Origin of the sequence: Promicromonospora sp. Populi, from assembly GCF_041081105.1 — a bacterium.
In the GTDB taxonomy this organism is placed as follows: domain Bacteria; phylum Actinomycetota; class Actinomycetes; order Actinomycetales; family Cellulomonadaceae; genus Promicromonospora.
The window spans coordinates 800,245-915,587 of record NZ_CP163528.1; the positions used below are offsets into that span (position 1 = coordinate 800,245).

Below are 115,343 nucleotides of genomic sequence, written 5' to 3' on the forward strand. Positions count from 1 at the left end.
TCCGGGTCCGTGTCGTTCTCCAGCGCGGGGATCGCGACCGTGCGACCCGGCCGCACCGTGGTCTCGTCGTCCACCGCCTGCGGGTCCTGGTTCGACGCCGGCTTCGCCGCGATCCCGACCCGCACCGTGCCCAGCCCGGGCGCGCCACGGGTATCGATCACCTGATAGGTGAAGCTGTCCAGCCCGGAGCTCCCCTCGGCGGCCTGGTAGTCGATGAAACCGTCCACGATGGTGGCGGTGCCCTGCGACGGGGCGCTGGCAATCGAGCTCAACGTCACGTAGTCACCGTCCGGGTCCGTACCGTCCAGCGGCAGCGGTATCCGCACGATGCCCTCGGCCAGCACCCGCGCCTCGACGTCGGGCAGCTGCGGGGCCCCGTTCTCCGGCTTGTCCAGCACGTGGATCGTGATCAGTGCGGAGTCCTTCTGCCCGTTGGCGTCCTCCACCTCATACACCGCCTTGACCGTATCGGCCTCGTCACCCGCGCGGAACCGGACCGTGTCCTCCGAGACGAACGCCTCGCCAGCCGAAGCCGGCGGCGCCTCCTGCAGCTCGTCGGTCACGTGCATCGCCGACCCGTCGGGGTGGGTGTCGTTCTTCAGCACCGGGATGGTGACCACGTCACCGACGCGCACGGTGGCCACGTCCGGACCCGCCTCTGGCGGGCGCAGCTGCTCCGAGGTCGGGATCGGCACCACCCGCACCTGACCGGTTACCGCGGTGCTGCCGTTCGCGACCCGGTAGGTCAGGGTCACCGGCCCTCCGAGCCGCTTGACCTCGGAGACCTTCAGGATCTGGTGGTTCAGCACCGACACGTTCACCGGCGAGTTGGACGGCACGTCCACGCTCTGTACCACGAGCACACCCCCGGCGGGGTCGGTGTCGTTGGCCAGGACGTCCACCAGGGCGGAACCGCCGGCGGGGAGCAGCACCTGGTCCGAGACCGCGACCGGTGGCGCTGTCTCCTCGACCGGTTCCCTGACGTCGACTCGCACCAGGCCGTTCACCGGCTCGCTGGGACCGTCCGTGATCCGGTAGACGACGTCGTACGAGCCGGGTTCGTCGCTCTGGAACTGGAGGGTCTTCGCCGTCGTGTTGGTCACGATCGTCGCCCCCGGTACCTCGGGCACGCCGACCAGGCTGAGCTCGTCCTCGTTGGCGTCGTAGTCGTTCGCCAGCGGCCGCACCGTGACCGGCTGGCCGGCGAGGACGCTGACATGGTCCTGTACCGCAACGGGTGGCACGTTGTTGGCGACGACGTCGATCAGCAGCCGGCCCTCGGCGGGCAGGTACAGGGAGTCGGAGACGGTGATGTCCACGATCTTGCGGCCGGTGGTCGTGCCGCCGTCGCGGAACTCGATGGTGCCGTCCGGGCGGAACCGCACCTCGTCCTGCGGGTCGGTGGTGGACGCGTTGGTCAGGTACAGGTCGTCCCCGTCCGGGTCCTTGAAGTAGGGCAGCACCTTGATGCTGGCCAGCCCATCCTGGCCGACCCGCAGCACCGGCTCAGCCGGCTGCTCGGGCTGGTTGTTCTCCTCGTCCGGGACCACGTGGACCCGCACCTTCGCGGTGGCGGTGCCGTTCTCCCGGCCGTCGTCGACCTCGTACTGGAACGTCACCGAACCTGTCGCGTCCGCCGGTACGTCGACCTGCAGCGCCGCACCGTCCAGCACCCGGTCCACGCTGAGGTCGCCCTCGGGGGCGGTCTTGACCGACGCCGTCATCACGTCGCCGTCCGGGTCCATGTCGTTGCCCAGCACGTTCAGCACGGTGGTGCGGCCCGCGCGCACACCGAACGTGTCCTCCTTCGGCACCGGAGGCCGGTTGACCTTGTTCCGGTCGGCAACAAGATGGTCGACCTGCTCCGGGGTGGCCTCCTCGGAGTCGTCCTTCTTTCCCTTGCCGTTCGCAGGCCGCGTCACTTTCCAGTCGTCCACGAGCTGGAACTTGTCCGGCGCCATCCACATCGAACCGTTGGCGACGTCGTTGAGCACGATCACGTCCCGGTTGACCCGGTATTCCAGCTTCATGGAGGCGTCCACGCCCTCCAGGACCTGGTTGAAGTCGTTGCCCTCCACCGCGCAGTTCCGGACGACCCGCCCCGACCCGGACCATGCGCCATAGCTGCACCCGTTGAGCTGCACCGGAGCCGACACGCTGCCGGACGACCCGCCGTCCACCGACCAGAGCGTGCTCTGCCCACCGCCCAGCGGCTGGGTGACCAGACCCTTGGTGGTGGCGATCAGCACGTTGTCCGCGTCGTCGGACGGCTGCTGCAGCATGCCCTGCGCGCCGTCCGCGACCTCGACCGACTTTCCGCCGGGCAGGATCAGGTTTCCCGTGGACTGGTCCAGCACCACCGGCTCGTCCCCGACGGCGGAGATCTGCACCTCTGCGGTCGGGCTCAGGGGCAGCGACGACTCCTCGACGCCCTGCGCCACACCCTGTGCTCCGGTCTTGACCGTGTACAGGGTGTGGTCCTGCGGCACGGCGAGGTAGACGGTGCCGTCGGTGCCGACCGTGAGCTTGCCGCCCTTGCCGGCCTTGATCGTCGGCTTGAGCTCCTTCTCGTCAAAGGCCGCCGAGTCGAACGGGATCACCCAGGCGAGACCCGTCTCCGGGTCGTACACCGCGGTGGTCGCACCACCGGCAGCAACCTTCGCCCCCGCCGGGAACTGCATCAGCCCGCCCAGGGACAGGTGCGCGGGATTCACAGCACTGGCCGAGTAATCACCCGTGTTGTCCAGCAGGACCCGCTGCGCATTCTGCTCGACATCGAAGCTTGCCGCGCCCGCCAGGAGCACGCCGTCCAGCGCCCGCGCCTCGTAGTTGAACCGGCCGAGCTGGCCCGACGCCGTCTGCGTCACCCACACACCGGAGTCGTTCAGCTCAACATCGGCGGTCGCCTCGCCGTCGTACAGCAGGGCAAACGTCACCAGCCCCGCAGCGAAGAGGGTCACCACGCCGGCAGACACGATCGACCGACGGTTCGCGAACAGGCGCGAGGCAAAGCTCATGCGTCATCCTCTTTCATCACTTCACCAAAGACTTGTCCGCCCGGACAGCCCCACAGGCGCGACTGATTCACCCTAACGAGGGCAGGGCGAACTGTCGCCGAAAATGCGATGGGCAGGACTACCCATGCCGCTGGTCAGCCTGGGTATCCGCCACCAGTAGGACAGCCCGCGATCAGTAGGACGCCGAACGCTGATCGATCCACGCCTTGGCCTCGACGGCCGTGTGCCCGGTCGCCTCGCGGTACAGCTTGATCGCCTCGGCACGTCGGTCCGACCAGACGCACCGGTCGATCTCGGCGAGGATGTCGGACGGGATCCCGTCGGCCGCCGCACCCGTGATGCCGAGGTGCTTGATCACCAGGTCCAGCTTCCGTTCGACCCGCTCGGCGGTCCGTGTCGCGGAACGCAGGTTGCCGGTCACGGTGATCATGAGCAGCACGAGGATGACGAAGATCGCTGCGGGGATGAGATCGAAGACGAAGGACATGCCGGAACCGTAGCGGGCGCTGGTCTGCGGGTGCCCGACTTGACCGCGATACTCCCTGGGGGTATATGGTGGCGCGTGTCGTTACCCCCTAGGGGTAAACCAGCCCAGGAGCGGAAGGATGCGCGATGACGTCGAACGAGGTCCCGGTGCCCGGCGTGGGTCGGGTCGTATGAACGCCCCCGCGCGGCTCGGCCTGTACGGCGCGGGGCTCGCGGCGCTGTTCGCCGCTGCGTTCGTCGTCGCCGGGGCAGTGGTGCCCGAGAGCTCGGTCGCCGCCTGGTCGGCAGTCGAGTCGGACGACGCCGACCACGCGGACGAGCCGGCCGGTTCCGACGGCATGGCGGGCATGGGTGAAGGGGACGAGGTGCACGGCGGCAGCGAGCCGACGCCGGTCCGCGGGCTCTCGCTGGAGCAGGACGGCCTGCTCCTGAGCCCGGTGCGTGCTCCGGACGAGGTCGACGAGGCAGGGACGCTCTCGTTCTCGATCACATCGCCCGACGGCGCTGCCGTGACCCGGTTCGAGACCGAGCACGACAAGGAGCTGCACCTGATCGTCGTGCGCTCCGACGGCGCGCTGTTCCGGCACGTCCACCCGACGATGTCCGCCGACGGCGTCTGGTCGCTGCCGTGGACCTGGGACGACGCCGGTAGCTACCGGGTGTTCGCCGACCTCGTCCCCGAGGCGACCGGCCAGAACGTGACGCTCAGCCGCACGGTCGACGTCGCCGGCGACGTCTCCTCGCAGCCCGCGACATCGGAGTCCACCGCCGCCACGATCGACGGCTACACCGCTACGCTCACCGGGGACCTGAGCGCGAGCGGCGACTCGATGCTGACCGTCACCGTCACGAAGGACGGCGAGCCGGTCACCGGGCTGGAGCCGTACCTCGGGGCCTACGGGCACCTCGTCGCGCTGCGCGAGGGTGACCTGGCCTACCTGCACGTGCACCCGGAGGGTGCCGAGCCGGAGCCTGGATCGACGTCGGGCCCGGACATCACCTTCATGACCGAGGCGCCAACGCCGGGGCGGTACCTGCTGTACCTCGACTTCAAGATCGACGGCGAAGTGCGCACCGCGCCCTTCGTCCTGGACACCACAAGGGGGGCCTGATGTCCGACACCACGTCCCGGACCGACGAGCCACAAGCCACTGTCGACCTCGAGATCGGCGGCATGACCTGCGCGTCGTGCGCCATGCGGATCGAGAAGAAGCTCAACCGCCTCGACGGGGTGACCGCTACCGTCAACTACGCCACCGAGAAGGCGACGGTCACGACGCCCGCCGGGTACGACGTGACCGCGCTGGTCGCAGAGGTGGAGAAGACCGGTTACACGGCGGTCCTACCTGCGCCCGAGGCCGCCGGGCAGGACTCCGACGCCGTCGACCCGCGGGACCTGGAGCTCGCGGCGCTGCGCGACCGGCTGATCACGTCGATAGTGCTCACCGTCCCGGTGATCGTGCTTGCGATGGTCCCCGCGTGGCAGTTCACCTTCTGGCAGTGGGTGTCCCTCACGCTCGCGGCCCCGGTGGTCCTGTGGGGCGCGTGGCCGTTCCACAAGGCGGCGTGGACCAACCTGCGGCACGGTGCGGCGACCATGGACACCCTGGTCTCGCTCGGTGTGCTGGCCGCGTTCGGCTGGTCCCTGTACGCACTGTTCCTCGGCACGGCGGGGGAGCCGGGGATGACGCACGGGTTCGAGCTGACCGTTGCGCCGTCCGACGGCGCGGGCAACATCTACCTCGAGGTCGCCGCGGGCGTCACGATGTTCGTGCTGGCCGGGCGCTACTTCGAGAAGCGGTCCAAGCGCCGGTCCGGCGCCGCGCTGCGGGCGCTCCTGGAGCTGGGCGCGAAGGACGTCGCGGTGCTGCGGCACGGCGTCGAGACCCGAGTCCCGGTGGGGAGCCTCGCGGTAGGCGACGAGTTCGTCGTGCGCCCGGGGGAGAAGATCGCCACCGACGGCGTGGTGGTCACCGGCTCCTCCGCGGTCGACGCGTCGATGCTGACGGGGGAGTCGGTCCCGGTGGAGGTCGGCGTCGGCGACACCGTGGCCGGAGCGACGGTGAACTCCGGCGGCCGGCTGGTCGTGCGCGCCACGGAGGTCGGCTCGGGCACCCAGCTCGCGCGGATCGCGCGGCTCGTCGAGGACGCCCAGTCGGGCAAGGCCGAGATCCAGCGCCTCGCTGACCGGGTCTCCGGGGTGTTCGTGCCGATCGTGATCGCGATCGCCGTCGGTACCCTCGGCGTCTGGCTCGGCGCGGGCTTCCCGGCGACCGCGGCGCTGACCGCCGCCGTTGCCGTGCTGATCATCGCCTGCCCCTGCGCGCTGGGGCTGGCCACACCGACCGCGCTGCTGGTCGGCACGGGGCGGGGCGCGCAGCTGGGCATCCTCATCAAGGGTCCCGAGGTGCTGGAGTCCACGCGCAAGGTCGACACCATCGTGCTGGACAAGACGGGCACCGTCACGACCGGCCGGATGACCCTCCTCGACGTCGTCGCGGACGGCAGCACCACCCGGGACGAGGTGCTCCGGCTCGCAGGCGCCCTGGAGGACGCCTCCGAGCACCCGATCGCGCAGGCGATCGCCAAGGCCGCCACGCAGCAGGTCGGGACGCTGCCCACCCCGGAGTCGTTCCAGAGCATCCTGGGCACGGGCGTGCAGGGGATCGTCGACGGGCACGCCGTCGTCGTCGGCCGGGAGTCCCTGCTCGCCGACTGGTCCCAGCACCTGTCGGCCGACCTGGCCGAGGCTAAGGTTCAGGCTGAGGTTGAGGGTAGGACGGTGGTCGCCGTCGGCTGGGACGGGCAGGCGCGCGGTCTGCTCGTCGTCGCCGACCAGGTCAAGCCCACCAGCGCGGACGCCGTCGCCCAGCTCGTCGCGCTCGGTCTGACGCCGGTGCTCCTGACCGGCGACAACCGGGCGGTGGCGGAGCAGGTGGCCGCCGAGGTGGGCATCGCCCGGGTCATCGCGGAGGTGCTGCCGCAGGACAAGGCCGACGTGATCGCCGCGCTGCAGGCGGAGGGCAAGGTCGTCGCCATGGTCGGCGACGGCGTGAACGACGCCCCAGCGCTCGCGCAGGCGGACCTCGGCCTCGCGATGGGTACGGGCACGGACGCCGCGATCGAGGCGGCGGACATCACCCTGGTCCGCGGGGACCTGAGGTCGGCCGCAGACGCCATCCGGCTGTCCCGCAAGACGCTCGGCACCATCCGCACCAACCTGTTCTGGGCCTTCGGCTACAACGTCGCGGCGATCCCGCTGGCGGCCCTCGGCCTGCTCAACCCCATGCTCGCCGGCGCGGCGATGGCGTTCTCCAGCGTCTTCGTCGTCGGCAACAGCCTCCGCCTGCGCTCGTTCGCGAGCCGGACGGCGGACGACGAGGCGCCCGCGCCGTCGGGACACGCCGCCCGGACGCTGCAGGACGCCTGACCCCTCTCACTGACGAATGGATCCACATGGGACACGACCACTCGCACGACGAGCACTCGCACGACGGCCACTCGCACGACGGCCACACCCACACGGCCGGGACAGGTGACCACGGCCTTGACCTGCTCGGCCCGCCGGCCGACGAGATCGCGGAGTGCCCGGTCATGCGCGGCAGCACGGTGGTGAAGGCTGACGCCGAGGCCAAGGGCCTGTTCCGCGACTACGAGGGCCAGCGGTACTGGCTCTGCTGCGCGGCCTGCGAGGCCCCGTTCGACGCCGACCCCGCCAGGTACGCGACCGCGGCCTGACCCGGCGCTCACGAGCACCCGGCGCACCCCTGAGGTGCGCCGGGTGCTCGTGTCAGTGGTACCTGTAAGCATCGGGGTATGGAACCTCTACGAGTACAACGTCTTCGTCCAGACGGGCTCGTCTCGAGCCCGGCCTTCAGCCACGTCGCCATCGTGCCGCCCGGTGCGACCACCATCTACGTCGGCGGTCAGAACGCCGTCGACGCGGGCGGCTCGCTCGTCGGTGAGGGCGACGTGGCCCTCCAGGCCGTGCGCACGCTGGAGAACGCCAAGGTCGCGCTCGCTGCGGCCGACGCCACCTTCGGCGACGTCGTGCAATGGACCGTCCTGTTCGTCGACGGCGTCGATCTCGCGGCGGCGTACGGGGCGATCGCGCCGATGCTGGCCTCCGACGAGCCGCCGCTGGTGCTCGGGGCGCGGGTCGCCGGGCTGGGCGTGCCCGGCGCGCTCATCGAGGTGAGCGCGATCGCCGCCGTGGTGCGCTGAGTCATAGTCCGGCGTCTCCGGGAGCGCTTGACCCCGATACCCCAGAGGGGTATATATGGAGCTACTGCTGCACCAGAGGTGTCACTGCTCAACTCAGGAGCGATCCCATGAACGAGCCACACAAGCACTCCACGGAACGGCCCGCCGCGGCCGCGCCGGCCGCGCTCCACGATCACGGACACGAGCGCAGTCACGGGCACGACGAGCACGCGGACCACACCGGTCATGGCGGCCACGCCGGCCACGGCGATCACGTAGCCCAGTTCCGCCGACTCTTCTGGATCATGCTCGTGCTCGCCGTCCCGGTCGTCGCCTTCTCCGGCATGTTCGCGATGATCCTGGGTTACGACCTGCCCGACACCGCCTGGGTGACCGCGATCCCGCCCGTGCTCGGCACGGTGATGTACGCCTGGGGCGGCTGGCCGTTCCTCACCGGGGCGGTCAGCGAGCTCCGGTCTCGCAAGCCCGGGATGATGCTGCTCATCGGGCTCGCGATCACCGTCGCGTTTGTCGCCTCCCTGGGTGCGAGCCTCGGCCTGCTTGATCACCAGCTCGACTTCTGGTGGGAGCTCGCACTCCTGATCGTGATCATGCTGCTGGGCCACTGGATCGAGATGCGCTCGCTCGCGCAGACGACGTCGGCCCTCGACTCCCTGGCCGCGCTGCTCCCGGACGAGGCCGAACGGGTCGACGGCGACCAGATCGTCAAGGTCTCGCCGGCCGACCTCGTTGTCGGCGACGTCGTCGTCGTACGGCCGGGCGGGAGCATCCCTGCCGACGGCCGCGTCGTCGACGGGCGGGCCGAGATGGACGAGTCCATGGTGACGGGGGAGTCGCGCACCGTCCCGCGCGGCCCCGGCGAGGCGGTGACCGCCGGCACCGTCGCCACCGACTCGGGGCTGCGGATCGAGGTCACGGCCACCGGCGACGACACGGCGCTCGCAGGCATCCAGCGCCTGGTCACCGAGGCGCAGAACTCGTCGTCCCGCGCCCAGCGCCTGGCCGACGTCGCCGCGGGCTGGCTGTTCTGGTTCGCCCTGGGCGCCGCGGCGATCACGGCGGTGGTCTGGTCCCTGGTCGGGCTGCCGGACGACGCAGTGATCCGCACCGTCACGGTGCTCGTGATCGCCTGCCCCCACGCGCTCGGGCTCGCCATCCCGCTCGTCGTCTCGATCGCCACCGAGCGCGCTGCCCGCGGCGGCGTCCTGATCAAGGACCGGCTGGCGCTGGAGAGCATGCGCACCGTGGACACCGTGCTGTTCGACAAGACCGGCACCCTCACCAAGGGCGAGCCCACCGTCGGCGCGGTGCAGCCGGCCGGCGACCTGGACAGCGACACGCTGCTGGCGCTCGCGGCGGCCGCGGAGTCGGACAGCGAGCACCCCCTGGCCAAGGCCATCGTGCGCGCCGCCCAGGAGCGCGGCCTCGCTGTGCCAGGGGCCTCGGGCTTCACGTCCTCGCCCGCCGTGGGTGTGACCGCGACGGTCGACGGCCACGAGATCCGGGTCGGCGGGCCGCGCCTCCTTCAGGAGCACGGCCAGGAGGAGCTGCCGGCGTCGGACGCCTGGCGGAGCGAGGGCGCGATCATCCTGCACGTCCTGCGTGACGGGGTGGTGATCGGCGGGATCAAGCTCGAGGACGAGGTGCGGGCGGAGTCCGCCGCCGCCGTCCAGGCCCTGCATGACCTGGGCGTCCAGGTGGTCATGATCACCGGCGACGCCGAGGCCGTCGCGCGGTCCGTGGCCGACGAGCTCGGCGTGGACCGCTACTTCGCGGGCGTGCGGCCGGGAGACAAGTCCGCGAAGGTCCAGCAGCTCCAGGCGGAGGGCCGTAAGGTCGCGATGGTCGGCGACGGCGTCAACGACGCCCCCGCGCTGGCCCAGGCCGACGTCGGTATAGCGATCGGCGCCGGGACCGACGTCGCCATCGCGTCCGCGGGCGTGATCCTCGCCAGCGACGACCCCCGGTCCGTCCTGTCGGTGATCGAGCTGTCGCGAGCCAGCTACCGCAAGATGCAGCAGAACCTGTGGTGGGCGGCCGGGTACAACCTGATCTCGGTGCCGCTCGCGGCAGGTGTCCTGGCGCCGATCGGCTTTGTGATGCCGATGTCGGTGGGCGCGGTGCTGATGTCTCTCTCGACGATCGTCGTCGCCCTGAACGCCCAGCTCCTGCGCCGTCTGGACCTTCGCCCGGGCCGCTGACCCCCTTCGCTGCTATTCACAGCAATGGGATGGCGGCAAAGGGGGCAATGCCGTTGACCGATTCACACGATTTCTCCTAGCCTGGCCACGGCGCATCGGGCGCCGTGGCCAGTTCCGGAGTCAAGGGAGACCTCGTGAAACTCGTAACGGCGCGCCGCCTGGCGGTTCGTGCAATGACAGCGATGTCAGCACTCGTGCTCGTCGCGAGCGGGCTGATGGTCACCGGGAGCTCAGCGAGCGCCACCCCGCCGGGTTCCTCGGGCCCGGACGCGGCTCCGGCCGGCACCGCCGGGCGGTGGCGGGTGGAGGGCCCGCGCCGCGCCGACCTGGACGGTCTGCTGCGCCTGGACGCTGCGGGGCAGGTCTCGCTCGACGTCGTCGCCGACGGCGCGCGGGTGCTCTCGGCGACGCGCCTCGGGCTGCGCGGCAGCGACGGCGACCTCACGACCGGGCTGCGGTTCGTGGACCGGCAGGACCGCACGGTCGCGGACTCGTACACGATGACGACGGGCAAGCGCGAGCGCCGGTCCTACACCCACCAGGAGTCGGTGTTCACGTTCGCGAACCCCGGTGGCGCGCGGATCCGGATAGCGGTGCGGGTGTCGGACGACGGCGTCGCCTACCGCTACCTGCTCGACGGCCCCGGCGTGCACCGGGTCGACGACGAGTCGGGCGCGTGGAAGCCGGCGGCGGACGGGCCGGCGTGGATGCAGCGGTCGTACGCCGTGAACTACGAGGCCGAGTGGAGCACCACCACGGCCGCGGCCGGGAACGGTGCCGCGAGCGTCGGCTTCCCGGTGCTGTTCCAGCAGGGCAGCCGGTACACGCTGCTCACCGAGGCCGACCTGCACGGCGACTACGCCGGCTCGCACCTGACGCACACGCCCGGCTCGCTGCGCTACGCCGTCGACCTGTTCGAGGGCCGGCCCGTGTCCTGGACCGGCGCCATGTCGACGCCGTGGCGGGTGGCGGTCGTCGGTGACCTCGCCGCCGTCGTCGGCTCCACCCTGGTGGACGATCTCGCCACCCCCAGCGCACTCGACCCGGGCGCGGACTGGATCAAGCCCGGCCGGTCGAGCTGGAGCTGGCTGACCGACGGGAACAGCCCGCGGAACGAGGCTCGCCAGCGCGACTTCATCGACCTGTCCGCGCGTAACGGCTGGGAGTACGTGCTCTTGGACGAGGGCTGGGACGCGAGCTGGGTGCCCCGCACCGTCCGGTACGCCCACACCCGCGGCGTCGACGTCATCGCCTGGTTCCACAGCCGTGACCTGCGCACGCAGGCGCAGCGAGACGAGTGGCTGCCGCGCCTGAAGTCGTGGGGCGTGAGTGGGATCAAGGTCGACTTCATGGACTCCGACTCGCAGGAGATCCACCAGTGGTACGACGACGTCGCCCGCGACACCGCCCGGTACGAGCTGATGGTCAACTTCCACGGGTCGGCCCTGCCCACGGGCCTGCAGCGCACGTGGCCGCACATCATGAGCTACGAGGCGGTGCGCGGCATGGAGAACGGGATCAGCCCGGAGCGCAGCCTGATCGTGCCGTTCACGCGGGGCGTCGTGGGGTCGATGGACTTCACGCCGGTGGTGTTCTCCCGCGACAACGACAGGACGTCCAAGGCGCAGCAGGTGGCGATGAGCGTGCTGTACGAGTCGGGCTGGCAGCACATCTCGGACAGGCCCGAGGGGTACGACGCCGAGCCGAACGCCATGCCGTTCCTGCAGAACCTACCCACTACCTGGGACGAGGTGCGGCTCCTGAGCGGAACGCCCGGGCGGGACGCGGTGCTGGCCCGGCGCTCGGGCGACCGGTGGTTCGTGGGCGGCATGCGTGCGGGCTCCGGCGCCCCGCTGCGGCTCCCGCTCACAGGCCTCGCGAGCGGCTCCCAGGTGCTCGTCGACCTGCTGACCGACGACGGCGCGAACGGGTCGGCCACCGTGCACCGCACCGTCCGGGCCACCACCGGCGACACGCTGGAGGTCCCGACGGCGAACAACGGCGGTTTTGTCGCCGTGGTGTGCGCGGCCACCGGGAACCGCACCTCCTGCCTCGAACCGGTCGAGGCCCGGCCGGACGTCACGCTCACCGTCCACCCGGCCCAGGCCGACGTGGTACCCGGCAGCACGTTCGAGCTGCGCAGCACGTTCTCCGTGGCCGACCGCGAGGTCACCCGCGTCGAGTTGACGCCCGACCTGCCCGCGGGCTGGTCGGCCGACCGGGGCACCCAGACCGTGGCGCGGCTGGCTGCCGGGCAGAGTGCCCAGGTCACGTGGCAGGTCCGGGTCCCCGCCGACGGCGTCACCGGCACGTTCGAGGTGCCGGTCGACGTCGGCTACGGGGACGGCGGCGACCGCTACACCGCCGCGAGCCAGGCGACGCTCTGGGTCACCCCGCCCGCCCTGACCGGGCCGCGCCACATCTCCGACCTCGACTGGATCGAGCAGTCGAACGGTTACGGCCCGATCGAGCGCGACCGGTCCAACGGGCAGGCCGCCGGGGGCGACGGGCGCCCGCTCAAGATCGCCGGCGTCACCTACGCCAAGGGTGTCGGCATGCACGCCACCGGCTCCCTGACCGCGTGGCTCGGCGGCACCTGCACCAGGTTCCGGGCGGTGGTCGGCATCGACGACGAGGTGCTGGAGACACCGGGGGAGTCCGGCACGGGCTCGGTCCGGTTCCAGGTCTACGGCGACGGCGTCCTGCTGACCGAGACGCCGGTCCTGACCAACAGCGACGGCGGTGTGCCGCTCGACGTCGACGTCACCGGTGTGCGCCGCCTGCGCCTGGTCGCCGACGAGGCGACCAACGGCAAGAACTTCGACCACGCCGACTGGGCCGACGCCCGCGTCGAGTGCGGGAGCTCCTGAGGCGCGAGGTCTGGATCGAGGCCTGGCCCGAGGGTTCAGGAAGTGTTCAGCCACGCGCCGCGTGCCCTTCGCCGCGGCGCGTGGCTGCGGCGCGAGAGTCGCCCCCATGAACCTACGTATCCGCACCCGCGCCGGGGCCGTCGTCTCGGCGGCCGCACTGGTGCTGTCCAGCGCCGTCGTCTCCGTGGCGGCGACCCAGTTCGGGGCCGCGGCGAGCGCTGGGGCAAGCGCCGAGCAGGCCAGCACGGCGCAGGCCGGCACGTCCGCCCAGGCCCTCGCGCACACCCGCCCCGGCCACAGCGGTGGCACGGCCGCCGACCGCGCCTACCGTGACCTCCTCGATCACGGCCCGGACGCCAAGATCCTGACGGCCGCACACCGTGCCCAGTGGCGCTCGGCCCCCGAGAACAGCGTCCCGGCGATCCTCGATGCGTTCGAGGACGGCGCCGAGATCGTCGAGCTGGACATCCAGCTCACTGCCGACGGCGTCCCGGTCCTGATGCACGACACGACCGTGGACCGCACGACCGACGGCACCGGCCGCGTCGACAGCCTCACGCTGGCGCAGGTCGAGGACCTGCACCTGCGCGAGGGTCTGGGCGGCGCCCAGGCGGCGCTCACCGACGAGCCGGTCCCGACGCTGGCGGAGGCGATGCGGCTGGTGAAGAACCGCGGCCTGGTCAACCTCGACAAGGGCTGGCCGTTCCGCGAGGAGATCTGGGACGTGCTGGTGGAGACGGGCACCGTCCGCAACGGCCTGTACAAGTCGGACGCGCCGGTGGCCCAGGTCCAGGAGTTCCGCGCCACGCACCGCGGCGCCGTCTACATGCACATGGTCACGGACGCGAACCTGGCGGCCTTCGACGAGTTCGGCGCCGACCAGCCCGTCGCCTACGAGGTCAACTTCGACAGCACCGCGGACGCCGTCGCGCGCCGGCCGTTCCTCGACCGGATCGCTGCTGTGAGCCGGGTCTGGAGCAACACCATGTGGAACGGCCTGTCGGCGACCATGACCGACGAGGCGTCGCTGATCGACCCGCTGCGCGGCTGGGAGACGCTGGTCAAGAGCTACCACACCACCATCTTCCAGACCGACGACGTCGAGAAGCTCGAACGCTGGCTGCGCACCGGGACGGGCGACCCGCTGCCGAGTGGCAGCGTGCGCGTCCAGGCGGAGGACTTCCTCGCCACAGAGGGCGTCGGGTATCACGACCTGGAACCCGCCAACCGCAGCAACCTGCAGATGCGCCCCGGTGAGGGCGTCGACATCCAGGACCTGGACGGGGCGGTCAGCCTCGGCTGGCTGCGCGGCGGCGAGTGGCTCACCTACGACGTGGTGGTCCCGCGCACCGGTACCTACGAGGTCGCGCTGCGCGCCTCGTCGCCCTACTCGCCCGCCGGGGCGTACACGGTGTCGTTCGACGACGGCGCCCCAAGCGCCCGCGTCGACATCCGGAACACGACGAGCCACGCGAAGCAGGAGCTCCAGCCGAGCGGCGTCACCCAGCGACTGACCAAGGGGACGCACACGCTGCGGATCAGCCTGCCCGAGGATGCCTACCAGAACTGGAACCTCGACTACCTCCAGCTGGACCCGGTGCGGCGCTGACCGGACGACCGCCGTGTCAGACGCTCAGGTGCCTGGGTGACCTGGCCGTCTGACACGGCGGACGTGCGCGCCGAGCGTTCGATGCCCGGCAACCGGCCGGGATTGCATAGGGTTGCGGTATGACGACACATCGATCCGAGCGGGGTGCGCCGTGGGTGGCCTGATAGGACTGCTGGACGACATCGCCGCGCTCGCGAAGCTGGCGGCGGCGTCGATCGACGACGTCGGTGCCGCCGCCGGCCGTGCGACCGCCAAGGCGGCGGGCGTCGTCGTGGACGACACCGCCGTCACGCCGCAGTACCTGCGCAGCGTCGCGGCGCAGCGCGAGCTGCCGATCGTGAAGAAGATCGCCATCGGGTCGATCCGCAACAAGCTGGTCTTCATCCTCCCGGCCGCGCTGCTGCTCAGCCAGTTCCTGCCGTGGCTCCTGCCGATCATCCTCATGATCGGCGGCACGTACCTCGCCTACGAGGGCGCCGAGAAGATCTGGCACCGGGTCTCCGGCCACCACGACCCCGAGCTGCCGGCCACGGAGGTCAGCCCCGAGGCCGAGAAGAAGATGATCGCGGGCGCCGTCCGCACCGACCTCATCCTGTCGGCCGAGATCATGGTCATCGCGCTCGCCGAGGTGGCGACCGAGCCCTTCTGGTCCCGGCTCGCGATCCTCGTGGTGGTGGCGTTCGTCATCACGATCATCGTCTACGGCATCGTCGCGGCCATCGTGAAGATGGACGACGTCGGCCTGCGCCTGGCCGAGCGCGAGTCCGGGTTCTCCAAGGCGCTGGGCCGGGGGCTCGTCAAGGCGATGCCGCGCGTGCTCGCCGTGATCTCCGTGGTCGGCACCGTGGCCATGCTGTGGGTGGGCGGGCACATCCTGCTCGTCAACCTCGGCGCGGACGGCACCGGCTGGATCCCCGCGCCCTACGAGTGGGTGCACCACCTCGAGCTCGCCATCCACGATGCCACCGGCGTGTTCGGCGGCACCCTCGGCTGGCTCTTCAACACCCTGTGCTCCGCGATCATCGGCCTCGTGGTCGGCGCCGCCGTGGTCGGCGTGATGCACCTGCTGCCGTCCCGCAAGGAGAAGGACAAGGAGACGGAAGAGGCTCCGGTCACGCACTGAGGTCACGGACTGCTGGGCGTGCGCACCCCGCCGAAGGTCGTCCGCCGGCGCTGCTCGAAGCCGAGGCCCTCGTAGAGCCGGATCGCGCTCGTGTTGGTCGCCGAGGCGTGCAGCAGGGCGCGCGCGCCCCGCTGGTGGACGTGGTGGACGACGTCGAGCACGAGGCGTGAGGCCAGGCCCTGGCCGCGGTACCGCTCGTCGGTGGCGACGGCGCTGATCTCGGTCCAGCCGGCGGGCTGCAGGCGCTCGCCGGCCATGGCCGCGAGGCGCCCGTCGCGCCGGATCCCGACATACCGGCCCAGCTGATAGGTCCGGGCAGGAACGGGCCGGGCCGGGCGCGGTCCACGAGGTCCAGCATCTCGGGGACGTCGGCGGCGCCGAGGAGCACCGCCTCGTCGTCGGGCCGCCCCTGCAGGCGCTCGGTCTCGACGAGCTGCACACCCTCCAGCTCCCACGTCCGCACCCAGCCGGGCGGCAGCGGGACCGACTCGGGCGGGGCGGGGAACTCGGCCCCATGCCCGACCAGGTCGACAATCGCGGCCCAGACGCCGGGGTCGTCCCAGGTCCGGACGGCGGCGAACGGCGAGACGTCGGCGGGGTACCGGCGCACCCGGTCGCCGCCCTCCGCGAGATGCGCGTGCGCCCCGGTGAGGGAGGACCACGCGGGATCGTCCAGCATGGAGTAGTCGGGGAGGGTGTCGTCGGGTGCGGTCTCCACGGGCGGGCCGACGGCGGCCGCCGCGTCGACCTGGTCCGACCTGCTGGCGTCGATGATGCTCATGCGGACTCTCCCGGCGTGCTGTTCACGCTCATCACCAACGGCCGGCCGGCCGTGCGCATTCCGGCCCGGCCGCCGCCGGGGCAACCATGCGCGGCATCGAGACCGCCGCGAGGGAAGCTGGCCTCACCTACCCCCGCGGTGACGAGGGCCGACGTCGAGCCCACTGGCGCGCGAGCATCCCTGACAACGGCCCGGCCGGGTTCGAGCTACCGCTCGCACGCTGACGTCTCGGCATGCTGGAACGCCGGGGCTTGCCTTCGAGTGCGCTCGAAGACCTAGCGTCGCCGGCATGGCAACCAGTAGCCCAGCACAGACCTGGATCATTACCGGAGCGTCCCGCGGACTCGGCCGCGCGCTGGCGCACGCCGCGCTCGCGGCCGGAGACCACGTGGTGGCCGCCGTCCGCCGTCCCGAGAGCATCGCGACAGTGGCCGCCGCCTACCCCGACGACTGCCTGGTCGTGGCGCACGACGTGCGCGACGTCGACGCGGCCGCTGGCCTCGTCCAGGCGGCCCTCGACCGGTTCGGCCGGCTCGACGTGCTGGTCAACAACGCCGGCCGTGGGCTCGTCGGCGCGGTGGAGGAGACCAGCGATGCGCAGCTGCGCGAGGTGATGGACCTGCACCTGTTCGGCCCGGCAGCCCTCGTCCGCGCTGCGCTGCCCGCCATGCGCGCCCAGGGCAGCGGGACCATCGTGCAGATGAGCAGCCAGGGCGGGCGGATCTCCTACCCGGGTGTGTCCGCCTACTCGGCGTCGAAGTTCGCGCTCGAAGGCTGGTCCGAGGCGCTCGCCGGTGAGGTGGAGCCGTGGGGGATCCGCGTCTTGCTGGTCGAGCCGAGCCGGTTCCGGACCGAGTTCAACGCGACCGGCGTCCTCGAGTTCGCCGAGCCGTCCGAGGCCTACGGCGATCGGCTCGCCGCCGTCCGCGCCGACCTGGCCGGGGCCCACGGGCGCCAGGAGGGCGACCCGGCGCGTGCCGCCAAGATCATCGTGTCCCTCGCGCACGGACCCGAGGTGCCGCTGCGCCTGCCGCTCGGCCGGGAGGCGGTCGAGCGGATCTCGGCCATGCACCGGCGCGGCCTGGCCGACGTCGAGCAGTGGGCCGAGACCGCGCGCAGCGCCGACTTCGAGGGCGTCCCGGCGTCGGCCCGGCCGATCTAGTCTGATGACCATGGCGACGGACGATCTGATGTCCCGGGCGCTCGCCGCGCTCGGGGACGACGACTCGCGGACGATCGAGGTGATCCACGCCCTCGCGGACCAGACCGGCACGCCCGAGCCCATGACGATCGCCGAGGCCGCCGAGCACCTCGACGTCTCGCCCCACACGCTGCGCTACTACGAGCGGGCCGGCCTGGTCACGGTGTCCCGCGACCAGGCCGGCCATCGTTTGTACGACGCCGACGCGGTGCGCCGCCTCGTGTTCCTCACCCGGATGCGCCTGTCCGGCATGCCGATGCGCGACCTGCAGCACTACGTCGCGCTGGTCGACGCCGGGAAGCACACCGAGCCCGAACGCCTCGACATCCTGCTGGAGCACCGCGACACCGTCCGCCGCCGCATCCGAGAGCTGACGCTGTCGCTAGCGGCCACCGAGTACAAGATCGCCACCTACGGCGGAGCGACCGGCCCTGATTCGTCAATGTGATGCGTCATCGTTCATGTGCGCGGGAGCCGGGGCGCCGAGTTCGGTCCCTTGCACCAGCCCATCTGTGACTTCGGTCGGTTGCTCTGAGATCGGTCAATCAAACGACCGATCTCAGAGCAACCGACCGAAGTCACGAAGCAGGGCGTGCAACCGACCGAAGTCATCAAGCAGGGGCCGCCTACGCAGGATCGGTCGGGGCGAGCGTGACGTCGTCGTACTTGCCCGCGATCACGTCCGCCACGCGGACGGACTGCTCCAGGGCGGACGAGAGGTAGACGGCGCGCGCGGTGGCGAGCGCGCGCAGCCCGTCGTCGATCGTCACGGACGGCGCCCGCCGGGTGCGGATCGCCTCGACGACGTCCGCCCACTGCGGCGCGTGCGAGCTGCCGTACTGGCTGGTGTGCGAGCCGGCCGGGTCCAGGACGCCGCGCGGGCTCTCGGCCGAGCCGGCTTGAGGCACCTCCAGGTGCGCCTGGTTCGCGGTCCACGCGCCGCCCTCGGCGTCGCGGGCGTGGAAGAAGGTGAGCTCGTCGCCCTCGATGATCGCCGAGCCCTCGGTGCCGTGTACCTGGAGCCGGGCGCCCAGGTCGGGGTAGACGGTGGTCGAGGCGTGCAGCGTGGCGAGCGCGCCGGAGGCGAACCGGAGGACCGCGACGGCGACGTCCTCCACCTCGATCCGGTCGTGGCCGAGCCGGGCGGTGTGCGCGACGACGTCGACCGGCTCGCCGAGGAACCACAGGAGCAGGTCGAGAGTGTGCACCCCCTGGTTGATCAGCGCGCCGCCGCCGTCCATGGCCCAGGTGCCGCGCCACTCGCCGGAGTCGTAGTAGGCCTGCGTGCGGTACCAGTCCACGCTCGCGACGGCCGACGTCACGCGGCCGAACCGGCCCGCAGCAAGCGCGCGGTGGATCGCGAGCGACGACTGGTCGTGCCGGTGCTGGCTGATGACGGCGACGACCTGTTCGGGGCGCGCCGCCGCGGCGTCGCGCAGGCGCCGGGCCGCTGGTATCGCGACGTCCAGGGGCTTCTCGACGACGACGTGCGCGCCGGCCTCCAGCGCCTGGAGCGCGAGCGCGGCGTGGTCGCCGCTCGGCGTGCACACGGTGACCACGTCGATGCCGCCCGCGTCGAGCGCGGCGCCCAGGTCGGGGTAGGCCACCGGGGCGGCCCGCCCGGCCCCGGTCAGGATCGCGGCGACCTCCGCCGCGCGCTCCTGGTAGGGGTCGACGACGGCGACGACGTCCAGGTGGGGGTTCGCGGCAGCGACGTCGGCGTGCAGGCGGCCGATGACGCCGCAGCCGACGATCGCGACACGCAGCGGGGCCGTGGACGGCGACGGAGTGGGCGGGGGAGTGGAAGGGGTGCTCATCGGAGCTGGACTCCTGCTCGGTCGGTGATGCGGGCGAAGGCGCGGGCGGCGACGCCGAACGCGGCCGGGCCGGAGAACCCGCCCAGCCGTCCGGCCTCGGTGAGGTGCGGTTCGAGCGAGGCGAAACCGCTGTAGCCGGCGGCGGCGAGGGCGGTCACGGTCGCCTCGACCTCGCCGTCGCCGTCACCTGCGGGGCAGGTCCGGCCGGTGGCCAGGTCGGCGTCCTTGACCTGGAGGTACTCGACGTACGGCGCGAGGTCGGCCCAGGCTGCCGTGTGCGGGCGCACCCCGACCTGGACGAAGTTCGCGGCGTCCCAGGCCAGGCGGAGAGAAGGGCTCGCCACGTTCCGCGCCAGGTCGAGCACGCGCTCGGGAGTGTCCCCATAGATCTCCTTCTCGTTCTCGTGCAGCAGCACGAGGTCCTCGCTCCGCGCGACGTCGGCCAGCGCGGCGAGCGCGCTCAGGACATCGTCCCGGATGGCCTCGGCGGGCACGCCCTCGGGGCGGTAGAACGAGAAGATCCGCACGTAGCGGGTGCCGAGCGTGTGCGCGGTCTCGGCAACCCGGCGCAGGCGGTCGACCTCGTCGGCTGCCGCGGAGATGTCGACCTTGCCCAGGGGAGAGGCGACGGCGCTGACGCGGTGGTCGGCGGCGTCGAGGATCGAGCGCAGCTCCTTGGCCTGGCCGGGCGTGAAGTCGGCGACGTTGGTGCCCCAGGCGCTGCGGACCTCGAGGTGGCGGGCACCGAGCGCCTGGAGGACTGCCACCTGCACGCGGGGGTCCGGGTCGATCTCGTCGCCGAATCCGGACAGGTGCCATCGGGGAGCGTCGTCGGTCATGGTGGCTACCGTACGGGCGGCGGGGCGAGCGAGGCAATCGGTTGCCAGCGCGGTGTTTCGCCGGAGAGATGGCCTGCCTTACGAGGCACTCCCGAGGTTCCTTGACTATTTAACACTCATGGTCTTAAAGTCCGACGGAACGCCCCGCCCCCAGCGTGCGCGTCTCGAATCCACACCCTCACAGGAGTTTCAATGAAGAAACTGACACTGCGGCATCTGCTCGCAGCTGGAACGGTCGGAGCACTGACCACGTTGACGGCGTGCTCCGGCCTCACCCCGAGCTCGGACGGCGGGGCAGCCGCCGAGCTGGACCCGGACGCGGAGGTCTCGATCACGGTCGGCGACTACCCGACCGCGGACAAGCCCGAGGAGCGCGCGGCGTTCGACGCGCAGCTCGACGCGTTCCGGGAGGCGAACCCGAACATCACCATCGAGCCCAGCACCGAGGTCTGGGACGCCCAGACGTTCCAGGCCAAGCTCGCCGGCGGCACGCTGCCGACGGTCATGGGCGTCTCGCTGACGTACAGCCACGAGCTGATCGCGGACGGGCAGCTGCCCGACATGACCCCGTACCTCGAAGAGCTCGGCCTGATCGACGACCTCAACCCGCTGGCGCTGGCGAACGTGCAGGACGAGGAGGGCCGGATCTACACGATCCCGACCGGGCTGTTCTCGGTGGGCCTCGCGTACAACCGGGACATCTTCGAGCAGGCGGGCCTCGACCCGGACAGCCCCCCGACGACATGGGAAGAGGTGCGTGAGGCCGCGCGGACCATCTCCGAGGAGGTGCCCGACGTCGCCGGCTACGCCCAGATGACCACGAACAACACGGGCGGCTGGATGCTCACGACGATGACTTACAGCATGGGCGGCCGGATCCAGGACGATGCCGGCACCGAGGCCGTGATGGGTGACGAGACCACCCAGGCCCTCCAGCTGCTGCACGACATGCGCTGGGAGGACGACTCCATGGGCGACCAGTTCCTCTACGACCAGGACGCGGCCCGCCAGGCGTTCGCGGCCGACGACATCGGCATCCTGCTGCAGGCCCCCGACATCTACAAGCCCATCGTGCAGGACTACGAGTTCGACCCGGCGGATCTCGGCGTCACCGAGCTGCCGCAGGCCAACGGCGTCAACGGCACCCTCACGGGCGGCACGCTCAAGCTGTTCGACGTCCAGGCGACGCCCAACCAGCTCCTCGCGGCAGCCAAGTGGATCCAGTTCTACGAGTTCGACAAGTACTACGACGAGGACATCGCGATCGACCGTGCGGAGGCCGACGCCGCCGCCGGGAACCCGGTCGGCATCCCCGGCCTCCCGCCGGTCTCCCCTGAGGTCGACGAGCAGTACATCGGCTGGATCGACCCCCTGATCGACGTGCCGCGCGACCAGTTCCAGGGCTACATCGACTCGGAGCTGGAGCTGATCGGCGAGCCGCCGACGTCGACCCAGGAGACCTACGCCGCCCTCGACCCGGTGGTGCAGAAGATCCTCACCGACGAGAACGCCGACATCGAGCAGGAGATCGCCGATGCCAACGACGTCATCGACGGCATCATCGCGCAGGCCGCGCGGTAGTGCGTGACGCTCGGCCGGGCGCGGCAGGCACGCCGCGCCCGGCCGAGCACTGCCCGCGATGCGGGCAGGCCGGGCGCTAGAACCCTCCCAGAAAGGAGGCACCTGTTCATGTCGACTCTTCAGGCCTCACGCACCTCACGCACCGTGGTCGCGCAGCGCAGCCGCCCGCGGTTCAGCGTGAGCAAGTGGTACCGCAGCGGCGGGCTGCAAGCAGTGCTCTTCGCGATCCCGATCGTGGTGATCTTCCTCTACTTCAGCTGGGGTCCCATCCTGCAGGGACTGGTCATCAGCTTGCAGAAGACCAACCTGGTCGCGCCCGCCGAGTGGGTGGGCCTGGGCAACTTCGAGTACGTGCTGAACGACCCGGGGCTCGTGCAGGCCGCGCTGAACACCGTCTACTTCGCGGCGCTCGCGCTCGTGATCGGGTTCCCGATCCCGATCTTCCTGGCCGTCTTCATCAACGAGCTGCGGCGGTACGACGGGCTGTACAACGCGCTCGCCTACCTCCCCGCCATCGTCCCCCCGGTCGCGGCGATCCTGCTGTGGAAGTTCTTCTACGACCCGTCGAGCTCCGGCATGTTCAACACGGCGCTCGGCTGGATCGGGCTCGGCCCCTATCCGTGGCTCAATGCCGAGGCGATGGCGATGCCCTCGATCGTGCTGTACGCGACATGGGCGGGCGCCGGGTCGACGGCAATCATCTACATCGCCGCACTGAGCACGGTCAAGACCGAGCTCTACGAGGCAGCCGAGATCGACGGCGCCGGCATCTGGCGCCGCGTCTGGCACATCACCATCCCGCAGCTGCGCGGGGTGATCCTGGTCATGATGCTGCTGCAGCTGATCGGGACGTTCCAGATCTTCACCGAGCCGTTCCTGTTCACCGGCGGCGGGCCCAGCAACGCGACCCAGACCATCCTGCTCAAGATCTACAACTACGCGTTCGTCAACGGCGACTTCGGGGCCGCGAGCGCGCTCAGCGTGCTGCTGGCCGGATTCCTCGGCCTGCTCTCCGTGGTCTACTACTTCGCCACCAAGAGATGGAGCCCCTCATGAGTGTCGTCGACGACACGGCTCTGACGACGGCGGGCGGGGTGCCGCCGGCTCCCGGGGCCGCGCCGGCTCTGGCCCGACGAGGGCGCAGACGCCGGGCGGCGCAGGAGCCCAAGGAACGCGGCGTGATCTCGTCGGCTGACCGCAAGCGACGCAGTGTGCAGGTCTGGTTGTGGATCATCCAGTCCCTGATGCTCGTCGGGCTGGTGATCGCCGGGCTCGGGCCGCTCGTCTGGTCCGCGAAGGCATCGGTCTCCAGCAGCCAGGCGATCGTGTCCGACCCGATGAGCATCTGGTTCACGCCCAACCAGTGGGGCAACCTTCCCCTGGCGTGGAACGGCGCCCAGATCGGTCAGTCGCTCGGCAACACCGTGATCCTGGCCGTGGGCTCGACGATCGCCACGCTGTTTGTCAGCGTGACCGGCGCCTACCTGCTGAGCGTGCTGCGGCCCAAGTGGGGGCCGGTGCTGTCCGGCGCCGTCCTGGCCACGCTGTTCCTCCCCGGGGTCATCTCGCTCGTGCCGCTCTACCTCACGATCCTGCGGATGCCGCTGCTGAACATCAGCCTGCAGGACACGTTCTGGGCGGTGTGGCTGCCGTCGGCCGCGAGCGCGTTCAACGTCCTGGTGCTCGTGCGGTTCTTCGACTCGATCCCGCGCGAGCTCCTGGAGGCGGCGAAGATCGACGGCGCCGGGCCGCTGCGGGTCCTGTTCTCGGTAGTGCTCCCGTTGTCCCGGCCGATCATCGGGGTCGTCGCGCTGCTCTCGGTCATCGGGTCGTGGAAGGAGTTCCTGTGGCCGATGCTGGTGCTGTCGGACCCGGCCCTGCAGCCGGTCTCCGTCATGCTGCCGCGCATCGCGCAGGGCAATTCGCCGCTCTCGGTGCAGATGGCCGCCGTGTTCCTCACGATCATCCTGCCGGTGGTGCTGTTCGTGATCTTCCAGAAGCAGTTCCTACGTGGTGTCGGTACGGCCGGAGGGATCAAGGGATGAGCACGCTCGAGGGAAGTCGTGTGCTGGTGACGGGGGCATCAGGCCGCATCGGGCCGGTGACGGTGGAACGGCTCCGGAAGGCCGGGGCGTCGGTGACAACGTTGTCCCACCGGGAGAACCCGCACCTCGTGGCGGACCGGGTGCTCGTGGGGGACACGCAGTCGCAGGCGGACGTCGCCGCCGCGCTGGAGGGGGTGGACCTCGTGGTGCACCTGGCCGCGCTCGCTCACCGCGACATCGCGCCGGCCTACGACGTGTACACGACCAACGTGGTCTCCACGTTCAACGTGCTCGCCCAGGCGGGCGCCCTGGGCATCACGCGCGCCGTGGTGGCGGGCAGCATCAACGCCTATGGGCTGCCGCAGAACCTCCACGACGTGACTCCGGCGTACTTCCCGATCGACACGAACATCCCGGTCGACCTCGCGGACTGGTACTCGCTGTCCAAGCACAACGACGAGAACACGTCGCGCATGGCCTGGCGGCACTGGGGCATCAACGTGGTGACCCTGCGGTTCCCGCACGTGAACACGCCGGACGTCCTGCTCGAGCAGTCGCGCGCGCTGGCCGGCTCGCCGCGCGACGGGATCCGTGAGGCCTGGTCGTACCTCACCACCGAGGATGCCGCCCGGGCGATCGAGCTGTCGCTGACGGCGTCCACGACCGGCGCTCACGCGTTCTTCCTCGCGGCGAACAACACTCTGGCGCCGTACCGGACCGAGGACATGCTCAGGGCGTTCGTGCCCGAGACGCCGAGGCTGCGCCGCTTTGTCGAGCGGGAGGTGCCGATCGACCTGACGCCAGCCCGCGAGCTGATCGGGTTCGAGGCGCACCACGAGGTGGCGATACCTACGCTCGACCTGCCGCTCGACATCTGACGAACCTCCATCATGGAGAGACAAGAAGGAGCACTGACACGCATGTCCATCGACACGTTCGCGAATCCATGGCCGGCCCGGGAGGACATCCGGATCACGTCGGTGCGCGCGATCGCCACGGCGCCGGAGGGCACGGCGCTCGTCGTCGTGCGGATCGACACGAACGTGCCGGGACTGTACGGACTGGGCTGCGCGACGTTCACGCAGCGCTGGAAGGCCGTGCGCACCTTCGTCGACGAGCACCTCGCGCGGCTCCTGGTGGGCCGGTACCCGGGCGACATCGGTGACCTCACCCGGCTTGCGGCGTTCTCCGGGTACTGGCGTGGCGGCCCGGTGACCAACAACGCGATCTCGGGCATCGACCAGGCGCTGTGGGACATCGCGGGCAAGCGCGCGGGCATGCCCGTGCACGAGCTGCTGGGCGGCAAGGTGCGCGCGGCGGCCGACACCTACATCCACGCGGCGGGCCGCACGGCGGACGAGGCGATCGACGAGGCGCACGGCTTCATAGAGGAGGGCTGGCGGCACATCCGGCTGCAGCTCTCCACCCCGGGCGGCGGGGGATACGGCGCACCGGCCGTGCCCACCGAGTACCCGGACGCGCCGTACCACAACGGCTGGAGCGCCCGGGACTACCTGCGCCGGGTCCCCGCTCTGTTCGAGGCCGCCCGGGACAAGCTGCCCGACAACATCGAGCTGCTGCACGACGTGCACTCCCGCCTGACCCCCAAGGAGGCGGTGCTGCTGGCGCGGTCGCTGGAGCCGTACGGGCTGTTCTTCCTGGAGGACGTGCTGCCGCCCGAGCACTGGGACCGGCTGCCCGAGGTGCGGGCCGCCAGCCCGGTCCCGCTCGCCGTCGGCGAGCTGACCACCTCGCTCACCGACGCCGTGCGGCTCGTGCGCGACGGCGGGGTCGACTTCATCCGCAGCCACGTCTCCGACATCGGCGGCCTGACGCCGGCCCGCAAGGTGGCCGACCTGGCCGAGCTCAGCGGGGTCCGGACGGCGTGGCACGGGCCGGGGGACACTTCTCCGATCGGCGCCGCCGCCAACGTGGCGCTCGACGTCACGTCCGCCGCCTTCGGCATCCAGGAGGGCCACGTGTACAACGAGGCCACCCACGAGGTGTTCCCGGGCACCCTCCGGATCCAGGACGGCTGGCTCTTCCCGAACGACGCCCCGGGCTGGGGCATCAGCATCGACGAGGAAGCCGCCGCTCGTTTTCCGGCCGAGCTCTCCGGGCACGACGCCTGGGCCGCCGGCGTCCGCCGTCCCGACGGAGCTCTGGAGGCACCGTGACCGCGCAAGACGATCCCGGCCGCGCGCTGGGCGAGATCCGGCCGTACACCACCCGGAACCCGCGGTCGCTGAGCGACCGCAAGCAACCCGGCGCCAACCAGCACGACCTCGGCTCGTTCAACGAGGTCACCATCATCGAGACGATCCGCCAGGCCGGCACGATCAGCCGCACGGAGATCTCGGAGCAGACCGGGCTCACGCAGCAGTCGGTCTCCCGGATCCTCCGGGTGCTCCTGGAGCGCGGCCTCCTCATCGAGGGCGCCCAGGAGCGCACCGAACGCCTGGGCAAGCCGCGCACGCCCGTACGGCTGCGGGCCGAGGCCGCGCACGCCGCCGGGGTGCTGGTCGACCCCGAGCTGATCTCTGTCGTCCTGACCGACCTGGACGGGCAGGTCCTGGAGCGCCGGAGCGTGCCGCTCACCGACGAGGTCGCGCCGGACGCGCTGGTGGAGATCATCGCGGGGTGCGTCGAGGACGTCGTCGCGGCGTCGGGCATCTCGCCCGGCACCTTCCTCGGCGTCGGCGTGGCCGCGCCGGGGCCGATCACCGTGGACGGCCAGCTCCTGGACCTGCCGCTGTCCCAGGTGTGGCGCAACGTCCCCCTGAAGGCGCTGCTGGCCGAGCGGCTCGAGTGCCCGGTCGTGCTGGAGAAGGACGGCGCCGCGGCCGCCGTCGGCGAACGGTGGATCGGGCGCACGGAGCGCGCGGGCGACTTCGTGTACCTGTACTTCGGGACCGGCATGGGCTCGGGCCTGGTGCTCAACGGTGAGACCTACCGGGGCGCCAGCGCGAACGCGGGCGAGTTCGGTCAGCTCTGCGCGATCCGGCTCGGCCGGGTCGACGACGCGGGGCGGCCGCAGCTCGTGCGGGAGTGCAACCCGCCGGTAGCCCTCCTGGAGATCGCCCACGAGCTCGGGTACTCGGGGAAGGCGAGGACCTACCGCGAGATGTGCGCGGAGGTCGCCGCCGGCGATCCCGCGGCCACGGGGGCCGCCCAGCAGATCGCCGACGTCATAGCGCTCGGCGCCGTCGCGCTCATCGATCTGCTCGACCTGCCGCTGCTGGTCATCGGCGGCCCGGCGTTCGAGCCGGAGCTCCAGGAGATCGTGGTCACGACCATCGACCGGGCCGTCAACACCCTGCCGACGGCCCACCAGGCCAGGCACGTCTCAGTGCAGCGTTCGCTCGTGAAGGTGGAGGCGGGCGCGATCGGCGCGGCGTCGACGATCTTCCACGCGTCGTTTGCTCCCTCCGTCCGCCGGACCCGGCAGTACGCCCTCCAGTGAGCGGACCCGCACCTTCCGACCGCCGGATCCACCTCGCGTCGCCCGACGGCGCCTTCTCTGTGACCGTCGTCGCGACCGGCGCGCGTGTGTCCTCGGTTCTGCACACCGCCACCGGCACGGAGTTCCTCGTGCGCACACCGTGGGCCGACGAGGAGTGGTCCGGTACCTACCTGTCCGACAGCTCGAACAAGGAGTGGCACCGTCGATACGCGGGCGGCTGGCACACGCTGGTGCCGCACGCGGGGGATGCCCGCACGCTCGGCGGCGTGGAGCACCCGTTCCACGGCGAGGCCGCCTGGCGGCGCTGGCGTGTGGTGGAGCACGATGCGACGTCGTGCACCCTGGAGGTCGTGCTGCGCACGACGCCGTTCGTGGTGCGGCGCAGCGTCGTCGCTACCGCGGTCGGCGTCGAGGTGCGGCAGAGCATCACGAACCAGTCGGACCGCGACGTCGCCTTCAGCTGGACCGAGCATCCGGCGTTCTCCGGTGCGCTCATCGGGCCGAGCTCGCAGCTGTCGGTGGGCGGCGACCCGGTCGACATCTACTTCCCCCGGGACGGCAGCTCGCACGGGGCCTTCCGGACCGTCCTGGCCGAGGGGCGGGGCACCGCCGAGCTGCGCAACCACGACACGGGTGCCGCAGTGGTGCTCCGGTGGGACCCCGAGCTGTTCCCCTACCTCTACGTCTGGCAGGAGCATCACCAGACGGCGGGGTTCCCGTGGTGGGGCCTGATGGACACCATCGCGCTGGAGCCGGCGTCGCGCGGCTACGAGTCGGACGGCGGCCCGCTGGGACCGATCGTGCTGGCCGGCGGGGCGAGCGTGGCGGCGTCCTTCGGGTTGGAGCTGACGGCTCCGGGTCTACTAGGGTGAGGATCGGTTGGCAACCGATTGCCGAGCGGCCGGGCAGCGGTGGGCGGCGGCAGGCCAGCAGTAGATCAGCAGCAGGGAAGACGAGACGCAGGGAGGCGTGACGTTGGCGAAGATCGGTGTCCAGACCATGATGTTGCGGACCGAGTTCGCGGAGCGTGGGCTGTTCGAGACGCTCCGGCTGGTGAGCGACATCGGCTACCACGCGGCGGAGATCTCCATGGTCGCGATGACAAAAGAGAACGTCGCGGAGCTCGCCCGGGCCCGTACGGAGCTCGGGCTGGACATCGCGTCGATCTCGGGGGGCCTGACAGGCCCCGGCGGGGACCACGAGTCGCTGACCACCCACTTCGACAAGTTCGTCGCGGACGCGCAGACGCTCGGCGCCGAGATGATCCGCATCGGCATGCTGCCCGCAGAGGCCATGGCCTCGCCCGCGACGGTCGAGAAGTTCGCCGACGACAGCAATGAGATGGCGGCCCGGCTGCAGGAGCACGGCATCCGCCTGTACTACCACAACCATCACATCGACTTCGCGAAGTACGACGGGCGGTACCTGCTCGACGTGCTGGCCGAGCGCGCCCCGCTCGTGGGCTTCGAGATCGACGTGCACTGGGTGCAGCGCGGCGGCCTCGACCCGGTGGCGACCCTGCGCAAGTACGCCGGGCGCGTCGCCATGGTGCACCTCAAGGACTACCGGATCGGGCGGATCTCGCCCGCCGCGTTCGCGGCGCTCGACGCCGGCGACCGGGGGCCGTGGGAGGCCGAGCTGGCGAAGGTGGTGCAGTTCGCCGAGGTGGGCGAGGGCAACCTCGACTTCCCGGCCATCATCGACGAGAGCGTCGCGGTCGGTGCCGAGTACCTCCTCGTCGAGCAGGACGAGCACTACGGGCGCACCCCGCTCGAGTGCCTGCAGACCTCGTACGACAACCTCGTGGGGCTCGGGTACCGCGAGCTGTTCCAGTGATGAAGCCCGGCGACGAGATTCCAGTGATGAAAGAGGCAAACATGGCAGGCACGCTGCGGCTGGGCATCATCGGGCTCGGCACCCAGGGCTCGATCTACGCGCAGCAGATCACCGACGGCCTGGTCGAGGGTCTCGTCGTGGGCGCGATCGCCGACGTCGACCCGGCCAAGGCGGACGTTGCGGCGTCCCGGTACCCGGACGTCCCGTTCTTCGACGACTACGTGAAGCTGTTGGACTCCGGGACGGTCGACGCCGTAGTGACCACCGTGCCGCACTACCTGCACCCGCAGATCGGCATCGAGGCACTGCGTCGCGACCTGCACGTGCTCATCGAGAAGCCCGCGGGCGTCTACACGAAGCAGGTTGCCGAGCTCAACGCGTACGCGGCTACCAAGCCGTCCGTGGCGTTCGGCATCATGCTCAACCAGCGCAACAACCCGCTGTACCAGCGGCTCAAGGAGATCGTCGCGAACGGCGAGATCGGCGCGATCCGGCGCTCCAACTGGATCATCACCACCTGGTGGCGCACTCAGCCCTACTACGACCAGAGCGCGTGGCGGGCGACGTGGGGCGGCGAGGGCGGTGGTGTGCTGGTGAACCAGGCGCCCCACCAGCTCGACCTGTGGCAGTGGATCTGCGGGGTGCCGAAGACGGTCTACGCCAAGGTGGCCTACGGGTTCCGCCGCGACATCGCCGTCGAGGACGAGGTCACCGCGCTCGCCGACTACGGCGACGGCGTGACCGGCGTGTTCGTCACCGCCACGCACGACATGATCGGCACCGACCGGTTCGAGATCCTCGGCGACGCCGGCAAGATCGTCGTCGAGAACAGCACCACCGCCACCGTCACCCGGTTCAAGCTCCCCGAGCGCGTGCTCGCCAGCGCCGAGCACGCGGCGGACCTCGCGAACCTGACCTCCGGCGGCGTCGACAGCCACGACAACTACACGCAGGAGGTCATCAACACCGACTCCGCGTGGGGCAACCAGCACGTCGGCGTGCTGCAGAACTTCACGGACCACATCCTGCACGGCGCCCCGCTGTTCTCGTCCGGCGCGGAGGGGATGACCGGCGTCCGGCTGGCGAACGCCATCCACCTGTCGAGCTGGCTGGGCAAGGAGGTCCCGCTGGACTTCGACGAGGACGAGTTCCTCGCCCTGCTCAACGAGCGCATCCGCGACGAAGCGCTGTACCCCGAGCGGAGCTGATCGTGCGCGAGAAGGCTCCGACGATCTACGACATCGCCGTGCTGGCCGGCGTCAACCCGTCTACGGTCTCGCGCGCCCTGAGCAAGCCCGGGCGGATCAGCGCGAAGACCGAGAAGGCCATCCAGGACGCGGCGAAGCAGCTCAACTACCGGGTCAACCCGATGGCGCGGGCGCTGCCGACCGGGCGCAGCCGCACGCTGGGCCTGATCATCGCCGACATCACCAACCCGATGTACTTCGACGTGCTGCGCGGCGCCGAGCGGGCCGCCGCCCTGAGCGGCTACACGCTGGTCATCGCGGAGTCGCAGGAGTCCGGGGAGCGCGAGGCAGCGACCGTCGAACGGATAGCGCCGTCCGTGGACGGCCTGATCCTCGGCACGACGCGCCTCACCGACGCGCAGATCGCCGCGCTCGCCGAGACCAAGCCGCTCGTGGTGATCAATCGGCGCGTCGAGGGCGCCGCGGACGTCGAGGCGATAGTCCCGCAGCTCGGGCCAGGGATCCGGCAGGCGTTGACGCACCTGGCCGACCTCGGGCACACGTCGCTGGTCTACCTGAGCGGGCCCGACCGGTCCTGGATGAGCGCGGCGCGGGGTGAGGCGCTCGCGGCCCAGGCGCGTGAGCTGGGGGTCGCCGCCACGCAGATCGGACCGGGGGTCCCCACGCTCCAGGGCGGCCGGGACGCGCTGGACGCCGTCGTGGCCTCCGGGGCGAGCGCCGTGTTCGCCTACAACGACCTGATGGCCATCGGGCTGCTGCACGCCGCGCAGGAGCGGGGCCTGCGGATCCCCGGGCGGCTCAGCATCGTCGGGTTCGACGACATCTTCGGCTCCGACTTCACGTCGCCGCCGCTGACCACGGTCCGCACGCCGCTGGGGCTCATGGGGGAGCTCGCCGCCCGGAAGATCCTCGACCGTCTCGGCGAGGACCCGCCGGACGCCGGGCCGACCGAGGCCGCCGGGTCGCCGCTCGCGACCGAGCTGGTCGTGCGCGGCTCGACCGGCCCGGTGGGGGACTGACCCTGTTGACGACTAACCAGGTTTGCGCGACTCGCTGCGTGGAGAGCACAACATGACGAGTGGAGAGCACAACATGACAACTTCGATGACGAAGCACGCGCTGGTCGTGCGCGGGGGATGGACCGGGCACCAGCCGGTCGAGACCACCGACTCGTTCCTCCCCTTCCTGAAGGAGCACGGGTACGACGTGCGGGTCGAGGACGAGACGACCGTCTACACGGAGACCGAGTACATGGCGGACGTCGCCGTCGTCGTGCAGACCAACACGATGAACACGATCGCCGGTGACGAGCTGAGCGGGCTCGTCGCGGCGGTGGCGAACGGTACGGGGCTGGCGGGGTGGCACGGCGGCATCGCCGACTCCTACCGGAACAGCTCGGAGTACCTGCAGCTGATCGGCGGGCAGTTCGCCACGCATCCGGCGAAGGCGCCCCGCGACGAGCTCCCGGACGACGGCACCGACTGCTTCGTGCGGCACACCATCGACATCGTGCCCGAGCGGGCCGACCACCCGATCGTCGCCGGCATCTCCGACTTCGAGCTCACCACCGAGCAGTACTGGGTGCTGTCGGACGCCTACAACGACGTGCTCGCGACGACGACGATCGCCGCGCGCGACTTCGACCCCTGGCACCGGCCGATCACCTGCCCGGCGATCTGGACCCGCCAGTGGGGCGACGGCCGCATCTTCGTCTCGACGCCGGGGCACGATCTCGGCGTGCTCAACGACAAGAACGTCCGCACCATCATCGAGAGGGGCATCCTGTGGGCCAGCCGCTGAGAGTCGGGATCGTCGGGGTCGGGGCGATCTCCGGCGCGTACCTGTCCACGTTCGAGCGGCTGGAGGCCGTGCGGCTTGTCGCCGTCGCCGACCTCGACGCGGCCCGCGCTTCTGCCGTTGCCGAAGCGCAGGGCGTGCGTGCGCTCACCGTGGACGAGCTGACGACCGACCCTGAGGTCGACCTCGTCCTGAACCTCACCATCCCGGCGGCGCACGCCGAGGTCGCGCTGAAGGCGATCGCCGGTGGTAAGGCCGTGTACGGCGAGAAGCCGCTCGCGGCCACGCTTCAGGACGCCGACGCGATCATCGAGGCGGGGCGTGCGGCCGGCGTGCGGGTGGGCTGCGCCCCGGACACCGTGCTCGGCACGGGCGTGCAGACGGCGCGCAAGGCCATCGACGACGGGGCCATTGGCACGCCGGTCGCGGCGACGGCGACCATGATGACGCCGGGCCACGAGCGCTGGCACCCGAACCCCGACTTCTACTACCAGCCCGGCGGCGGCCCGCTGCTGGACATGGGTCCGTACTACGTGACCGCGCTGGTCACCCTGCTCGGTCCGGTGGAGTCGGTGGTCGGCGCGGCCAGCCACACCCGGGCCACCCGGGTGATCGGGTCCGGGCCGCGGGCGGGGGAGACGGTCCCGGTCGACGTCGACACGCACGTGACCGGGGTGCTGCGGCACGAGTCCGGCGCGCTGTCGACGCTCGTGATGAGCTTCGACTCCGTCGCCACTCGTTCATCACGGATCGAGGTGCACGGCCAGACCGGGTCGCTGGTGGTACCCGATCCCAACGGGTTCGACGGCGACGTGGAGCTGCACGAGCTCGGCGGCGAGTGGCGCACGCTGGAGCCGAGCGCGGGATACCGCGACGCGGCCCGCGGGTACGGCATCGCCGACCTCGCGACCACCCCGGTCGGGGAGGCCGCGCGCGCGAACGGCGACCTCGCATACCACGTGCTCGACATCATGACGTCGCTGCTCGCGGCCGCCGACAGCGGCTCGACGGTCAAGGTCGAGAGCCGGTGCGAGCGCCCGTCGGCGGTCCCGCTGTCGGCCGCGCCGCGCTAGTCAGCGCCCCGGAGATACCACCCAACTGACTCGCCGAACGTGGCTCGCCGAGTCAGTGAGGTGGTCGGACTGCACCACTGACTCGCCGAACGTGGCTCGCCGAGTCAGTGAGGTGGTCGGACTGCACCACTGACTCGCCGAACGTGGCTTGCCGAGTCAGTGGTGCAGTGTGGGTGGGCGGAGGTCCAGCGCCATGGTGGAGCCCCAACCGGCCACGCGCTCCTCGTGGAAGCCGATGCGCAGGTAGAACGCTCGGGCGCCCGGGTTGCCGGAGCCGACGCCGAGGTGGACCCCCGGCACCCCGCGCTCACGCAGGGCAGCGAGCAGCGTCTCCATCAGCCGGCGGCCCGTGCCGGCGCCCTGGGCCCGCGGCAGCAGGTCGATGTGCAGGTGCGCGGGATACCGCTCGTAGAGCTCGTCCTCGGTCACCCCCGCGTCGTGCAGGTGCGCGACCCGCTGCCAGTCCTGCGTCCCGTCACCCGGGTCGACCGCCTGGGACCGCGGGTGCTGGGCCCGCAGCACGGGCCACCACGAGCTTTCGAGCCAGCGCTCGAAGGCCATGGTGTCGGCAGTGGCGACCACGTACCCGGCGACGCCGAGGCTGTCGGCCAGGACAAACGTGAGCCTCGGGTCCGCCACCGGGTACGGGCCGGCGTACACGTGCCCGAGCAGGTACGGGTCCCGGTACAGCGCAGTCGCGTCCCGGCCGGAGTCACCGGTCCGCAGGCAGACCTCGTACATCCCCGGCAGGTCGAACGGCTCGAATCCCCGGATGACCGGACCGCTCGCCGCGCCGCTCGCCGGACCGCTCGCCGCGCCGCTCGCCGGGTCGCTCGCCGCGCCGCTCGCCGGACCGCTCGCCGGACCGCTTGGCGTTCCGCTCACCTGGCCCCCCGCACCACTCATCGCGCCGCTCATCGTGCCGCCGACACGGCGAGCAGGAACCAGCCCGTGTGCGGGATCCACTGCTCCGCCCACCGCCAGGAGTCCCCGGCCGCCGCCGGACCCTCGGGAAGGAAGGCGATGTCGTCCTCGTCGTCGAACCCGCTGGTGATGCCGTTGAGGATGCCGCCGGGCACGTTCTGGAACGCCGTCGAGTACTCGGCATTGTGGAAGCCGCGGCCCTGCAGCATCGACGTGTCGAACGGGTTGAGCCCGGTCACCCAGTGCACCAGGTCGTCGGCGAGCTTGCGCAGGCGCTCGCGGTCCGGTTCGGGGCAGATGTCGAGGTCCGCGCACCGGCTCGCCGCGTAGGCGACCGAGGAGATGTTCGCGTTCTCCCCCTGCCACCAGTAGCCGGTCTCGTTCTTATGCGGGTAGAAGAACGCGTTCCGGGGCTCGTCGCCCGTGGGCTGGACGTATTGCCGCAGGTAGCCGAACGGGTTGGGGACGGCGTCGACGCGCGCCGCGGTGGCCAGGGCGAGGTCGAGCGCGGTGCGCCGCGCCGCCGTCGTCTCCTCGTTGACGCCGGCTGGTTCGCCGAGCACCTCGGCGAACCGCAGCAGAGCCACCACGGGCAGGCCGGTCTCCGCGGCGTGGAAGAACGGCCGGCCTTCGACGTCGCCCAGCAGGTAGCCCACGCCGCCGTCGTCCTCGCGATAGCGCGCCCGGAGCGACGCCGCGCGGCGGCGCGCGGCCTGCTCGACCAAGCCGCCACCGCTGTCGCCACCCGACGCGCGCAGCGCCGCGACGAGCTCCGTGGCCGCGAGCAGCGCGCAGTAGTCGTCGATGACGGACTCCTGGCCGTCGAACAGGTACTCGGTGTTGTGCGCCTCCAGGTGCTCGAACCCGCGGAGCGCGGCGGCGAGGTACTGCGGGCGCGTGTAGTCGTCGCCGTCGTCGTCCAGAGTCGAGGCCCGGGCCAGCGCCGCGATCGCCAGCCCGCCCCCGTGCCGGTAGGCCGCCTGCCAGCGCTGGGTGCGCACGCTGTTCTGCAGCGGGGCGTTGATGACCCGCTCGTCGAGGTTCTTCGTGAGCGCGTCGAAGATCCCCGTGTAGAAGAAGCCCTCGGGGTCCTGGAAACGCACCAGGAAGTCGGCGCCGAACAGCCCCTCGTCTCGCAGGCGGTAACCCTGGGCCCGCCAGAGTTCGGGGTGGCGGCGCTCCAGCTCGTCACGGGCGGCCAGCAGGGCCCAGGCGCACAGCGGGATCTGCTGCGGGCTCATCATCCGCGTGTAGGTGAGGTGGCTGAGGAACTTGCTGAAGTCGCCGGAGGCGTCCAGCCAGCCGCCGCGGGCGTCGACCTCACGGCCGGAGGTGTCGTCGTAGAACCGCGCGTGGCGGTCCTTGCGGTCGATCTCGCCGGACGAGCGCACGGACCGGAAGTAGGCGACGACGTCCGAGACGGTCGAGTACTGCAGGCGGTGGTCGCCGATGGCGAAGGTCCGCGAGGAGGCGGTGCCCGACGACGTCTCGACGTCCACGCGGTAGCTGCCTTCGGGCAGGCCGGCCGGGAGGTCGATACGGCGGTAGGTGCCGGTGGTCCAGCCGCCTATGCGGGTGTCGGTGCCGACGTCGAGCTGTACCGCACCGATCCCGTCATCGATCCCGTCAACGATCCCGTCCGGCCCACCCGGCCCACCCGGGCCGCCGACCAGCCGGGCCGAGAAGACCTCGACGGGTGCCGTGGTCGCCACCACCACCTTCTTGGAGCCACCCGTCGTGTAGCCGAGATGGTTGGCCAGGACCTCGGTCCGGTGGGCTCCCGCTGCGTTCGTCATGGTCTGCTTCCTACGGCTCGTCGGAGATCGACTCGACCCACGCGCGGGTCTGATTGATGGTGCCCGACGCCGTGCGCCGCCACACGCCCTCGCCGCCGGTCTGCCAGGAATGGGGGCCGGCCAGCGGGCGGTAGGCCACACCGAGCGCGTCGAGGCGGGGCAGGTGGGCGGCGATCCGGGTCGTCAGGGCGTCGAGGTCGCCCACCGGGCCGCTCCACAGCACCTGGGCGAGCGCGCACGCGCGGGGGAACGCGAGGTAGTCGATGCGCCGCTCGTCCGGCACCCACTCGGACCAGATCTGGAACTGCCCGCCCAGCACATGGTCGCGCTGGGTGTCGTCCCAGTCGTCGGGAACGGGAGCGAACGCGGCGACGTCGGCGATCGTCACCGGACCGCCCTCGGAGCGCGGCTCGGCGGGGTCGTCGGACTGGTCGAAGTTGAAGTACGTGGGGAACAGCGGTGCCCGCACGACGTCGTGCGTGCGGGCCGCACGCGCCGACGCCTTCTCGCCCCGCCAGGCCATGACGACGGTGTCCGGCAGCACGCCGCCCGTGAGCAGCCCCTCGTCCCAGACGACGGCACGCACACCGCGGCCGGCGAGGTGGGCGGCGAGGGTACGTAGGAGGTGGCCGTGCATCTGCTTCGGCTCCGTGTACCCGTGCTCCGCCATCTCGGCCGCGACCTGCGGGTCGCCGGCCCACCACGACATGTCGCACTCGTCGCCGCCCAGGTGCACGTACCGTACGCCGGTGGCCTCCACGAGCTCGTCCAGCACCTCGACGAGGAACGCCGCGACGTCCCGGGTCGGGCGGATCGACGAGCCGCCGGCCCAGACCGTGTCCTGCACGGTGTGCTCGACGCCCGGCTGCCCGAGCTCGGGATACGCGGCCCGGAGCGCCGAGGTGTGCCCGGGCACATCGATCTCGGGGACCACGTCGATGCCGCGCTCGCGGGCGTAGCGCACGATCTCGGCGAGGTCGGCCAGGGAGTAGACGCCGCCGTGGGGCGTGTGGTCCGGCTCGCCCGTGGGTCCGAGCCGGGTGGACGGCCGCCACCCGCCGACCTCGGCGAGCCGGGGGAAGCGCTCGCTGTTGATGCGCCAGCCCTGGTCGTCCGTCAGGTGCAGGTGCAGGCGGTTGAACTTGTGCAGGGCCAGCAGGTCGACGTAGCGCAGCACGGTGCGCGGCGGGGCGTAGTGCCGCACGACGTCGAGCATCGCACCGCGCCACCCGTACCGCGGGGAGTCCTCGACGCGGCCGACCGGGAGGTGGACCGGCCCGGCGGGCAGACCGTCGGCGCGCAGCGCCGAGGGCGGCAGCAGCTGGGTCAGCGTGGTGAGGGCATGGACCGCGTGCTCGACGACGGTGGCGGTGATCGTCACGGCGTCGGGGGAGACGTCGAGCACGTAGCCGCAGGAGGCGCCACCCGCCGTCCGGAGCACCAGCGGCACCGGTGTGCCCGACCGCGCCGCACCCGCCGCCAGCCCGAGCCGCGCGACGACGCGGGTTGCTCGGTGCTCAAGCTCGCGGGCGTCGGGGCCTTCGGCGCGAACCTCGAGGCCCGCGCCGACGTCGAGGCTGCCGGATCCGGGCAGGACCCTCGACGGGGTCGGCAGGAGGGTGGCGTATCGGGCCGCGGCGTCGTCGGCGTCCGCCGAACCAGGCGACGAACCAGCCGACGAGTCATAAGACAACATGAGACCAACCATGGCGTAATCCCGGGTTCTTGTCACGTAACTGGACTCAGTGGTATGTTCCGCCGAACCAGTGGTCTTGTCTGGTTTGTATCGGACAGGGGACCGCCTAGAGAGAGGGGCAGCGTGGCACTCGACCAGGCACCAACGGCACCCAGGCGGGCGGCTACGTCCCGCCGCGACGCCCGTAATGCTGCCCGCGATTCGGCTCGCCCATCGAACCGGAGCGGCCGGCCCCCTCGCCGCCACGTCAGCTTCGTCGCCCGGCTGCGGCGCGACTATCCGATGCTCGTCATGGTGGCGCCAGCGGTCATCCTGCTGCTGCTGTTCACCTACATCCCGCTGCTCGGCAACGTCATCGCCTTCATGGACTACGTGCCGTTCCTCGGGTTCTCGGGCTCGTCCTGGGTGGGCCTGGACAACTTCACGATGCTGTTCTCCGACCCGGCGTTCTGGAGCGCGTTCTCCAACACCCTGCAGATCACGGCGCTCCAGCTGATCCTGTTCTTCCCCGTGCCGATCCTGCTCGCCGTGTTCCTCAACGGGGTACTGCGCTCCTCGGTGCAGCGGTTCGTGCAGTCGGTCATCTACCTGCCGCACTTCCTGTCCTGGGTCATCATCGTGGCCCTGTTCCAGCAGATGTTCGGCGGGGCGGGGGTGCTCAACCGGTTCCTGATCACTCACGGCATCTCGCCGCTGGAGATCATGTCCAACCCCGAGACCTTCAAGCTGCTCCTGACCGTCCAGGGCATCTGGAAGGACGCCGGCTGGGGCACCATCATCTTTCTCGCGGCCATCGCGGCGATCGACGGCCACCTCTACGAGGCCGCGACCATCGACGGTGCGGGCCCGTGGCGGCGGTTCTGGCACGTCACGCTCCCGGGCATGCGGCCGATCATCGTGCTCATGCTCATCCTGCGCCTCGGCGACTCCCTGTCCGTGGGCTTCGAGCAGATCCTCCTGCAGCGCGACGCCGTCGGGCCGGGCGCGGCCGAGGTCCTCGACACCTTCGTCTACTTCAACGGAGTGGTCGACGGGAGCTGGGGCACGGCCACCGCGGCGGGCCTGCTCAAGGGGATCGTCTCCCTGGTCCTCGTGCTGGCCGCCAACAAGCTCGCCCACAAGCTCGGCGAGGAAGGGATCTACCAGCGATGAGCGCCATCGAACGCCCGGCCTGGATGGGCACACCCCGGATCGGCACCACAGTCCTGCGCGGCATCGGGCTCGTGATCCTGTGCGCGCTGGTCATCTTCCCGTTCCTCGTCGTCGTCTCCACGAGCCTGGCCACCCAGGCCGACATCGACGCCAACGGCGGCTACGTGATCTGGCCCGAGAGCTTCTCGATCGAGGCGTACCGCCAGATCTTCGACGGCACGCAGGTGACCCGCTCGATCATCATCAGCGTCGGCATCACGGTTGTGGGCACCGCGTTCAGCCTGTTCTGCACCGTGCTGGCGGCCTACGGGCTCAGCCGCCGGGGCACCCTGTTCCAGCGCGGGCTGCTGACCTTTGTGCTGCTGACCCTGCTGTTCGGGCCCGGCATGATCCCGGTCTACCTCATGGTCAAGAACCTCGGGATGCTCAACACGTACTGGGCGCTGATCATCCCCACCGCGGTGAGCGCGTTCAACGTGGTCATCATCCGCGGCTTCATCCAGGGCATCCCCAGCGAGCTGTTCGACGCCGCACGCATCGACGGCGCCAGCGAGTGGCGCGTCCTGTGGTTGGTGGTGATCCCGCTGTCGAAGGCGGCCATCGCGGTGGTCGGGCTGTTCCTCGCCGTCGGCTACTGGAACAACTACTTCGGACCCCTGCTCTACCTCAACGACTCCAACATGTGGCCCCTGCAGCTGCTCATGCGCTCGTTCGTGCTCCAGAACAACATCACGAGCACCTCCTCGCCCCTGCCCGGCGCGGCGATGCCGCCCCAGCAGGCGGTCCAGATGGCGCTCGTCGTCATCGCGACCGTCCCGATCCTCTGCGCGTACCCCTTCCTCACCAAGCACATGTCCAAGGGAATGCTCACCGGCGCCGTCAAGGGCTGAGCAGCCACCAGCCGTGCCTCCCGACCCCTGCACTCAGACCAAGGAGTACCAGAGACGATGACGCAACAACGCGGTTCCGCTTTCGGCCTCACCACCGCCGGCCTCACCACCACCGGTGTCTCCCGACGCACCCTGCTCAAGGGGTCCCTGTTCGGCGCCGCCGTCGTGGCGTTCGGCAGCCAAGTCCTGACCGCCTGCTCGACGGGCGGGGGCGCGGCGCCCGCCGCGGGCGGGCCAGCAGTTCCGCTGCCCACCTACGTCGAGCCCGTCAAGCCCCCGCCGCTGCTCGCCGGGAACGCCGAGGGCCTCATGGACGTGTACGGCTCGTTCCCGATGGACGGCGCCCGCACCGTGACCGAGCCCGTCGGCGACGGCGGAGAGTTCGAGTTCCTCGTCATGACCTACGGCCAGCCGGCGCCGCCGGTCGAGGAGAACGCCTACTGGCAGACCCTGAACGAGGAGCTCAACCTCGAGATCAAGCCGGTGCTCGTGCCGTACGCGGACTTCGCCACGAAGTTCCCGGCGCTCGTCGCCGCCGACGACCTGCCCCCTGTCGTGTCCGTACCGGTCTACATGAACGTCTCGCGGCTGCCCGAGCTCGCGGCCGCGCAGTTCACCGACCTGTCCGACCACCTGTCGGGCGACGCGGTCAAGAAGTATCCGAACCTCGCGGGCATCCAGGAGTACGCCTGGCTCAACGGGTACCTGGGCGGGCGCATCTACGGCGTCCCCAAGTCCGACCCGGTCTTCGGCGGCCAGATGTACACCAAGTCGGACCTGTTCGAGGCCGCGGGCGTGAGCGAGCACCCGGAGTCGTTCGACGAGCTCACCGAGACGCTCGCCGCGCTCACCGACACCACCGCCGGCGTGTACGCCCTGGCCTCCCCGATCACCGACTTCATGCTCCAGATGCACGGCCTGCCGAACAAGTGGTCGCGCGGCTCGGACGGCACGTTCACGTCCTCCTACGAGCACCCGGACTTCATCCCGGCGATCGAGGAGATGGCCGCCCTCTACGCCGCGGGCTACTTCCACCCGGACACGGCCACCATGGACAAGACGCAGCGCGACTCGCTGTTCCGTGCGTCCAAGATCGCCATGACGTACGACGGCAACCGGGCGTTCGGCATCATCGCCGACGACCGGGAGCTCGTCTTCGGCATGATGCGCTCCTTCGGGGCCGACGGCGCCACCCCCACCCACTGGACCGGCGGCGGCGCGTACGCCATCACGATGCTCAAGCAGACCGACGACGCCGCGGCCATCGACCGCTTCCTGAAGGTGATGAACTGGCTCGCGGCACCGTTCGGCTCGGCCGAGTCCTTCATCGCCTCCTACGGCGCCGAGGGCTCCGACTACACGATCGAGGACGGCGTGGCGATCCTCACCGAGCAGGGCCAGCGCGAGCAGGACCTCGGCTTCGGCTACATCGCCGGCGGCCCTCAGATCCTCTGCAACCCGCAGGGCGCCCCCGGCGTCGACACCGCCATCTACGAGTGGCAGGAGTCCGTGATCCCGCTGCTGACCGGCAACCCCGCCCAGCACCTGTACTCCGCCACCCAGAACTCCAAGGGCGGCTCGCTCGAACAAGCGATGACGGACGCGATCACCGCGGTGTTCCTCGGCCGGGAGCAGGCCTCCAGCCTCCAGACCGCCGTGGCGACCTGGAAGCGCAACGGCGGCGACAAGATCGCGGGCGAGTACGGCGAGGCGGACGCGTGAGGATCTCCCGCCCGCTGCGGGCCCTGGTCGTGGTGGACGGCACCGACGTCCACCACGACCTGCTCGGCGCCGCCGAGGCGCTGCGCGACATCGTCCTGGAGGCGGGTGTGGTCGCCGACCGGGCGGTCGGCATCGACCGGTTCGTCGACCCGATGCCCGTCACGGCAGAGGCCGACGTCTACGTGCTCTACCGCTCCAGCGTGCACCTCGACCCGGACCAGCAGACGGCGCTCGCCGACGCCGTGGCGGCCGGCAAGGGGCTGGTGGTCCTGCACGCGAGCAACCTCTTCGGCTTCGGGCCGGACGGCCTCGACGGCGACCGGGTAGCCCACGAGCTTGTGGGCTCCCGGTACCTCTCCCACGGGGACCAGGGGTCGGAGGGCCGGTACACCGTGCGTCTGCTGCCCGAGCAGGTACGGGCTGGGCACCCCGCATCTGACCACCCCGTGCTCGCCCATCTGGACGACTTCGAGATCGACGACGAGTACTACGTCATCGAGACCACCAGCGACGTGACGGTCCTCGCGGAGCGGGCCACCTCCGACGGCGGCACCCAGCCGGTCGTGTACGTGCGGGAGCACGGCCGGGGGCGGGTCTGCTACGTCGCGCTCGGCCACGACATGCGGGCGTGGGGCAGCCCGCACTTCCGCCAGCTCGTGCGCCAGGCGGTCCTGTGGGCGGGCGGTGTGGACGAGAGCGCCGTGGAGACCTGGTCGACCCGGTACCCGCTCGGCAACGGGCGCTCGATCGGGCCCGGAGGCACCCGGTGATCGCGCCCGTCGCGGCCCAGCTCTGGTCGGTGCACACGCTCGCGCGGCAGGACCTGCCGGGGGTGCTCCGCCGGATCGCCGAGATCGGGTTCGTCGCGGTCGAGCCCATCGACCTGTACGGCCGCACGCCCGCCGAGTTCCGGGCGCTGACCGACGAGGTCGGCCTGGAGATCTGCTCCGCCCACGCCCCGTTCCCGGCGGGAGACGACGGCGAGCGGACCCTCGACGTCTACCAGGAGCTGGGTGTAGACACACTCGCCTGGAGCCTGGAGGCCGAGGAGCTCGTCACGCGCGACACGCTCCTGCGGGGGCTGGACCGGGTGGACGACGGCGCCCGGCGGGCCGCCCGCCGGGGCATGACGATCGCCTACCACAACCACTTCGCCGAGTTCACCGGCACGACGGACGGGCGCACGGTCTACGACGAGCTGCTCGACGCCGTCGACCCGGCGGTGGTGCTGGAGGTCGACCTGTACTGGGTGGCGGTAGCCGGCGTCGACCCCGCCGCTCTGGTGCGCCGGCTCGGCGACCGGGTGCGCCTCGTGCACGCCAAGGACGGCCCCGCCCAGGGGATGGACGACGTGATGGTCGCCCTGGGGGAGGGCGCCGTCGACGTGGACCCCGCGATCGCGGCGTGCCCCGCCCTCGACTGGTGCGTGGTCGAGCTCGACCGCACCTCCGGGGACATGTTCGACGCGCTGCGGCGCTCCTACGACCACGTCGTGGGCCGCGGCCTCGCCTGGGGACACCGCACGACGACAGAGCCGGAGGTGGCGCGATGAGCGCCCTGCGCACCCTGTTCATCGGCGGCACCGGGGTGATCAGCTCCGCCTGCGTACGGGCGGCGGTAACCGCCGGGCACGAGGTCACGGTCGTCACGCGCGGCCGGTCGCGGCAGCGGCCGCCGCCTGATGGGGTGCGCGCCCTGGAGGCCGACGCCCGCGACGCCGAGGCTCTGCGCGGTGTGTTGCGCGGAGTGCTGGGCGACGAGCGGTTCGACGTGGTGGCGAGCTTCATCGGCTACTCGGCGTCGGACGTGGCGGTCGACCTGGAGGTCTTCGCCGGGCGCACGGACCAGTACGTGTTCATCTCCACCTGCTCCGTGTACGCCCACCCCGCCGCGGTCCTGCCCCTGCGGGAGTCGGCGGCCCGGAGCGCCCCGCTCTTCGAGTACCCGGCGAACAAGATCGTGTGCGAGGACCTGCTGCTCGCCGCGCACCGCACCACCGGTTTCCCGGTGACCATCGTGCGGCCCGCGCACGTCTACGACCGCACCACGCTGCCGCTGCTCGCCGGGTGGACCGCCGTCGAACGCATGCGCCAGTGCCGCCCCGTCGTCGTGCACGGCGACGGCACGTCGCTGTGGAACCTCATGCACGCCGACGACTTCGCCCGGGCGTTCGTGCCGCTGCTCGGCAACCCGCGCGCCGTCGGCGAGGCGGTGCACGTGACGTCGTCCGAGCTGATCACCTGGGACCAGATCCACCTCGCGGTGGCGCGGGCCGCAGGCGTCGAGCCGGTGCTTGTGCACCGGTCGAGCGAGGACATCGGCCGAGTGGTCGAGTGGATGGACGTGGTGCTGCGCGAGGACTTCCGGCACAGCGTGCTCTACGACCGCTCCCGCCTGGGGGACCTCGTGCCCGGCTTCGCGGAGCAATACACGGTGGCCTCGGGGATGCGCGAGACCGTCGAGTGGTTCGACGCCGACCCGGCGCGGCGGACGGTCGACGAATCGCTCGACGAGGCCTTCGACGTCCTGGCCGGCACCCGGGCACCGGTCGGGTGACACGGGCCGCACAGCCGGGTCTCGCGGCAGGTGAGCCGGTATATTCACGAAAAGGGTTGATGGGTGTGACATATCGTTCACGAGAGGTACCGGACATGGCGAGGTCGACGGTGTCGGCGGCAGACGACCCCGATCCGCTGTGGGTCCAGGCCGCGAACATCATCCGCGCGCAGGTCGTCGACGGCGCCCTGCCCGCCAGCCGCCGGCTCCCCGCGGAGCGTGAGCTCTGCCTGCAGCTCGGCGTCAGCCGCGTGACCCTGCGCAAGGCCCTGCAGCAGCTGGTGGAGGAGGGTGTGCTGCGCTCGTCCCACGGGCGCGGCTGGTACGTCGCCGCCCAGCAGTCGGCGCCCGAGTGGCCCAACACCCTTGAGTCGTTCACGGAGACGGCGCGCCGCAAGGGCCTGGAGCCCACGTCGCAGGTGCTGACCGCCGTGGTGCGAGCCGCGTCCCTGGACGAGGCGGAGGAGTTCGGCGTCGTCGCCGGCACCGACATCTTCCACCTGGTCCGGGTACGCCTGCTCGACGGCGTCCCCATCGGCGTCGACGACTCGCGCGTACCGCTGTCCCTGGCAGCCGGCCTCGACGACGTCGATTTCAGCAGCTCCGCGTCGCTCCTGGCGGAGCTCGCCACCCGCGGGGTCGCGCCGGTGCAGGCCGACTCCATGATCGAGGCCCGGGGGAGCAGCGCCGAGCACGCGGCACCGCTCGGCCTAGCCGTGGGGGACCCCGTGCTGGTCATGCGCCAGACGCTCGAGGACCAGTCGGGCCGCCCGGTGCTCATCACGACGATCACCTACCGCGGCGACCGCTACCGGCTGCACACGACGTTCGCCCGGGCGAACGGACACCGGCAGGGCTGAGGCCCTTCCCGGCCGGGCTCGGCTCTGCCCGTCGCTGCCCGTTTCCGAGCACTGCCTCTCGGCACAGCCGTCTGCACCCGTGGTCTATATTGGTCTTGGTTCTGTACCTAGATGTTTCTAGTGGTTCCTCCACGCAGCGGGCGGGAGCACCCCGACAGGAAGGCTGACATGTCTGCTCGACGGATCGACTACCGCGTGGCCCGCGAAGGGCAGCCCGAAGCGCTCGTGCGGGCGGCCGCGCGCGTCGCGGACCAGCTCGCCGGCCTCAGCGGCGGTGCGCTGGACACCACCGGAGCAGGCCCCCTCTTCCTCGGCATGGGCGCCAGCTACGCCGCGGCCGCCCTGCCCGTCCGGCTGCTCGCCGCCGCGGGACTGCCCGCCCGCCGGGAGATCGCTTCCGAGGTGGTCCCCGGCGGTGTGGGGTCCGCACGCGCCGTCGTCGGCATCTCCCAGTCCGGGCGCAGCCCCGAGACCATCGCCGCCGTGAGCGCCTGGCCCGCCGAGCGGCGCTGGTCGCTGACGAACGTCGCGGGGAGCGCGCTCGCCGAGGTCGCCGGACCCCGGGCCGTCGACCTCGGCTCCGAGCCCGACAGCTACGCCTCGACCATCGGCTACACCGGCACCCTGATCGGCCTCACCATGCTCGCCCGCGCCACCTCGGGCGCGAGCGTCGACGCGGCCCACACCGAGTGGCACGGGATCAGCACGGCGGTGCGGCACCTGGAGGAAGAGGCGGCACCCGTGATCGCCGCCGTCGCCGACCTCGCCACCCACCCGGCGTCCGGGACGCCCGCGATCGCCGCCGACGTCGTCGCCTCCGGCGCCTCGCGCGCCGCCTCGGAGTCGGGCGCGCTCCTGCTCCGCGAGGTCTGCCGGATCCCGAGCTCCGCCGTAGTGACCCGCAACTACCTGCACGGCGAGATGGAGTCGGCCGGCGGCACCCTCCACGTGGTCCTCGGCGCCGACCGGGAGGTCCGGCTCGCCCGCAGCCTCGCCGCCGCCGGCCATCCCACCCTGCTCCTGACGAGTGCGGACGTCGCCGCCGAAGGCCCGCTGCACGTCGTGCGGCTGCCCGAGGCCACCGAACCCGTGCGCGTGGTCCTCGAGACCGTCCTGCTGCAGGCGCTCGCGGGTACGCTCGCGGACCTGCGCGGGGTCGCCATCGAGGACTTTGTCTTCGAGCACGACGACACCAAGGTCAGCGAGCCCGTCGGATGACGCTCGTCGTGGGCATCGACGTCGGCGGCACCAAGTCGCACCTGCGGGTCGACGACGACGGGACCACCCTCGTCGACCTCATCGTGCCGTCGGAGGGCTGGCCGGCCCGGTCGGCCAGCCGGGCGGCGCGCTGGCTCGCCCCGCACGTCGACGCCGCCGTCGCACGCGCGGCCGCAACGCATCCTGCTGGCTCTGCTGGCTCCGGCGGCACCGCCGGCCCTGTCGCTCATGTGGCCGTCGGCGCGCACGGGTGCGAGACCCCCGAGCACTGCGCCGACCTCGCCGCGCAGCTTGAGCCCGTGCTCGGCCTGCCGTGCACGGTGGTCAACGATGCCGAGCTGCTCGTCCCCGCGGCCGGGCTCGACGCCGGGATCGGCCTGATCGCGGGCACGGGCTCGGTCGCCGTCGGGCGGCAGGCGACTACCGGCGCCTACCTGTCCGCGGGTGGCTGGGGCTGGGTCCTGGGCGACGAGGGCTCGGCCTCCGCGCTGGTGCGCGAGGCCGCGCGCGCCCTCATGGTGCGCGCCGACGCGGGCGCGGCCCGCGACAACCTCGAACCACGGCTCTGCGCGTCGTTCGGGGTGAGCGACCTCGTCGAGCTCGCCGCCCGGATGAGCTGGGACGGCGGCGTCGAACGGTGGGGCGAGCACGCGCCCGTCGTCTTCCAGGCGGCCGACGCCGGCTCGTCCGTCGCCCGATCGGTGGTGACCGCGGGCGGTGCCGCGCTGGCGGAGCTTGTGGGCGGCCTCGTCTACCGCGGCGCGGCCGGGTCGACGGTGGTGGTCGCCGGGGGAGTGCTGACGGCGCAGCGCCGCCTCCGCGAGGCGTTCACGCAGGCGCTCGGCCGCCGGGCGCCAGGGTTCGACGTCGTTGTGCTGACCGAGCCGCCGGTCGCCGGGGCGGTAGTGCTCGCGCGCCGGGCGGTGGCGAAGGAGTGGGGTGCGGCGACGGAGCGGGCTGTGGCGACGGAGCGGGGCACAGTGGTGGAGCCGGGCGAGTGATGAGGGTCGTCGAGATCGTCGGCCCGCGGACCTCCCGCGTCGTCGAAGCGCCCGAGCCCGAGCCCGGACCCGGCGAGGTGCTGGTCCGCACCCTCTCCTTAGGCGTCTGCGCGTCGGAGCGACCGGTCTGGACGGGGCACGACGGCGGATCGCCGGCCCGCATCGGGCACGAGCTGTCCGGCGAGGTCGTGGGCTGGGGGAGCGACGTCTACGGCTGGCAGGTCGGGGACCGGGTCACCGGGTTCGCCCACCCGGCCTTCGCGGAGCTCGTCGCCGTGCCGAGCCGCGACCTCGAGCCCGTACCCGCGAACGTGCCGTCCTGGGCGGCGCTCGGCGAGCCGCTCGCGTGCGTCGTCGAGGCCGTGTCCCGCAGCGGGATCCGTGCGGGGGCGCGCGTCGCCGTCTTCGGGACGGGGTTCATGGGTCTCGTGGCGACCCAGGTGGTCCGCGCCGCAGGCGCGGCCGAGGTGCTCGCGCTCGACGTCGATCCCGCCCGCCTGGAGATCGCGGCCCGGGTCGGCGCGGATGCCACGTTTGTGCTGCCCGACGGCGGGAGCGGCGCCGGGAGCGGCTCCACGGGCGACCCAGCCGTCGTGCCTGCCGACCTACGGGCCTCCTGCGACGTAGTCGTCGAGTTCACCGGCACTGCCGCCGGGCTGGCGGCGGCGGGCGACCTCACCCGCGCCCACGGCACGCTCTGCGTCGGCGGCTACCACCACGACGGCCGCCGCGACCTCGACGTCGAGCTCTGGTACCGCTCGGTGACGATCGTCAACGGGTTCAGCGCGGACCGTGGCCGGCAGCGGGCCGCACTGCGGCAGGGGCTCGCGCTCATGGCCGCGCGCGAGGTCACGTTCGAGCCGCTCGTGACGCACCGGCTTGGGCTCGACGGTCTGGACGACGCCTACGAGCTCTTCCGCGAACGGCCCGCGGGCTTCGTCAAGGCGGTGCTGGAGCCCTAACTTTTTGCCGACGGCAGGGGGTAGCAATTTAGTAACACATATGGTTTTATTCCGTTCGAAGCGGGCAATGGCGCTGCCGCCTTGCCGGGCGCGGTCACGACGATCAGCGGTCAACGAGATCAAGGGAGAACTCGGATGGCAACGGAACGGATCGACTCGGCGCGGGCAGTCAGCCGGCGCGCCGTCCTCGGTGGGATCGCGGGTGCCGCGGCCGTCACGGGGCTGGGACTGCTCGGCGCGCCCCTGGCGAACGGCCCGGCCGCCCAGGGCATCCGCTCCTGGCAGTAGCAGTCGTGGCAGTAGCAGCAACACGAGCGGCGGCCGGGAATCCGGCAGCTGCCCGACGGAACATCCGGTCAAGCTCCGAGACAAAGGTGTTGAGGATGGAACTGCGCAGAGGAATCAGACACGCTGGGCGCGCCGCGACGGCTACCGTCGCCGCGCTCGCCCTGGTCACCGGTGGGGCGCTGGCGAGCGCCGCAGCGCCACGAACCGGTCCGCCGGTACCCGGCGTCGCACCGGCGGTGGGTACGACGACGGCTGCCGCACCGGCGGCGGCCGAACCTGTGGTTGAGGCCGCGGCGGTCGACGTCGACCGGTATCCGCTGGGTGTGGGGGCCGACCTTGGCGCCCAGGTTCGCTCCCACGGGATCGAGACCGCCGCCGCACCGACGGCGGGCGCGCAGGAGGTCGGCGAGGCCGCCGGCCGGGCGTACTGGCGCACCGACGCGGGGGCGGGCGCGGAGCGCTTCGTCGTCGACGTCGCGGACGACTACCTTGCCCGCCTCGCGGGCCGGGCCGGGTACCTGGTGGTGGACCACCAGGTAGCGGTGGCCCCGACGGTGACGACGGCCGCGGCCGACGGCACCCCCGTCGAGCTCGCCGGGACGGCCGAGCCGGACGCGGACGGCGACGGCTGGACGAGCACCGTCGTCTCCCTGTCCGCCGGGACCCTGCGTGCCGGCGCGGACGACACCGAGATCGCTCTCGCGCCGTCGGGCGACGGGGAGCTGACCGTGGCCGGGCTGCGGCTGGTGGCCCAGGGGGTGAGCGTCGACCTCGGCCCTGGTGTCGCGGAGAACGGCATCGCGGTACGGGCGGGTGACCAGACCGGGGGCCTGGTCACCGGCACCGACGGGGACCGCGGCTACTGGCAGACGGGCAAGGCCGCAGGCACCTCGTTCGTCTACGCGAACGTCGCCTCGACCTACCTGCTGAACACCACGGACCGCGTGCTGGTGGACGTGGTGACGCAGGACGCGGGCGGCAACATGTTCCTGCAGTACGACTCGCCGGGCGAGACGATCCCGGAGCGGTTCAAGCGGTCGAGCACCATCAACCTCCCGGCCGGCGGCGGCTGGGCCGGCCACAGCTGGCTGCTGGAGGACGCGATCCTGACGGACCGGTCCAACGGCTCGGACTTCCGCGTCTCGGTGGAGGACTCGCCGACGGACGTCCGCTTCGACCGCATCGCAGTGACCGGCATCCCCGTCGAGGTCGACCCGACCCTGGCCCTGCGCCGTCTGGTCCGCCAGGCCGACGTGGCCCACGACGCCGCCCGCGAGGGCAACCGGGACGGCCAGTACCCGGCCGGATCGAGGGCCACCCTCCAGGAAGCGATCGACGCGGCGCAGGCCGTCGTCGACGACGAGAACGCCACGGGGGAGGAAGCCGACGCCGCGATCGACGACCTGGAGGTCGCGCTGGAGCAGTTCCTCGCCCTGGAGCGCAGCACCGACCTGGCCCGGGGCGCCGCGGCGACCGCCGGGAGCACCAGTGAAGGCAGCCCGGGCGCGCTGACCGACGGCGACGACGGCTCCTACTGGACCTCGGCCCGCGACGCCGGCGCCGACTGGGTGCAGCTCGACCTCGGCGAGGTCACCCGGTTCAACGAGGTCCTGGCCCGCTGGCCGGGGGACTACGCGAACGTGTACGGCATCGAGGTCTCCACCGACGGGTCGGCGTTCACCGAGGTGGCCAGCGCGGGCGCCCTCGGCGGGCACCCCGTCCGCACGCGGTTCGAGCCCGTCGACGCGCGGTACGTGCGCCTGGAGCTGACGCGGTACGCGACGCAGCACTCCGTCTTCAGCCTGCGGTCCCTGGAGGTGCGGCTCACGCTCCCCACCGACGTGAACCCAAGGATCGTGGAGACCGTCTTCCCGACCGAGGACGTGGTGGTGGCCGAGCACGTGGTCACCGAGCCCGGCACCGAGTTCCAGGCTGACCCGACCGGCGTCGAGGACTCCACGGCGGCGATCCAGGCCGCGCTGTACGCCTGCGAGGACACGACCGGTGGCACGGTGTGGCTCCCCGCGGGGACCTACCGCGTCACCGGGACCCTGGAGGTCGGCGCCCACTGCACCCTGCGCGGCGACCACCCGGACGCCGCACTGACGCCGGACGGCGACCCGCTGGAGGGCACCGTCGTCGTCGCCGACCTGCCCTCTGGGGACGACGGGCCGAGCCTGTTCCGCATCGGCGGCAACGCCGGCGTGATCGGCGTGACCACCTACTACCCGGGGCAGGACGCCGCCGAGCCGGTGCCCTACGGGTTCACGTTCGAGATCCCCGGCCGCGCCTGGCAGGGCGAGCACAACTACATGATGAGCAGCATCGAGCACGTGACGATGCTGAACTCCTATCGCGGCATCGGGGTGTCCACCATGGCCCACGACCGGGGTGAGTCCGGGCCCGGGTCGCAGGTGCACGAGATCGCGAACGTCCGCGACGTGACCGGCACCGCGCTGTTCATCGGCGTGGAGGCGTACAACGGAGCCGACGTCGGCACGTGGCAGGACGTCACGTTCGACAACGGCGTGTGGGCGGGGGTCGGCGCGGACTACAACGCACCGGACCGTGCCGTGCTCGACGCCTGGACCCGCGCCAACGGCACCGGCTTTGTGCTCGGTGACCTGGAGTGGGACGAGTTCACGGACATCGGGGCGTCGGACTACAGGTTCGGCATCCACATCGTGCGGGGTCAGCGGGCCGAGTTCACGGGCTCGTTCATCAACGCCGACATCCGGGACACGGACGTCGCCGTGCAGGTAGACCAGGCCGACGGCCGGTGGGGCACCGCGTTCGCATCCTCCACGCTGGAGGGTTCGGTCGCGTCCGTCCGCAACCTCTCGGCCGCGTACGTCAAGCTCACGGACACCACGACGAGCGGCCCCAGCGAGGGCATAGTGCACGTCCTGGCCGGCCCCGAGGACGGCGTCCCCGCCGTGCCGGAGCCGGTGACCGCCCCGCGTCCGGCCGAGCACCTGGTCGACGTCACCGCGGCGCCGTACGACGTGCCGCGCACCCCGGGTCAGTTCTCGGCCGTGGACGCCACGGCGGACATCCAGGCCGCGCTCGACGACACGGCGGACGCCGGGGGCGGCGTCGTCTACCTGCCCGCGGGCTGGTACACCGTGCGGGGCCGGCTCACCGTCCCGGAAGGGGTGGAGCTGCGCGGCTCGGCGGGCGTCGCGAACCGCGACTCCCTGGAGCTGAGCGGCGGCACGGTGCTCATGGCGTACGACGGCCGCACCGCCGTCGACGACCCGGCCGCCGACACGGCGCCAGCGTTCATTACCCTCGCGGGCGAGGACGCCGGGGTCCGGGGCCTGCGGGTGTTCCACCCGGAGAACAACCCGGCGTCCGACGACGGGGTGGTCGCCTACCCCTACGCCGTGCGCGGGGACGCCCCGGGCACCTACGCGGTGAACGTCGGCCTGACCAACGCGTGGAACGGGATCGACATGACGGACGCGGCGGACGGGTTCCTCGCGCGCCGGATCGTCGGCCTGTACTTCGCCCACGGCGTGCGCGCCGGGGCCAACGAGGGCGGCACGATCGAGAACGTGCTCTCCAACGGCAACGTGATCACCCGTGTGGCCTACGGGCTGCCGGGCTGGGTGGAGGGGGACAACCTCTTCGCGCAGGTGATCGACGGCGTCGCGCGGCAGCGGGAGGTGCTCGTGCAGGCCGACGGCGCCCAGGGGCTGACGGTGCTGAACACGTTCGCCTACGGCAGTCACGACGGTTTGGTCGCCCGGGACGGCGCGACGGTGACGGCGTTCAACGTCGGGACCGACAACCTCGGGCCTGGCGGGTACTCGGTCGACGCGGACGTGACCAGCGCCGTCGACGCCGTGAACCTCATGCGCTACAACGGCACCACGAGCCGTGGTCCGGTGACCATCACCAACCCGATGGCCATCAACATGGTGCAGCGGTCGCTGACCCTGGGCGTCACGCCCGAGGGATCGGGCGCGGTGCGTGTGGTGGGCAACGAGACCGAGCCGGGCCGGTACGAGGCGGGCAGCGCCCTGCGGCTCGTGGCCGAGCCTGCAACCGGGTTCGTCCACACCGGCTGGCAGGACGAGTCCGGCGAGGTGGTCTCCACCGATCCGACGCTCGACCTGGTGCTCGACGCCGACCGGTCGCTGGTCGCGGTCTTCGGGGAGGCGCCGCCTCTGTCGGTCTCCGTCACCGCGGTTGCGCAATGCGCGGGTCCGCTGGTGCTGCTGCCCGTGAAGGTCGGCAACACCGGCGACAGCACGATCAGCCTGCGGATCACTACGCCGTACGGGTCGCGCAGTGTGCCGAAGGTGGCGCCCGGCAAGTCGGTCACGCGGATCCTGGTGCCGGGGCGGACCAGGATTCCCGCCGGTGAGGTGACCGTCGTCGGCACGGTGCGGGGCACTGACCTGACCCGCACGACCACGGTGGCCTACGACGCGCTGGACTGCCGCCGGTAGGGCGACGTCGTACCCGCGGCCCTCGGCCGGCGCCTCGCGCCGACCGGGGGCTCGGCGCGTCCTGGGGCCAAGGTAGATTCAGCGCGCATATCCATTCGGTGAAAGGGCATCCGTGAGCCAGCCGCTCTACCTCGAGGTGTACGAGAAGCTCCGCGGCGAGATCCACGCGGGCACGTACGGCGTCGGCGACCGGATGCCGGCCGAGGCCGAGCTGACCAAGCAGCTCGGGGTGAGCGCCATCACCCTCAAACGCGCGATGGACCTGCTGCGCGACGACGGTTACATCACCCGCCGCCCCCGCCTGGGCACGGTGGTCGTGAGCGAGACCGCGACGGCCGCCGCCCAGGCGGGCCCGGGACCGGCGCCCCTGATCGGGTGCGTCCTGACGGACTTCGACGACACCTTCGGCACGCGGGTCCTGACCGGGCTGCTCGACTCGTCCGGAACGGTCGCGAACCTCGTGGTCAAGCGCAGCCTCGGCGACCGTGAGGCGGAGGACGACCTGGTGCGGGCGCTCGTGGCCGACGGCGTCCAGGGGCTGATCCTGGAGCCGAGCTCGTCGCAGTACGTCGCCCCGGCGGTCCTGGAGCTCATCACCCAGTCGTTCCCCGTGGCCATCGTGGACCGGGTGTTCGACGGCGTCCCGGTCTCCTCGGTCTGCTCGGACAACGTCTCGGCGGGGCGCCAGGCCGCCGAGTACCTGTTCTCCCGCGGGTACGACCACCTGGGGCTCGTCTCGGCGTCGAGCACCGTGTCCACCGTGCAGGACCGGCTCGACGGCGTGGTCGACGCCCACGCGACCCGGGGCGTCCCGTTCGACCCGGTCCACCAGTTCCGGCAGTCTCGCTCCACGGTCCCGGGCACCGACGTCGCGCCCGACGACGACATCGCCGAGCTGGAGAAGTTCCTCGCCGCCAACCCGGGCCTGACCGGGCTCGTGGTGACCGAGCACAACATCGCCGTCCTGGTGCGGGAGGCCGCGCAGCGGGTGGGCCGGTCCATCCCCGGCGACCTGGGCATCGTCTGCTTCGACCAACCGGACGTGTTCTACGACGGCGCGCGCTACCGGTTCACGCACCTCCGGCAGGACCAGACCCGCATGGGGAGCGAGGCGGTCGACCTCGTGCTCGCCCAGCTCCGGGGCGCCGGGCAGGTCACCAAGGTGACGCTGCCGACCGAGCTGGTGCCGGGGAGCTCGACCCGGTAGCCCCGCACCCTGGTCGACGATTTCGGACGAGATGGCTGTATTTAGTCGTTTCCTAATGTAGGTTTTGATCCGAATCGCGATCGCCGGGCGCAACGCCGCGCCCCAGGGGAGGAGCTCTTCGATGACGACTCTGCGTCGTGCCTGGGTTTTCCTGACAGCCATCGCCGTGCTGGGCGGCCTGCAGCCGGTCGCCGTCGCGCAAGCTGCTCCGCCGTCCGGAGCGACATCCGGTGCGGCCGACGTGGCGCGGGCCCGGGTGGCCACCGAGGTGCTGATGGACTCCTACGACCCGGAGAAGGCCTGGTTCCCGTCGAGCTGGTGGAACTCCGCCGTCGCGCTGCAGACGGTCGGTGACTACATGGCGCGCACCGGCGACCGGAGCTACGTCGACGAGCTGGACAGAAGCTTCGAGACCAACAAGGGCCCGTTCCCGGCCGGCGAGCGGTCGACCGACGAGATCTACGGCAACTTCACGAGCCGGGCCATCGACGACGCCGGCTGGTGGGCCCTGAACTGGGTGGGCGCCTACGACCTGACCGGCGATCAGAAGTACCTGGACATGGCCGGCACGATCGGCGAGTTCATGCACGGTTTCTGGGACACCAGCACGTGCGGCGGCGGCATCTGGTGGAACGAGGAGCGGACCTACAAGAACGCCGTCACCAACGGCCAGTGGGTCCGGTTGACCGCCGAGCTGCACAACCGCATCCCCGGCGACACCGTCTGGCTGGACCGGTCCCAGGAGGCCTGGGACTGGTACGTGGACAGCGGCATGATCAACGCCCAGGGCCTGGTCAACGACGGGCTCAGGGACGACTGCACCAGCAACGACGACACCGTGTGGACCTACAACCAGGGCCTGGCGATCGGCGCCCCGCTGGAGCTGTGGCGGGCTACCGGCGACCCGTCGCTGCTGGCCGAAGCGCAGCGGCTGGCCGACGCGGCGCTCGACTCCGAGGTGCTGGTCCAGGACGGGGTGCTGACCGAGTGGTGCGAGGCGGCCGGCCGGTCCTGCGACGACAACCAGAAGCAGTTCAAGGGCATCTTCCTGCGTTACCTGATGGACCTGGCCGACACCACGGGCGAGGCGCGGTACCAGGAGTTCGTCGACCGGCAGGCCGAGAGCATCTGGGTGAACGACCGCGACTCCTCCGAGCGGCTGGGCCTGCGCTGGGCCGGGAGCCCGAGCCCGGAGCGGCCCAACGTGTTCGACTGGCGCACCCAGGCCAGCGCGCTCAGCGCGCTGATCGCCGACGTACCGCAGGAGGCCCCGCGTCGGTCGCTGTCCGCCACCATGTCCCCGGCGCAGCTGGTGGTGATGCCCAGCCCGGGTGCCGCCTCCGCTCTGCAGACCGAGGTCCAGGTGGCGGCGACGGCGGAGCGCCGGCGGCCGGTGCGCGTGGACGTGCGCGCCACCGGACCGGACGGCTGGCGGGTGACGCCCGCCCGGAGCCGCGTCACGGTGGTCCCGGGCGCCGGTGGTACGCCGGGGCGCGTGAGCGTCCCGCTGGCCGTGGCGGTGCCGGCCGGTGCCGCGGACGGCAGCTACCCCCTGACCGTGCGGGTCACCGCCGGGCATGGGCTCAGCTACACCACCCGGGTCACCATCCAGGTAGCGGGCACCGTCGACTTCGACGCCGGGACCACCCAGGAGGCTGCCTGGCTCTGGGACGCGGGTGGCTCCGGCCTGAGCCAGGGCGGGAGCCGGTTCGCGGACGGCACCAGCCACTTCATCTACAAGCTCCCGTTCCCCGCCGAGGCCACCTCGGCCGAGGCGACCCTGACGATCGACAACCAGTACGTGGTCCAGGTCGGGCCCGACGGCGAGACCTGGACAACGGTCCTGGCAGAGGACGACCCGATCCGGGACGGCTCCAACCGGGCCGACCACACCCTCGACCTGACGCCGCACCTCGGCCCGGACAAGGCGGTCTACATCCGGGTGACCGACGCCTTCACGCAGGACGGCTGGGGCGGCGGGGTCTACCACGTCACCGCGAGCTACGGGACGGACTGAACCGCCGGCGGGTTCCGGCGGGGCAGGATGGGGACATGAGCGAACTTGATGTCCCCGCTGCCGTAGCCGAGGTCGAGGCCCAGGAGGCCGAGCTGGTGCTGACCACGTTCACGCACGAGCAGGCGTGGGCCCTTGGCGCCCGGCTCGTCGAGCTGGCCACCGAGCGCGCGCTGCCCGTCACTATCGACATCCGCAAAGGGACCCAGCAGGTGTTCCACGCAGCGCGCCCCGGTACGACGCCGGACAACGACTCGTGGATCGAGCGCAAGGTAGCGGTGGTGTACCGGTTCGGGGCCTCGTCCTACCTGGTGGGGCTGCGCGCCAGGGCCAAGGGGTCGGACTTCAATACCGTCCACGGCCTGCCGCTCCAGGAGTACGCCGCCCACGGGGGCGCGTTCCCGGTGCGGGTCGCGGGCGTGGGCATCGTCGGCGTCGTCACCGTGTCCGGCCTGGCGCAGCAGGACGACCACGCCCTGGTGGTCGAGGCCCTGCGCGAGCTGTAGGAATCAGCCCACGTGCCACTGCTGGTTGGGCCCAGCGTGGCAGCTGTACATGATCGCGGGTGTCGCGTTGTCGACCAGGGCGTTCGCGACGTCCAGGCACAGCCCGGTGGCGACGTTGCGCACGGTGCCGTCGGCCTGCGGGGCCCACTGCTGGTTGGCGGCGCCGTGGCACGTCCAGATCGTGGCGGCGGCGCCCGGCTGCCCGGCGCTCGGGTCGTCGAGGCACATGGTGCCCAGAACCCGCAGCTCCCCGGCGGCCGACGCCGTCCACTGCTGGGCCGCTGACCCGTTGCAGTCGTAGATCTGCAGCGCCGCACCGTCCACGGCGCCTCCGCCAGGCACGTCGAGGCACCGGCCGGAGGCCACACCCTGCAGCGTGACGGGTGTCGGCTCCGGCGGCGGAGATGGGGCGCTCGGGGAGGGTGTCGGCTCCGGGGTCGCGGGGGTGCTCACCGGGCTCGCTTCGGGTGTGCTCGCGATCGCCGACGCGCTCGGCCCCGTCGAGCTCTGCGCGGACGTGTCCTCCGGGGACAAGTCACGGTTCAGCACCCAGACCGTGCCCGCCACCGCGGCGAGCAGCAGCACGGCGGCAAGCACCCACACGAGCAGGCCAACAGGTGGGCGCCGGCGCGGCGTGGCTTGGTCGTACACCCTTGCGTTTCCCCTCGTGGCCGACGGCGTTCGTGTGTCCGCGCCGCACCCTACTCGGTCCCGCCCGCTGGATCAGCCCGCCGATCAGCCGGCGGTCAGCGCTCGCCGTCCGGCACGACGTCCCTGACCCAGGCCCCTTCCTCTTCCGCGCCGTCGGGACGGAAGCCGACCCTGCTCAGGTACCCGAACTCGCTGCGGTCTACCTGCGGTACGACAACGCGGGTGAAGCCCTTGGCCGCGAAGATCCCGCTGCGCCGGTACACGAACTCGGCGGGCGTCAGGTCACGGAACCGCATGGAGACCCAGTCCAGCTCGACGACGCCCACCCCGTCCCCGGCGTCGCGCACCTCCACCACACCCACCGTCTCGTCACCGCGCTGCACCAGGAACGCCGAACGCACCTCGCCGGGCTCCGGCAGCGCCACGAACCGCGGCGCGAAGGTCGCGATGTCCGCCTCGTGGGTGCGCAGCACGTGCAGCAGGTACGCGTCGTCGGGCGCGACCTCGACCACTTCGTACACGGCGGCGTCGTGGCGCTCGCGGTTCAGCCGCCACAGCCAGTAGATGTTGATGAGGCTGATCGCGGCGTTCATGGCGAAGAACGGCCAGATCCCCAGGATCGCGTTGTAGGTGGTCGCGACGAGGGAACCGACCAGGTTGAGCCAGCGGAAGCGGAGCACACGCGCCTGCGTGAGGGACAGGACGACGAGGACAGAACCGAGCCAGCCGCCGATCTCGAGCCAAGGGAACATGCCCTGACCTTAAGCGTCCTCACCAGGACCAGCCGCGCGAGCTGAGCTCCAGCTCCTCCCGCAGCCGCTCGGCCGCGCCGGCACGCTCGTCCGCGCGCAACGGTGCCGACTCGGCCGGCAGTCCGGCGAGCCGGCAGGCCTCACGCAGCAGCGCGTCGTACGCGCCCTGCACGGCGAACCAGTGGTGCGCCCGCGCGTACACGTCGGGGTCCTGCTCCACGCGGCGCAGCTCGGTCGCGAGCTCCCCGAGGCGGGTCTGCAGGCGCAGCGTGACCAGCGGGTCGGGTGCGGGGCGCTGTCGCGCCAGGAAGGTCCAGGCCATCAGGTCTCACCGCCACGTCGTCGTCGCGGAACTGGGTACACCACCAGCCTAGGCGCGCAGACCCGAGAGGGCCATCGCCGACAGCCCCCGAGATCACTCCGGGTCGTGTAGCGCCGTCAGGATGCCCTCGCCGTAGCGGTCCAGCTTGGCCTGGCCGACGCCGCTGATCCCGCTCAGCGCGTCCAGGTCCGCGGGCTTCTCGGCAGCCACCACCCGCAGCGTCGCGTCGTGGAACACGACGTACGCGGGCACCCCCTGCTCCTTCGCGGCCGCCGCCCGCCACGCGCGCAGCCGCTCGAAGACCTCCTGGTCCGCGCTCGACAGCGTGGCCGCCTCCGGACGTGGGCCGCCCGAACGTGCGGACCTGCGCGTGCTGCCGGCCGCCGGGGCAGGATCGCGCCGCAGCCGCACCTCGCGCTTCCGGCCCAGCACCTCCGCGCTGGCGTCCGTCAGCAGCAGCGTGCCGTGGTTGGCGTCCACCTCCAGCAGCCCCATGGCCAGGAGCTGCCGCGCCACGGACCGCCATTCGCCCTCGGCCAGGTCCTCACCGACACCGAACACCGTGAGCTCGTCGTGCCCCCACTGCGTGATCTTCGGCGTGGACTTGCCCCGCAGGATGTCGACCACGTGCCCGACGCCGAAGCGCTGGTTGCGCTCGCGGTCCAGGCGGAACACGGCGGACAGGAGCTTCTGGGCGGGGACGGTGCCGTCCCAGGCCTCGGGTGGGTTCTGGCAGGTGTCGCAGGCTCCGCACGTGCCGGGGTGGTCCTGGCCGAAGTAGCGCAGGAGCTGTGCGCGGCGGCACTCGACGGTCTCGCACAGCGCCAGCATCGCGTCCAGATGGGCCGAGAGCCGGCGGCGGTGCGTCAGGTCGCCCTCGGACTCGGCGATCATCTTGCGCTGCTGCACGACGTCGGCCAGCCCGTAGGCGAGCCACGCCGTCGACGGCAGGCCGTCGCGCCCGGCGCGGCCGGTCTCCTGGTAGTAGCCCTCCACCGACTTGGGCAGGTCGAGGTGGGCGACGAAGCGGACGTCGGGCTTGTCGATGCCCATGCCGAACGCGATGGTCGCGACCATGATCACGCCGTCCTCGCGCAGGAACGTCGACTGGTTGGCCGAGCGCACGTGGGCGGGCAGCCCCGCGTGGTACGGCAGGGCGCGGATGCCCTGGTCGGTGAGCTGCTGGGCGGTCTTCTCCACCGACGCGCGGGACAGGCAGTACACGATCCCGGCGTCGCCCGGGTGCTCGGTGCGCAGCAGATCCAGCAGCTGCCGGCCCGGGTTGTCCTTGGGTACGACGCGGTAGGTGATGTTCGGCCGGTCGAAGCTGGCGACGAAGTGCCGGGCCTCGGTCAGCCCGAGGCGGGTGGCGATCTCCTCGCGGGTGTGCTGGGTCGCGGTGGCGGTCAGCGCGATGCGCGGGACACCGGGCCAGCGCTCGGCCAGCTCGCTCAGGCGCAGGTAGTCAGGGCGGAAGTCGTGGCCCCACTGGGACACGCAGTGCGCCTCGTCGATGGCGAACAGCGCGATGGTGCCCTGGTCGAGGAGTCGGGCGGTGGACTCGACGCCGAGCCGTTCCGGCGCCAGGTACAGCAGATCGAGCTCGCCGGAGCGGTAGGCCTGCTCCACCTGGCGCCGCTCGTCCGGGTTCTGCGTGGAGTTCAGGAAGCCGGCCCGGACACCGAGCGCGTCGAGGGCGTCCACCTGGTCCTGCATGAGGGCGATCAGGGGCGAGATGACGACGCCGGTGCCGTGCCGCACCAGCGCGGGGATCTGATAGCACAGCGACTTGCCGCCGCCGGTCGGCATGAGCACGAGGGCGTCCCCGCCGTCGACCACCGTGTCGATGATCGCCTGCTGCTCGCCGCGGAAGGCGGCGTAGCCGAAGACGTCACGCAGCACGTCGAGCGCGGTAGCGGTGGTGGTCATCGTCGGGACCATGTCCGGGAGCGTCACGACGGCCAGTGTGCCAGGGGACTGTGACACGGGCGGCCCGGGCGCTGGGGTTTTGCACAGCAAAGGCAAGGAAAGAACCCTCTCCCTGCCACTATCAATCTATAGCGCACAGGGGGTCTTGCGGCAAGGCCCCCTGCGTATCGCAGAATCGTCGGCCGGAGCTCCCGACCGACGGAATCGAGTGGTGCCGAATGACCAGTCCTGACCTGAAGAGCCTGTCCACTGCTACCTCCGAGTCGACCGCCGTGTTCGACCTTCCAGGCCGGCTCGCCGCCAAGGCCGACCCCACGCTGACCGCCGCCGACGAGCGGCACTTCGCGGACATCGCCACCACCCTCGAGCAGTCGATCGCCGACCTCACAGAGCGTCTCGACGCCGCGCGCAGGCTGCCCGCGACCATGGGGCAGGCGGCGGTGGAGCGGGACCAGGAGGTCCACCGGCTGACCTCGCGCCTGCGCACCATGCGCCGCTTCGGCGTGGACCTGTGCCTCGGGCGCATGATCAGCGTCGAGGCGGGCATCGGGCCCGTATACGTCGGGCGCCTCGGCCTCACCGACAGCGCGGGGCGCCGGCTGCTGATCGACTGGCGGTCCCCGGCGGCGGAACCGTTCTTCGGCGCTACGCACGCCGACCCGATGGGGCTGGCGAGCCGCCGCCGCTACCGCTGGACCCGCGGCCGGGTCACCGACTTCTGGGACGAGGTGTTCACCCCGGACCTCCTGGGCTCCGGTGCCCAGGACGGCGCTGAAGGCCCCAGCGGCTCCGCGGCCTACGCCGCCCTCGACGACCAGTCGGCGTTCATCGCGAGCCTGGGTGGTGAGCGGTCGGACCGGATGCGCGACGTGCTCGGCACCATCCAGGCCGACCAGGACGCCATCATCCGCGCGGGCTCCCGCGGCGCACTTGTCGTCGACGGCGGTCCGGGCACCGGCAAGACCGTCGTCGCGCTGCACCGGACCGCCTACCTGCTGTACTCGGACCCGCGCCTCGGGCACCGGCGGGGCGGCGTGCTGTTCGTCGGCCCGCACCAGCCGTACCTGGCGTACGTCTCGGACGTGCTGCCCAGCCTCGGCGAGGAGGGGGTGCAGACGTGCACCGTGCGTGACCTCGTCCCCGAGGGGCGGACGGCGCCCGCCGAGCGCGACCCGGAGGTCGCCCGGCTGAAGGCGGACGCCCGGATGGTGGCCGCGATCGAGCCGGCCGTCCGGCTCTACGAGACTCCGCCGAAGGAGGGAATGGCTGTCGCCGCGCCCTGGGGCGACGTCTGGGTCAGCACAGCGGACTGGGCCGAGGCGTTCGGGGTCGTCGAGGCCGGCACGGCGCACAACGAGGCCCGGGACCAGGTCTGGGCGGCGCTGCTGACGATCCTGACGGACAAGGTCAAGGCTGACGACGGGGACGGGGACGGGAGCGACGACGAGGGCGGATGGTCCGAGGACCGCTGGTCCGAGGACGGCGCCGAGCCCTCGGACGATCTGCCCGCCGACTGGCGGGACTGGACCGAGGACCGGTTAGAGGACCAGTTCGATGCCTACGGGCAGCAGGAGGTCGATCCGACCGCTCCGGTCCGGGCAGCGCTGGCGGGCAACCGGGACCTCGCGCGCGCCTTCGACCGGGCGTGGCCCCTGCTGGAGCCGATGGACATCGTCGGCGACCTGTGGGAGGTGCCCGCCTACCTGCGGATGTGCGCCCCCTGGCTGGAGCCCGACGCCGCGGCGCGGCTCCGGCGGGACGAGCCGAAAGCCTGGACGGGGTCCGACCTGCCGATCCTGGACGCGGCCCGACGGCGGATCGGTGACCCGGAGGCCTCGCGCCGCCGTCGTCGAGCGGAGGCCGCGGCCGCCGCCGAGCGGGCCCGGATGGCCGACGTCGTGGACGACCTGATCGCCACCGACGACTCCGACATGGGCGTGATGCAGATGCTGCACGGCCAGGACCTGCGCGAGGCCCTGCTCGACGGCGCCGCCGTGCCGGCGACCGCGGACCCAGACCTGCTCGCCGGGCCGTTCGCGCACATCGTCGTCGACGAGGCCCAGGAGCTGACCGACGCGGAGTGGCAGATGCTGCTGGCGCGCTGCCCGTCCCGCAGCCTGACGGTGGTGGGCGACCGCGCCCAGGCCCGGCACGGCTTCGCCGAGTCGTGGACCGAGCGCCTGGGGAGGGTCGGCCTGGGCCGGATCGAGACGATGTCCCTGGGCATCAACTACCGGACGCCCGCAGAGATCATGGCTGAGGCCGAACCGGTCATCCGCGCCGCGCTCCCGGACGCCAACGTGCCGACGTCGGTGCGCAGCAGCGGTTTCCCGGTGCTGCACGGCGCCGCCGCACAGCTCGGCCCGATCCTGGAGGACTGGCTCGCCGAGCACACCGACGGGACGGCGTGCGTCATCAGCACCCGGGACGACCTGGCGATCGGTGCCACGCCCCGCGTGCGGTTGCTCACCCCGGAGCTGTCGAAGGGGCTCGAGTTCGACCTGGTTGTGCTCGTGGACCCGGAGTCATTCGGCGCGGACAAGGGCGCGGGCGACCAGGGAACGGGCAGGGGAGTGGGGATCGAGCGGGCGGTCGACCGCTACGTCGCGATGACCCGGGCGACCCAGCGCCTCGTCATCCTCACGACCGTGTAACCTAGGGGACAGTCTTCCGGCGCCTGCGGGTGCCGGCGGGTCCGAATGAGACAGCGGACTACGAACGGCTCCCTTCTTCCACAAGTCGGGAGCCGTTCGTGCGTCCGCAGACGATTCAGGCGCGCATTCAGTCGCGCATCATTCAGCCGCGGAGCAGCGGCACCAGCTCCCGTCCCTGCCGCTCGATCTCGGGGAGATACGGGGTGTCGGACAGGACGAAGTGGGTCACGCCCAGCCGCTCGTACTTCCTCAAGCCCTCGGCGACCTCCTTCGCCGTCCCGACGAGCCAGGTTGTCCCCGCTCCGCCACCCCCGGCGCGTCCTGGCGCCGTGTAGAGGATGTCGTCCAGGACGTCGCCTCGTTCCGCGAGGTCGAGCAGTCGTTGCTGCCCGACGGCGGAGCGCTTGCCCCAGCGCCGACCGCCTGGCTGCTCGTGGTCGGCGCTGGCGGAGAGCTGAGCGACCTTGGCCTCGGCGTCGGCCCACGCCTCCTCCGTCGTGTCCCGCACGAACGTCGTGATGCGCAGGCCGAACTCCAGGGGCGCGTGCTCGCGCCCGAGCTCCGCCTGCAGGGTGCGCAGACGGTCTATCCGTTCGGCGATGCCGTCCAGCGGCTCGCCCCAGAAGAGCTGGACGTCCGCCTCGGTGGCGGCGACGCGCTCGGCTGCCGCGGAGGCCCCGCCGAAGTAGAGCCGGGGATGGGCCCGGCCCGGCCGGGCGAGCGGTCGCAGGTCCAGGGTCGAGTCGGTGACCTGGAAGTGCTCGCCTGCGTAGGTGACCGACTCCTGCGTCCACAGCCGGCGCACGATCTGCAGGAACTCCTTGGTGCGGGCGTACCGGTGGGCCTGGTCGCCCTCGGCGTCCCCGTACGCGGCGAGGTCGTCCTGCCCCGAGACGATGTTGATCCGCACGCGCCCGCCCGACAGGTGGTCGAGCGTCGCCGCGGCCGACGCCAGGTGCGCCGGCCGCCAGTACCCCGGCCGGACCGCGATGAGCGGCTCGAACGTCGTGGTCCGCGCGGCCAGGGCGGTGGCCACGGTGAACGTGTCCGGCCGGCCCCAGCTTGTGCCGAGCAGGGCGCCGTCCCAGCCGTGCTCCTCCAGCCGGGTGGCGTGCTCGGTCAGCGTGTCGAGGCTGTTGTGACCCGCCGCGGCGTCGTCCCCGCGGTGGCCGGGGTGGGTCTGGTTGGGGATGTACCAGAGGATGTCGTCGGCCATGTCAGGCTCCCACCGCGGTCGTCGTGTACTCAGCAGGTGTGTGCCGCGCCGTCGTGTACTGGTTCGCCGGCCGGGCCAGGCCGTAGTGGTCACGCAGGGTGGTGCCCTCGTAGTCGTGCCGGAACAGCCCGCGGTCCCGGAGGATCGGGAGCACGTGCGTGGTGAACTGCTCCAGCCCGGACGGCAGCGCGGCGGGCATGATGTTGAAGCCGTCGGCCGCCTCGGCGTCGTACCACTCCTGGAGCGCGTCGGCTACCTGCTCCGGGGTGCCCGCGAAGGTGCGGTGCCCACGCCCTCCGCCGAGCCGGCCGATGAGCTGCCGGACCGTCAGCCGTTCCCGCCGCGCCAGCTCCACGATGAGTGTGTAGCGGCTCTTCGCTCCCTCGATCTGGTCCTCGTCGGGCAGGTCGTCCGGCAGCTCGCGGTCCAGCGGCAGGTCCTCCGGATCGAGCCGCAGCGTGCGGGCGAGCTGGCGCTGCGCGTACTCGGGCTGGATGAGCTCGTCGAGCTCACGCTCCTTCTCCTGAGCCTCGGCCGCGGTCGCGCCGATCACCGGCACGATTCCCGGCAGGATGCGCACGCTGTCCGCGTCCCGCCCGACGGCCACGGCTCGCGCCTTGAGGTCCCGGTAGAACACCTGGGCGTCGGCGAGCGTCTGGTGTGCGGTGAACACTGCCTCGGCGTACCGGGCCGCCAGGCCCCTGCCGTCCTCGGACGAACCGGCCTGCACGATCAGCGGCCGCCCCTGCGGCGACCGGGGCACGTTGAGCGCCCCCGCTACCGAGAAGTGCTGCCCCACGTGCTGCGGCGGGTGGACCTTGGCGGCGTCCGCCCAGACGCCCGAGGCCTTGTCGGCGACTATCGCGTCGTCCTCCCACGAGTCCCAGAGCTTGACCGCGACGTCGAGAAACTCCGCCGCCCGCTCGTAGCGCACGGCGTGCGCGGGCTGGTCGTCCAGGCCGAAGTTCCGGGCGACGTCCGGGCCCGCCGTCGTCACCACGTTCCAGCCGGCACGGCCCGCCGAGACGTGGTCGATCGAGGCGAACCGCCGGGCCAGGTTGTACGGGGAGTTGTAGGTGGTCGACGCCGTGGCGATGAGCCCGATCCGCTCGGTGACCGCCGCGATGGCCGTGAGCACGATGAGCGGGTCGAGGGTGCCCGCGGGCCGTCGTCCGACGTCGCCGAAGAGGCCCGGGCTGTCCGCGAAGAAGATGGAGTCGAGCCTGCCCGCCTCGGCGATCTGCGCCAGGCGGCGCAGGTGGGCGATGTCGTGGCCGGTGGCGTCCGGGCCGCTCTCCGGCAGCCGCCAGGACGCCTCGTGGTGGCCGCTGCTCATGAGGAACGCGTTGAGGTTGAGCTTTCCGGGACGGTGGTTGGTCATGGGGTGTCCTTCCGGTCCAGGCCGAGCGCGCCGAGCAGCTCGGCACGCAGCGTGCGGTGCGGGTCGTGCCCGACGGCGTCGTGCGTGACGCCGGATGGGTTGCCGGGCGGGGTACGGCGCTCGAGCACGATGCGCCCCGCGTCCAGGACGACCACCCGGTCGGCCAGCACTATCGCTTCGTCCACGTCGTGGGTGACCATCAGGACGGTCGGGCGGTGGCGCCGCAGCAGGTCGCGCAGCAGGTCGTGCATCCGCAGCCGGGTCAGCGCGTCGAGCGCGCCGAACGGCTCGTCGGCCAGCAGCAGCTCGGGGCTGCGGGCGAGCGACCGGGCCAGCGACACCCGCTGCTGCTCGCCGCCCGAGAGCTCGTTCGGCCAGGCGCGCTCGCGCCCGGCGAGCCCTACCTCGGCCAGCGCCGCGCGGCCGGCGTCGCGTGCCTGGGCCGGTGCGGCGTCGTGGCCCAGCACTACGTTGTCCAGCACGCGCGCCCAAGGCAGCAGCCGGGAGTCCTGGAACACCACCGACACGTTGCGCGGCACCTGGATCCGCCCGGAGCCCGTCACGTCGTGGTCCAGGCCGGCGAGCGCTCGCAGCAGCGTGCTCTTGCCGGACCCGGACCGCCCGAGGATCGCGACGAACTCGCCGTCGGCGATCTCCAGGTCGAGGCCCTTGAGCACCCCGGCCGGCGTCCCGTAGGTCCGCACCAGGTCCCGTACGACGACGGCGGGGCGGGCGGGACCGCCGTCGTCGTGCCGCCGTGCGGCGCTCGCGGTCGGTCCTGTCTGGGTCAGTCCTCCAGCGTGCGTCGCCATGACAGTGCCTTTCTCTGCAGCAGGCGGACGGACCAGTCGGCGGTGAAGCCGAGGACGCCGTAGACGACGAGGCCGACGAGGATGACCTCCGTCTGCCCGTAGGTGCGCGCGAGCTCCATCATGTAGCCGATCCCGGCGGTGCCGTTGACCTGCTCGACGACGACGAGCGCGAGCAGCGAGCCGGTCACCGCGAAGCGCAGGCCCAGCAGGAAACCGGGCAGTGCACCCGGCAGCACCACACGGGTGACGAACTGGTGCCGACCCAGCCGTAACGTCTCGGCGAGCTCGACGTACCGCTTGTCGATCGAGCGCAGCCCGTTGTGCGTGTGGAGGTAGATCGGGATGAAGACGCCCAGCGCGATGGTGATGACCTTCATCTCCTCGTCGATCCCGAACCACAGGATGAGCAGCGGCAGGAGTGCCAGGTTGGGGATCGCGCGCTTGACCTGGATCGGTCCGTCCAGCAGCGCGTCGCCGAGCCGGCTCAGGCCGGAGGCCAGCGCGAGGGCGACACCCGCCGCGACGCCGAAGGTGAGCCCGAGAGCGGCGCGGGTCAGCGAGACCCAGAGGTGGCCGGGCAGGTCGCCGTCCACCGTGAGCTCGACGCCGGTGGTCAGCACCGTCCACGGCGGGGTGAGGACGCGCGGGTCGATCAGCCCGGTGGCCGATCCCGCGGCCCAGATCGCCACGAGCAGGCCGATGCCGAGGCCGGCGGCCAGGGGGAGCGGTTTGCCCAGGCCGAGCCGACGGGTCGTGGGTCGCACGTCGGCAGCGCTGGTGACCCGCTCCGGGGCAGCCGTCGTCGCCACCTCCTGGGCGACGGCGGTCACGAGGTGCTCCAGGCCTGCTCGGCTGCGTCGCCGGCGATCGGGCCGAACCGCTCGTCGAAGAGGTCCGCGGCCTGCAGCACGGGCCGGTCGAGCTCGGCGGCGAGGAGGTCGACGGTCTCCTGCGTGCGTTCGATCCCGTCGGTGAGGTCCGAGGGGATCTCGGGCCGGGCGGCCGTGTCGATGAGGTACTGCGCGTCCTGCTCCGACAGCCCCTGGTCCTCGATGTAGTACCCGGCCTTCCAGATCTCCGGGTTCTCGTAGATCCAAACCCGGGCCTGCGCCCACGCGGCGACGTACTGGCGCAGCGCGGCCGCCTTGGCCGGGTCCTGCACCACGGAGGTCGGGCCGTAGAGGTGGCTGGGGTCGTCCCGCAGGCCGTGCCGGAGCGACGTCGCGCCGTCGGCCGCGTACGAGTCGAGGTACCGCACCAGCGCGACACCGCCGACGGGGGCGACGTCGATCTCGCCCGCGGCGAGCGCCGTCGGGTAGACATCGCCGGTGGAGGGCAGCTCGATCAGCTCGACGTCGTCCTGCGTGAGCCCCGCTGCCTCCAGCGCCTTCAGGACGAGCGCTCCCTGCGCCTGGCCGGGGCTGAACGCGATCCTCTTGCCGCGCAGGTCGGACAGGTCGTCCAGCTCGATGCCGGGCGCGCCCGCGAGCTCGTAGACCGGGCGCTCCTGCCAGTCCTGCCGGTACTGGGAGGCGTAGATCTGCACGCCGAGTCCGGTCCAGGTGGCGTGGATCGCCGGGATCTCGGCGACCGCACCGATGTCCAGGGCGTCCGCGTTGAACGCCTCGATGGTCTGCGGGCCGCCGGAGATGTTGGCCCACTCGATCTCGAAGTCGAAGTCCGAGTCGATCTCGTCGCCGGCGAGCTCGAACGCCTTCTGGGTGGTCGGGTCACCGATCACCAGAGTTGTGCCGGCCGGGACCTCGGTGGGCAGGGCGGCATCAAGGGCGAGCCCGCCACCCTCCTCGGCCTGAGCACCGGCGGCGCAGCCGGAGGCGAGCAGTACGACGGCCGCGGCGGTCGCGGCGGCTGCGAGTGCCTTGGCCGGCCGTGCCTTGGCCGGTCGAGGCTTGGTTGGTTGAGTCTTGGTTCGTCGAGTGCTGGAGGGTGTGCTGGTGGGCATGGGTCGTCCGATCGTCGTGTTCCGGGTACGGCGAGGCAGCCCTTCCCGGATCGTGAGGTCCGACGGTCAGGGCTGTGCTGGAGGGGACGCGTGGGGTGAGGCTGGCGGGGACGCGTACGGGGTGCGATACCCGAGGCAGGTGCAGGGCGGTCGGCTGCGGCGCGGACCGGTGCGGGTCGGGTTCGGCGGTTGCGGGTGGGGTCGACCGGGCGGGGTCAGTGACGCGGGGTCAGTGGCAGAGCCCCGGACAGGTCAGACCCGGACAGGCGCGCCGTGGTTCCGGGTTCGGCGCGCGCAACAGGTAGGCGGCCTCGAACGGGAGGCTTCGGTGTGCGTGCTCGGACATGCCGCGGAACATAGGTGGCGGCTCGAAGCCTGACGAGGGTTCCCTGGAACTTCTCACGATGCGAGACCAGGTGTGAGACCAGGTGCGAGACCAGTGGGGCGACGGTCGTCCAGCGCTGCGCTCATCTGGTGCCAGGGTCATCCTTGACCGGGCCCAGAAACGACTTCGTCACGCCACCCTCGGTGATTCGAGGGGACGTGACGAGAAACGTGTCCGGAGGGGGACTTGAACCCCCACGCCCGTTAAAGGGCACTAGCACCTCAAGCTAGCGCGTCTGCCATTCCGCCACCCGGACAGGTGGACCGATCCCGGCGTTTCCGCCGTTCCGGTGCGGGAAAAACATAGCACGCAGGTCGGGTCGGCTCCGAATTGAAAACGGTGTGACCTGGGTCGCGTGGGGGAGTGAGGCGGCCGTCAGCGGAAGGCGTCGGCGTTCGCCGCGGCCCACTGCTCGAAGGTCGTCGCGGGAGCCCCGGTCACGTCCATGACGGTGGTGGTGGCGACCTGCGGGCTCTCGACCATCCAGGCGAACCCTTCTAGGTACCACCCGGCGTACTCGCCCATGGCCGGCTCCAGCACCGCCGTGGCCTCGTCGAGCGAGACCTGCTTGAAGACCACCTCGCGGCCGAGGACCTGGCCGAGCCGCCGGGCGCGCTCCGCGCGCGTCATCGTCTCGGGGCCGGTCACGGTGTGCACGCGGCCCTCGTGGTTGTCCCCGAGCGGCCCGTTCCCGAGCAGCACCGCCGCGGCCACCCGGGCGATGTCGTCCATGGCGACCGGAGCGTTCGCCGCCTCCGGATACGGCTCCCGCACCTCTCCCGTGGTCCGGACCTGGTCGGCCCAGACCGTCGTGTTCTCGACGAACTCCCCGGCGTACAGGTGGGTCCATGCGAGCCCGGACGCCTCGACGGCCTGCGCGATCGGCTGCCAGTCGGTGGTCTCGTCACCCGAGAGGTCGACGATGTGCCGCACGCCCGCCTCCCGCGCCAGCCGGACGACGTCGGTCACCGTCCCCAGGACCGGGGCCAGGTACAGCCGCTCGACCCCGGCGAACGCCGCCGGGAGTGTCTCGGGCCGGCCGAGGTAGCCGCGGGCGACCTCCACGCTGTCGGGCAGCTGCGCCTTGGCGGGGTTGATGGTGAGGGCTCGCACGTCGTCAGCGCCTCCGGCGAGCAGATGGTCCACGACCATTCGGCCGATGTTTCCCGTTGCGCCGGTCACCAGGATCTTCATCCCGCCAAACTACGGTCCGGGATGGTCGGTCCGCACATGAAAAGTTGTCGAGAGAAGCGGCGTACCGCTACCTTCCGCTTGGACAATTCGCCCAAAACAAAATGAGGAGCATGGCGATGACGGCTGACGCCCCGGCGGTAGCGCCGACCACAGCGGCGCAGGCGCCGACCACCCCGCAGGCGACCGGGCCGTCGATTGCCCAGGAGCCCGGCCAGCAGCCCGCTCAGCAGCCCGCCCAGCCGAGCGGCTTCGGTGCCCCGTGGATCCGCTCCACCGGTGACCTGGCCTGGAAGCTGGTCGGTATAGGGCTCGCCGTGGCCCTGGTGTTCTACGTGGTGAGCCTGGTCCAGCTTGTGTTCGTCGCGCTGTTCCTCGCCCTGGTCTTCACCGCCGTCCTGCTGCCGCTCGGCGAGCTCTACGACCGGGTGATGCCGCGTGGGCTGGCCATGGCGGCGTCCCTGCTGACCGCGGTGCTCGCCGTCGGCGCGTTGGTCACCTACGTGGTGTCTTCGGTGGTGAGCCGGTGGGAGGAGCTCGCCACGGAGTTCGGCACCGGTCTCACGGACCTCGCGCGCCTCGTCACCGACATCCCGCTCCTCGCGGGCCTGGGCACACCCGGCGACTGGCTGCGCGACGGTGGCGCCTGGCTCCAGTCGAACGCCGGCAACTACGTCGGCACCGCCGCGCAGAGCGCGGGCACCATCGCCGAGGGCGCGACCGCCGTCGTCCTCGCGATCTTCTGCACCGTGTTCTTCCTGACCCAGGGCAGCCGCATGTGGCGCTGGGCGCTGTCCATGGTCCCCGCCGACCGGCACGACCGCTGGCAGAGCGCAGCGAGCGCCGGCTGGTCCTCGTTCTCCGGGTTCACGCGTGGCATGTTCTTCGTCGCGCTGTCCGACGGCCTGCTGGCCGGGATCTTCCTGACCGTCGTGGGTGTGCCGCTGGCGCTGCCCCTGTCTGTGGTGGTGTTCCTGGGGGCGTTCGTCCCGATGATCGGGCCCGTCGCCGCCATCGTGGTCAGCGCGCTCGTCGCCCTGGCCACGCAGGGCCCGGTGCTGGCGCTGGTGGTGCTGATCGGCATGGTGGTGATCGCCCAGATCGACGCGAACGTGCTGCAGCCGCTGATCACCGGCAAGCAGGTCTCGCTGCACCCCGTGGTGATGGCGCTCGTGGTCGCCGGCGGATCGGTGCTGGGCGGACTGCTCGGCGCCGTCGTCGCCGTGCCGCTGACCGCCGTGACCTGGGCGGTGTTCAGCAACCTGCGCAAGACGGCGCTGGCCCAGTCGCAGTCACAGGGCGCGGCACGGGGCGTGGCGCCCGCCCATGAGGCAGACTGAATCGGTGCCCGACGTCGCACCACACAACCCCGCAACACACAGCTCCGCCCCGCATCCGGCCCCCGTGCTGCACTACGGTCCGGCGCCGCGCGATCCCGCGCCGCCGCCGTGGCTGCGCACGGCCGCCGGATGGTCGTGGCGCCTCATCGTGCTCGTCGCGGGGATCGCTCTGGTGTTCTGGGCGGTCACGCAGGTCCTGATCGTCTTCGTCGCGGTGTTCCTCGCCCTGGTCTTCAGCGCGGTGCTCAACCCGCTGACCGGCCTCTACGCGCGCGTCATGCCCCGCCCCCTGGCGACGGCCGCCGCCATCCTGTCCGGCCTGCTCGTGGTCGGCGGCCTGGTCACCTACGTCGTCGTGTCCGTGGCGGGCCAGTGGGAACGGCTCGCCGGGGAGTTCAACACCGGCATCGACCAGATCGTCAGCCTCATCGAGAACAGCCCGCTGCCCGTCGACGTCGCACTCGACGCGCGCGACCAGTGGATCGACGACGCCGCCGCCTGGATCCAGCAGAACGCCGAGGCGCTCCTGGGCACGGCGGCCGAGAGCGCGGGCTCGATCGTCGAGGGCGTGGCCGTGGTGGTGCTCGCGATCTTCTGCACCATCTTCTTCGTCGCGTCGGGCGCCTCGATGTGGCGCTGGTTCATGAACCAGGTACCCACCCGCACCCGCGCACGGTGGGACGCCGTCGCGGGCGCCGGCTGGTACACGTTCTCCGGCTACACCCGCGGCATCGTGCTCGTCGCGATCACCAACGGCATCCTGGCGGGCATCTTCCTGACCATCCTCGGCGTCCCGCTATCGGCGCCGCTGGCCGTGCTGGTCTTCATCGGTACGTTCATCCCGCTCATCGGCGCGCCGCTGGCCATGATCATCGCGGCGGTCGTGGCGCTCGCGGCGGACGGCGTGCTCACCGCGCTGATCGTCACGCTCGGGATCGCGGGCATCGGCCAGCTCGAGGGACACGTGCTCCAGCCGCTCATCATGGGCAAGCAGGTCTCGTTGCACCCCGTCGTCGTCGCGCTGGGTGTGACCTGCGGCACGGTGGTGGGCGGCATCCTCGGTGCGATCATCGCGGTCCCGCTCATCGCGGTGGCCTGGGCGGTGTTCAGCACGCTGCGCACTCGTCCCGCCCCGGTCGCTACTGAGGACGACGACGGCGCCGGGTCCGCGGCCGACGATACCGGCCCGCCCGCCGGCGTCGGGAACGACGTCGAAAAGTAGTAAAACTGCAGGTCGCGACCTGTTTCTGTGGCACCATCGAGGGATGGAACCGTTCGTCCTGGCCACGGAAGAAGTCCGCCTGTCCGTCCCCACGTTCGCGGACGTCGACGCGATCACGACGGCCTGCCAGGACCCCGCAGTCGCGGAGTGGACGGTGGTGCCGGTGCCGTACGAGCGCCGGCACGCCGAGGGATTTGTGCGCTACCACGTCGCCGAGGGGTGGGCCAAGGGCTCGGTGTACACCTGGGCAGTCCGGGCACCGGGCGACGCCGACGGGCCGCTGATCGGCATGGTCGGGCTCACGTGCGAGGGGCGTCCGGGGGAGGAGCGCGCCGGGGAGCTCGGCTACTGGATCGCCGCGGACGCCCGCGGCCAGGGGCTGTGCACGGCGGCGTCCCGGCTGGTCGTCGACTGGGCGCTCGACCCCGACGGGCTCGGGCTGTCGGTGGTGAGCTGGGTGGCCTACGTCGGCAACTGGGCGTCGCGCCGCGTGGCGTGGCGCCTCGGCTTCCGCGTGGAGGCCACGCTGCGCAGGCACGGGCTGCAGCGCGGCGTGCGCCGGGACGCCTGGGTCGGCACGCTCCTGCCCGACGACCCCCGTACGCCCAACGAGCCGTGGCCCGCTGAGGCGGAGCCCGCTGAGGCGGAGCCCGCTGAGTCGAAGTCCGCCGACCAGGGTGTCAGTGTGCGTCCGTAGGCTGGGGGCATGGTGGATCTGTTCGAGGCCGCGACGACCGACGCGGTGGGTACCCCGGCCGCGCGGGCGTCGTCGCCCCTTGCCGTGCGCATGCGCCCGGCCTCGATTGACGAGATTGCCGGGCAGGAGCACCTCCTGGTCCCTGGCTCACCGCTGCGGCGGCTCATCGAACCGGGGGCGGGCGGCCGCGCCGCGCCGTCGTCGGTGATCCTCTGGGGACCGCCCGGCACCGGCAAGACCACGCTCGCCTACCTGGTCGCCACGGTGTCCGGGCGCCGCTTCGTGGAGCTGAGTGCGGTGACCGCCGGCGTGAAGGACGTGCGCCAGGTGGTCGAGGACGCCCGGCGCAGGCTCGCCACCGGCGGCGACGAGACGGTGCTGTTTGTCGACGAGGTGCACCGCTTCTCCAAGTCCCAGCAGGACGCGCTGCTGCCCAGCGTCGAGAACCGCTGGGTCACCCTCGTGGCAGCGACCACCGAGAACCCCAGCTTCTCCGTGAACTCCCCGCTCCTGTCCCGCTCGCTGCTGCTCACCCTCAAGCCGCTGGAGACGGAGGACGTGCGCGAGCTCGTGCTGCGCGCCGTGGCCGACGAGCGCGGCCTCGGCGGCTCGGTCGAGCTCGACGACGAGGCGACCGACCACCTCCTGCGGCTCTCCGGCGGAGACGCCCGCAAGGCGCTCACCATCCTGGAGGCCGCAGCGGGCGCGGTGCTGTCGGACGACGTCGCCACCGACACGGCAGGCGAGGACGTCCTGCCACGCATCGGTCTCGCCGACGTCGAGCGTGCCGTCGACGTCGCCGCGGTCCGCTACGACCGCGACGGAGACCAGCACTACGACGTCATCTCCGCGTTCATCAAGTCCATCCGCGGGTCCGACGTCGACGCATCGCTGCACTACCTCGCCCGCATGGTGGCCGCAGGCGAGGACCCGCGGTTCATCGCCCGGCGGCTGGTCATCTCCGCGGCTGAGGACGTCGGCCTGGCCGACCCGTCCGCCCTGCAGACCGCCGTCGCCGCCGCGCAGGCGGTGCAGCTCATCGGCATGCCCGAGGGGCGCATCATCCTGGCCGAGGCGGTCGTGCACCTGGCCACCGCGCCCAAGTCGAACGCCGCCTACCTCGGCATCGACGCGGCGCTCGCGGACGTGCGTGCCGGGCGCATCGGGACCGTGCCGTCGCACCTGCGGGACGCGCACTACTCGGGCGCGAAACAGCTGGGCCACGGCGACGGCTACCGGTACGCGCACGACTGGCCGCACGGCGTCGCGCCGCAGCAGTACCTGCCGGACGTGCTGGCGGGCGCGCGCTACTACGACCCGACCGACCATGGTTACGAGCGGCAGGTCTCCGAGCGGCTGGAGCGCATCCGCGGGATCCTCGGCGGCGACGAGGCGCAGAAGTGACGGTGCTCGGGAATGACGGTGCTTCAGGAGTGACGAGATCCACGGCGGGCCGAAGTCCTGACGTGCGTTAAGATGGACAGGTTGCCTATGGCAGCCCCTGGGACCTCGGCCCCGTGAGCGTGCTGATCCGGTCAGTGATTCCAACTCTGATCAGATCGACTCGTTCCATCGGCTGGTCCCGCACCCGATGTGGTCTCTCTTGGGAGAGCCGTGTCCGGGTGTGACCTTCACTTACTACAGGACAGGAAATCACAGTGACTTCTGTGACCCGTGCGCGCCGTCAGGTGCGCCTGAGCCGCAAGCTGGGCCTCGCGCTCACGCCCAAGGCCGTCAAGCACTTCGAGAAGCGCCCCTACCCGCCCGGCGAGCACGGTCGTGCCCGTCGTCGCACCGAGTCGGACTACGCGGTGCGTCTGCGCGAGAAGCAGCGGCTGCGCGCCCAGTACATGCTCAAGGAGAAGCAGCTCCTCAAGGTGTACGAGAACGCCCGCAAGCAGGCCGGCCTGACCGGTGAGGTCATGGTCGAGGACCTCGAGACGCGTCTCGACTCCGTGGTGCTGCGCGCCGGGTTCGGCCGCACCATCCTGCAGGCGCGTCAGCACGTGACGCACCGCCACATCCTCGTGGACGGCAAGATCGTGGACCGCCCGTCGTTCCGCGTGAAGCCGGGCCAGACCATCCAGGTCAAGCCGAAGAGCCAGGCCACCGTGCCGTTCCAGGTCGCCGCCGCCGGTGCGCACCGCGACGTGCTGCCGACCCTGCCGGGCTACCTCGACGTCCAGCTCGAGAAGCTGTCGGTCACGCTGACCCGCCAGCCGAAGCGTGTCGAGGTCCCCGTGACCTGCGACGTGCAGATGGTCGTCGAGTTCTACGCTCGCTGATCTTTAGCTGATCTCTGGTGCCGAGCCCGCTCGGCACCCGCTCCGGCCCCGTTCACGCTCCGGCGTGGACGGGGCTGTGTGCTTCCCTCTCTTGGGCCAGGGCGCCGACGAGAACGGGGTTGTGTCACCGAAACGGGTCCCGAGCGCACACAACCCCGTTCTCACCGCTTCGACGACAGCGCGGCCCGGGCGGCGACCTCGGCGGCGTCCGGGATAAGGTGACGAACGTTTCCCCGGCAGACGTTTGTGCCGACCAGCAGCAGACCATCCAGCGGACCCATCCAGCGGCCCCATCCAACGTAGGAGCTAAACGCATGACCCTCGGCGACCTCGGCGACGTGGCGGGACTGATCGCGGCGATCGCGTTCGTGCTGCTGGTGGGATTTCTCGCCGTTCCCCTGTGGAAGCTGGGGAAGCTCCTCGACGAGGCGCGGATAAGCGTCCGTGACGTCACCGAGCACTCGGTGCCGATCCTCGACGAGGCCGCGAGCACCGTCGCGTCCGCCAACACGCAGCTCGTCAAGGTCGACACGATCACGACGTCCGCGGCGTCGGTCAGCGAGAACGTGTCCGCGCTGACGGGTCTCTACGCGGCCACGCTGGGCCGCCCGCTCGTCAAGGTCGCCGCGTTCTCCTATGGAGTGCGCCAGGCGTTCGGCCAGGCCAAGGGCCGCTCGGGCAAGCACACCGATCCGACGGCGGACGCCACCGGGGCCGGGGCATGATCCGCCGGCTGTTCTGGATCGGCGTGGGGGTGGCCGTCACCGTCGTCGTCATCCGCAAGGGCCGCCAGGTCGTCGCGCGCTACACCCCGGAAGCGGTGAGCGAGCGTGCCGCCGCCGCGGTCGACGACGCGGGTGCGCGCCTGAACAGCGCCGTGCACACGTTCCGGACGGAGTTCTCCGTGGCCCGCGCCGAGCGCGAGGCCGAGCTCATGGCCTCCCTGCGAGGCGAGCTGCCGCGCGACCCGCGCTAGCCACCAGCGGTAGCGATCTTTCAGTTTCCGTCTGCCGTGCTTCCGGCGGCAGAATAGTCATGCGGTCACGTGGACGTCTCACGTGACGCAACCTCTGCCCCGCACTACAGCTCCGCACGACCGAGAAGAAAGATCACTGACCTCATGCGCACCGCCGAGATCCGCAAGCGTTGGCTCGACTACTTCGAAGCTCAGGGTCACGCGGTGGTGCCGTCTGCGTCGCTGATCTCCCCGGACCCGTCGACGCTCTTCACCATCGCGGGCATGGTGCCGTTCATCCCCTACATGACGGCGCAGCAGACGCCGCCGTGGGCACGCGCCACGAGCGTGCAGAAGTGCGTGCGCACCCTCGACATCGAGGACGTCGGCAAGACGACGCGCCACGGCACGTTCTTCCAGATGAACGGCAACTTCTCGTTCGGCGACTACTTCAAGGCCGACGCCATCCGGTTCGCCTGGGACTTCCTGACGGGCTCGCTGGACGACGGCAAGCTCGGCATCGACCCCGACAAGCTGTGGGTCACCGTCTACCACGAGGACGACGAGGCCCGGCAGCTGTGGAAGGACATCGTCGGCCTGCCCGACGAGCGCATCCAGGGCCTCGGCAAGAAGGACAACTACTGGTCCACCGGCCAGCCCGGCCCGGCCGGCCCGTGCTCGGAGATCTTCTGGGACCGCGGCGCCGCCTACGGTCCCGACGGCGGCCCGCTGATCGACGAGGGTGGCGACCGGTTCGTCGAGATCTGGAACCTCGTGTTCATGCAGTACGCCATCGACGACGTGAAGTCGAAGGAAGAGTTCCGGATCGTCGGTGAGCTGGCCAAGAAGAACATCGACACCGGCATGGGTCTCGAACGGGTTGCCTTCCTGCTGCAGGGCAAGGACAACATGTACGAGATCGACGAGGTCTTCCCCGTCATCGAGGCCGCCCAGAAGCTGAGCGGCAAGAAGTACGGCGAGAACCACGAGGACGACGTGCGCATGCGCGTCGTGGCCGACCACGTCCGCTCCGCCCTGATGATCATCGGCGACGGCGTGCGCCCCTCGAACGAGGGCCGCGGCTACGTGCTGCGCCGGCTGCTGCGCCGCTCCGTGCGGGCGATGCGCCTGCTTGGCGTGGACGGCCTCGCGCTGCCGTCGCTGCTGCCCGTCTCGAAGGACGCCATGGCCCCGTCCTACCCGGAGCTCGGCACGAACTTCGAGCAGATCTCGGCCGTCGCCTACGCCGAGGAAGAGGCCTTCCGGCGCACCCTGGCCTCGGGCACCACGATCCTGGACACGGCAGTGGCCAACCTGAAGCGCCAGGGTGGGGACGGGGACCTGGTGCTGCCGGGCGACGCCGCCTTCCAGCTGCACGACACCTATGGTTTCCCGATCGACCTGACCCTCGAGATGGCCGCCGAGCAGGGCGTGCAGGTCGACGAGCGGGCCTTCCGCTCGCTGATGCAGGAGCAGCGCACCCGCGCCCGCGCCGACGCGCTCGCCAAGCGCACCGGCGGGGCCGACGTCGCCGCCTACGCGGCCCTGGAGAAGGAGCTGACGGCGCCCCCCGAGTTCCTCGGCTACACGCAGACGGACGCCTCCGTGCGCGTGACCGGCCTGCTGACCGGAGGCGTGCCCGCCCCGGCCGTCACCGCCCCGGCCGAGATCGAGGTGGTCCTGGACCGCACGCCGTTCTATGCCGAGGCCGGCGGCCAGCTCGCCGACCACGGCACCATCGTGCTCGACGGCGGCGCGACCATCGAGGTCGACGACGTGCAGCGCCCCATCAAGGGCCTGAGCGTGCACCGCGGCCGCCTCATCGAGGGCACCGTGGCGCTGGGCGACCCGGGCACCGCGCAGATCGACACGGCCCGCCGCAAGGCCATCAGCCGCGCGCACTCGGCCACGCACATGATCCACAAGGCCCTGCACGAGCTCGTGGGCCAGGACCGCACCCAGGCCGGCTCGGAGAACGCCCCGAGCCGCATCCGCTTCGACTTCCGCTCGCCGTCGGCCGTCTCGGCGGCGACCCTGACGGAGATCGAGGAGCGGGTGAACGTGCGGCTGGCCGACAACCTCGAGGTGACCGACCAGCTCATGCCGATCGCCGAGGCTCGCGCCGCCGGTGCCATGGCGCTGTTCGGTGAGAAGTACGGCGACGTCGTGCGCGTCGTCTCGATCGGCGACGACTGGTCGCGTGAGCTGTGCGCGGGCACCCACGTGAAGCAGACCGGCCAGCTCGGCCGGGTCACGCTGCTGGGCGAGTCGTCGATCGGCTCGGGCGTGCGCCGCGTGGACGCCCTCGTAGGGGACGGCGCGTACGGCTTCCAGGCCAAGGAGCACGCCCTGGTGGGTCAGCTCACGGGCCTGCTCAACGCGCGCCCGGACGAGCTCCACGAGCGCGTGGGCTCGCTCGTGTCGCGCCTCAAGGAGGCCGAGAAGGAGCTCGCCGCGATGCGGCAGGGCCAGCTCCTGGCCACGGCCGGCAAGCTCGCCGCCGAGGCCCCGCGCGTGGGCGACGTCCGCGTCATCGCGCACGACGCCGGCGAGGCCCAGGCCGACGACCTGCGCGCCCTCGTGCTCGACGTGCGCTCGCGGCTGGGCGAGGCCGAGCCGGTGGTGGCTGCCGCTGGCGCCGTGTCGGGCGGGCGCCCCGTGGTCGTCGTCGTGACCAACGCCGCCGCACGCGCCGCTGGTTACAAGGCCGGCGACCTCGTGCGCACGGCCGCTCAGACCCTCGGCGGCGGCGGTGGTGGCAAGCCGGACCTCGCCCAGGGCGGCGGCACCGACCCGGCCAAGCTGGGCGAGGCGCTGGCCGGCATCGCCGAGAGCGTGCGCCTGGCCGCCGTCGGCGCCTGACGCCGGTGGTCGAGCCTGTGGTCGAACCTGTCACCGAATCCGAGCCGGGCCTCCCTCGCGGGGCCCGGCTCGGGATCGACGTCGGCATGGCCCGGATCGGGCTGGCCGCGAGCGACCCCGACGGCCTGGTTGCCACCCCGGTGGAGACCGTGCCGCGGGTGCTCGCGGGCCCCGGCAAGAGCGCAAAGGGCACCACCGCAGACGTCGCCCGGATCGTCGCCGAGGCCGTAGAACGCTTCGCCGTCGTCGTCTACGTGGGACTGCCCCGGCACCTGTCCGGGAAGGAGGGCGCGGCCACCGCTGACGCGCGGGCTTTCGCGGACCGGCTGGTCGTCGCGCTCGCGACGGCGGGGGAGCGCGCACAGGTTCGTCTGGTGGATGAACGGATGACCACCGTCTCAGCCCATCAGGCTCTCCACGCGGCGGGCCGGAAAACGAAGAAGCACAGGTCCGTGATCGATCAGGCTGCAGCCGTTATCATTCTGCAATCCGCACTCGACGCGGAGCGGGCGAAGGGGGAGCGCGCCGGCGAGCTCGTCGAGGCGCGGACCGTGCACGACACGCACGAGTAGCTGACCTGCGTGCCTCAACCAGTTGCCCCCCGACTAAGGACAGTGAGTCTCCGGTGACGGACCTCTTCACAGCGCCCCCGCGCGGCCAGGAAGACCCGGCATTTCCTGAGCGTAGATCGAGCCGGAGCGGGCAGCGCCGTCGCCGACGGAGCAAGCGTGGACGCTCGCTCGTCGTCCTGCTGGTCGCGCTCGTCCTGGTCGGCGGCTCGGGTTTTGCGGTGTGGACCAACCTGGACTCCCTGATGGGCATCAGCAACCCGGTCGAGTCCAAGGACTTCCCCGGCCCCGGCGGTGACCAGATCGACGTCGAGATCCCCGAGGGCGCGACCGGTACGGCCATGGGGCAGGAGCTGTACGACGCCGGAGTGGTCGCCAGCGTGTCGGCGTTCACCGCGGCGTTCGAGGCCAACGCGGACTCGGTGCTGATCCGGCCGGGCACCCACACCATGCTGGAGGAGATGCCCGCACGGGACGCCGTCGCCCTGCTCGTGAAGAACGAGATGGCGGAGCTGCAGCTCACCATTCCCGAGGGCTACACGGCCGACCAGATCGTCGAGCGCGCCGTGCAGGTCACCGGTCTGCCCGCTGCGGACTTCGAGGCGGCCCTGGAGAGCCCGGCGGAGATCGGGGTGCCCGAGGAGGCCGACGGCCGCGCCGAGGGCTGGCTGTTCCCCGACACGTACGTGGTGAAGCCGAACGACACCGCCGTCGGGCTGCTGACCCAGATGGTGGACCGCACCAAGGGTCTGCTCAACGGGAAGAACGTACCCCCCGCCGACTGGGAGACGGTGCTGACCAAGGCGTCCCTGGTGGAGCGCGAGGGCCTCCACGCGGAGGACAAGCCCAAGATCGCGCGGGCGATCGAGAACCGGCTGGAGGACAGCATGGCCCTCCAGATCGACTCGGCGGTCGCCTACGGTGCCGGCAAGCCGGGCACGGAGCTGACCGACGCCGACCTCGACAACGCGGAGAACCCCTACAACACGTACGAGCACACCGGGCTGCCGCCCGGCCCGATCGCGAACCCGGGTGAGGTCTCCATCGACGCTGCGCTGAACCCCACCGCCGGCGACTGGAAGTACTGGGTAACGGTCAACCTGGACACGGGCGAGACCAAGTTCGCCGAGACGTACGAGCAGCACCAGGAGTACGTGCAGGAGCTGCTCGAGTGGCAGGCAGCCAACAGCTGAACGGGCAGGTGAAAAAGGTTCTCGACGGTTCTGCGATGGTTCGCGGTGCGAGTCGGGGGGAGTTGGCCCGGAGCGTGCCGGTCGGGGTAGCGTTCGCGGCACCCGGGCTGTGATGCGATCGTGACAACGACGGCGACGCGTACGCCCAGGTGAGAACAGGCGTGGGTCGCCCCGAGACCCAGGCAGCACAGAGGATGGAGCGAGAGTGACCGAGGCCCTCCCGGGAGTGGACTATCAGGGGCCACCGCGGCACGCCAGCGGCTCTCGCGGGCGCAGGGGGCAGCATGAGGTCTACCGCAGCCGGGGGAGCGGTCGTTCGGCGCGGCCCCTGATCATCGCCGTGGTGGCGGTGCTGGTGATCGTCCTCGGGCTCGGCGCGTGGACCATCCGGAACGGCGGTTACCTGTTCGGCCTGCGCACTCCGCTGGCTGCGGCCGACTATGCGGGCGCCGGCGGGGACGACGTCGAGGTCGAGGTGCCCGAGGGGGCCACCGGGTACTCGATCGGCGCGGAGCTCGTGGAGCTCGACGTGGTGGCCAGTTCCGACGCCTTTGTCCGGGCGTTCAACGCCAACCCGGACGCCGCCGCGATCCAGCCCGGCACGCATGTCATGCGGCTGCAGATGAGCGCGGCGGCGGCGGTCGAGCTGCTGGCGTCGAACGACGTGGTCCGTGGCGGCCTGACGGTCGTCGAGGGATACACGGTGGCGCAGATCCAGGCGTCGATGGTCGAGCAGGGCTGGCCCGAGGCGGACGTGAACGCCGCCGTCGCGGACCCGCAGGCGCTCGGCCTGCCGGCCGAGGCCGGCGGGCACCTGGAGGGCTGGCTGGCGGCGAGCACCTACGACGCGACGCCCGATACGGTGAGTGCGGTGGACGCGTTCCGGCAGATGGTGGCCGAGACGGTGAGCGAGCTCAACGACCTCGGTGTGCCGGCCGAGGCCCGGAACGACCTCATCATCAAGGCGTCGCTGGTCGAGCGGGAGGCGCCGGACGACTACCGGGGCGAGGTCGCCCGGGTGATCGAGAACCGGCTCGCGGCCAACGAGCCGCTCGGTCTGGACGCCATCGACTCCTACGGGCGCAACAAGCCGTCGCACCAGATCACCTCCGAGGAGTTCCAGGACCGGTCGTTCCCGTACGCGTCCCGGGTGGTCCGGGGGCTGCCGCCGACCGCCATCGGCGCGCCGAGCCGGGCCTCGGTGGAGGCGGTCCTGAACCCGCCGGAAGGCCCCTGGCGGTGGTACGTGACCGTCAACCTGGACACCCAGGAGACGAGATTCACCGACAGCTACGACGAGTTCCTGGTCTTCCGGGCGGAGTACCAGACCTGGGCAGCGGCGAACGGGTACGGATGAGCACCGCAGACACGACCACTGGCATCGCGCCGACCACGGCCACGGTCCGCCGCGCCGCCGTGCTGGGGCACCCGGTCGCGCACTCGCTGTCGCCCGTGCTGCACACCGCGGCCTACCGGGCCCTCGGCCTGGAGGGCTGGGAGTACGGCGTGCACGACGTCACGCAGGACGCCCTGGCGGGCTTCTTGCACGACGCCGGCCCTGGCTGGGCTGGCCTGAGCCTGACCATGCCGCTCAAGCAGGTGGTCATCGGCCTGCTCGACCACGTGGACCCGCTCGCTCAGGCGGTGGGGGCGGTGAACACAGTGCTGTTCTCTGCTGTTGGTGGGGCGGTCGGTGGTGCGGCTGGTGGTGCGGTGACCACGATCGGCACCAACACCGACGTGCACGGCATCGTCGCGGCCCTGCGCGAGGGCCTCGGGACACGCCGGGTGTCGGACGCCGTGATCCTGGGCGGGGGAGCGACCGCGGCGTCGGCCCTCGCGTCGGTCGCGGAGCTGGGCTGCACCTCACCGCGGGTCTTCGTGCGGTCGCTGGACCGGATCGACCCGCTGCGCGAGGCCGTGGCGCGCATGGGAGTGACGCCGTCGTTCGAGGTGTTCGACGACAAGGCGACGACGTCGGCCCTGGTGAGCGCGGACGCCGTCGTCTCGACGACGCCGAAGTACGCCTCGGACATCTGGGCGGCTCTCCTGACCGAACGGCTGACGGGCTCGCCCAGCGCAGCCGCCGACCAGCCCGCCGGTGTCCTGCTCGACGTCATCTACGACCCCCGGCCGACGGCGCTGCAGTCCGCGTGGGCCGCCTTGGGCGCCGAAGCGATAGGCGGCGAGCGCATGCTGCTGCACCAGGCGGCGGAGCAGGTGCGCCTGATGACGGGTCGCCCGGCGCCGCTGACCGCTATGGACGAAGCCCTCCAGGCGGCGCTGGGCTGACGGTCGGCCGGCTGCTCGGCCGGCTGCCTGTGGACAGCGGGCGCCGGGTAGGTCACGCGCGTGAAACAATCCGAGCATGCTTCGTTGGTTGACATCGGGTGAGTCCCACGGCCCTGCTCTGGTGGGTTTGATGGAGGGTCTGCCCGCCGGGGTGGAGCTGACGACGTCGGACATCCAGGCCGCCCTCGCGCGCCGCCGGCTCGGGTACGGGCGCGGCGCGCGCATGAAGTTCGAGCAGGACGAGGTGCGGGTGCTCGGCGGGCTGCGCCACGGGCTCACGCAGGGCGGGCCGCTCGCGATCGAGATCGCCAACACGGAGTGGCCCAAGTGGACCGAGGTCATGTCGGCCGACCCGGTGCCGCCGGAGGCGCTCCTGGTAGACGCCGGTACCGGCGACGAGCGCGAGGTGGCCCGCAACCGGCCGCTGACCCGCCCGCGTCCCGGGCACGCCGACCTGATCGGCATGCGCAAGTACGGCTTCGAGGACGCGCGGCCCGTGCTGGAGCGCGCGTCGGCCCGCGAGACCGCGGCCCGCGTCGCGCTGGGTGTGGCCGCCGCCAAGTTCCTGGAGCAGGCGCTCGGCGTGCGGCTCGTGTCGCACGTGGTCGCCATCGGCGGGGCGGCGGTGCCCGACGACGCGGCGCTGCCGACGCCGGACGACGCCGCCACGCTGGACGCCGACCCGGTGCGCTGCCTCGACGCCGCGTCCGCCAAGCTGATGATCGAGGAGATCGACCTGGCCAAGAAGGACGGCGACACCCTCGGCGGTGTGGTCGAGGTGCTCGCCTACGGCGTGCCGTCCGGCCTCGGCACCTACGTGCAGGGCGACCGCAGGCTCGACGCACGCCTGGCCGCCGCCCTCATGGGCATCCAGGCGATCAAGGGCGTGGAGGTCGGGGACGGGTTCCGTACCGCGCGCCGCCGCGGCACGGAGGCCCACGACGAGATCGTCCGCGAGGCCAGGGCAGGGACGGGCGCCGGAGGTGTTGCCGATGGAGTGGCCGTGCCGGGCCGGATCCGCCGCACCACCAACCGCGCCGGCGGCATCGAGGGCGGCATGTCGAACGGCGAGATCGTGCGGGTGCGCGCCGCGATGAAGCCGATCTCGACGGTGCCCCGCGCGCTGCCGACCGTCGACACCGCAACCGGCGAGCCCGTCACGGCTCACCACCAGCGGTCCGACGTGTGCGCGGTGCCGCCCGCCGCCGTCGTCGCGGAGGCGATGGTCGCGCTCACGCTGGCGGAGGCCGCCGTCGAGAAGTTCGGTGGCGACTCCGTGGCCGAGGTGCGGCGCAACGTGGAGTCGTACCTCGCGGCGATCCCGGAGCTGCTGCAGTGAGCGGCTCGACGGGTGCTGGTCCGGTCGCCGTCATGATCGGGCCGCCCGGTTCCGGCAAGTCCAAGGTGGGCCGCACGCTGGCCGCCGGGCTCGGTCTGACGGTCCGGGACACGGACGCGGACATCGAGACGAGGGCGGGCAAGCCCGTCAGCGACATCTTCGTGGACGACGGCGAGCCCCGGTTCCGCGAGCTCGAACGCGAGGCCGTGCTCGCGGCCCTCGCGGAGCACGACGGTGTGCTGTCGCTCGGTGGGGGCGCCGTCATGAACCCCACGACCCAGGAAGCGCTCGAGAAGTACGCCGCGGGCGGCGGTCACGTCGTGTTCCTGGACGTGCCGCTGGCGGTCGCCGCGCAGCGGGTCGGCATGAACCAGGCCCGGCCGCTGCTGCTCGGCAACCCCCGCGCGCAGTGGCAGAAGCTGATGACCGAGCGGCGTCCCACCTACGAGCGGCTCGCGACCCTGACCATCGTGTCGAGCGAGCGACCTGGGGAGCAGGTGGCGGCCGAGATCATCGAGGCGCTGAAACTCGAGCTGGTGGTCGGGGAGCTGGTGGACCCGAAGCGGACCGCGGGCACCGACATGGGCACCGACATGGGCATCGGCGTGGGTACAGAAGCGGGCACAGTGGTGGGCAAGGAAGAGAGCACAGAGGAGAGCACGACGTGAGCACCGACAGCGCACCCGTACGGATCACCGTGCGGGGCGACGCCCCCTATGACGTAGTGATCGGCCGCCACCTGCTGGGCGAGCTGCCGTCGCTGATCGGCGCGGCCCGCAAGGTCATGGTGGTCCACCCGGCCGCGCTGTCCGCGACGGCCGACATCATCGCGGAGGACCTGAAGGCCTCGGGCTACGAGGCGTTCGTGGCGGAGGTGCCTGACGCCGAGTCGGCCAAGACGCCACAGGTCGCCGCGTTCCTCTGGGGACTGCTGGGGCAGCTGGACTTCACGCGCTCGGACGCGATAGTCGGCGTCGGCGGGGGTGCCACCACGGACCTCGCGGGTTTTGTGGCCGCGACCTGGCTGCGCGGGATCCGCGTGGTGCACGTGCCGACCACGCTGCTGGCCATGGTCGACGCCGCGGTGGGTGGCAAGACGGGCATCAACACGTCCGAGGGCAAGAACCTCGTGGGGGCGTTCCACCCGCCGGCAGGTGTGCTGTGCGACCTGGCGTCGCTCGCGTCGCTCGACAAGTGGGACCTCGTGGCGGGCCTGGCTGAGGTCGTCAAGACGGGCTTCATCGCGGACCCGGTGATCCTCGACCTGGTCGAGGCGCACGTCGACGAGCTGCGGAACTGGGCCGGCGCGGACGCCTCGGACGAGACCTGGGCAGTGGTGGCCGAGCTCGTCGAGCGGTCGGTCCGGGTCAAGGCCGACGTGGTCGGCGAGGACCTCAAGGAGGCCGGCCTGCGGGAGATCCTGAACTACGGGCACACGCTGGGCCACGCGATCGAGCTGGTCGAGCGTTACCAGTGGCGGCACGGCGCCGCGGTGAGCGTGGGGATGATCTTCGCCGCGGAGCTGGCCCGGATGGCAGGCAAGCTGCCCGACGACGTCGCCGACCGGCACCGTTCCCTGCTGGACTCCCTGGGACTGCCGGTGCACTACCGCGGCGACCGCTGGGACCAGCTCCTGGCTGCGATGCGCCGCGACAAGAAGACGCGCGGCGACCTGCTGCGGTTCGTCGTGCTGGACGACGTCGCCAAGCCGGTCCGCCTCGAAGGCCCCGACCCGACCCTGCTGGCCGCCGCTTACGCCGAGGTCGCCAAGGAGCCCCCGACAAAGGGCCCGGGGACCCCGGTCACGCTGACGCTGGGCTGAGCCGCCGGAGCCTCCTCACGTGCGGCTTTAGATGCGCCTTTACGTGCGCAGGGGGCGAAGTGGAGATTAACCTCGGCGGATGATCTCCGATCCCGGCTTCCGGGCCGCCCGCAGGGCCGGGTCACGCGGCATCGTTCCCCTGGTCCTTCCCCTGGTGTTCCTCGTCTTCCTGGGTTTCATCGTCCAGGCGTTCTCCCCGGACGGCCTCGAAGCGTCGCTGCCGTTCCTCCTTGTGGGTGGGTTCGCGGCCGCCATCGCGCTGTTCCTCTTCTTCGCAGAGGTCAGGCGTGGCGCGCGGAACCGCGGCGCCTGGGGCCGGGCCGCGCGAGGTGCGGTGTCCCTGACGCTGCGCGGCGAGGCCGTGGCCAAGCAGCGCAACGTGTCTGGCCGGCCGATGCGCACCGTCGTCGTCGAGCACCGCGGGGAGCAGCGGTACCTCCACCTGCTGTTCGCGAAGAATGCCCCGGCTGAGCTCCTGCGACAGGGCCCAGCGACGGTTGAGTTCTTCGCCGGGACCGACGTCGAAGGCCCTGCGCGGCTCCTGCTGCCGGACGGCCGGACGCTCTGGGCGTTCACCACGCGCCTCGGGAGCGAGTGGAGGTCAAGCCCCGCAGCGGGGCTGCCCGCTCGTCCGCCACGTCGTCGGATGACGGCAGCGCCGGGCTCATCGCGCCGACGGTCCTCGTCGGGTCCGGACCGTACGGCGACAATCGGGAACGGGATAGCGACGACGGCCGCGACCAGGCCACTGAGAGCGCCGGGTACGACAGCAGCTCGGGCGACGGGTTCGGTGACGCCACGTGGTCGGGCGGCGACGGCTGGACGGGCGGCGGCTCCTGGGGCGGCGACTCCACCTGGTCCGGCTCGGACGGCGGCGGCGGTGGCGGTAGCGGCTGGTCCGGCGGGGACGGCGGCGGCTGGTCCGGCGGCGACTCCGGCGGCGGTGGCGGCGACTCGGGCGGCGGCGGCAGTTCCTGACAGCGGAATGAGCAACGGGTGATCCTGCTCTGGCCCCAGCGTGGCGCGAGCCGTGCAGGTCTAACGTCCGGCGCACAGGAGGCTCAGTGCGTGTGGCGGTAGCCGCACGCCGACCGAAGGGTGCCCCACACATGCGCAGGGCCAACGATTTCTCCGGAAAGTATGTCCCCCTCAAGGAAGTACCGCAGTCAACCCGGCGCAAGCCGCTGCTGATCATCGCCGCGGTGGCCGCGGTGGTCCTCGTCTTCATCCTGGGGCTCGGCATCGGTGCCGGTGACCGGGGCGCCGTCGAGATCGTCGCTGCTGAAGCCTCGGCGTCCGCGGCGGCGTCCGAAGCGGCAGCCGCCGCTGACGAGAAGATCACGGCGGCCGAGAGCGAGAAGGCAGCCCTCGTCGCGGACCAGGAGGCGCTCGTGGCGGGCGAGGCCAAGCTCGCATCAGACCGGAAGAGCTTCGACGCGAGGGTCACCGGCGTCAAGCAGCAAGAGGGGAAGCTGAAGGAGCGGGAGGCGGCGGTCAAGACTGCCGAGGCACAGATGGACACTCGGGAGTCCGAGGTGGCCCAGCGCGAGGACGCGGCCGAGGTCGCGGCTCTCGGGGGCGGTGACACGTCGGACGACGGCGCCGGCGGCACCGCTTACTACGAGAACTGCGACGCCGCGCGGGCGGCCGGTGCGGCACCGGTCTACAGCGGAGATCCCGGCTACGGCTCGCACCTGGACCGGGACGGCGACGGCGTCGGCTGCGAGTGAGGTCCTCGGCAGCTTGCACCACAGACGCGGCACTTTGCATCGAGGTCGGCTCAGGCCTGTACCGACCTCAATGCAAGGTGCCGACTTCACACGGGAGTGCCGACTTCGGGGGGCCTAGTCCCAGAGGCCGCGCTCGACCAGGACGTCCTTGAGCAGGTCGGCGCGGTCGGTGACGAGGCCGTCGACGCCCTCGTCGATGAGCCGGTTCATCTCGTCCGGCTCGTTGATGGTCCAGACGTGCAGCTTCTTGCCGAGCGCATGTGCCGCGGCGATCGATGCCGCGTCCACCACGGTGATCGACCTGTGGCCGACCGGTACCTGCAGCGCATCGACGTCGTGCAGCGCCCGGCGGGCCAGGGGGGTCACGCGCAGCCGCACCCCGGCGAGGAAGGTGCGGATCTCGCTGCGCCCGGCCGACGTCGCGACGGGGCGGGACAGCTTGGCGAGTGTCGCGCGGCGTCGGACGGCGTCGAAGGACGTGACGCACACGCGGTCCCACGACGACGTCTTCTCGATGGCCCTAGCCACCGGCCCGATGCCGGAGTTGTGCTTGACGTCGACGTTCACCCGCAGGCCGGGCCATCCGCCGAGCACGTCCTCGAGGAGCGGCACGGGCTCGACACCGCCGATGCGAGCCTCGCTGACGTCCGACCACGGCAGCTCGGCCACGAGGCCGGCGCCGTCGGTGGTGCGGTCGAGCGACTCGTCGTGCAGCGCTACGGCGACGCCGTCGGCCGTGCCGTGCGCATCCGTCTCCACGTAGCGGTAGCCGAGATCGACGGCGGCGCCGAACGCCGCCAGTGAGTTCTCCAGGCCTTCGGTTCCGACCGAAGCGTGCGCGAACCCGCGGTGGGCGAGGGCTTGGAACGGCCCCTCGAAGTAGGTCACTGGCTTTCCCTTGTCTGAGTGGTCTGTGTGCTGTCTTGCTGCGCGGTGTCTTGCTGCGCGGTGTCTGATTACGCGGTGGCTGGTTACGTGCTGTCTCGGGCGCCGACGGCGGTGGCGACCTGGCTGTCCGTCCATTTCAACATGCCGTCGAGGTACGCCTCGCGCGGCCCGCGGGCCGACAGCGAGAGGTCGTGCACCCCGCCCGGGACGACGAGCTCCGTGACGTCGTGACCCAGCCCCGGCCCGAGGGCGGCCATGTGCTGCACGTCGAGCACCGTGTCCTGCGCGTCGAGCAGCGGGTTGTCGGGCTGGTCGGGGCCGGACGAGTCGGACCGCGCGAGCAGCACGGGGCACGCGATCTCCAGCCCGGCGGCGATCCGGGCCTGACCCCGTCGCACGGCGACGAACCACCCGACCCGGCCCGGCAGGCCCTCGGGGCGCTTGAGCGTCGTGTCGAACTCCCACCGACCGCCGTTCGCCGCGAGCAGGTGCTCGGCGTACCGGGACGGGTTGTCGCTGATGATCGTGGTGGAGGCCAGATGCCCGACGGTGTCCAGCACCCGCGTCCCGATCGTGCGCTGCCACTGCGGAGCCCGCAGGTCGAGGAACGGTGAGTCGAGCACCAGCGCGTCGGGTCCGGCGGCGGCCCCCGCCGCGTTGCGGTGGGCGTGGGCCCACAGGGAGGCCGTGAGCCCGCCCGTCGAGTGGGCGTGCAGCACGAGCGGCAGGCCCGGCTCCAGGGATCGCACGGCCCGGGCGGCCGCGGCGATGTCCGTCGCCTGCTCGCGCAGATCCATCACGAAGTGCGGGATCTGGTCGGGCTCCAGCGACCGCCCTGCGGCCCTCAGGTCGACGGCGTAGAACGCGTAACCGGCGGCCGCGAAGGAACGCGCCAGGTGTTCCTGGAAGAAGTAGTCGTTGTAGCCGTGCACGTGGATGACGGCGGCCTTGGGCGATCCGAGGTCCTCCGGGTGCGGGTACCGCACCAGGGTGGCCGGCCCGAGCCGGGCCTCCTGGAACGGCTCGCCGAGCAGATGGTCGGTGCGCCAGTCGAGCGCGTCTTCCGGGGAACCAGGCACGTGCGGATCGTATGCCGCGAACCGCCGTCCGCGCAGTTCGCAGCGCCGCACTCTGTCCTAGCTCTGTTCCTAGCTCTATCCCTAGCTCTGTCCTGGTGACCACGTGACAGGATGTCCGGCATGCGCAATATCGGGCGGACAGTGCAGTCCTCGATCTACCGCAACGGTGTGTACGGCGACCGGCCGGTGGTCCCCACCAGCCCCGACGCCCTCGCCGACGCCGCCCGACGCCGGATGACGAGCACCGCCTGGTCCTATGTCGCCGGTGGTGCAGGTGCCCAGCGCACCGTCGAGGCGAACCAGGAGGCGTTCGGCCGGTACCGGATCGTCCCGCGGCAGCTCGTCGACGTCGGACAGCGCTCCCTGGCCACCACCCTGCTCGGACGCGAGCTGCCCGCCCCCGTGCTGTTCGGGCCGGTCGGGGCGCTGGAGCTGGCCGTGCAGCACCAGCGTGGCCGCGTCTTCTCCGGCGTCTCCCGCGGCGGCCGCGCCGGCGCCCCGCGCAACGCCGAGCCCGCGCTCGCCCGCGCCGCCCGAGACCTCGGCCTGCCCGTCGTCATCTCCTCCCAGGCCTCCACACCCATGGAGGACACCGCCGCGGTCCTCGGCGACAGCCCGCGCTGGTTCCAGCTCTACTGGTCGTCCGACGACGCCGTCGTCGCCTCCTTCGTAGCCCGCGCCGAGGCCAGCGGCTGCGAAGCCATAGTCGTCACCCTCGACACCCACGTGCTCGGCTGGCGCACCCAGGACCTCGACCGCGGCTACCTGCCGTTCGCCCGCGCCGAGGGCATCGCCCAGTACCTCAGCGACCCCGAGTTCCAGAGGCTCGTCGAGGCCCGCGTCCGGGGCGCGGAGTCCGGCTCGGCTTCCGGCTCTGCCACCGGTTCGGCGTCCAGCTCTACCCCCGGATCGGCTTCCGGCTCGGCCTCCGGAACGGCGGGCGAGACGACGGCGTCCCACCGGCCCACCCTCGCCGCCGTCCGCGCCCTGCTGTCCATGGCGCGGCACCACCCCGGCCGGACCCTGCGCAACCTCACCGCGCCGCACACCCGGGCCGCCGTAGAGACGTTCCTCGACGTCTTCTCCCGCTCCACCCTCACCTGGAGCGACCTCGCCTGGCTGCGCGAACGCACCACCCTGCCCATCCTCGTCAAGGGCATCCAGCACCCCGACGACGCCCGCGCCGCCCTCGACCACGGCGCCGACGGCATCATCGTGTCCAACCACGGCGGGCGACAGATCGACAACGCCGTCGCATCCCTCGACGCTCTTGGTCCCGTGGTGGACGCCGTGCGCGCGCACCAGGGCGGTGCGGGCGAGGTCGGTGCACACGGCACAGACCAGGGGATCGACGGCGCCGGCACGACCCGCGCCCGCGTGCCGGTGCTGTTCGACTCCGGGATCCGCACCGGCGCCGACGTCTTCACCGCCCTCGCCCTCGGCGCCGACGCCGTCCTCCTGGGCCGCCCCTGGGTCTACGGCCTCGCCCTCGCCGGAGCCGACGGTGTCCGCGCCGTCGCCGAGCACGTACTGGCCGAGCTGGACATCACGATGGCGCTCGCGGGCGTGTCCTCGACGGAGCAGATCGGGCGGCACAACCTCGCGTCATGACGTGCCGCCTTGTTCGTCTGGCTGCACGCCTGGTTGACCCGCCGCTGACCAGGTCAGACGTACAGATCATCGGGGTGACCTGCGGGTCTGACCGTGGTCGGTATGAGATCGTGACCGCCCCAGCCCCCGTCATTCATGCGATCCGGGCAGACTGCGGCCATGACCGACGCCCCCCGCCGACCCGACGCACCGGATTCCGGATCGACGAGTGCCCCGCAGAGCCCACCAGCCCCGACGATGGGCCTGGAGCTGCAGGAGGGCGTGCGGATCCCACGCCGTCAGGTGATCTCCTGGGCGCTCTGGGACTGGGGGACGCAGCCGTTCAACACGGTGATCTTGACGTTCGTGTTCACGGCGGCATACCTGACCACGGAGTCGTTCCTTGACCCGGCGGTCGCGGCGCTGGGTCCGGGTGACCCCGCCTACCAGCGCGGCCTCGCTGACCTGACCAGCGGGGTGGGCCTGTGGAACACCCTGGCCGGCATCCTCATCCTCGTCCTCGCCCCCGTGCTGGGGCAGCGCGCGGACGCCACCGGCCGGCGCAAGGCGTGGCTCGCCGGCGGCACGGTCGGCATGGTGCTGTGCATGCTCGCGCTGTGGTTCGTCGAGGCTGACCCGGCCTACTTCGTGCTCGGCGCCGCCCTGATCGGCCTGGGCAGCGTGCTCAACGAGATCGCCGGCGTGAACTACAACGCCATGATGGTCTCCGTCGCCACGCCGAAGACTGTCGGCAAGGTGTCCGGGCTCGGCTGGGGCCTGGGCTACGTGGGCGGCATCCTGGCGCTCCTGTTCGTGCTCGTCGCCAGGGCCGCCGACTGGTGGGGCATGCCCACCGACAACGGCCTCGCCTTCCGCGTGATCGCCGTGGGCTGCGCCCTCTGGACGTTGGCGTTCGCCTGGCAGGTCCTGGCCTTCGTGCCGGAGCTGCCGCCCACCAAGGGCCGCGCCAAGGTGGGGTTCTTCGCCAGCTACGTGGTGCTGTTCCGCGACGTGCAGGGCCTCTGGCGCAACGCGCGCCGCACCTTCTGGTTCCTGCTGGCCAGCGCCGTGTTCCGCGACGGACTGAGCGGCGTCTTCGCGTTCGGCGCGATCATCGGCGGCGTGAGCTTCGGCTTCTCTGCCGACCAGGTGATCGTCTTCGGTATTGCCGCCAACCTCGTGGCCGGGGTCAGCACCATTCTCGTGGGCTTCGCCGACGACCGCTTCGGGCCCCGCTCCGTCATTCTCAGCACGCTCAGCATCATCGTCGTCGCCGGGCTCGCCGTCGTGTTCCTGCGTGATCTCGGCCCGATCGTCTACTGGGTGGGCGGGCTGATCCTGTCGGCCTGCGTAGGCCCCGCTCAGGCCGCGTCCCGGTCGTACCTCGCCCGCGTGACGCCGGCGGGCAAGGAGTCCGAGATCTTCGGCCTCTACGCCACCACCGGCCGCGCCACGTCCTGGATGTCGAGCCTCCTGTGGACCATCACCATCGCCGCCACCGGCGCGACCATCTGGGGCACGCTCGGGATCGTCGCCGTCGTTCTCTTCGGTCTTGTGCTGATGTGGTTCGTGCGGGAAGCGCCGTCGCCGACTGACGCCGTCGCCGACTGACGCACTTGCCGAGCGACCGACTGACTGGCTGACCCGCTGACCGACTACTGGTCGTGCCGGTTCGCCCGGGTGCCCTTCAACCGGGCGTTCTCCAGCCGAGCGCTCTTCAGCGACGCCTGAAGCCGGTCGAGGTCGGCGAGCGGCCCCAGGTGCCGCAGCTTCTCGGGGTTGATCACGCCCCGGATGCCCGCGATCACGCCGTCGGACACCTCGAACGACCACGTACCCACCAGGCCGCCACCCACCACGTCGTCCGCCACGATGAGCAGGCCGGGCTCACCGCCCACCAGCGCGTGCTCGAAGTGGAGGGGCGCGCCACGATGCATGAAGCCCGCCAGCAGCCGCGCGATCTTCTCGCGGCCGGCGATGGGCCGGGAGATCGACATGCCCGGCGGCACCTTCCCGCCGCCGTCACCCGTCAGGACGACGTCCTGCGCGAGCAGCTCCAGCAACGGGTCCACCTCGCCGTCCTCGCACGTCGCGAGAAACTTGGCCACGAGCTGGTCGGCACGGGCCCTGTCACCTGTCTGCCGGGCGGGCTGCACACCTTCGACGACGTCGCCGCGCTGCCGCGCGATCCGTCGTCTCGCCCGCGACACCAGCTGACGCGCGGCGACCTCGCTCGTACCGATGACGTCGGCGGCGTCGCTGTGCGGAAAACCGAGCACGTCGTGCAGCAGGAACGCCGCGCGCTCCGTCGGGGTGAGCGTCTCCAGGAGCACCAGGAATGCCGTCGAGAGATCATCGGCGAGCTCGGCGTGCGCCGCGGCGTCGGGCGGCGCCGTCGCCATCGCGACCGGAAGGCCCGACGGCAGGCCCGACGGAAGCGGACCCACCAGGGGCTCCGGCAGCCACGCACCCACGTACGACTCACGCCTAACCCGCGCCGAACGCAGCACGTCGATGGCGATCCGGGTCGTCACGGTGGTGACGAACGCGTCCGGGTTGCGCAGCCCCTCCGCCTGCGACACGCGCGTCAGTGCCTCCTGCACCACGTCCTCGGCCTCCGCGACGCTGCCGAGCATCCGGTAGGCAACGGTGAACGCCAGGGGGCGGAGCCGGCCGAGGGCGGCATCGTCGAGGCGGGTGCTGCTCGTGCTGGCGCTGTTGCCGGTGCTGCTCGTGGTGTCAGAACTGCCCGTGTCGCCGGGATCCTTCATGAGCTCATGCTCTCGCGTCATACCCCTCTGACGTCGTAGGACCGGGAAACGTGACAGCCTTTTCGAAGGCGTTGGTTGCTGCGGCGCCGGCGGCTGTTCACCGGGTGCGCATGGCGTCGATCTCGTCCCGGCGGAGCAGTATGAGGCGGTCGAGGACGTCGTCGGGCAGCGGTTGCTCCGGCGTGAACCGGACGGTGCCCTTCGAGGTCGAGAAGCCCACCAGGTCCGGTGCCAGGGCCTCGATCGCCGCCGGGCTGAACGGGTAGAGCCCGATGTGCTTCGCCGTGACCTGCGCCGAGATGAGCGGGCTGCCGCGATAGCGCAGCGCTGCCATGCCGTAGCTGAGACCCTCCTCGGCATCGGGTACCAGAGCGAGCGCCCGTGCCCGCACGTGCTCGACCGCGTCCCGTGCGGAGCCGTCCAGGCTGGCGATGTACTCGGTGAGCTCGTCCATGGGTACAGCCTCGCGAGATGCGAGTGCTGCCGCGAGGTGTGAGCCGCCGGCGGGACCCGGCTCCCTGAGTGCCACTGACCCCGAAGAGTTATCCACAGATTTAAAAGATGGCGTGCAATGCGTATGAATGTTCGAGACAATGGGGTAAGTCAACCAAGGCAGGAGGTGGGTACCGATGGAAGAGGCGACGAGTGGAGTGGGGCCTGGTGCGGTGCCTCCTGCGCGATCGATCGAAGACGCGCTGGCCCGGATGGACGACGTCGTGGGCGAGCTCGCAGACCTCGTCGGTCCCGACGCCCTGAACGGGTGGAACGCCCCGGGCTTCTCCCTGCTGACGTCGGCGCACACCCGGATCCGCCGCCTGACGGCACGGCTGGACGGGATGCGCTACACGCTGCTGACCAAGATCGAGGACGACGGGTCGTGGCGGTCGGGCGGCATGTCGCGCACCTTCACGTCGTGGCTCCGCGTGCGCGAGGGCGTGGCGGCGGCGACCGCGCGCAAGGACGTGACGACCGCGCGCAGGCTGGCCACGGCGCTGCCCGCGACACGCGAGCGCCTGGTCGCGGGGGAGCTGGGGGCCGACCATGCCCGGGTGATGACCGAGGTGGCACCCACCAGCGCGACGCGCGAGGACGCGCTCGCCTGGCTGATCGACACTCGCACCGGTGAGCCGACCACGCCCGAGCTGTTCGTGCAGACCGTCACCGTCGATCTGCCCGACCCTGCAGACGATCCAGATGGCGCCCGCACCCGGGAGCAGATCACGGTGGTGCTGGAGGGCGCGATCGCCGAGGGATCCCTCGTGACCGGGGAGGGCCTCGTGCTGCGTGAGGCGGGCTCGCTGAACGCCGACCAGTTCCGCATCCTGGCGCGCCGGTTCGCCACCGTGACCGACCCGGACGCGGACGACGAGGACGACGACAAGGCGGCCAAGGGCGAGTACCTCGACCTCTCGCGGACCTTGGGCGGCTACCACCTCGAGGGGTTCCTGACCGACGAGCACGGTCTGCTGCTGTCCACCGCGATCAACGCGGTCATGGGCGCTCCCGCCGCGGAGGACTCCAGGACACCTGCCCAGCGCCGGGCGCAGGCCGTGGCGGACGTAGCCCGCATGGTCCTCGACACCAACGCGGCTTCGCCGGGTGCGTCGATTCCACCGCACCTCAACGTCACGGTGTCCTGGACCGAGCTCGTCAGCCAGGTCACGCGCACCCGCGACGGGCTCTGCGTCGCCTGTGGGCAGGTGTCACCCGGCCGGGTGAAGCGAGCGGGACCGGGGCTGCTGTCCGCCGGCGGTCCGGTCTTCACCGAGACCGGCGGTCGGGCGCCAAGCGCGCTGGTGCGCCGCCTGGCCTGCGACAGCGCGATCACTCGCGTGGTGTTCGGGCCTGACGGCGCGGTGCTCGACGTCGGCCGCGCCCAGCGGACCGTGACCGGGCAGATGCGCCGTGCGGTCATCGCCCGCGACCAACATTGTGTCTACCCCGGCTGCGACCAGCCACCTTCGCGCTGCGAGGTGCACCATGCCGTGACGCACTGGGCTGACGGGGGTGCGACGTCCGTGGCGAACAGCGCGCTGCTGTGCTGGCACCACCACCAGCTGGTCGACGCGCGCGGCATCACCATGCGCTGGGCCGGCCCGCTGGCTCCGGCGTCGTCGGGACACTCGTCGAGACCGGCTGGGTCTTCACCGACGCTCGTGGCAAGCGCATCAGCCTGCCCGAGGCGGTCGAGGCGCTGCCCTCAGTGGCGGCTCCGCCCGGCGAGCCGCCAGTGGATCCACCGGCCGCGGCCGCCTGAGCTGCTGACAGCGGATCAGCTGACAGGTCGGTCGGCGCGTGTCCGGAGGGGGACTTGAACCCCCACCCCCGGCGCTCGCGTCCGGCTCGCGAGCAGCAGGGCTCCCAGGGCCAGAGTCGCCGTGAGCCCGAGCACAACGGCGTACGCGGGTAGCCCCGCCACGTCGTACAGGGCCCAGAGGAGCGTCCCGGTCGCGGAGGCGGCGAGCGCAGCGGCGACGGCGTCTGCCACCTGCAGCGCCGACGATGCCGAACCCTGCTCGTGCGGTGCCGCGAGCTCGAGCGTGAGGATCGACAGGGTCGGATAGACCAGACCCATCCCGGTGCCGGACAGCACCCAGAACGCCATTCCGACTCCAGCCGGCAGGTCCGGGAGCACAAGGAGCGCCGCACCGACCATGCCGAGGCCCAGCAGGCCGCCGCCCAGCCGGACGTATCCGGTGTGGCTCAGGCGCAGCAGGTTGCGCCCGCGCACCCACGACGCCGCGGACCAGCCGAGCGCTCCGAACGAGAGGATCAGGCCGGCGCCGCCGGGGCTGAGGTGTCGTTCGTGCACGAGGAGCAGGGGGAGCAGCACCTCGGCGCCGGTGAACGCCCCCGAGACCAGAGCCCGCACGGACACGACGGCGGGCAGACCGCGTCCGGCCCGGAGCACGGACAGGGCCAGGCGCAGCGCGTCCAGCAAGGGCCGCCCGGGTTCTCGATCGGCAGGGCCATCGTCGGTGCTGGTGGGATCGGCCCGGTTGGGCTCGGCGCTGGTGCGATCGGCCCTGCGGTCGGCCCCGGTGCGGACAGCCCTTGTGCGGTCGCCTTGCGCCGCTGTCAGCCCCGGGTACATCAGGAACGCGGCCGGAGCGGTGAGCACCGCTGCGCCAAGGATGACCCAGCGCCAGCCCAGGTGGTCCACGACGAGGCCGGCGAGCGCCGGCCCGACGATCGCCGGCACCACCCACGCGGTGGCGAGCGCCGAGAACACGGCGGGGTGCCGGTCGGCGGAGAAGACGCGGGCAATGAGCACGTACAAGGCGACGCCGAACAGCCCGCTGCCGATGCCCTGTACGGCGCGCCCGGCGATGAGGGCGCCCATGCCGGTAGCCGTCCCCGCCACGGTGAGCCCGACGACAAAGAGACCCATGCCGGTCCACATCGCCGGCGCCGGTCCGGCACGGTCGCACCAGCGGCCGGCGGCAAGCATGCCGACCACGCTGGTCGCGAAGACGACGGCGAACGCGAGCGTGTAGTGCCGCAGCCCGTTCAGGTCGACGGCGATGGTCGGCATTGCCGTCGCGACGGCGAGGGCCTCGAAAGCCCCGAGCGAGCAGAGCGCGACCATCCCGGTCAGGACGAGGCGCTGCGCGCCGCGGCTCAGCGCCCCCGGCGGCGTCCCTGACCCGGCATCTGGCGACGACGCTTCTGCCGACGCCGTCTTTGGCGCCGCAGCCTCCGGCTCGGGGCCCGACCCCGCTGGCGAGAACGTCTCCGTCACACCAGCACCACCTTGCCGGTGGTGTGGCGCTCCTCGAGCTCGCGGTGGGCTCGTGCGGCCTCGGCGAACGGCACACGATGGGTCGCGACCCGCCAGCGCCCGGATGCGGCGTTGGCCAGCGCGCGCTCCTGGTACGGCCGCTGGTCGGTCATCGGTGGAGCGTCCGGCCCGACGGCGTAGCGCACCTCGATGGGTGACTCGATCCGGTCGGTGTCTGCCCATGACGTGTACCGGTTGGGCGCACCGGAGGCCCAGCCGTACGCGATGAGCCGCCCGGGTGCGGTGCCGTCGTCGGCCGCGTTCCCTGCCTCGCCCGGTTGTGTCGCACCCAGTTGTGCGCCTCCCAGCAGTGCCGTGGCTGCCGTGCCGAGGTCCCCGCCCACTCCGTCGAACACGAGCGTCGCGGGGGACGGGCCGAGGGCCGCACGTGCGGTGTCCTCCCAGCCTGGGGCCGAGTAGTCGACAAGGGCGAGGCGACCGGAGCCGGACAGGTCCCCGGACGGAGCGTCCAGCAGTGCGTCGTCCAGCAGAGCGTCGTCCAGCAGGTCCCGCAGGATCTTCAGCTTCGCCGTGCCGCCCGCAAGGGCGACGACGCGGGCGCCGGCATGCAGCGCCTCCTGCACAAACAGCGGGCCGAGCCCGCCGGCGGCACCGGTGACGACGACAACGTCGGCCGCGGTGACGGCCGCGATGTCGAGGGTGTAGACGGCCATGCGGCCCGTGCCGACCATCGCGATCGCGTCGGCGGGGTCGAGGGGAGCGCCGTCGGGGCCGTCGGGGATCGCACGCAGCTTCTCGGCGGCGACGACGACGCGCCGGGCATACCCACCGCCGTCGGGCACCGGACCGAGATGGGCCACTACGCGCCGTCCGATCCACGATGCGTCGACCCCGGACCCGACGCCGGACACGGTGCCGGCGATCTCACGGCCAGGAATCGTTGGCAGGCTCGGCAGGGGGAGCGGCGGCCCGGCCTCACCGCGGCGGAGGCTGGTGTCGAGCAGGTGCACGCCGTGCGCGACGGCGTCGACGAGCACTTCCCCGGGACCGGGCGCAGGGTCCGGGACCTGCTCGAGCGTGAGGACCTCGGGTGGTCCGAAGGTGTGGTGTCTGATGGCGTCCATGCGATCATCCTTTAACCTGAACCAAAGTTGAGGTCAACCAGTTGGGCCGACGTTGAGGTCAACGGCGTCCCGAGCCGGTCGGCGTCATCTCGAATGGAAGCACTCGGAGCCACCTGGAGTGACCAGGAATTGGTCAGAAGTCTCTGGCTTGTCTGGCGTCTCTGGCTTGTCTGGCGTCGCCGGACTGCCTGGCGTTGCCAGGCACGAGTGTCGCCGAAGCCTGTGAGAGCCGTAGGAGGCTACAGATGGAAGCACCCAACCCAGCCGTCCCGTGGGACCGTGACGAGCTTACGGTCGGCGACCTAGCGACCCGGAGCGGTGTGGCGGTCTCCGCACTGCACTTCTACGAGCGCAAGGGGTTGATCGCGAGCCGCCGCACGCCGGGCAACCAGCGGCGCTACCGGCGCGAGACGCTGCGGCGCGTGGCGTTCATCCGGGTGTCCCAGCGGGTCGGCATCCCGCTCGCGGACATCGGCGCGGCGCTCGACACCCTGCCCGGAGACCGCACGCCGACGGCGAAGGACTGGCGCCGCATCTCGCAGGCCTGGCACGACGACCTCGACGCGCGGATCGAGCAGCTGTCCCGGCTGCGTGACCACCTCACCGACTGCATCGGCTGCGGCTGCCTCTCGCTGCGCCGGTGCGTGCTGACCAACCCGCACGACGAGCTTGCCGAGATGGGCCCGGGCCCGCGGACGCTCCTGGTCGAAGGGCTGGAACCGGAGGGTGCGTGAGTGCCGGTCGTTGCTGCCGGTCGTTGCTGCCGGCCGTGAGTGTCGGCCGAGTGGGCTCGCTCGCTGCCGACTAGGCTCGCGGCCATGGTTTCTGCTCTGCCCCGCGTCCTGGTGCTCAACGGTCCTAACCTCGGCCGGCTCGGTGTTCGCGAGCCCGAGATCTACGGTCACGCCTCGATGGCGGACCTCAAGGTCTCCGCCGCCCAGTGGGGCAAGGAGCTCGGCCTGGAGGTTGACGTGCGGCAGACCGACGACGAGTCGGAGATCGTCGGCTGGCTCCACGAGGCAGTCGACGCCGGTGCGCACGTGGTGCTGAACCCGGCGGCGTTCACGCACTACTCGTACGCACTGCGCGACGCCGCCGCGCAGGTAACCACCGCGGACCTGCTGCTGGTCGAGGTGCATCTGTCGAACCCGGCCACGCGCGAGTCGTTCCGGCACTACTCGGTGGTGGCCGGCGTCGCCACGGGTACGGTCGCGGGGTTCGGGTTCGACTCGTACCGGCTGGCGCTGACGGCGATCGCTGAGCGGCTGGCGAGTAAGCCCCAGGCTTAATATTTGCCTAATGAAGCGCTGGGCTTAACCTAGAACGAGCATCGCCAAACCGAGGCTGCCGAGTGCAAGGAGCCAGCTGGCAAAGCTGCCGATGAGAAAGTACTCGGTTACCGGATTCGGGCCCTGGTGGACCGGCGTGGCGGGAGCTGTTTGGCCGCCGTTCCCGGGGTCGTTGCCGGTGGTCTTCTGGATGAGGATGGGTGGCAGCGACCTGGAGCTGGACTCGCTGGCGGCTAGTTCGGGGAAGCGAAGCAGGCCCTTGGCCCCGACCACGACGGCTGCGGCCGTCAGGTTCCCCGCAAGGCCGAGGCCCAGGATGAAAAGCCGTTCCATCGGCCCGAGAACGCGCCCGCTCCGGAGGCGGTCAGAGCCTTCCTTGGTCGGGACATTGACAGCGTCGAGGATGAGCCGCACAAGGACGTTCGCAGTGGTGACCTGGACGAGCGCGATCCCGCCCACGAGGATCACGCGCGCCGGAGGGATCTCGGACAGGGGTCCGGGGACCCAGGTCGGCCAGGCGGTCGCCACGTCACCCCCGAACAGGAGCGCGATGACGACGCCCGCGCCGATCGCGGAGAACGCGGCGGTACGGCGTCCCTTCTCGCCGATCGCACGCCCGATCACATCGTCGAGCGCCCAAGCGGTGAGGAGTAGTGCGAGCGGTATGCCGACACCGAGCACGGTAGGCGCCGGGAGACCGCTTGCGGCCATGAGTGCCGCCAGGGTGGCAAGGCCCGCGGCGAGTGCGCTGTAGCGGCGAGCCTGGGAGATGGGCGCTTGGCTCGTGTCGCGGAACGCATCAGTAATGCCCAACGCCGCGAGAAACGCTCCGAGGACTGCCATCCGTGCATCACGCCTTTCCGAACAGAGCTTGCGCGTCCCGAACGGCGCTCACGCCCTTCGAGAACGCCTGGCTTACGGCCGACTCTGAGATGCCCTCCCGTTCGGCGATGGCCTTCTGGGGCTTGCCGTGAAGCGCGGAGAGAAGCATCCGCCGTTGGCGGTGGTTGAGTGTATCGACCAGGCCGTCACGTGCAACGAGGAACGCGTTGACGGGTGCGGGTGCTGGCCATCCGCTGTCCGTCGGGCCGGCGTACCTCGTTCCGGGCTTCCTGCCGAGCGAGTCGATCGCGTCCCGGGCAGCGTGCCACCCGGGGCCGTCCTGGCGGATCGGTTGAGACTCGAGCTCGAACACCCTGACGTCTCCATTGCCGATCCCGAATCGCATGACTACAAGGTCGGGCGCCGGTTCTGCGGATGCGGTGTCCTCGGTGCTGGGATGTGCGAGCTGATGAAGCTCGAGCCGGATCAGCAGGGTCGCGAGGGTCGCGTCGGCGACGGTCTTGAAGCCGCCCTGGATCTCGTCGCCGAAGGTCGGCTCAAGACGCTGTGCCAGGGGCATGGCGCTGCTGACCCGGGCGAGCGTAGCCAGGATTGCCTGCTGGGCCCGTGCGCGATCCTTGAGCGAACGGGAGCCGACGATGTCTCCGATGACGGTGTACACCAGTTAAGTGTATACCTCAATATCTCAACTATTAAGTTGTATGCTTAATTATCTGGCTGACGACCCCGGTAGGCTCGCGCAAGCGTTCGGTGGAGGTCGGGAGGCTGCATGGGTCGATGGGGTGTTGGTCGTGCGCAACGGGACTCAACTCGGTTGACCTCGATGCCAGATACCAGGGGCGAAGCCGCTGACGCGCAGTTCGTCCAGTCGATGCTCCAGCTGACGATCACCAACGCAGACGTCAAGACGAGCGTCCTCGTGGGTGCGATCGCGTTGACCTTCGGCGTTGGCACACCCGCGCTCCCGTTCTCTCAGGCGTTGGAACCTGGAGCCTGGCTGGCGCTGGTCGGTGCCGGCATCGGGATCATTGCCATAGTGCTGTGCGGTGTTGCGGGCCTGCACCTGGTCATGTCGCTCCGTCCGCGCATGATTGAGCGGGAGTTCTCACGGTATTCCTTGCCGGATATTGCTCGTGCGTCCGTCGACGAGCTTGTTGCGACCGGTCCGGAGGACGACCGACGTGAGGCGTGGGTGCAGGTGAAGAACCTTGCTGACATCTCTGCGCAGAAGCATGCGCACATCCGACGGGCGCTGACGTACTACCCGGTGTCCGTGGTTCTCATGGTGATCGCTGCCGCGATCGGCGTGATCGTGCGGAGTGCGGGCTAGGCCGACGAGCGCGTCGCCGTCCGTTAGACTTGGCCGCTGCTGCTTGACGCTTGACAACCCCAGACGCCGGCCCGCCGTCGGCGTGCTCCGGGTACAAACCTTCACCGACACAGGAAGACGAACGTGGCTACCACCAACGACATCAAGAACGGCACTGTGCTCCGCATCGACGGCAACCTCTGGTCGATCATCGAGTTCCAGCACGTCAAGCCGGGCAAGGGTGGAGCGTTCGTCCGAACGAAGATGAAGAACGTGCTGTCCGGCAAGGTCGTCGACAAGACGTTCAACGCGGGCATCAAGATCGAGACGGCCAACGTCGACCGTCGCGACTTCCAGTACCTGTACATGGACGGCGAGGACTTCGTCTTCATGGACAACGACACGTACGACCAGGTGACCGTGCCTGCCGCGACTGTTGGCGACGCGAAGGACTACATGCTCGAGGGCATGAGCGTCATGCTCGCCTCGAACGACGGCACGCCGCTCTACATCGAGCTGCCGACGTCCGTCGTCCTGGAGCTCACCTACACGGAGCCGGGCCTGCAGGGCGACCGCTCCACCGGCGGCACCAAGCCGGCGACGCTCGAGACCGGCGCGGAGATCCAGGTCCCGCTGTTCCTCGAGCAGGGCGTCAAGGTCAAGGTCGACACGCGCACGGGCGACTACCTCGGCCGGGTCACCGACTGACGCACGGCGGCTCCCGAGCAGGTTTCGACGCAGTCGCATTTTTTCGTAGCAGAGCCGTAGCAGTGCCGTAGCAAGGCGTAGCAGAGAGAGACCATGGGCGCACGCACCAAGGCGCGCAAGCGCGCCGCCGACATCCTCTTCGAGGCGGAGCAGCGGGGCATCGACCCGCTGAAGCTCCTCGCCGACCGCGTGGCCGTGCCGCACACCGAGGCGGCAGTGCCGCAGTACACGGTCGAGATCGTGGAGGGTGTGGTCGAGCACCGCGACCGCATCGACGAGGTGCTGGAGACCTACTCGCAGGGCTGGACCCTTGCGCGCATGCCCGCGGTCGACCGCGCGCTGCTGCGCATCGGCTCCTGGGAGGTCCTCTTCAACGACGACGTGCCCGACGCCGTAGCGGTGGACGAGGCGGTCGACCTGGCCGGGGACCTGTCTACCGACGACTCGCCGGCCTTCGTGAACGGCCTGCTCGGCCGGGTCAAGGACCTGAAGCCGACCCTGCTGGCCTGAGCCGGCACCCGGCAGGCACTGCGTTGGCAAGCACAGCATTGGCACATACAGCGTTGGCAAATACAGTGTTGGCAAGCACAGCGTGACCACCGGTCCCGGCGCCGAACGGTTCGACGAGCGACGTCTGCTCATCGCCCTGTTCGGCGCCGGGATCGCCGCTTTCGCGCAGCTCTACGCGCCACAGGCAGTTCTGCCCGACGCCGCACGCGAGCTCATGACGTCGGCCTCCGCGACGGCGCTGCTCGTCTCCGCCGCGACCCTGGGGCTGGCCGTCGGGGTGCTGCCCTGGGCGTGGGTCGCGGACCGCCTCGGACGCGTGCGGGCGATGACTGTCGCGATGCTCGGCGCCACCGCCGTCGGGCTCGCCGTGCCGTTCGCGCCGTCGTTCGGCCTGATCGTCGCCGGGCGCGCGGTGGAGGGGTTGCTCGTCGCGGGTGTGCCCGCCGTCGCCATGGCCTACCTGACCGAGATGCTGACCGAGCAGCCGACAGGGACCGGCGCGGCGTCCGTGGTGCCGCGCGCGGCCGGGACGTACGTGGCGGGGACGTCGATGGGTGGCCTCCTCGGGCGGCTTGTCTCCGGCGGCGTCGCCGAGCTGTTCGGCTGGCGCGCCGGGGTGGGGGCGGTAGCGGTCGCCTGCCTGATCGCGACCGGCTTGTTCATCTGGTTGGCACCGCGCGACCGCCCGCTACGCGACCGCCCGCTAAGCGGCGGTAGGTACGACGGCGGTGGGCACGGCGGTGGGCATGGCGACGGCGACTGCGGCGGACGTGTTGGCAGGCTCCGCGTCCTGCTCAGCCCGCGCCTGCTTGTGCTCGACGCCCAGGGCTTGTTGCTGATGGGCGGCTTCGTCGCGATCTACAACTACCTGGGCTTCCGCCTGGCCGCCGAGCCGTTCGGGCTGTCGTCGGGCGTGGTGAGCCTGGTGTTCCTCGCCTATCTGGCGGGCACCTGGTCGTCCGCGCGGACCGGGCGGCTCGTTGTGCGGCACGGCCGACGTCGGGTGCTGATCGTCTCGGCCGGGGTGATGGCGGCCGGGGTGGTCGCGACGCTGTCCGGCTGGCTGCCGGCGGTTCTGGTGGGACTGGTGGTGCTGACCGCGGGGTTCTTCGGGGCGCACGCCGTGGCCAGCGGGTGGACGCCGGTCGCGGCGCCGCGGGCCCGGACCCAGGCAGCGGCCGTCTACAACCTCGCCTACTACGCGGGGTCGAGCTTGTTCGGCTGGCTGGGTGGTGTCGGGTTCGCGCTCGCCGGCTGGTCCGGGACGGTGGGTATGGTGCTCGTCCTGGTAGCCCTCGCGGTGAGTCTGGCGGCGGCGGTGCTGCGCGACTGACCCGGCGCGCGTGCAGACCCGAGCAGGCAGAGAGCAGGCAGAGAGCAGTCGGAGGGCAGGCGCCAGTGCAACCCCACGGTTGCATGTTTGTCGACGGCGGTGCATAGTGGACGTGCAACCGAATGGTTGCGCTCATTCAGATGAGCCGATAGCCGTCGGAGGACGCCATGACCACCACCCAGCCCCGCGCGAGCATCGACCTCGACGCGCGATCCGTCACCCGCACCGTCCGCGTCGCCGCCGGCCCTGACGCCGTCTGGCGCGCGATCTCCGAGCCCGAGCATGTAGCCGGCTGGTTCGGCGACGGCTGCGAGACCGACGACGGCGGCCCGCTCACCGCTGGGACGCGGGGCCGCCTCCACTTCGAGGGCTACGGCTGGTTCGCGTTCGAGGTCACCCGCATCGAGCCCGGCCGCCTGCTCGCCTACCGCTGGGGTCAGTCGGCCGACGAGCCCGAGCGCATGACCGAGGCAGAGTTCACGCTGCAGCCCGATCGTGACGGCACCTACCTCACGGTGCACGAGACCGGCTTCAGTGGCGACACCGAGGACGACGTGCGGACCGCCATCGACGGCAACCGCCAGGGCTGGGACATCGAGCTCGACGAGCTCGTCGCGTACGTCGAGGCACGCGCATGGTGAGACGAGCTGTGCCTGCGACGTCGGCAGCGTCGTCGGTGACCCAGCCCGCCTCGCCAGCAGGGATGCCGACGGACTCACCGGTCGCCGCCTTCGCCGCGCTCGGCGACGAGACCCGCTGGGCAGTGCTCCAAGCTTTGGCAGAGGCGGGTTCGACAGCTGGTTCGACAGCCAGCTCGGCAGTCGACCTGACCGACGGTGCTGGGTCAGGTGGTGCTGGGCCGGGCGCTGCTGGGACAGGCGCTGCCGCCTCAGGCTTGACGGCCTCGGCCCTCGCCGCGCGGCTGCCCGTCACGCGGCAGGCGATCGCCAAGCACCTCGCTGTGCTCGAGGCCGCCGGGCTGGTCGAGTCGCAGACCGTGGGTCGCGAGCGTCGGTACCGCGCGCTCGGCGCGGAGCTGACGGCGCTGGGCCGCCGGCTCGAGCGCATCGGCGACGCGTGGGAGGCACGCCTGGGCCGGATCGCGAGCATCGCGGAGCACCTGGAGCACCTGGAGCACCTGGAGCGCCCGGAGCAATTGGAGCGGGGCTGAGCGGGCCCCTGCAACGAGTTCGGTCGGTTGCACGACGCCCTCTGCGAGTTCGGTCGGTTGCTTCGAGATCGGTCAATCGTTTGACCGATCTCGAAGCAACCGACCGAACTCAGCAACTGGTCGGTGCAACGGACCGATCTGGGGGCTGCGCTGCCCGCGTGGCGCCCCAGCCAGGCCCGGCGCCCGCAGCCCCTGGTGTGAGCAACGCCCCTCCAGGCGGGCGGCGGACCCGGCGTCCGGCGCCTGCCCGGCGGGTTAGGGTGGTGGCTGTCAGACTCCCTTTAAACCCGTCCCGTGAGGCGGAGAAGGAGGTCGCCAGATGCATCCTGGCACCCGCATGCCCGAATCCAGCGCAACACCGAGCCCCAGCACGGGATCCGACACGGACCCCGGCACGGCTCCCAGCAGCGCCCCGAGCACAGCCCCCGGTACCGACGCCGCGCGAACCGTGCTTGGCGAGGCCGACATCGCCCGCGCGCTGACCCGGATCGCCCACGAGATCGTCGAGCGGAACAAGGGCGCCGCCGACCTGCTCCTGCTCGGCATCCCGACGCGCGGCGTACAGCTCGCCCACCGGCTGGCCGAGCGCCTGGCGCAGATCGAGCCCACGTTCAGCGGCGAGTACGGCACGCTCGACGTGACCATGTACCGCGACGACCTTCGCCGTCAGCCCACCCGCGCCGTCGGGCAGACGGTGCTGCCGGGCAGCCTGGACGGCACCATCGACGACCGGGTGGTGGTCCTGGTCGACGACGTCCTGTTCTCCGGCCGCACCATCCGCGCCGCGCTCGACGCCCTGAACGACCTGGGCCGCCCCCGCGTGGTGCAGCTCGCCGCGCTGGTGGACCGCGGGCACCGCGAGCTCCCGATCCGCGCGGACTACGTCGGCAAGAACCTGCCCACCTCGCGCAGCGAGCGTGTGAAGGTCCGGCTGTCCGACGTCGACGGCGGGGTGGACGCCGTCGTCATCAGCGCCCTCCCGACCGGCGCGACCGGCGCGACCAGCCAGCCCAGCCCGACCAGCCAGCCCAGCGACGGGGGCGACCGATGAAGCACCTGCTGACCACCCAGGGCCTGTCCAAGGACGACGCGATCCTGCTCCTGGACACCTCCGCGCAGATGGCGGCCACCCAGGCGCGGGAGAACAAGAAGCTGCCCACGCTGCGCGGCCGCACAGTGGTCAACCTGTTCTACGAGGACTCCACGCGCACCCGGATCTCGTTCGAGACGGCGGCCAAGCGGCTCTCGGCGGACGTCATCAACTTCTCGGCCAAGGGGTCGAGCGTGTCCAAGGGCGAGTCCCTCAAGGACACGGCGCTGACGCTGCACGCCATGGGCGCCGACGCCGTGGTGGTGCGCCACTCGGCGTCGGGCGCCGCGCACCAGCTCGCGCACGCGGGCTGGCTCGACGCCGCAGTGCTCAATGCGGGCGACGGCATGCACCAGCACCCCACGCAGGCGCTGCTGGACGCGTTCACGATCCGCCGGCACCTGGTGGGGAACGTGGGCGTCGACGGACGCGGCCCGGACACCTCCATGGGCGCTGACCTGGCCGGCGTCCGCGTCGCGGTGGTCGGCGACGTGCTGCACTCGCGGGTCGCGCGCTCGAACGTCTACTTGCTGCGGACCCTCGGCGCCGAGGTCACGCTGGTCGCGCCGCCCACGCTGGTCCCGGTGGGTGTCGAGGAGTGGCCGTGCCGGGTCTCGTACCACCTGGACGAGACGCTCGAGCAGTGGCAGCCGGACGCGGTCATGATGCTGCGGGTGCAGCGTGAGCGGATGTCGGGCGGGTCGGGCGCGTTCTTCCCGAGCCCGATGGAGTACAGCCGCAAGTTCGGGTTCGACGCCCGCCGCCTGGCGGTGCTGCCGGACCACGCGATAGTGATGCATCCCGGTCCGATGAACCGCGGCCTGGAGATCTCGGCGGCCGCCGCCGACCACCCCCGCTCCGTGATCGTGGAGCAGGTGGCCAACGGTGTGGCCGTCCGGATGGCCGCCCTGTACCTCCTGCTGTCGGGCGACGACGGCACTGGCAGCACCGGCAGCACGAGCAGCACCAGCACCGACGAGAGGATCGCCCTGTGAGCACCCCTTCGAGCACGACCTACGTCCTGCGGGGGGTGCGTCCCTACGGCACGGACCCGGTCGACGTTGTGCTGGCCGACGGCGTGATCGCCGCCCTCGGCACGCCCGGCACGGTCGAGGTGCCCGACGGCGCGCACGAGGTGCAGGCCGAGGGCAGTGACGGAACAAGCAATGACGGGACAAGCAGTGACGGGACAGGCCTGGTCCTGCTGCCCGGCCTCGTCGACCTGCACACGCACCTGCGTGAGCCTGGCCGGGAGGACGCCGAGACGGTGTTCTCCGGCACTCGCGCCGCGGCCGCGGGTGGGTTCACCGCGGTGCACGCGATGGCGAACACGACGCCGACGCAGGACACCGCGGGCGTCGTCGAGCAGGTGTACCGGCTGGGCCAGGAGGCCGGGTGGGTGGACGTGTACCCCGTCGGCGCGGTGACGGTGGGCCTGGGCGGCGAGAAGCTCGCCGAGCTGGGCGCCATGGCCGACTCCGCCGCCCGCGTCCGGGTCTTCTCCGACGACGGCAAGTGTGTGCACGACCCCGTCCTGATGCGCCGCGCGCTGGAGTACGTCAAGGCGTTCGACGGCGTGGTGGCCCAGCACGCGCAGGAGCCACGCCTGACCGAGGGCGCGCAGATGAACGAGGGCGTCGTGTCCGCGCAGATCGGCCTGACGGGCTGGCCCGCCGTCGCCGAGGAGTCGATCATCGCCCGCGACGTGCTGCTGGCCGAACACGTGGGCTCGCGCCTGCACGTGTGCCACCTGTCCACCGCGGGTTCCGTGGAGATCATTCGCTGGGCCAAGGGCCGCGGCATCAACGTCACCGCCGAGGTGACACCGCACCACCTGGTCCTCACCGACGACCTGGCCCGCGACTACGACCCGGTGTTCAAGGTGAACCCGCCGCTGCGCACCGCCAAGGACGTCGAGGCGGTCCGCGCGGGCCTGGCCGACGGCACCATCGACATCGTCGCCACCGACCACGCGCCGCACCCGGTCGAGGACAAGGACTGCGAGTGGTCGTCGGCCGCGTTCGGCATGACGGGCCTGGAGACGGCGCTGTCCGTGGTGCAGCAGACCATGGTCGACACGGGCCGCATGACCTGGGCCGACGTCGCCCGCGTGCTCTCGGAGAATCCCGCGCGCATCGGCCGGATCAACGGGGAGCCCGCCGGAGTGCAAGGCGGAGTACAGGCTGGAGCGCACAGCGGAGGGCACAGCGGCGGGCACGGCCGCCCGATCGCCGTCGGCGAGCCCGCCAACCTGACCCTGGTAGACCCGGCCGCCACCCGCACGATCGACGGCCGGACCCAGGTCACGGCCAGCGCCAACACCCCGTTCGGCGGCATGGAGCTGCCGGGCCGGGTGGTCGCGACGTTCCTGCGCGGCCGGGCGACGGTCCTGGACGGCACGCTCGTCGACAGCGCGAAAGCCGGCAGCACAGCACACACTCTCGAAGGAGCCACCCGATGACTGTCCTGGCCGTCACCCTGCTGGTCGCCCTGGCGATCTTCCTGGTGCTGTACGTGACGCTCATCGGCCGACGCCGGCTCGCGCAGCGCACCACCACGCTCGTGCCGGTCCCGCCCCGGGCTCCGCGCGGTATCGGCCCGGTACGGTTCGGCCCGGTGGAGGCCGTCTACGTCTCCACGACCCTGCACGGCGACTGGCTCGCTCGCGTCGGCGCGCACGGCCTGGGCGACCGGTCGAGCGCGCTCGTCTCGGTGCACGACAGCGATCCGGGGCAGTACAGCGATCCTGGGCACGACGGCTCCGGGCGCGAGGGCGGCGTCCTGGTCGAGCGCGACGGGGCCGACGAGCTGTGGCTCCCGGTCGACACGATCCGTAGTGCGGGCCTCGCCCCGGGCATGGCGGGCAAGTACGTCGGCGCCGACGGGCTGGTCGTCGTCACCTGGGCAGTCCCGGAGGCGGACGACGTCGACGCGGCGCTCGTGGACACCGGCCTGCGCACGCGGCGCCCCCAGGACCGCGAAGCACTCGTAGACGCCGTCCGGAACCTGCTCGCCCAGCAGGCTCCACAGCCGCAGCAGGCTTACGAGCAGGAACAGACTCAGCAGCATCCCCAGCATCCCCAGCACCCCGAGCAGGACCCGTACCAGCAGGAGGCCCGGTGACCGTCCCGATGACACCAGCAGCTCAGTCCGCTGCCCAGTCCGCAGCGCTCGTCCTGGAGGACGGCACCACCTACCGCGGCCGGTCGTACGGCGCCACCGGCACCACGTTCGGCGAGATCGTCTTCTCCACCGGCATGACCGGCTACCAGGAGACCCTGACGGACCCGTCCTACCACCGGCAGATCGTCGTCATGACGGCGCCGCACGTCGGCAACACCGGCGTGAACGACGAGGACCCGGAGTCGGACCAGATCTGGGTCTCCGGGTACGTGGTCCGCGACCCCGCGCGCCGCGTGTCGAGCTGGCGCGCCCAGCACTCGCTGGGCGAGGAGCTTGCCGGGCAGGGCATCGTCGGCATCTCCGACGTCGACACGCGCGCCCTGACCCGCCGCCTGCGCGAGGAGGGCGTGATGCGCGCCGGCATCTTCTCGGGTGACGACCTGGTCCGGGGCGGTTACCCCCGGCCCGTCGAGGAGCTCGTGGCAGAGGTGCAGGCGTCCCCGCAGATGGCGGGTGCCGACCTGGCCCGCGAGGTCTCGACCACCGAGGCCTACACGGTGGAGCCGGCGACGGTGAACCCTGCTGAGTACAGGGGCGAGCACGGGGGCGAGCACGGGGGCGAGCACGCAGGACGGACCCCCGTCGCCACGGTGGTCGCCGTCGACCTCGGCATCAAGACCATGACGCCGGTGCGCCTCGCCGAGCGCGGCGTGCGCGTCGTCGTCGTACCGCAGTCCTCGACGATCGAGGACATCGTTGCCGCCCTGCCCGACGACGGCACGCCCGGCGGCGTCTTCTTCTCCAACGGCCCCGGGGACCCGGGCGCGGCCAGCCACGAGGTCGAGCTGCTGCGCGCCGTCCTGGACCGCAAGATCCCGTTCTTCGGCATCTGCTTCGGCAACCAGCTCCTGGGTCGGGCCCTCGGCTACGGCACCTACAAGCTCGGCTACGGGCACCGGGGGATCAACCAGCCCGTGCTCGACCGCACCACGGCCAAGGTCGAGGTCACCGCGCACAACCACGGCTTCGCCGTGGACGCGCCCATCGTGGATGACGCCGGCGCCCCGCCGTCTCGCAGGCTCCGTACGACGACAGCAGGAACGACGGCGGCCGCTACGGCCGCGTCGTCGTCTCCCACGTCGGGCTGAACGACCAGGTCGTGGAGGGGCTGACCTGCCTCGACCTGCCCGCCTTCTCCGTGCAGTACCACCCGGAGGCCGCGGCAGGCCCGCACGACGCCGCCTACCTGTTCGACCGGTTCGTCGGCCTGCTGACCAACCCCGCGGCCTGGCCGCCTGCCCTCAAGTCTCAAATCAACACCGAGCCCGCAATCAACGAGGAGAACCACTGATGCCTCGCCGTACCGACATCTCCTCGGTCCTGGTCATCGGGTCCGGCCCGATCGTCATCGGGCAGGCCTGCGAGTTCGACTACTCCGGCACCCAGGCCTGCCGCGTGCTGAAGGAGGAGGGCCTGCGGGTCATCCTGGTCAACTCCAACCCGGCCACGATCATGACCGACCCGGAGTTCGCGGACGCCACCTACGTGGAGCCCATCACGACCGAGGTGCTGACCACGATCATCGCCAAGGAGCGCCCCGACGCGCTCCTGCCCACCCTGGGCGGCCAGACCGCGCTGAACGCCGCGATCTCGCTCGACGAGGCCGGGGTGCTCGAGAAGTACGGTGTCGAGCTCATCGGCGCCAACATCCCCGCCATCCAGAAGGGCGAGGACCGCCAGCAGTTCAAGGACGTCGTCGCCAAGTGCGGTGGCGAGTCGGCGCGGTCCGAGATCGTGCACACGATCGAGGATGCGCTGGGGGCCGCCGACATCCTGGGCTACCCCATGGTGGTACGCCCCTCGTTCACCATGGGCGGCCTCGGCTCCGGCCTCGCCTACGACGAGGACGACCTGCTCCGCATCGTCGGCCAGGGCCTGCAGTACTCGCCCACCACCGAGGTGCTCCTGGAGGAGTCCATCCTCGGGTGGAAGGAGTACGAGCTGGAGCTCATGCGCGACAAGAATGACAACGTCGTCGTCGTCTGCTCCATCGAGAACGTCGACCCCGTCGGCGTGCACACCGGCGACTCCGTCACCGTCGCCCCCGCAATGACGCTCACCGACCGCGAGTACCAGCGGCTGCGCGACATCGGCATCGCCGTGATCCGCGAGGTCGGCGTCGACACCGGCGGCTGCAACATCCAGTTCGCCATCGACCCGGCCGACGGGCGGATCATCGTCATCGAGATGAACCCCCGCGTGTCCCGCTCCTCGGCGCTGGCCTCCAAGGCCACCGGCTTCCCGATCGCGAAGATCGCCGCCAAGCTCGCCGTCGGCTACACGCTCGACGAGATCCCGAACGACATCACCAAGGTGACCCCGGCCAGCTTCGAGCCCTCGCTCGACTACGTCGTCGTCAAGGTCCCGCGGTTCGCGTTCGAGAAGTTCCCCGCCGCCGACGACACCCTGACCACCACCATGAAGTCCGTCGGCGAGGCCATGGCACTGGGCCGCAACTTCACCGAGGCGCTCGGCAAGGCCCTGCGCTCCATCGACAAGGGCGGCGTCACGTTCCACTGGGACGGCGAAGCGCCGTCGGGCGACGCGCTCGCGACGCTCCTGACGGAGATCGAGCGACCCACCGAAGGCCGCATGGTCGGCGTCCAGCAGGCACTACGCGCCATCGCCACCGGCGAGACCACCCTCGAACGCGTCTTCGACGCCACCAAGATCGACCCCTGGTTCCTCGACCAGATCCAGCTCGTCAACGAGGTCGCCGCCGACGTCGCCGCGTCACCCACCCTCACCGAGCACGTGCTGCGACACGCCAAGCGCCACGGCCTGTCCGACGTCCAGATCGCCCGCCTACGCGGTATGGGCCCCTCCGGCGAGGTCACCGTCCGCGAGATCCGCCACGCCTACGGCGTCCGCCCCGTCTACAAGACCGTCGACACCTGCGCCGCCGAGTTCGAGGCCAAGACCCCCTACCACTACTCCAGCTACGACTCCGAGACCGAGGTAGCACCCCGCGAACGCGAAGCGGTGATCATCCTCGGCTCCGGCCCCAACCGCATCGGCCAGGGCATCGAGTTCGACTACTCCTGCGTGCACGCCACCCTGGCGCTCGCGGACGAGAGCCTGGGCAAGCGGTACGAGACCGTCATGGTCAACTGCAACCCGGAGACGGTCTCCACGGACTACGACACGTCCGACCGCCTGTACTTCGAGCCGCTGACCTTCGAGGACGTGCTGGAGGTCTACCAGGCCGAGCTCGCGGCGGGTCCGGTCAAGGGCATCATCGTGCAGCTCGGCGGGCAGACGCCGCTGAGCCTCGCCCGCCGGCTGGCCGAGGCCGGCCTGCCGATCCTCGGCACCAGCCCCGAGGCGATCGACGCCGCCGAGGACCGCGGCCTGTTCGGCCAGGTCCTGCTGGACGCGGGCCTCCCGGCCCCGGCCTTCGGCACGGCCCGGTCGCTGGGCCAGGCGCGCGATGTCGCGGCCGGCATCGGCTACCCGGTGCTGGTGCGGCCCTCCTACGTGCTGGGCGGCCGCGGCATGGAGATCGTCTACAGCGAGGACCAGCTCACGGGGTACGTGGAGCGGGCCCTGGAGGCCGCGGCCGTGACGCACGCGGACTCGGGCGCTACGGGCACCCTGGCCGCCCCGCTGCTGATCGACCGGTTCCTCGACGACGCGATGGAGATCGACGTCGACGCCCTGTACGACGGCGAGGAGATGTTCCTCGGCGGTGTCATGGAGCACATCGAGGAGGCCGGCATCCACTCGGGCGACTCGGCGTGCGTAATGCCCCCGGTGTCGCTGAGCGAGACCGAGATCGCGCGCATCCGCCGCTCCACCGAGGCCATCGCCAAGGGTGTGGGGGTGCGGGGCCTGCTCAACGTCCAGTACGCGCTCGTGAGCGACGTCCTGTACGTCCTGGAGGCCAACCCCCGCGCATCGCGCACGGTGCCGTTCGTCTCCAAGGCGACGGGCACGCCGCTGGCCAAGGCCGCTGCGCGTGTCATGGTGGGGGAGTCGATCGCCGACCTGCGGGCGGCGGGTGTGCTCCCGGAGCACGACGGCGCCACGCTGGACCTGGGCGCGCCGCTCGCCGTCAAGGAGGCCGTGCTGCCGTTCAAGCGGTTCCGCACCCGCGAGGGCCTGGTCGTCGACTCGGTGCTCGGCCCGGAGATGCGGTCCACGGGCGAGGTCATGGGCTTCGACAAGGACTTCCCGCACGCGTTCGCCAAGTCGCAGGCCGCGGCGTTCGGCGGGCTGCCGACGTCGGGCACGGTGTTCGTCTCCGTGGCCGACAGCGACAAGCGGCACGTCGTCTTCCCGGTCAAGCGCCTGGTGGAGCTCGGGTTCAAGGTCCTCGCCACGGCCGGCACGGCGAACGTGCTGCGCCGCAACGGCATCGAGGCCACGGTGGTGCGCAAGCACACCCAGGGCCGCGGGCCGGACGGCGAGCTCACGGTCGTGGGGCTCATCACCGAGGGCAAGATCGACCTCGTGGTGAACTCGCCCTCGGGGCAGGGCGCCCGCGCGGACGGCTACGAGATCCGGGCGGCCACGACAGCGGCCGACAAGCCGATAGCGACGACGGTGGACCAGCTCGCCGCCGCGGTGCAGGGCATCGAGGCGGTGCTGGCGGGGCCGTTCGAGGTGGCGAGCCTGCAGGAGCACATGGCGGCGACGGCGGTCCGGCGGGCCTCGGCCGCGCTGGTGGGTCGGCTGCCGGGCGCAGCACTGGGCGGAGCACCGGATGGTGCGCTGGACGGGGCGCGCGTA

At 71.4% G+C, this 115,343-nt stretch carries 99 protein-coding genes, 1 tRNA gene and 1 pseudogene (3 of these 101 cut by a window edge); 73 read left to right on the forward strand and 28 right to left on the reverse strand.

From position 1 onward, the window contains the following. Both AB1046_RS03595 and AB1046_RS03600 read right to left on the reverse strand, forming a co-directional pair. On the reverse strand, positions 1-3,017 hold the 5' portion of the coding sequence (locus AB1046_RS03595; RefSeq protein ID WP_369372433.1) for an Ig-like domain-containing protein. Its footprint begins 3,052 nt before the window's first position; 3,017 of the gene's 6,069 nt are visible here — the first part of the coding sequence; the start codon lies at positions 3,015-3,017; the stop codon falls past the left edge of the window. 172 nt (positions 3,018-3,189) lie between these two features. After that, the gene (locus AB1046_RS03600) at positions 3,190-3,504 is read right to left on the reverse strand and encodes a hypothetical protein (protein ID WP_369372434.1); all 315 of its coding nucleotides are present in this window, start codon (positions 3,502-3,504) and stop codon (positions 3,190-3,192) included. A gap of 118 nt (positions 3,505-3,622) precedes the next feature. Here AB1046_RS03600 and AB1046_RS03605 point away from each other — a divergent pair, with 118 nt between their 5' ends. The 8 genes from AB1046_RS03605 (at position 3,623) to AB1046_RS03640 (ending at position 15,530) form a co-directional block, all read left to right on the forward strand. After that, entirely contained in the window at positions 3,623-4,615 is a 993-nt protein-coding gene (locus AB1046_RS03605; RefSeq protein WP_369372435.1) for a heavy-metal-associated domain-containing protein, read from the forward strand. Next, complete coding sequence (locus AB1046_RS03610; RefSeq protein ID WP_369372436.1) at positions 4,615-6,933, forward strand: heavy metal translocating P-type ATPase; 2,319 nt, start codon at positions 4,615-4,617, stop codon at positions 6,931-6,933. Before AB1046_RS03605 ends, AB1046_RS03610 begins: the two co-directional genes overlap by 1 nt. A gap of 26 nt (positions 6,934-6,959) precedes the next feature. Then, positions 6,960-7,241, forward strand: a complete 282-nt coding sequence (locus AB1046_RS03615) for a hypothetical protein (protein ID WP_369372437.1) — start codon at positions 6,960-6,962, stop codon at positions 7,239-7,241. 78 nt (positions 7,242-7,319) lie between these two features. Further along, positions 7,320-7,727, forward strand: coding sequence for a RidA family protein (locus tag AB1046_RS03620; RefSeq protein ID WP_369372438.1), 408 nt, complete (start codon positions 7,320-7,322; stop codon positions 7,725-7,727). Between the two features lie 107 nt (positions 7,728-7,834). Beyond that, complete coding sequence (locus AB1046_RS03625) at positions 7,835-9,928, forward strand: heavy metal translocating P-type ATPase (RefSeq protein ID WP_369372439.1); 2,094 nt, start codon at positions 7,835-7,837, stop codon at positions 9,926-9,928. 182 nt (positions 9,929-10,110) lie between these two features. Further along, complete coding sequence (locus AB1046_RS03630; RefSeq protein WP_369372440.1) at positions 10,111-12,798, forward strand: glycoside hydrolase family 97 catalytic domain-containing protein; 2,688 nt, start codon at positions 10,111-10,113, stop codon at positions 12,796-12,798. Between the two features lie 106 nt (positions 12,799-12,904). After that, positions 12,905-14,407 carry a glycerophosphodiester phosphodiesterase family protein gene (locus tag AB1046_RS03635; protein ID WP_369372441.1) on the forward strand — a complete coding sequence of 501 codons (1,503 nt, stop codon included), beginning with the start codon at positions 12,905-12,907 and terminating at the stop codon, positions 14,405-14,407. 151 nt (positions 14,408-14,558) lie between these two features. Further along, positions 14,559-15,530, forward strand: a complete 972-nt coding sequence (locus AB1046_RS03640; protein ID WP_369372442.1) for a DUF808 domain-containing protein — start codon at positions 14,559-14,561, stop codon at positions 15,528-15,530. Between the two features lie 2 nt (positions 15,531-15,532). On the opposite strand, the gene AB1046_RS03645 is transcribed toward AB1046_RS03640, so the two are convergent. Beyond that, positions 15,533-15,787: a GNAT family N-acetyltransferase gene (locus tag AB1046_RS03645; RefSeq protein ID WP_369372443.1), complete on the reverse strand. Its 255-nt coding sequence runs from the start codon at positions 15,785-15,787 to the stop codon at positions 15,533-15,535. Between the two features lie 813 nt (positions 15,788-16,600). Between AB1046_RS03645 and AB1046_RS03650 the strand changes: the two genes are divergently transcribed. Both AB1046_RS03650 and AB1046_RS03655 read left to right on the forward strand, forming a co-directional pair. Then, positions 16,601-17,473, forward strand: coding sequence for an SDR family NAD(P)-dependent oxidoreductase (locus tag AB1046_RS03650; protein ID WP_369372444.1), 873 nt, complete (start codon positions 16,601-16,603; stop codon positions 17,471-17,473). 10 nt (positions 17,474-17,483) lie between these two features. After that, complete coding sequence (locus AB1046_RS03655; RefSeq protein WP_369372445.1) at positions 17,484-17,960, forward strand: MerR family transcriptional regulator; 477 nt, start codon at positions 17,484-17,486, stop codon at positions 17,958-17,960. Positions 17,961-18,138: 178 nt separating this feature from the next. On the opposite strand, the gene AB1046_RS03660 is transcribed toward AB1046_RS03655, so the two are convergent. Next, on the reverse strand, positions 18,139-19,329 hold the full coding sequence (locus AB1046_RS03660) for a Gfo/Idh/MocA family protein (RefSeq protein WP_369372446.1): 1,191 nt from the start codon (positions 19,327-19,329) through the stop codon (positions 18,139-18,141). Further along, the gene (locus AB1046_RS03665) at positions 19,326-20,168 is read right to left on the reverse strand and encodes a sugar phosphate isomerase/epimerase family protein (protein WP_369372447.1); all 843 of its coding nucleotides are present in this window, start codon (positions 20,166-20,168) and stop codon (positions 19,326-19,328) included. Before AB1046_RS03665 ends, AB1046_RS03660 begins: the two co-directional genes overlap by 4 nt. 192 nt (positions 20,169-20,360) lie before the next feature. On the opposite strand from AB1046_RS03665, the gene AB1046_RS03670 reads away from it, so the two are divergent. The 12 genes from AB1046_RS03670 to AB1046_RS03725 all read left to right on the forward strand — a co-directional run bounded on the left by AB1046_RS03670 (position 20,361) and on the right by AB1046_RS03725 (position 33,171). Beyond that, complete coding sequence (locus AB1046_RS03670) at positions 20,361-21,749, forward strand: ABC transporter substrate-binding protein (protein WP_369372448.1); 1,389 nt, start codon at positions 20,361-20,363, stop codon at positions 21,747-21,749. Positions 21,750-21,857: 108 nt separating this feature from the next. Continuing rightward, the gene (locus AB1046_RS03675; RefSeq protein ID WP_369372449.1) at positions 21,858-22,805 is read left to right on the forward strand and encodes a carbohydrate ABC transporter permease; all 948 of its coding nucleotides are present in this window, start codon (positions 21,858-21,860) and stop codon (positions 22,803-22,805) included. After that, the gene (locus AB1046_RS03680; protein WP_369372450.1) at positions 22,802-23,794 is read left to right on the forward strand and encodes a carbohydrate ABC transporter permease; all 993 of its coding nucleotides are present in this window, start codon (positions 22,802-22,804) and stop codon (positions 23,792-23,794) included. The genes AB1046_RS03675 and AB1046_RS03680 overlap by 4 nt, the downstream gene beginning before the upstream one ends. Next, positions 23,791-24,672, forward strand: a complete 882-nt coding sequence (locus tag AB1046_RS03685; RefSeq protein ID WP_369372451.1) for an NAD-dependent epimerase/dehydratase family protein — start codon at positions 23,791-23,793, stop codon at positions 24,670-24,672. Before AB1046_RS03680 ends, AB1046_RS03685 begins: the two co-directional genes overlap by 4 nt. A 42-nt stretch (positions 24,673-24,714) precedes the next feature. Next, the gene (locus AB1046_RS03690) at positions 24,715-25,971 is read left to right on the forward strand and encodes an enolase C-terminal domain-like protein (protein WP_369372452.1); all 1,257 of its coding nucleotides are present in this window, start codon (positions 24,715-24,717) and stop codon (positions 25,969-25,971) included. Continuing rightward, positions 25,968-27,257 carry an ROK family transcriptional regulator gene (locus AB1046_RS03695; RefSeq protein ID WP_369372453.1) on the forward strand — a complete coding sequence of 430 codons (1,290 nt, stop codon included), beginning with the start codon at positions 25,968-25,970 and terminating at the stop codon, positions 27,255-27,257. Before AB1046_RS03690 ends, AB1046_RS03695 begins: the two co-directional genes overlap by 4 nt. Further along, entirely contained in the window at positions 27,254-28,129 is an 876-nt protein-coding gene (locus AB1046_RS03700) for a hypothetical protein (RefSeq protein WP_369372454.1), read from the forward strand. The genes AB1046_RS03695 and AB1046_RS03700 overlap by 4 nt, the downstream gene beginning before the upstream one ends. Before the next feature lie 97 nt (positions 28,130-28,226). Further along, positions 28,227-29,093, forward strand: a complete 867-nt coding sequence (locus tag AB1046_RS03705; protein WP_369372455.1) for a sugar phosphate isomerase/epimerase family protein — start codon at positions 28,227-28,229, stop codon at positions 29,091-29,093. 41 nt (positions 29,094-29,134) lie between these two features. Then, entirely contained in the window at positions 29,135-30,301 is a 1,167-nt protein-coding gene (locus AB1046_RS03710; RefSeq protein ID WP_369372456.1) for a Gfo/Idh/MocA family protein, read from the forward strand. A gap of 2 nt (positions 30,302-30,303) precedes the next feature. Then, complete coding sequence (locus AB1046_RS03715; protein WP_369372457.1) at positions 30,304-31,320, forward strand: LacI family DNA-binding transcriptional regulator; 1,017 nt, start codon at positions 30,304-30,306, stop codon at positions 31,318-31,320. Between the two features lie 73 nt (positions 31,321-31,393). Beyond that, the gene (locus AB1046_RS03720) at positions 31,394-32,101 is read left to right on the forward strand and encodes a ThuA domain-containing protein (RefSeq protein WP_369372458.1); all 708 of its coding nucleotides are present in this window, start codon (positions 31,394-31,396) and stop codon (positions 32,099-32,101) included. Continuing rightward, positions 32,086-33,171, forward strand: a complete 1,086-nt coding sequence (locus tag AB1046_RS03725) for a Gfo/Idh/MocA family protein (RefSeq protein ID WP_369372459.1) — start codon at positions 32,086-32,088, stop codon at positions 33,169-33,171. The genes AB1046_RS03720 and AB1046_RS03725 overlap by 16 nt, the downstream gene beginning before the upstream one ends. Before the next feature lie 156 nt (positions 33,172-33,327). Here the strand turns inward: AB1046_RS03725 and AB1046_RS03730 are convergent, their stop codons facing one another. From AB1046_RS03730 to AB1046_RS03740, 3 genes are read right to left on the reverse strand one after another with little or no spacing between them, the layout of a single operon-like run. Continuing rightward, entirely contained in the window at positions 33,328-34,056 is a 729-nt protein-coding gene (locus AB1046_RS03730; RefSeq protein WP_369372460.1) for a GNAT family N-acetyltransferase, read from the reverse strand. 29 nt (positions 34,057-34,085) lie between these two features. Next, positions 34,086-35,891 carry a glycoside hydrolase family 9 protein gene (locus AB1046_RS03735; RefSeq protein WP_369372461.1) on the reverse strand — a complete coding sequence of 602 codons (1,806 nt, stop codon included), beginning with the start codon at positions 35,889-35,891 and terminating at the stop codon, positions 34,086-34,088. A gap of 10 nt (positions 35,892-35,901) precedes the next feature. After that, positions 35,902-37,587 carry a beta-N-acetylhexosaminidase gene (locus AB1046_RS03740; protein ID WP_369372463.1) on the reverse strand — a complete coding sequence of 562 codons (1,686 nt, stop codon included), beginning with the start codon at positions 37,585-37,587 and terminating at the stop codon, positions 35,902-35,904. Between the two features lie 291 nt (positions 37,588-37,878). Between AB1046_RS03740 and AB1046_RS03745 the strand changes: the two genes are divergently transcribed. The 15 genes from AB1046_RS03745 to AB1046_RS03815 all read left to right on the forward strand — a co-directional run bounded on the left by AB1046_RS03745 (position 37,879) and on the right by AB1046_RS03815 (position 56,420). Further along, positions 37,879-38,739: an ABC transporter permease gene (locus tag AB1046_RS03745; RefSeq protein WP_369372465.1), complete on the forward strand. Its 861-nt coding sequence runs from the start codon at positions 37,879-37,881 to the stop codon at positions 38,737-38,739. Continuing rightward, positions 38,736-39,629: a carbohydrate ABC transporter permease gene (locus AB1046_RS03750; RefSeq protein ID WP_369372467.1), complete on the forward strand. Its 894-nt coding sequence runs from the start codon at positions 38,736-38,738 to the stop codon at positions 39,627-39,629. Before AB1046_RS03745 ends, AB1046_RS03750 begins: the two co-directional genes overlap by 4 nt. Before the next feature lie 57 nt (positions 39,630-39,686). Further along, positions 39,687-41,351, forward strand: coding sequence for a hypothetical protein (locus AB1046_RS03755; protein ID WP_369372469.1), 1,665 nt, complete (start codon positions 39,687-39,689; stop codon positions 41,349-41,351). Further along, on the forward strand, positions 41,348-42,121 hold the full coding sequence (locus AB1046_RS03760; RefSeq protein ID WP_369372471.1) for a ThuA domain-containing protein: 774 nt from the start codon (positions 41,348-41,350) through the stop codon (positions 42,119-42,121). Before AB1046_RS03755 ends, AB1046_RS03760 begins: the two co-directional genes overlap by 4 nt. Further along, positions 42,118-42,903, forward strand: a complete 786-nt coding sequence (locus tag AB1046_RS03765; protein ID WP_369372473.1) for a sugar phosphate isomerase/epimerase family protein — start codon at positions 42,118-42,120, stop codon at positions 42,901-42,903. Before AB1046_RS03760 ends, AB1046_RS03765 begins: the two co-directional genes overlap by 4 nt. Continuing rightward, positions 42,900-43,907: an NAD-dependent epimerase/dehydratase family protein gene (locus tag AB1046_RS03770; RefSeq protein WP_369372475.1), complete on the forward strand. Its 1,008-nt coding sequence runs from the start codon at positions 42,900-42,902 to the stop codon at positions 43,905-43,907. The genes AB1046_RS03765 and AB1046_RS03770 overlap by 4 nt, the downstream gene beginning before the upstream one ends. Before the next feature lie 95 nt (positions 43,908-44,002). Then, the gene (locus AB1046_RS03775; protein ID WP_369372477.1) at positions 44,003-44,767 is read left to right on the forward strand and encodes a GntR family transcriptional regulator; all 765 of its coding nucleotides are present in this window, start codon (positions 44,003-44,005) and stop codon (positions 44,765-44,767) included. Between the two features lie 168 nt (positions 44,768-44,935). After that, positions 44,936-45,985: an SIS domain-containing protein gene (locus AB1046_RS03780; protein ID WP_369372479.1), complete on the forward strand. Its 1,050-nt coding sequence runs from the start codon at positions 44,936-44,938 to the stop codon at positions 45,983-45,985. Further along, the gene (locus AB1046_RS03785; RefSeq protein ID WP_369372481.1) at positions 45,982-46,986 is read left to right on the forward strand and encodes an N-acetylglucosamine kinase; all 1,005 of its coding nucleotides are present in this window, start codon (positions 45,982-45,984) and stop codon (positions 46,984-46,986) included. The genes AB1046_RS03780 and AB1046_RS03785 overlap by 4 nt, the downstream gene beginning before the upstream one ends. Continuing rightward, complete coding sequence (locus AB1046_RS03790) at positions 46,986-47,948, forward strand: zinc-binding dehydrogenase (RefSeq protein WP_369372483.1); 963 nt, start codon at positions 46,986-46,988, stop codon at positions 47,946-47,948. Before AB1046_RS03785 ends, AB1046_RS03790 begins: the two co-directional genes overlap by 1 nt. A gap of 135 nt (positions 47,949-48,083) precedes the next feature. Further along, the gene (locus AB1046_RS03795) at positions 48,084-48,236 is read left to right on the forward strand and encodes a hypothetical protein (RefSeq protein ID WP_369372485.1); all 153 of its coding nucleotides are present in this window, start codon (positions 48,084-48,086) and stop codon (positions 48,234-48,236) included. Between the two features lie 95 nt (positions 48,237-48,331). Next, the gene (locus AB1046_RS03800; RefSeq protein ID WP_369372487.1) at positions 48,332-52,693 is read left to right on the forward strand and encodes a discoidin domain-containing protein; all 4,362 of its coding nucleotides are present in this window, start codon (positions 48,332-48,334) and stop codon (positions 52,691-52,693) included. Positions 52,694-52,805: 112 nt separating this feature from the next. Next, positions 52,806-53,900 carry a GntR family transcriptional regulator gene (locus AB1046_RS03805; protein WP_369372489.1) on the forward strand — a complete coding sequence of 365 codons (1,095 nt, stop codon included), beginning with the start codon at positions 52,806-52,808 and terminating at the stop codon, positions 53,898-53,900. Between the two features lie 121 nt (positions 53,901-54,021). Then, positions 54,022-55,917, forward strand: a complete 1,896-nt coding sequence (locus AB1046_RS03810; protein ID WP_369372491.1) for a glycoside hydrolase family 76 protein — start codon at positions 54,022-54,024, stop codon at positions 55,915-55,917. Positions 55,918-55,952: 35 nt separating this feature from the next. Next, positions 55,953-56,420, forward strand: coding sequence for a heme-degrading domain-containing protein (locus AB1046_RS03815; protein ID WP_369372493.1), 468 nt, complete (start codon positions 55,953-55,955; stop codon positions 56,418-56,420). Between the two features lie 3 nt (positions 56,421-56,423). Here AB1046_RS03815 and AB1046_RS03820 read toward each other — a convergent pair whose 3' ends face one another. The 4 genes from AB1046_RS03820 to recQ all read right to left on the reverse strand — a co-directional run bounded on the left by AB1046_RS03820 (position 56,424) and on the right by recQ (position 60,086). Next, positions 56,424-57,071 (reverse strand): ricin-type beta-trefoil lectin domain protein, encoded by a 648-nt coding sequence (locus AB1046_RS03820; protein WP_369372495.1) that lies wholly within the window; start codon positions 57,069-57,071, stop codon positions 56,424-56,426. 95 nt (positions 57,072-57,166) lie between these two features. Next, positions 57,167-57,823 carry a hypothetical protein gene (locus AB1046_RS03825; RefSeq protein WP_369372497.1) on the reverse strand — a complete coding sequence of 219 codons (657 nt, stop codon included), beginning with the start codon at positions 57,821-57,823 and terminating at the stop codon, positions 57,167-57,169. 19 nt (positions 57,824-57,842) lie between these two features. Then, on the reverse strand, positions 57,843-58,145 hold the full coding sequence (locus tag AB1046_RS03830; RefSeq protein ID WP_369372499.1) for a hypothetical protein: 303 nt from the start codon (positions 58,143-58,145) through the stop codon (positions 57,843-57,845). A gap of 93 nt (positions 58,146-58,238) precedes the next feature. Next, positions 58,239-60,086, reverse strand: coding sequence for a DNA helicase RecQ (gene recQ, locus AB1046_RS03835; RefSeq protein WP_369375558.1), 1,848 nt, complete (start codon positions 60,084-60,086; stop codon positions 58,239-58,241). Between the two features lie 206 nt (positions 60,087-60,292). Here recQ and helR point away from each other — a divergent pair, with 206 nt between their 5' ends. Continuing rightward, positions 60,293-62,728, forward strand: coding sequence for an RNA polymerase recycling motor ATPase HelR (gene helR / locus AB1046_RS03840; RefSeq protein WP_369372501.1), 2,436 nt, complete (start codon positions 60,293-60,295; stop codon positions 62,726-62,728). Positions 62,729-62,870: 142 nt separating this feature from the next. Here helR and AB1046_RS03845 read toward each other — a convergent pair whose 3' ends face one another. The 7 genes from AB1046_RS03845 to AB1046_RS03875 form a co-directional block, all read right to left on the reverse strand. Next, positions 62,871-63,944, reverse strand: coding sequence for an LLM class flavin-dependent oxidoreductase (locus tag AB1046_RS03845; protein WP_369372503.1), 1,074 nt, complete (start codon positions 63,942-63,944; stop codon positions 62,871-62,873). A 1-nt stretch (position 63,945) separates the two neighbouring features. Beyond that, positions 63,946-65,325, reverse strand: coding sequence for an LLM class flavin-dependent oxidoreductase (locus AB1046_RS03850; RefSeq protein WP_369372505.1), 1,380 nt, complete (start codon positions 65,323-65,325; stop codon positions 63,946-63,948). Next, positions 65,322-66,137 carry an ABC transporter ATP-binding protein gene (locus AB1046_RS03855; RefSeq protein WP_369372507.1) on the reverse strand — a complete coding sequence of 272 codons (816 nt, stop codon included), beginning with the start codon at positions 66,135-66,137 and terminating at the stop codon, positions 65,322-65,324. Before AB1046_RS03855 ends, AB1046_RS03850 begins: the two co-directional genes overlap by 4 nt. Continuing rightward, positions 66,113-66,967 carry an ABC transporter permease gene (locus AB1046_RS03860; RefSeq protein ID WP_369372509.1) on the reverse strand — a complete coding sequence of 285 codons (855 nt, stop codon included), beginning with the start codon at positions 66,965-66,967 and terminating at the stop codon, positions 66,113-66,115. Before AB1046_RS03860 ends, AB1046_RS03855 begins: the two co-directional genes overlap by 25 nt. After that, positions 66,964-68,100: an ABC transporter substrate-binding protein gene (locus AB1046_RS03865; RefSeq protein WP_369372511.1), complete on the reverse strand. Its 1,137-nt coding sequence runs from the start codon at positions 68,098-68,100 to the stop codon at positions 66,964-66,966. Before AB1046_RS03865 ends, AB1046_RS03860 begins: the two co-directional genes overlap by 4 nt. 556 nt (positions 68,101-68,656) lie before the next feature. Continuing rightward, positions 68,657-68,741, reverse strand: a tRNA-Leu gene (locus AB1046_RS03870). Between the two features lie 119 nt (positions 68,742-68,860). Continuing rightward, complete coding sequence (locus tag AB1046_RS03875) at positions 68,861-69,679, reverse strand: NAD(P)H-binding protein (RefSeq protein WP_369372513.1); 819 nt, start codon at positions 69,677-69,679, stop codon at positions 68,861-68,863. Between the two features lie 116 nt (positions 69,680-69,795). On the opposite strand from AB1046_RS03875, the gene AB1046_RS03880 reads away from it, so the two are divergent. The 15 genes from AB1046_RS03880 to aroB all read left to right on the forward strand — a co-directional run bounded on the left by AB1046_RS03880 (position 69,796) and on the right by aroB (position 86,252). Next, positions 69,796-71,016 (forward strand): AI-2E family transporter, encoded by a 1,221-nt coding sequence (locus tag AB1046_RS03880; protein ID WP_369372515.1) that lies wholly within the window; start codon positions 69,796-69,798, stop codon positions 71,014-71,016. Beyond that, on the forward strand, positions 71,003-72,238 hold the full coding sequence (locus AB1046_RS03885) for an AI-2E family transporter (protein ID WP_369372517.1): 1,236 nt from the start codon (positions 71,003-71,005) through the stop codon (positions 72,236-72,238). The genes AB1046_RS03880 and AB1046_RS03885 overlap by 14 nt, the downstream gene beginning before the upstream one ends. A 43-nt stretch (positions 72,239-72,281) precedes the next feature. After that, positions 72,282-72,935, forward strand: a complete 654-nt coding sequence (locus AB1046_RS03890; RefSeq protein ID WP_369372519.1) for a GNAT family N-acetyltransferase — start codon at positions 72,282-72,284, stop codon at positions 72,933-72,935. Between the two features lie 12 nt (positions 72,936-72,947). Beyond that, positions 72,948-74,339 carry a replication-associated recombination protein A gene (locus AB1046_RS03895; RefSeq protein ID WP_369375560.1) on the forward strand — a complete coding sequence of 464 codons (1,392 nt, stop codon included), beginning with the start codon at positions 72,948-72,950 and terminating at the stop codon, positions 74,337-74,339. Positions 74,340-74,593: 254 nt separating this feature from the next. Continuing rightward, complete coding sequence (gene rpsD, locus AB1046_RS03900; protein ID WP_369372521.1) at positions 74,594-75,220, forward strand: 30S ribosomal protein S4; 627 nt, start codon at positions 74,594-74,596, stop codon at positions 75,218-75,220. Positions 75,221-75,534: 314 nt separating this feature from the next. After that, entirely contained in the window at positions 75,535-75,945 is a 411-nt protein-coding gene (locus AB1046_RS03905; RefSeq protein WP_369372523.1) for a DUF948 domain-containing protein, read from the forward strand. Then, the gene (locus AB1046_RS03910; RefSeq protein ID WP_369372525.1) at positions 75,942-76,196 is read left to right on the forward strand and encodes a hypothetical protein; all 255 of its coding nucleotides are present in this window, start codon (positions 75,942-75,944) and stop codon (positions 76,194-76,196) included. Before AB1046_RS03905 ends, AB1046_RS03910 begins: the two co-directional genes overlap by 4 nt. A 144-nt stretch (positions 76,197-76,340) precedes the next feature. Next, a complete protein-coding gene (gene alaS / locus AB1046_RS03915) occupies positions 76,341-79,037 on the forward strand; it encodes an alanine--tRNA ligase (RefSeq protein WP_369372527.1) in 2,697 nt (898 codons plus the stop codon). Between the two features lie 86 nt (positions 79,038-79,123). Beyond that, positions 79,124-79,609: a Holliday junction resolvase RuvX gene (gene ruvX / locus AB1046_RS03920; protein WP_369375562.1), complete on the forward strand. Its 486-nt coding sequence runs from the start codon at positions 79,124-79,126 to the stop codon at positions 79,607-79,609. Positions 79,610-79,662: 53 nt separating this feature from the next. Then, positions 79,663-80,799: an endolytic transglycosylase MltG gene (gene mltG / locus AB1046_RS03925; protein ID WP_369372529.1), complete on the forward strand. Its 1,137-nt coding sequence runs from the start codon at positions 79,663-79,665 to the stop codon at positions 80,797-80,799. A 205-nt stretch (positions 80,800-81,004) separates the two neighbouring features. Next, positions 81,005-82,156 (forward strand): endolytic transglycosylase MltG, encoded by a 1,152-nt coding sequence (gene mltG, locus AB1046_RS03930; protein WP_369372531.1) that lies wholly within the window; start codon positions 81,005-81,007, stop codon positions 82,154-82,156. After that, entirely contained in the window at positions 82,153-83,091 is a 939-nt protein-coding gene (locus AB1046_RS03935; protein ID WP_369372533.1) for a shikimate dehydrogenase, read from the forward strand. The genes mltG (AB1046_RS03930) and AB1046_RS03935 overlap by 4 nt, the downstream gene beginning before the upstream one ends. 76 nt (positions 83,092-83,167) lie before the next feature. Further along, positions 83,168-84,430 carry a chorismate synthase gene (aroC, locus tag AB1046_RS03940; RefSeq protein WP_369372535.1) on the forward strand — a complete coding sequence of 421 codons (1,263 nt, stop codon included), beginning with the start codon at positions 83,168-83,170 and terminating at the stop codon, positions 84,428-84,430. Next, positions 84,427-85,098 (forward strand): shikimate kinase, encoded by a 672-nt coding sequence (locus AB1046_RS03945; RefSeq protein WP_369372537.1) that lies wholly within the window; start codon positions 84,427-84,429, stop codon positions 85,096-85,098. Before aroC ends, AB1046_RS03945 begins: the two co-directional genes overlap by 4 nt. Then, positions 85,095-86,252, forward strand: coding sequence for a 3-dehydroquinate synthase (gene aroB / locus AB1046_RS03950; protein WP_369372539.1), 1,158 nt, complete (start codon positions 85,095-85,097; stop codon positions 86,250-86,252). The genes AB1046_RS03945 and aroB overlap by 4 nt, the downstream gene beginning before the upstream one ends. Positions 86,253-86,373: 121 nt before the next feature. Here aroB and AB1046_RS03955 read toward each other — a convergent pair whose 3' ends face one another. Beyond that, positions 86,374-86,670, reverse strand: a complete 297-nt coding sequence (locus AB1046_RS03955; protein WP_369372541.1) for a hypothetical protein — start codon at positions 86,668-86,670, stop codon at positions 86,374-86,376. A gap of 176 nt (positions 86,671-86,846) precedes the next feature. Here AB1046_RS03955 and AB1046_RS03960 point away from each other — a divergent pair, with 176 nt between their 5' ends. Next, entirely contained in the window at positions 86,847-87,230 is a 384-nt protein-coding gene (locus AB1046_RS03960) for a hypothetical protein (protein WP_369372543.1), read from the forward strand. Positions 87,231-87,361: 131 nt separating this feature from the next. Continuing rightward, positions 87,362-87,982 carry an excalibur calcium-binding domain-containing protein gene (locus AB1046_RS03965; RefSeq protein WP_369372545.1) on the forward strand — a complete coding sequence of 207 codons (621 nt, stop codon included), beginning with the start codon at positions 87,362-87,364 and terminating at the stop codon, positions 87,980-87,982. Positions 87,983-88,096: 114 nt separating this feature from the next. Here the strand turns inward: AB1046_RS03965 and AB1046_RS03970 are convergent, their stop codons facing one another. Both AB1046_RS03970 and AB1046_RS03975 read right to left on the reverse strand, forming a co-directional pair. Continuing rightward, positions 88,097-88,870: a glycerophosphodiester phosphodiesterase family protein gene (locus tag AB1046_RS03970; protein ID WP_369372547.1), complete on the reverse strand. Its 774-nt coding sequence runs from the start codon at positions 88,868-88,870 to the stop codon at positions 88,097-88,099. A gap of 83 nt (positions 88,871-88,953) precedes the next feature. After that, the gene (locus tag AB1046_RS03975) at positions 88,954-89,949 is read right to left on the reverse strand and encodes an alpha/beta fold hydrolase (RefSeq protein WP_369372549.1); all 996 of its coding nucleotides are present in this window, start codon (positions 89,947-89,949) and stop codon (positions 88,954-88,956) included. A gap of 120 nt (positions 89,950-90,069) precedes the next feature. On the opposite strand from AB1046_RS03975, the gene AB1046_RS03980 reads away from it, so the two are divergent. Together AB1046_RS03980 and AB1046_RS03985 are read left to right on the forward strand one after the other, a co-directional pair. Next, positions 90,070-91,560 carry an alpha-hydroxy-acid oxidizing protein gene (locus AB1046_RS03980; RefSeq protein ID WP_369372551.1) on the forward strand — a complete coding sequence of 497 codons (1,491 nt, stop codon included), beginning with the start codon at positions 90,070-90,072 and terminating at the stop codon, positions 91,558-91,560. Positions 91,561-91,719: 159 nt separating this feature from the next. Beyond that, entirely contained in the window at positions 91,720-93,150 is a 1,431-nt protein-coding gene (locus tag AB1046_RS03985; RefSeq protein WP_369372553.1) for an MFS transporter, read from the forward strand. 44 nt (positions 93,151-93,194) lie between these two features. Here AB1046_RS03985 and AB1046_RS03990 read toward each other — a convergent pair whose 3' ends face one another. Both AB1046_RS03990 and AB1046_RS03995 read right to left on the reverse strand, forming a co-directional pair. Further along, positions 93,195-94,310 (reverse strand): sigma-70 family RNA polymerase sigma factor, encoded by a 1,116-nt coding sequence (locus AB1046_RS03990; RefSeq protein WP_369372555.1) that lies wholly within the window; start codon positions 94,308-94,310, stop codon positions 93,195-93,197. A gap of 97 nt (positions 94,311-94,407) precedes the next feature. Continuing rightward, positions 94,408-94,764, reverse strand: a complete 357-nt coding sequence (locus tag AB1046_RS03995) for an iron chaperone (protein ID WP_369372557.1) — start codon at positions 94,762-94,764, stop codon at positions 94,408-94,410. A 211-nt stretch (positions 94,765-94,975) separates the two neighbouring features. Between AB1046_RS03995 and AB1046_RS04000 the strand changes: the two genes are divergently transcribed. After that, on the forward strand, positions 94,976-96,625 hold the full coding sequence (locus AB1046_RS04000; protein ID WP_369372559.1) for a DUF222 domain-containing protein: 1,650 nt from the start codon (positions 94,976-94,978) through the stop codon (positions 96,623-96,625). Here AB1046_RS04000 and AB1046_RS04005 read toward each other — a convergent pair. Then, positions 96,583-98,052 carry an MFS transporter gene (locus AB1046_RS04005; protein WP_369372561.1) on the reverse strand — a complete coding sequence of 490 codons (1,470 nt, stop codon included), beginning with the start codon at positions 98,050-98,052 and terminating at the stop codon, positions 96,583-96,585. The two genes, AB1046_RS04000 and AB1046_RS04005, sit on opposite strands and share 43 nt — an antisense overlap. Beyond that, entirely contained in the window at positions 98,049-99,176 is a 1,128-nt protein-coding gene (locus AB1046_RS04010; RefSeq protein WP_369372563.1) for a zinc-binding dehydrogenase, read from the reverse strand. The genes AB1046_RS04005 and AB1046_RS04010 overlap by 4 nt, the downstream gene beginning before the upstream one ends. A gap of 245 nt (positions 99,177-99,421) precedes the next feature. On the opposite strand from AB1046_RS04010, the gene soxR reads away from it, so the two are divergent. Together soxR and AB1046_RS04020 are read left to right on the forward strand one after the other, a co-directional pair. Then, positions 99,422-99,910, forward strand: coding sequence for a redox-sensitive transcriptional activator SoxR (gene soxR / locus AB1046_RS04015; protein WP_369372565.1), 489 nt, complete (start codon positions 99,422-99,424; stop codon positions 99,908-99,910). Positions 99,911-99,994: 84 nt separating this feature from the next. Continuing rightward, on the forward strand, positions 99,995-100,465 hold the full coding sequence (locus tag AB1046_RS04020) for a type II 3-dehydroquinate dehydratase (protein WP_369372567.1): 471 nt from the start codon (positions 99,995-99,997) through the stop codon (positions 100,463-100,465). Between the two features lie 24 nt (positions 100,466-100,489). Here AB1046_RS04020 and AB1046_RS04025 read toward each other — a convergent pair whose 3' ends face one another. Next, the gene (locus AB1046_RS04025; protein ID WP_369372569.1) at positions 100,490-101,308 is read right to left on the reverse strand and encodes a hypothetical protein; all 819 of its coding nucleotides are present in this window, start codon (positions 101,306-101,308) and stop codon (positions 100,490-100,492) included. Between the two features lie 7 nt (positions 101,309-101,315). Then, positions 101,316-101,969, reverse strand: a complete 654-nt coding sequence (locus AB1046_RS04030) for a sigma factor-like helix-turn-helix DNA-binding protein (protein WP_369372571.1) — start codon at positions 101,967-101,969, stop codon at positions 101,316-101,318. A gap of 162 nt (positions 101,970-102,131) precedes the next feature. On the opposite strand from AB1046_RS04030, the gene AB1046_RS04035 reads away from it, so the two are divergent. Further along, positions 102,132-102,638 (forward strand): Pycsar system effector family protein, encoded by a 507-nt coding sequence (locus AB1046_RS04035; protein ID WP_369372573.1) that lies wholly within the window; start codon positions 102,132-102,134, stop codon positions 102,636-102,638. Positions 102,639-102,761: 123 nt separating this feature from the next. Continuing rightward, positions 102,762-103,325, forward strand: a complete 564-nt coding sequence (gene efp, locus AB1046_RS04040; RefSeq protein ID WP_369372575.1) for an elongation factor P — start codon at positions 102,762-102,764, stop codon at positions 103,323-103,325. A gap of 93 nt (positions 103,326-103,418) precedes the next feature. Further along, positions 103,419-103,835 (forward strand): transcription antitermination factor NusB, encoded by a 417-nt coding sequence (gene nusB, locus AB1046_RS04045; protein WP_369372577.1) that lies wholly within the window; start codon positions 103,419-103,421, stop codon positions 103,833-103,835. Positions 103,836-103,917: 82 nt separating this feature from the next. Next, positions 103,918-105,168, forward strand: coding sequence for an MFS transporter (locus AB1046_RS04050; protein ID WP_369372579.1), 1,251 nt, complete (start codon positions 103,918-103,920; stop codon positions 105,166-105,168). A 167-nt stretch (positions 105,169-105,335) separates the two neighbouring features. Continuing rightward, entirely contained in the window at positions 105,336-105,809 is a 474-nt protein-coding gene (locus AB1046_RS04055) for an SRPBCC domain-containing protein (protein WP_369372581.1), read from the forward strand. Then, complete coding sequence (locus AB1046_RS04060) at positions 105,803-106,339, forward strand: ArsR/SmtB family transcription factor (protein ID WP_369372583.1); 537 nt, start codon at positions 105,803-105,805, stop codon at positions 106,337-106,339. The genes AB1046_RS04055 and AB1046_RS04060 overlap by 7 nt, the downstream gene beginning before the upstream one ends. 337 nt (positions 106,340-106,676) lie before the next feature. Beyond that, the gene (pyrR, locus tag AB1046_RS04065) at positions 106,677-107,390 is read left to right on the forward strand and encodes a bifunctional pyr operon transcriptional regulator/uracil phosphoribosyltransferase PyrR (protein WP_369372585.1); all 714 of its coding nucleotides are present in this window, start codon (positions 106,677-106,679) and stop codon (positions 107,388-107,390) included. Next, the gene (locus tag AB1046_RS04070; RefSeq protein WP_369372587.1) at positions 107,387-108,424 is read left to right on the forward strand and encodes an aspartate carbamoyltransferase catalytic subunit; all 1,038 of its coding nucleotides are present in this window, start codon (positions 107,387-107,389) and stop codon (positions 108,422-108,424) included. Before pyrR ends, AB1046_RS04070 begins: the two co-directional genes overlap by 4 nt. Next, on the forward strand, positions 108,421-109,890 hold the full coding sequence (locus AB1046_RS04075; RefSeq protein ID WP_369372589.1) for a dihydroorotase: 1,470 nt from the start codon (positions 108,421-108,423) through the stop codon (positions 109,888-109,890). The genes AB1046_RS04070 and AB1046_RS04075 overlap by 4 nt, the downstream gene beginning before the upstream one ends. Next, positions 109,887-110,552, forward strand: coding sequence for a hypothetical protein (locus AB1046_RS04080; protein ID WP_369372591.1), 666 nt, complete (start codon positions 109,887-109,889; stop codon positions 110,550-110,552). The genes AB1046_RS04075 and AB1046_RS04080 overlap by 4 nt, the downstream gene beginning before the upstream one ends. Positions 110,553-110,560: 8 nt before the next feature. Beyond that, positions 110,561-111,903: pseudogene (gene carA, locus AB1046_RS04085) on the forward strand (glutamine-hydrolyzing carbamoyl-phosphate synthase small subunit). Beyond that, positions 111,903-115,343, forward strand: the 5' portion of a protein-coding gene (gene carB / locus AB1046_RS04090; RefSeq protein WP_369372593.1) for a carbamoyl-phosphate synthase large subunit. 3 nt of this gene lie beyond the right edge of the window; 3,441 of the gene's 3,444 nt are visible here — the first part of the coding sequence; its start codon is at positions 111,903-111,905; its stop codon lies off the right edge, out of view. The pseudogene carA and the gene carB overlap by 1 nt, the downstream one beginning before the upstream one ends. Next, a protein-coding gene (gene pyrF, locus AB1046_RS04095) for an orotidine-5'-phosphate decarboxylase (protein ID WP_369372595.1) crosses the window boundary here: on the forward strand, position 115,343 shows a 1-nt sliver of it. Its footprint extends 965 nt past the window's final position; just 1 of its 966 coding nucleotides falls inside the window; only part of the start codon is in view: it crosses the right edge, with 1 base visible at position 115,343; the stop codon falls past the right edge of the window. Before carB ends, pyrF begins: the two co-directional genes overlap by 4 nt.

What these genes read in the sequence shown, in the direction of transcription:
- AB1046_RS03600 (WP_369372434.1), bottom strand. Translation starts at nt 3,504, where the DNA reads ATGTCCTTCGTCTTCGATCTCATCCCCGCAGCGATCTTCGTCATCCTC.
- AB1046_RS03605 (WP_369372435.1), top strand. Translation starts at nt 3,623, where the DNA reads ATGCGCGATGACGTCGAACGAGGTCCCGGTGCCCGGCGTGGGTCGGGT.
- AB1046_RS03610 (WP_369372436.1), top strand. Translation starts at nt 4,615, where the DNA reads ATGTCCGACACCACGTCCCGGACCGACGAGCCACAAGCCACTGTCGAC.
- AB1046_RS03615 (WP_369372437.1), top strand. Translation starts at nt 6,960, where the DNA reads ATGGGACACGACCACTCGCACGACGAGCACTCGCACGACGGCCACTCG.
- AB1046_RS03620 (WP_369372438.1), top strand. Translation starts at nt 7,320, where the DNA reads ATGGAACCTCTACGAGTACAACGTCTTCGTCCAGACGGGCTCGTCTCG.
- AB1046_RS03625 (WP_369372439.1), top strand. Translation starts at nt 7,835, where the DNA reads ATGAACGAGCCACACAAGCACTCCACGGAACGGCCCGCCGCGGCCGCG.
- AB1046_RS03630 (WP_369372440.1), top strand. Translation starts at nt 10,111, where the DNA reads ATGTCAGCACTCGTGCTCGTCGCGAGCGGGCTGATGGTCACCGGGAGC.
- AB1046_RS03635 (WP_369372441.1), top strand. Translation starts at nt 12,905, where the DNA reads ATGAACCTACGTATCCGCACCCGCGCCGGGGCCGTCGTCTCGGCGGCC.
- AB1046_RS03645 (WP_369372443.1), bottom strand. Translation starts at nt 15,787, where the DNA reads ATGGCCGGCGAGCGCCTGCAGCCCGCCGGCTGGACCGAGATCAGCGCC.
- AB1046_RS03650 (WP_369372444.1), top strand. Translation starts at nt 16,601, where the DNA reads ATGGCAACCAGTAGCCCAGCACAGACCTGGATCATTACCGGAGCGTCC.
- AB1046_RS03655 (WP_369372445.1), top strand. Translation starts at nt 17,484, where the DNA reads ATGGCGACGGACGATCTGATGTCCCGGGCGCTCGCCGCGCTCGGGGAC.
- AB1046_RS03660 (WP_369372446.1), bottom strand. Translation starts at nt 19,329, where the DNA reads ATGAGCACCCCTTCCACTCCCCCGCCCACTCCGTCGCCGTCCACGGCC.
- AB1046_RS03665 (WP_369372447.1), bottom strand. Translation starts at nt 20,168, where the DNA reads ATGACCGACGACGCTCCCCGATGGCACCTGTCCGGATTCGGCGACGAG.
- AB1046_RS03670 (WP_369372448.1), top strand. Translation starts at nt 20,361, where the DNA reads ATGAAGAAACTGACACTGCGGCATCTGCTCGCAGCTGGAACGGTCGGA.
- AB1046_RS03675 (WP_369372449.1), top strand. Translation starts at nt 21,858, where the DNA reads ATGTCGACTCTTCAGGCCTCACGCACCTCACGCACCGTGGTCGCGCAG.
- AB1046_RS03680 (WP_369372450.1), top strand. Translation starts at nt 22,802, where the DNA reads ATGAGTGTCGTCGACGACACGGCTCTGACGACGGCGGGCGGGGTGCCG.
- AB1046_RS03685 (WP_369372451.1), top strand. Translation starts at nt 23,791, where the DNA reads ATGAGCACGCTCGAGGGAAGTCGTGTGCTGGTGACGGGGGCATCAGGC.
- AB1046_RS03690 (WP_369372452.1), top strand. Translation starts at nt 24,715, where the DNA reads ATGTCCATCGACACGTTCGCGAATCCATGGCCGGCCCGGGAGGACATC.
- AB1046_RS03710 (WP_369372456.1), top strand. Translation starts at nt 29,135, where the DNA reads ATGGCAGGCACGCTGCGGCTGGGCATCATCGGGCTCGGCACCCAGGGC.
- AB1046_RS03720 (WP_369372458.1), top strand. Translation starts at nt 31,394, where the DNA reads ATGACAACTTCGATGACGAAGCACGCGCTGGTCGTGCGCGGGGGATGG.
- AB1046_RS03735 (WP_369372461.1), bottom strand. Translation starts at nt 35,891, where the DNA reads ATGACGAACGCAGCGGGAGCCCACCGGACCGAGGTCCTGGCCAACCAT.
- AB1046_RS03740 (WP_369372463.1), bottom strand. Translation starts at nt 37,587, where the DNA reads ATGTTGTCTTATGACTCGTCGGCTGGTTCGTCGCCTGGTTCGGCGGAC.
- AB1046_RS03745 (WP_369372465.1), top strand. Translation starts at nt 37,879, where the DNA reads ATGGTGGCGCCAGCGGTCATCCTGCTGCTGCTGTTCACCTACATCCCG.
- AB1046_RS03750 (WP_369372467.1), top strand. Translation starts at nt 38,736, where the DNA reads ATGAGCGCCATCGAACGCCCGGCCTGGATGGGCACACCCCGGATCGGC.
- AB1046_RS03755 (WP_369372469.1), top strand. Translation starts at nt 39,687, where the DNA reads ATGACGCAACAACGCGGTTCCGCTTTCGGCCTCACCACCGCCGGCCTC.
- AB1046_RS03770 (WP_369372475.1), top strand. Translation starts at nt 42,900, where the DNA reads ATGAGCGCCCTGCGCACCCTGTTCATCGGCGGCACCGGGGTGATCAGC.
- AB1046_RS03775 (WP_369372477.1), top strand. Translation starts at nt 44,003, where the DNA reads ATGGCGAGGTCGACGGTGTCGGCGGCAGACGACCCCGATCCGCTGTGG.
- AB1046_RS03780 (WP_369372479.1), top strand. Translation starts at nt 44,936, where the DNA reads ATGTCTGCTCGACGGATCGACTACCGCGTGGCCCGCGAAGGGCAGCCC.
- AB1046_RS03785 (WP_369372481.1), top strand. Translation starts at nt 45,982, where the DNA reads ATGACGCTCGTCGTGGGCATCGACGTCGGCGGCACCAAGTCGCACCTG.
- AB1046_RS03790 (WP_369372483.1), top strand. Translation starts at nt 46,986, where the DNA reads ATGAGGGTCGTCGAGATCGTCGGCCCGCGGACCTCCCGCGTCGTCGAA.
- AB1046_RS03795 (WP_369372485.1), top strand. Translation starts at nt 48,084, where the DNA reads ATGGCAACGGAACGGATCGACTCGGCGCGGGCAGTCAGCCGGCGCGCC.
- AB1046_RS03800 (WP_369372487.1), top strand. Translation starts at nt 48,332, where the DNA reads ATGGAACTGCGCAGAGGAATCAGACACGCTGGGCGCGCCGCGACGGCT.
- AB1046_RS03810 (WP_369372491.1), top strand. Translation starts at nt 54,022, where the DNA reads ATGACGACTCTGCGTCGTGCCTGGGTTTTCCTGACAGCCATCGCCGTG.
- AB1046_RS03815 (WP_369372493.1), top strand. Translation starts at nt 55,953, where the DNA reads ATGAGCGAACTTGATGTCCCCGCTGCCGTAGCCGAGGTCGAGGCCCAG.
- AB1046_RS03825 (WP_369372497.1), bottom strand. Translation starts at nt 57,823, where the DNA reads ATGTTCCCTTGGCTCGAGATCGGCGGCTGGCTCGGTTCTGTCCTCGTC.
- AB1046_RS03830 (WP_369372499.1), bottom strand. Translation starts at nt 58,145, where the DNA reads ATGGCCTGGACCTTCCTGGCGCGACAGCGCCCCGCACCCGACCCGCTG.
- recQ (WP_369375558.1), bottom strand. Translation starts at nt 60,086, where the DNA reads ATGGTCCCGACGATGACCACCACCGCTACCGCGCTCGACGTGCTGCGT.
- helR (WP_369372501.1), top strand. Translation starts at nt 60,293, where the DNA reads ATGACCAGTCCTGACCTGAAGAGCCTGTCCACTGCTACCTCCGAGTCG.
- AB1046_RS03845 (WP_369372503.1), bottom strand. Translation starts at nt 63,944, where the DNA reads ATGGCCGACGACATCCTCTGGTACATCCCCAACCAGACCCACCCCGGC.
- AB1046_RS03850 (WP_369372505.1), bottom strand. Translation starts at nt 65,325, where the DNA reads ATGACCAACCACCGTCCCGGAAAGCTCAACCTCAACGCGTTCCTCATG.
- AB1046_RS03855 (WP_369372507.1), bottom strand. Translation starts at nt 66,137, where the DNA reads ATGGCGACGCACGCTGGAGGACTGACCCAGACAGGACCGACCGCGAGC.
- AB1046_RS03865 (WP_369372511.1), bottom strand. Translation starts at nt 68,100, where the DNA reads ATGCCCACCAGCACACCCTCCAGCACTCGACGAACCAAGACTCAACCA.
- AB1046_RS03875 (WP_369372513.1), bottom strand. Translation starts at nt 69,679, where the DNA reads ATGAAGATCCTGGTGACCGGCGCAACGGGAAACATCGGCCGAATGGTC.
- AB1046_RS03880 (WP_369372515.1), top strand. Translation starts at nt 69,796, where the DNA reads ATGACGGCTGACGCCCCGGCGGTAGCGCCGACCACAGCGGCGCAGGCG.
- AB1046_RS03885 (WP_369372517.1), top strand. Translation starts at nt 71,003, where the DNA reads ATGAGGCAGACTGAATCGGTGCCCGACGTCGCACCACACAACCCCGCA.
- AB1046_RS03890 (WP_369372519.1), top strand. Translation starts at nt 72,282, where the DNA reads ATGGAACCGTTCGTCCTGGCCACGGAAGAAGTCCGCCTGTCCGTCCCC.
- AB1046_RS03905 (WP_369372523.1), top strand. Translation starts at nt 75,535, where the DNA reads ATGACCCTCGGCGACCTCGGCGACGTGGCGGGACTGATCGCGGCGATC.
- AB1046_RS03910 (WP_369372525.1), top strand. Translation starts at nt 75,942, where the DNA reads ATGATCCGCCGGCTGTTCTGGATCGGCGTGGGGGTGGCCGTCACCGTC.
- alaS (WP_369372527.1), top strand. Translation starts at nt 76,341, where the DNA reads ATGCGCACCGCCGAGATCCGCAAGCGTTGGCTCGACTACTTCGAAGCT.
- ruvX (WP_369375562.1), top strand. Translation starts at nt 79,124, where the DNA reads ATGGCCCGGATCGGGCTGGCCGCGAGCGACCCCGACGGCCTGGTTGCC.
- AB1046_RS03935 (WP_369372533.1), top strand. Translation starts at nt 82,153, where the DNA reads ATGAGCACCGCAGACACGACCACTGGCATCGCGCCGACCACGGCCACG.
- aroC (WP_369372535.1), top strand. Translation starts at nt 83,168, where the DNA reads ATGCTTCGTTGGTTGACATCGGGTGAGTCCCACGGCCCTGCTCTGGTG.
- AB1046_RS03965 (WP_369372545.1), top strand. Translation starts at nt 87,362, where the DNA reads ATGCGCAGGGCCAACGATTTCTCCGGAAAGTATGTCCCCCTCAAGGAA.
- AB1046_RS03980 (WP_369372551.1), top strand. Translation starts at nt 90,070, where the DNA reads ATGCGCAATATCGGGCGGACAGTGCAGTCCTCGATCTACCGCAACGGT.
- AB1046_RS03985 (WP_369372553.1), top strand. Translation starts at nt 91,720, where the DNA reads ATGACCGACGCCCCCCGCCGACCCGACGCACCGGATTCCGGATCGACG.
- AB1046_RS03990 (WP_369372555.1), bottom strand. Translation starts at nt 94,310, where the DNA reads ATGAAGGATCCCGGCGACACGGGCAGTTCTGACACCACGAGCAGCACC.
- AB1046_RS03995 (WP_369372557.1), bottom strand. Translation starts at nt 94,764, where the DNA reads ATGGACGAGCTCACCGAGTACATCGCCAGCCTGGACGGCTCCGCACGG.
- AB1046_RS04010 (WP_369372563.1), bottom strand. Translation starts at nt 99,176, where the DNA reads ATGGACGCCATCAGACACCACACCTTCGGACCACCCGAGGTCCTCACG.
- soxR (WP_369372565.1), top strand. Translation starts at nt 99,422, where the DNA reads ATGGAAGCACCCAACCCAGCCGTCCCGTGGGACCGTGACGAGCTTACG.
- AB1046_RS04020 (WP_369372567.1), top strand. Translation starts at nt 99,995, where the DNA reads ATGGTTTCTGCTCTGCCCCGCGTCCTGGTGCTCAACGGTCCTAACCTC.
- AB1046_RS04025 (WP_369372569.1), bottom strand. Translation starts at nt 101,308, where the DNA reads ATGGCAGTCCTCGGAGCGTTTCTCGCGGCGTTGGGCATTACTGATGCG.
- AB1046_RS04035 (WP_369372573.1), top strand. Translation starts at nt 102,132, where the DNA reads ATGCCAGATACCAGGGGCGAAGCCGCTGACGCGCAGTTCGTCCAGTCG.
- nusB (WP_369372577.1), top strand. Translation starts at nt 103,419, where the DNA reads ATGGGCGCACGCACCAAGGCGCGCAAGCGCGCCGCCGACATCCTCTTC.
- AB1046_RS04055 (WP_369372581.1), top strand. Translation starts at nt 105,336, where the DNA reads ATGACCACCACCCAGCCCCGCGCGAGCATCGACCTCGACGCGCGATCC.
- AB1046_RS04060 (WP_369372583.1), top strand. Translation starts at nt 105,803, where the DNA reads ATGGTGAGACGAGCTGTGCCTGCGACGTCGGCAGCGTCGTCGGTGACC.
- pyrR (WP_369372585.1), top strand. Translation starts at nt 106,677, where the DNA reads ATGCCCGAATCCAGCGCAACACCGAGCCCCAGCACGGGATCCGACACG.
- AB1046_RS04070 (WP_369372587.1), top strand. Translation starts at nt 107,387, where the DNA reads ATGAAGCACCTGCTGACCACCCAGGGCCTGTCCAAGGACGACGCGATC.
- AB1046_RS04080 (WP_369372591.1), top strand. Translation starts at nt 109,887, where the DNA reads ATGACTGTCCTGGCCGTCACCCTGCTGGTCGCCCTGGCGATCTTCCTG.